This is a genomic window from Nocardioides lijunqiniae (assembly GCF_015024225.1).
In the GTDB taxonomy this organism is placed as follows: domain Bacteria; phylum Actinomycetota; class Actinomycetes; order Propionibacteriales; family Nocardioidaceae; genus Nocardioides; species Nocardioides lijunqiniae.
The window spans coordinates 1-113,613 of the sequence record NZ_JACJGM010000001.1 but is presented as its reverse complement, the minus strand read 5'-3'; the positions used below and the strand labels follow the sequence as shown (position 1 = coordinate 113,613).

Sequence of the window (113,613 nt, the reverse complement as noted above, 5' to 3'; positions counted from 1 at the left end):
TGAGCGTGCCGACGAGCTGCTGGGAGATCGCCTGCTGGTTGGCGGCGAGGTCGAGCATCGGCACGTTGGCCGTCGCGAGCGCGGAGGTGACGGCGGCGACGATGTTCTGGCGCAGGAACTCCGAGACCTCGTCGGTGCGGAAGTCCGGGTCGGTGCCGACGAGCTGGCGCAGGAGCGTGCCGGCGTCGGTGATGCGCAGCGCGTAGGTGCCGAACGCACGCAGCCGGACCATGCCGAACTCCGCGTCGCGCACCGTGAAGGGGTTCTGGGTGCCCCACTTCAGGTCGGTGTACTGCCGGGTGCCGACGAAGTAGACCTCGGCCTTGAACGGCGAGTTGAAGCCGTACTTCCAGCCCTTGAGGGTGCTGAGGATGGGGAGGTTCTGCGTGGTGAGCTCGAAGGTGCCGGGCGTGAACACGTCGGCGATCTGGCCCTCGCTGACGAAGACCGCCGTCTGGCCCTCGCGCACGATGAGCTGGGCGCCGTTCTTGATCTCGTTGCCCTGGCGGGGGAACCGCCACACGAGGGTGTCGCGGCTGTCGTCGAGGAACTCGACGATGTCGATGAACTGACCGCGGACCTTGTCCATGAAGCTCATGTGCTCGGGCTCCTTCGTCTGCGGCCACCTGGACGGGCCGTCGGCGGGCTCACGGTACCTGCCCGCCACGGCCGCTCGCAGCCTCCACGCGGCAGGTCGTCACGCCCCACTCGCGTCGTGCACGCAGATGGCGACCTGGACGCGGTTGGTGACACCCAGCTTCTCGAACACGTGGGTGACGTGCCCCTTCACCGTGGTGACGGACAGGTGCAGCTCGGCGGCGATCTCGGTGTTGGCGAGCCCGCGGCTGATCCCGAGCGCGATGTCGCTCTCCCGGCGAGTGAGCGTGGCCAGCCGGAGCTGGGCGGCGCGAGCGCGGCGGTGACCGCCGCTGTCGCGGAACCTCGTGAGGAGCGTACGGATCACGGCCGGCGAGAGCATCGGCTCGCCGGCGGCCACCCGGCGGATCGCGGCGACGATCTCGGGTGGCGCGGTGTCCTTGAGGAGGAACCCGTCAGCCCCGGCGCCGAGCGCCTCGACGATGTAGGCATCGGCGTCGAACGTCGTCAGGACGATGACCCGAGGCGGGCGGGGGCCCGACATCAGCGCGCGCGTCGCCTCCAGACCGTCCATGCGAGGCATGCGGATGTCCATGAGCACCACGTCGGGGGACAACGCGTCGAACTGCCTCAGCGCCTCGCGGCCGTCCACCGCCTCACCGACGACGTCGAGGTCGTGATGACCTTCGAGCATCATGCGAAGTCCGGCGCGCACGATCCCGTCGTCCTCCGCGATCAGGATCCGCGTGGGCCGCCCCTGGCTCACGGGCCCCACGGCATCCACGCCCGCAGGACGAACTCGTCGCCGCACACCCCGTGCTCGAGGCGTCCACCCCGGAGCTGGGCCCGTTCGGTGAGCCCCACCAGTCCCAGGCCCGAGCCGGGGGTGGAGGACCGCCCGAAGCCCAGGGCGTTGCGCAGCACCACCGTGATCCCTTCCTGAGGGGTACCACCCAGATCGATGTCGAGGCCGGCACCGGGGGCGTGCTTGCGGCTGTTGGTCACTCCCTCCTGGACGATGCGGTAGACCGTGCGCCCCGTGGCGTCGGGCACCGGCGCGTCGACGGTGTCGGCGTACGCGATCCGCATCCCCGACCGACGAGCGTCCTCGACCAGGTCCGCCAGGTCGACGTACGTCGGCTGCGGCGCGTGCTGCAGCTCGCCGGAGTCGCCTCGCAGCACTCCCAGGACGCCGCGGAGGTCGGTCAGTGCCTCGTGCGCCGACTCGCGGATCACCCCGGCGCTGTCGCGCATCTCGTCACGAGTGAGGTCGGTGCGGTAGTTCAGGGCGCCCGCTCGCACCGAGATCTGGGAGATCCGGTGCGCGAGGACGTCGTGCATCTCGCGAGCGATCCGGCTGCGCTCCTCGATGCGCGACTGGGAGGCGCGGAGGTCCCGCTCGGCCTCGGCGACCTCCGCCCGGCGGCGCAGCGTCCACAGGAGCTCGCGGCGCGATCCGATGTACATCCCCCACGCCAAGGTCGCCGACGTGAACACCACGCCGGCGGCCAGGGTCAGCCACCCCGGGTCCGTCTGGACCGTGGGATACAGGCGGATGTGGAGCTCACCACACAGGACGCTGAGCGCCCCTGCCACCACGATCTGCGCCCAGGCGCCACCCGTCGCGAGCGAGACGATGGCGAGGATCGAGGGGCCGGTGGCCAGCGACGAGAACGTCGTGAGCAGGGTGGTGACGACGGCCACCGCGAAGGGCCGACGACGCCGCAAGAGCACCAGCGCGAAGGCGAGGACACCGAGGCCGACGTCGAGGGCTCGGTCGACCGGGGACTGTCCCTCCACGACGGGCACCCAGGCACCGACACTGATCAGGAGCGCCACGGCCAGCCGCCACGCGACGTCCCGCCGCCGCAACGGCGGCCGGTACTCCCCGGGCCGCGCCGGGCTCGCCTCAGGCACCCCTCGAGACTAGGCGCGCACACCGTCGCCGGGCACCACCCCTGGTAGCCGGCCGACCCCTACCAAGGGACTGCCCAGGTCCGCGCTCTCGGCGGATGTGCCGGGCGTCGTGCCCGCCCAGGCTGGACGCATGATCAACGTGAAGAACCTGTCCCGCACCTACGGCGGCTACGCGGCCGTCGACGACATCAGCTTCACCTGCCGGCCCGGGCGCGTCACCGGCTTCCTCGGACCCAACGGCGCCGGCAAGACGACGGCCATGCGGATGATGGTCGGGCTGACCACGCCCACGCACGGTGAGACCACCATCGGGGGCTACCACTACCACGACATCGTCAACCCCGGCCGGCACGTCGGCGTCCTGCTCGATGCGAGCGCCCAGCACGCCGGACGCACCGGGCGCGAGATCCTCATGGTCGGCGCCAAGACGATGGGCCTGCCCACCACGCGGGTCGACGAGATGCTCGCGATGGTCTCCCTGACGGAGTCCGAGGCCAAGCGCAAGCTCCGCAACTACTCGCTGGGCATGAAGCAGCGCCTCGGCATCGCCCACGCGCTCCTCGGCGACCCCGCGGTGCTGATCCTCGACGAGCCGGCCAACGGTCTCGACCCGGCCGGCATCCGCTGGATGCGCGACCTGCTCAAGGGCTACGCCCGTCGCGGCGGGACCGTCCTGCTGTCCAGCCACCTGCTCAACGAGGTCGAGCTCGTCGCCGACGAGCTGATCCTCATCGGCCGCGGCAGGATCGTGGCCCAGGGCGACCTGAAGAGCCTCAGCTCGCTGGACAGCGCCGACAGCGCCCTCGTGACGCCGGTCGACAGGGACGCGCTGGTCGCTGCCCTCCGCCAGGAGGGCCATGAGGCGACCCCGGAGGGCGAGGGGCTGCGCGTCTCGGCCAGCCCGAGGGAGGTCAGCCGCGTCTCGGTGCAGCACGGCCTCCTGCTGAACGACCTCCGCAGCGGCGCCAAGGGGCTCGAGGACCTCTTCCTCGAGCTGACCTCTCCCGTCCAGCGCGAGAGCGCACCCTCACCCGACTCGCTCGCCGCGGTCTCGACCTCGAAGGAGATGTCCCGATGAGCACCACCACCGAGCAGCCCTCGCCGACGTTCGACTTCTCCGAGACCCCCCGGGTCTCGTTCTCCCAGCTGGTCTCCGTCGAGCTGCGCAAGACGGTCGACACCAGCGCCGGGAAGTGGCTGGTCTCCGCCGTGCTGGCGCTGACCGCCGCGGTCATCGTCCTGTACTTCGCGATCGCCGACGACGACCAGCTGGTGTTCGAGGAGTTCCTCGGCTTCGCCGCCAGCCCGCAGGGATTCCTGCTGCCGGTGCTGGGAGTCCTCCTCGTGACCAGCGAGTGGAGCCAGCGCACCGCCATCGTCACCTTCGCGCTCGCACCGTCGCGCACCAAGGTCATCGGCGCCAAGATCGTCGCCGCGCTGCTGATGGCGTTCCTCGCCTTCGCGGGCGCCATCGCCGTCGCTGCCGTCGCCACCGCCGCAGCCGGCAGGAACGACGGGTTCAGCGACGTCACCGTGGCCACCTTCGTGCTGTTCCTCGGGCTGCAGCTGCTGAACGTCCTCCAGGGCGTGGCCTACGGACTGATCCTGCTCAACACGCCTGCTGCCATCGTGGCGTTCTTCGTGCTCCCGACGGCATCCTCGATCGTGTTCACGTCGGTGTCCTCGTTGAGCGACCTCGCCCCGTGGCTCGACATCACGACCGCCCAGAGTCCCCTGGTCAACGGCGACTTCTCGCTCACCGGCGAGCAGCTCGGACAGATCGGCGTCACCGCGCTCATCTGGATCGTGCTGCCGTTCGTCGCCGGCTGGTTCCGCGTCATGCGCGCGGAGATCAAGTAGCCCGGCGATGCGGGGAGCAGGACGATGAGGGCCTCCGGCGAGGACGAGCTGGTCCTGGACAGGGCTCAGCCCGACTCCGGCGCCGCGCCCCTCGAGGCGAGGCCCGTCTCCGGAGGTCACACCCGTCAGTCGGCACGGGTCGCGGCGATGACGGCCTGGGGGACGCTCGTCCTGCTCTGGTCGACGACCATCGGCATCCCGAACGACGCGCTGACGGTCCTGATCACCCTGTGGCTGGGCACGATCGCCTGGCACGTCCAGGCACCGTGGCGCCGCCATCTCGGGTTCCTCCGCGACTGGTCCGTGCCGGCGCTGCTCCTCACCGCGTACTTCTACAGCCGCGGGTTGATCGACGAGCTCGACGTCACCGTGCACTGGACCATGCCCATCGAGGCCGACCGGTGGCTCTTCGGCGGCACCACCCCGACCGAGACCCTGCAGCACGCGTGGTGCGGCGACCCCTGTCGTCTCGAGTCGCCTGTGCGGTGGTTCGAGGTCGTCATGACCACGGTCTACGCCAGTCACTTCCTCGTGGGGCTCGTGCTGGCGGTCCTGCTGTGGGCGACCAGCCGCACCGAGTGGCTGGTCTGGATGCGCCGCTACATCGGCCTCAACCTCGCCGGCCTCGCGATCTACGTCGCCTACCCCATGGCCCCGCCGTGGCTCGCCTCCGACGAGGGCCACCTGGGCCACGTCGAACGCATCACCTCGCGCGGCTGGGGCGACCTCGGCATCGAGCGCGCCAACGTCGTCCTCGACGGGGTGGGCAACCCGGTGGCCGCCATGCCCTCGCTCCATGCGGGCACTGCGGTCCTGGTGGCGCTGTACGGGATCTGGCGACTGCGCAGCCCTGGGCGTTGGCTGCTGGTCCTCTACCCGGGCGTCATGTGCGTCGCGCTCGTGTACTTCGGCGAGCACTACGTCGTCGACCTGGTCGCCGGCGGGCTGCTGGCCGGCGCGGTGATGCTCCTCGCCCACACGTGGGAGCGGCGGCACAGGCCCCGGCCCCACTCCCCCGACGACGGCGCGACCGAGCGCTCCACGGATCGAGAGGTGTCCCTGTGACGTCGCCATCCCGGCTCATCAGCACCCGGCAGGCGGCCGGGCACCACGTCCGGTCCCGTGGCCGGGATGTGGCTCGCGTCGACCTCCCCGGAGGCTCCGGCACCAGCGCCAGGTCCGTGATCCGTCACCTCGGACGGGTCGCCCGCGCCATGCCCGACAGCATCGGGGTCGTCGTGGTGTCCGTGGCCTCGGTCGACGACCTGACGGTCGACCTGCTCACCGGGATCGCGATCAGCCGCAGGCTCATGAGGGCGGGAGGTCGGCCCCTGGTGCTGCGCGTGCCCGGCATGCCGACCACCCCCGGCGCCGCCGCCCTGCTGGGGACCATGCCCTACGTCCTCAGCTCCCCCGCACGGGACCTGCCGGACACGGCCCTGCGGCGCGGGGGCGGTTTGTGAGCACCACGTCACTCGCCTTCCTGGCCTCGTACGGCCTCTCCATGCTCGGCAACGCCGTCGCCGCGGTCGTCCTGCCGCTGATCGTGCTGCATAGCACGGGCGACGCCACGGATGCCGGCATCCTCGCTGCTGCGACGGCCGTACCCGCGGTGCTGGCCGGCTTGTTCATGGGCGGGGTGATCGACCGGGTCCACCGGCGGTCGGCCTCGATCGCGACGGACCTCGTGTCGGCAGCGGCCATCGCCGCCCTTCCGATCGTGGACCTGGTCACGGACCTCACCCTGGGCTGGTTCGTGCTGCTCGGGATCGTCGGCTCCTTCGGCGACGTCCCAGGCCTGACGGCACGCGAGGCCCTCCTCCCCCAGGTCGCCCGCCATGCCGGCGTGGGGGTGGACCGGCTCGTCGCGCAGCGCGAGCTGGTCGGTGCGGTCGTGCTGCTGGCGGGACCTGCCGCGGCTGCTGGGCTCGTCGTCCTCCTCGACGGGTCGGGCGCCCTGTGGGTGACGGCCGCCACGTCGTTCGCCGCTGCCATGCTGACCCTCCTGCTGCCGCGCCGGGTCGGGGCGCTCGACGCCGACGCCACACCGGTCGGCTCGTCCCCGCGCGCCGCCGTCGCCCACCTGCGAGAAGGATGGTCCCTGCTGTTCCGACGCAGCCCCTTCCTGCTCAGCACGACCCTGGTCAGCCTTCTCCTCGCCGTCGTGCTGACGGCGATCCAGGGCCTCATCCTCCCGGTGCACTTCATCCGGCTGGGGCAGGAGGGCCGGCTCGGGATGGTGCTCAGCGCCCTCGCGCTCGGCCTGCTCCTCGGAGCGGGCCTGTACGCGGCGATCGGTGACCACCTGACGCGGCGGAGGTGGTTCGCGGCGGGCATGGTCGGGTCCGTCGGTGGCGTCGCCCTGGTCAGCGCCCTGCCGGCGACGGCGCCGATGCTCGCCGGCGCCGTCACGCTCGGGGTGTCGATCGGCGTCGTCGGCACCGTCACCGGCGTCCTGATGACCGAGAGGATCCCTGACCACCTCCGGGGTCGCGTGACCGGGACGCAGAACGCCGTCATGACCGCAGCCCCCTCGCTCGGAGTCCTGGGAGCGGCGGTCATGGTCGAGCGGGTCTCGCTCGGGACCGCTGGTGCGGTCGTCGCCGGCGTGTGGGCGCTCACCGCGGCACTGGCGCTCGTCGCGCCCCCGCTGCGCGACCTCGAGCCGGCCCCGACCGACGCGCCGGGCCGGTAGGGCAGGTCGCCGTTGCCTCCGGCCGCCACGGTCTCCGGGCAAGCCGTCAGTGCGTCACCGACGACCGCCGTCCGGTTCGGTGTGGGCCAGGCCCGTCTGGAAGGCGATGACGACCAGCTGTGCTCGATCACGCGCCTGGAGCTTGTTCATCGCGCGCTGCACGTGAGCCCGGACGGTGAAGGGACTGACGTGCATGCGCTCGGCGATGTCCTGGTTCGACAGACCCGTCGCGACCAGGGCCACCATCTCGCGCTCCCGGGGCGTGAGGTCACCGAGCTGCTCGGGGTGGCTGGGCGACGAGCTGTCCGGCGTCATGAGGAAGCGGGCGACCAGCGAGCGCGTCGCGGCCGGGGACAGCAACGTGTCCCCGGCGGCGATCGAGCGCACCGCGGCCAGCAGCTCCTCGGCCCCGATGCCCTTGCCGATGAAGCCGCTGGCGCCTGCCCGCAGCGCCTGGGCGACGTGCTCGTCCGTCTCGTACGTCGTGAGGATCAGGATGCGACTGGCACGCAGCTCCGGGTCCGCGCAGATCTCCGACGTGGCTGAACACCGTGTGCTTCGGTCTTGACCGGTCGCGGGTATATCGGCGGCTGGCTCGCCTGGTGCGCCTCGGGCTCCTGGAGGACCTGCGAACCGGTCCCTCCAACGTCGGGCGACCCCGGGATGTGCACGCCCTCTACGTCCCCACGAGGTACGCCTACGACTACCGCGCGTCGCCGCTGACGCCGCAGCCTGTGGCGCTCACCCACGTGCGCCACACTCTTGCTGTCGGTGAGGTGGGATTGGCCTACCAGCGGGCGGGTTTCGACGTCGTCACGGACCGGTTGGTCCGTCGCGATATTGCACGGTGGCGACGCACGCGGTCGCCGTCGACTCCTCATGACGCCCTGTGGTTGGGCAGCGACCAGGGCCTGGTGGGTATGGGCCTCGGGTCGCATTCGGGTGGCCAGGTCTCAACGCATGCCACTGACCTCGTCCTCACGCGCGACTCGGTGGTGCGGGCCGCCGTCGAGGTGGAACTGACCGCGAAGAGCGACCGCGACCTGGCGAAGGTGCTTCGCATGTACGGCCGGTCCGCCAGGTTCGGAAGCCTCATCTACTACGTACCCGATGGGAAGGTCGAGCAGCAAGTGAAGCGGGTCGCGGCGTCGTTGGCTCACCAGGAATCCCCCCGGGGTCTGGTGGTCAGTCGCTACTCGCCGCGTCATTCCCTGGAGTAGCGAGAGGGGAGGGGAACGCTCGCAGCGCGGGGCGCATGCCGCTCGCTGCGCTCGCTGATGCGCCTCGCACTTCTCGCGCACCCCTCCCCTCTCGGCGTGACAGAACCTTCCCTGCCACTCGCCGCTCACGGCCTACGGGACCGATACGACGCTGCGCGTCGTGCGCACCGGGCACACCCATGGCGCCCGGGTAGGCCGGTCGGCGCTGCCGGTCTGACGGCGGCTGAGCGTTGAAGCACGCGCTGTGCGCGAACGGGCTTCGCCCGTCGGTAAGCCCGGTGCACCGGCAGACCGGAACGCCCCGCGAGTACCTGGTTCACGCCACGACCATGGACCGCGCCGTGCGCGATGACGCGAAGCGTCATATCCAGGGAAGGCCCGCCAGGGCGTGACACCGCGTAGCGCAGGGAACGACACTCCGGCAGGCGAGCGAGCGCAAGCGAGCAAGCATGACGCGTGTGGCGTACCCGGAGCGAAGCGATGCCTTCGCCTTCACCGTCGCTGGTATGACGCACAGCTACCCCGCACCAGGTCGAGGAGCACGACACGGGTGACCACGAGTTGAATGCCATGGCCTCTTCCTGAAAAGTCCGCGTCAGCCGCTCCTCCCACTCCCTCCGGGTCTGGTCGTCGCGGATGCCGAGGCGCACGCAACCTCCTGGCATTTACCGCCGAAGCGGTATGAGGCACCACTTCGGAAGCATCCTGCCTTCGAGTGCACCGAAGGTCGCGGCGAGATGGCTCTTCCTATGGTCTGCAGCGCTTCACTGCGTGAGCACCTCGCTGCATGAGGTTTCCGGTACTGCCAGTCACAGCCTCAAGAAGTCCTCGTGTCGAGAGATCTAGCATGGCTTCGGCTTGGCCTGCGGTGGTGTCGTTGAACAGTTCTAGTCTCGGGCCGGAGGACCCGAGTGAGTACTGGGGCTACCGAGTACCCGCCTCGTCTCACGCGCGATCTCCGATGCCTCGGATGCGGTGACCACCACCGTGCGGGCCCGGGCGTCAGGGCTGCTGATGTCACGGTCGGACGTGGTCACCGCGTTGACGCGTTCATCGATCGAGGCGCCGAGATGCTCGGCACCTTGCGCGCCAAGAGACCGGACCTCGGGTTCGTGCTCGCCGATCCCGCCGGTGAAGACGAGCAGGTCGAGCCCCCCGGCGCTCGCCGCCATGGCGCCGATCTCGCGTCGCAGCCGGTGAATGAACACCTCGAACGCGAGCTTCGCGTCCACGTCACCGCTGTCCCTGGCGGCCTGCACATCGCGCAGGTCCCCCGAGGTGCCCGAGAGTCCCTTCAGGCCCGCATGATGCTCGAGGACGTCGGCGAGGCCGGCAGGGCTCTGATCGCCGTGCTGCAGGAGCCAGAGCAGCAGTCCCGGGTCGACCGACCCCGAGCGAGTGGCCATGACCAGGCCCTCGACCGGGGTGAACCCCATCGTCGTGTCGACGCAACGGCCCTCGCGCACGGCCGCGAGCGAGGCGCCGGCGCCGAGGTGGCAGGAGACCACGCGCAGGTCGGCGAGGTCACTGCCGACGAGCTCGGCCGCTCGCCGCACAGCGTGGGCGTGACTGAGGCCATGGAACCCGTACCGGCGGAGGCTCCATCGTTCGTTCCACGCCTGGGGGAGGGCATAGGTCCGTGCCGCGGCCGGGAGGTCGGTGTGGAACGTCGTGTCGAAGCACGCGACCTCGGGGATGTTCGGCAACAGTTGACGCACGACGCGGATACCCGCCACTGCCCGCGGGTTGTGCAGTGGGGCGAGGTCCTCGATCGAGTCCAGGTAGGCCAGTACGTCATCCTCGAGAGGCACGGACTCCGTCAGCCGGGGTCCGCCGTGGACTATGCGGTGCCCGACCGCCTCGACGTCGTCGACTTCCTCGACGAACCTGCTGACCGGCTCCAGGTCGTCCTCACCCTCCCAGCGCTCCACCGTGGTGGTGGCGACGATCCGATCGTCGTCGTCCATCAGGGTCAGCTTCAGGCTGCTCGAGCCAGCGTTGACCACCAGCACACGCATGGGATCAGCCCTCGGGAGCGTTCAGCGCCGGGGCGTTGGTCGTGACTTCCGGACCAGGTACAGACGTCCATCTCCAGTCCCGGATCTCCTCCATGTCCTCACCATGGGAGTGAACGTAGATCTTGTGCTCTACGAGCTTGTTCTTCAGCTGCTCGCGCGCCGCACCGGACGAGGCTTGCAGCCGGGGCACGCGGTCGATCACGTCCATGGCCAGGTTGAAGCGGTCGAGCTGGTTCATCACGGTCATGTCGAACGGGGTGGTGGTGGTGCCCTCTTCCTTGTATCCGCGTACGTGGAAGTTGGCGTGATTGGTGCGCTTGTAGGTGAGTCTGTGGATCAGCCACGGGTAGCCGTGGTAGGCGAAGATGACCGGCTTGTCACGCGTGAACAGCGCGTCGAACTCCGCCTCGGACAGGCCGTGGGGGTGCTCGCTCTCGTGTTGGAGCCGCATCAGGTCCACGACGTTGACGAACCTGATCTTGAGGTCGGGGAAGAAGCCCCGGAGCAGATCGACTGCTGCCAGCGCTTCCAGGGTCGGTACGTCGCCCGCGCAGCCGATGACGACGTCGGGCTCCTGCCCCTGGTCGGTGCTGGCCCAGTCCCAGATCCCGATGCCCTTGGTGGCGTGGACGATGGCTTCGTCCATGCTCAGGTACTGGGGCGCGGGCTGCTTGCCGGCCACGATGACGTTAACGTACTGCTTGGACCGCAGGCAGTGGTCGGCGACCGACAGCAGGGTGTTCGCGTCCGCGGGCAGGTAGACGCGAACGACCGATGCCTTCTTGTTCATCACGTGGTCGATGAAGCCGGGGTCCTGGTGGGAGAAGCCGTTGTGGTCCTGACGCCACACGTGTGAGGTGAGCAGGTAGTTCAGGGAAGCGATGGGGCGGCGCCAGGCGATGTCGTCGGTGACCTTGAGCCACTTGGCGTGCTGGTTGAACATCGAGTCGACCAGGTGGATGAACGCCTCGTAGCAGGAGAAGAAGCCGTGCCGTCCGGTGAGGAGGTAGCCCTCGAGCCACCCTTCGCAGGTGTGCTCGGAGAGGATCTCCATGACCCGCCCGTCGACCGCGAGGTGGTCGTCGTACGGCAGGGTCTCGGCGTTCCAGGCCCGCCCGGTCACCTCGAGGACGTCCTGGAGGCGGTTCGAGTTGTTCTCGTCCGGGGAGAACAGCCGGAAGTTGTCCATGTTGCGTGCCATCACGTCACGCAGGAACGTGCCAAGGACCCTGGTGGACTCGACCGCGCCGCTCCCGGGTGCGTCCACCTCGACGGCGTAGTCGCGGAAGTCGGGCATCCGGAGGTCTCGCAGGAGCAGACCGCCGTTGGCGTGAGGGTTCGCGCTCATCCGGCGATCTCCAGCTGGGTGCAGCGCTGCGATCTCCGGCACGGGGGCACCGTCGGCGTCGAACAGCTCCTCGGGCTTGTAGCTGCGCATCCACTGCTCGAGCACCTCTCGATGCGCGTCGTCGCCCCGTGCGTCGGCGAACGGCACCTGGTGCGAACGCCAGAAGCCCTCGATCTTCTTGCCGTCGAGCTCCTTGGGTCCGGTCCAGCCCTTCGGGGAACGCAGCACGATCATCGGCCACGGGCGACGGGCCACAGCCCCCTTTCGTCGACGAGGGGAACGCGCTTCGGCTTGGATCTCGCGGATCTCGTCGAGGCAGTGGTCGAGGGTCGCAGCGAACGCCTGGTGCATCTCGGTCGGATCCGAGCCCTCGACGAGGTAGGGCGTGTGTCCGTATCCGCGCATGAGGGAGGTGAGCTCGTCGGCGCTGATGCGGGCCAGCACGGTCGGGTTGGCGATCTTGTAGCCGTTGAGGTGGAGGATCGGAAGCACGGCGCCGTCACGGGCCGGGTCGATGAACTTGTTGGAGTGCCAGCTCGTCGCGAGGGGACCCGTCTCGGCCTCGCCGTCCCCGACGATGGCGGCGACCACCAGGTCCGGGTTGTCGAACGCGGCACCGTAGGCGTGGGAGAGGGAGTAACCGAGCTCGCCGCCCTCGTGGATGGAACCCGGTGTCTCAGGGGCCACGTGGCTGGGGATCCCGCCGGGGAAGGAGAACTGGTGGAACAGCCGTCGCATCCCGTCCGCGTCTTGGGTGATGCCCGGGTACACCTCGGTGTAGGTGCCCTCCAGCCAGGCCGACGCGACAAGCCCAGGGCCGCCGTGGCCCGGACCGATGATGTACATCATATTCAGGTCGCGAGCGGAGATGGCCCGGTTGAGGTGGGCATAGACGAAGTTCAGGCCAGGGGTGGTGCCCCAGTGACCGAGGAGGCGCGGTTTCACGTGCTCGGCCAGCAGCTCGTCGCGCAACAGCGGGTTGGCCATCAGGTAGATCTGGCCCACCGAGAGGTAGTTCGCAGCGCGCCACCACGCATCGATCTGCCCCAGCTCCCCCTTCTTCAGCGGGCGTCCCTCGATGGTGCTCGTGGTTGGTTCGGATCGACTCATCAGACTGATTCCCTTCAGCGGCGGATGTCGGGCGATACGGCTCGTGCGTCGGAAGTCCGGCTCTTCACCGGCCGGGCGTCCCTGCGATGACGCAGGTACTTGTCGAGACTGACGACGAACCAGACCGCGACGGCGGCCGCAACGACGCGCAGCCACGAGTCGACGCTGAGCGGGGCGGTCTGGAAGAGGTCGTTCATGATCGGGACGTAGGTCAGCGCCAGCTGTCCGAGGATCTGCACCAGGATCCCGACGACCAACCACCTGTTGGTGAACCAGCCGATCCTCCAGATCGGCTGGCTGAGCGAGCGGCAGCTGATCAGGTACAGGATCTGAGCGACCACGAACACGTTGACCGCGACGGTGCGGCTGGTCTCAACCGACGCCCCCTGCGAGAGCTCGTAGTGGAAGGCCCACGACGAGCCGGCGACCAGCAACGCTGATACGAACAACGTCCGGTAGACCAGCGCGCGGGTCAGCAGCGACTGTCCGGGACTGCGCGGAGGCCGCGTCATGATGCCCTCCTCCCGTGGCTCCCAGGCCAGCGTGAGGCCGAGCACGACTGCGGTCGTCATGTTGATCCACAGGATCTGGGTGGGCAGGATCGGGAGCTGAGACCCGAGGAACACCGCGACGAGGATCACCAGCGCCTCACCGACATTGGTGGGCAGGGTCCAGACGATGAACTTGGTGAGATTGTCGAAGACGCCGCGCCCCTCTTCCACAGCCGCCTCGATCGTGGCGAAGTCGTCGTCGGTGAGGACCATGTCACCCGCGTCCTTCGCGACCTCCGTGCCGCCCAACCCCATCGCCACACCGATGTCGGCCTGCTTCAACGCGGGCGCGTCGTTGACGCCGTCGCCGGTCATCGCCACGACGTGCCCCCGCGACTGCAGCGCCTCCACCAAGCGCAACTTCTGCTCCGGGCTAACCCGGGCGAAGACCACGGTCCGCTCCGCGGCCTCGGGCAGCTCCTCGAGGGAGATCTGCTCCAGCTCGGCGCCGGTCAGCACCCTGTCCACGTCGTCGGCGTCGAGGAGACCGACCTGGCGGCCTATCGCTCCCGCAGTCACCGCATGATCGCCGGTGATCATCTTCACCGCGAGCCCCGCGTCGCGACACCGTGCGACGGCCTCGGTCGCGGTGGCCCGTGGGGGGTCGTGCATGGCTTGTAGACCGGCGAAGGCGAGCTTCGCAGGCGCGGTCTCCGGCGATACGGCGTCGGGGGCGGCGTCGGTGTCGACGGCGGTCGCGAGCACCCGCATGCCGTCGGCGGACAGCCGGTCCGTGGCTGCGAGCACGGCCTCCGCGTCGAGAGGCTCGGCGGTGCCGTCCGAGGTCAGCTGGGTGGTGCACAGCTCGAGGATCCGCTCGACGGCTCCCTTCGCGAACACGATGGTCCGCCCACTGTCCGGGTCGAGATGGGAGGTCGCCATGAACATCCGCTCGGAGTTGAACGGACTGGACTCGACGCGCGGCAGGGCGTGCGGCGAGATGCCGTAGCGCTGCGCCACGGTGAGCATCGCCGTCTCCGTCGGGTCTCCCAGCTGCGCCCCGGACTCGGTGAGTCGCGAGTCGTTGCAGTTGGCGCCCACCTTGAGGCACCAGGTGAGGGCGACGCCCGCAGACTTGGTGCCTGCTGCGGTGTCCTCGGGCACGCGGAGCTCCTCATGCAGCGACCACAGGGCCTGGACCGTCATGCGGTTCTCGGTCAGAGTGCCGGTCTTGTCGGTGCAGATGATCGTGGCGCCGCCCAGGGTCTCGACCGCAGGAAGCCGCCGGATCACTGCCCCACGACGCGCCATCCGCGCGACCCCGATGGCCAGGGTGACGGTCACCGCGGCCGGCAGCCCTTCCGGGATTGCACCGACGGCGAGGGCTACGGCGGCGGTGAACATCTGAGCGGCCGGCTCACCGCGCAGCACGCCGACGGCGAACGTGATGGCGGCGAGGACCAGGATCACCACGGTGAGCAGCGTGCTGAACGACGCGAGCTGGCGGGTCAGCGGCGTGGCCAGTGACTTGGCCGAGCTCACCAAGCGGTGGATAGCGCCGAGCTCGGTGTCCGCGCCGGTGGCGACGACGACCCCGACACCCGTCCCGGCCGTGACCAAGGTGCCGGAGTAGGCCATGTTCTTGCGGTCCGCCACGGCGGTGGACTCAGGGAGGACCACCCCCTCGTCCTTCGCGACCGGAAGCGACTCCCCGGTCAGCGCCGATTCGTCGACGCTGAGGTCGGCTTCCTGGATCAGCCTGAGGTCGGCGGGCAGCTTGTCGCCGGCCTCCATGAGCACCACGTCGCCGGGGACGAGCTGCCCGGACGGGACGAGGCGTTGCACGCCGTCCCGCAGGATCCGGGCGTCGGTGTGCACCATGGAGCGCAGTGCCTCTAGGGCAGACTCCGCTTTCGACTCCTGGATGAACCCGACGACGGTGTTGACGACGACGACCCCGAAGATGACCGAGGCGTCGACGTACTCGCCGAGGAACACCGTCACCAGGCCCGCGACGAGCAGGACGTAGATGAGCGGGTTATCCATCTGCCGGATCATGCGGAGCCAGGCGCTCGGCGGTTTGACGGCCGGGAGCTCGTTCGGGCCGAACTGTGCGAGTCGACGTGCTGCTTCGTCCTCGGCGAGGCCTGTCTCAGGGTCCGCCCCTAGAACCAACAGGACCTGTGTCGGAGGTAGAGCGTGGTGCGCCATCCCTAGCTCCGTTCCATCAAGTGTGCGAGCGGGACGAGCACCGCGACGGGCGTGGACGAGCAGGGAGTGAGCCGGGATCCCACAGAAGCCCCATCGCTAGTTGGCCTTTCGCGGTCGCCGCATGGCAATTCGCAGAGCAAGCTCACTGTCGGTGAAATCTCCGCGACTGATCCTGATGCCGTACTGCCGCAGCAGTCTTCTCCGCGCGTTGCCAGGAGGGGGCATGGTCGCGATCAGGGAATACGGCGGCGGGTTCCCGCCGAGCATGCGCTCGGCTGACTGTTCTGGCAGTTGCCACTCCGGCCGATATCCAGGGTGCGCGGCATATGGCAGTGCCAGCGTGCGCAAGGCCGTACAGGGAGCAGGCCCTTCCTCGGCGCAGGCGCCACATCGTGTGAGCGACTCGGCGCCATCCATGACCATGACTGTCATTGACGGGTTGCTGTGTCGTCCTACCTCGGCGCGCAGGGCCGGTTCGACCGCCAACAGGAACTCGCGGATGTCCAAGCCCTGATGACCAGCAGACATAATGACGCTCCCTCGGAAGAGAGGCACGCCACCCGGGGTCAGGGGGTGAAGAACCCGTGAGTCCGACCGGTACCCACCGACGCGTCGCCAAACCAAGCATCGGCCGCCTACACACTGCTGCGCGGGACCGCGGACCCGGGCGTATCCCCGGTGACCCGGCGGCCAGCGCGCCTTGGTGAGAGGAAGCAAGCACGTGTGGACCGCGCTGTGAGCGCAGGGGCGCAAGCATGATTGTCATTGGACCGACGGTCGAGTCGTCAGAGCCGCATTGCCACCGTGAGGAGGACCGCCGAGTCCCCGACTGCCTCCAAGGCGTGACGGGAGTCGGGGATAGTCATGAGGTCGCCGGGCGACCCGTTCCAGCTGTTCTCTCCCGCCGTCAGCGTGACACGACCGTGCAGCACCTGCAGGGTCGCTTCGCCTGGGTTCTCGTGCTCGTCCAGGTTCGAGCCGGCGCGGAGCGCGATGAGGGTCTGACGAAGGACATGCTCGTGTCCCCCGTAGATCGTGTGGGCGCTGCGTCCGCTCGAGGCTGTCCGCGCGGTCTCCAGGTGATGACGGACCAGCGCTGTGAGTGATTCCTTCTGCATGGGGCTCTCCTCGTTCGTGCGTGCTGTTCGTGGCTTGGGCAGGACTACTGGTCGTGCAGGAAGCTGGGCGAGCGTTCGTGGGCGGCGTCGACGACGGCCCAGCCGGTCGCGCCGAGGGTGACCACGGAGACCGGGAAGATGCCCAGGTCCTCGCGCTCGATGTGCTGGTCCAGGTCGTCCATGAGCCGGGTGACGGTGGGGGCGAACTCCGCGGCGCCGACGTCGAGGGACGCGATGATCGCCTCGAGGTCGCGGTGCTCGCCCTCGAGCGCGTCGATCTCCTCGAGGAACTCCCCGCTCGCCCGCAGCGCACGGAAGATGCCGTCCTCCTCGCGCGCCACGTGGCGGGTCAGGTGGTCGACCATGCCCCGCAGCTGCGAGAGCGCCTCCGGGTGGTCACCGGCGCCCAGGGCCGCCCGGACGTGGTGGGCCTGGTGGCTGAGCGCCGAGTGCTCCGCCATCAGCTCGCCGACCGGCTCGACGCCCTTGCAGCCGCAGTGCTCGCACATCTCAGCCGACCCGGTCCCAGCCCCGGCGCGGGCGGTGGCTGCCCAGTCCCTGGTCGTCACGGCTGCGGTAGACGATGTAGGGCCGCGTGAGGTAGCCCAGCGGAGCGCTGAAGACGTGCACGAGGCGAGTGAACGGCCACAGCGCGAACAGCGCGAACGCCACCAGGGCGTGCAGCTGGAAGCCCAGCGGCGCCTCCCCCATCAGGTCGGCGTCCGGCTGGAAGGCGAGGAACGAGCGGTACCAGACCGAGACCCCCTCGCGGTAGTTGTACTCCCCTCCGATGGTGAGGATCGAGCCGGCGATGGTGTTCCACATGCCCAGGACGATCGCGGCGGCCAGGAAGGCGTACATCACCTTGTCCATCACCGTCGTCGCCGAGAACACGGGGCCGACCGTGCGGCGCCGGTAGATCAGGATGACCATCCCGACCACAGCCGCGATGCCCGCCAGCAGGCCACCGCCCACGGCCACCACGTGGTAGGCCGTGTGACTGATGCCCACCGCGTCGGTCCACGACTGCGGGATGAGCAGCCCGATCACGTGCCCACCGACGACGCCGAGCATCCCGAAATGGAACAGCGGGCTACCGATGCGCAGCAGCCGGTTCTCGTAGAGCTGGCTGGACCGGGTGGTCCACCCGAACTTGTCGTAGCGGTAGCGCCAGACGTGGCCGACGACGAACGTGGTCAGGCAGACGTAGGGCACCACGACGAAGAGGAACTCGTTCATCGGCGTGCTCCTGGGAAGGAGGGCATGGGCAGGAGGGTCGTGTCGGAGGAGGCGCCCGGGCTGAACTGCGGGGCCGCGAACGGCGCCAGCCCCACCTCCTCCTCGGGCGGCCCCTCGGCGGCCAGGCGTCGTACGGCGTCCCGCTCGTCGCCGCGCAGGGGCGGCAGGGTCGCCGTGACCGCGTCGAGCAGCGACGCCCACGGCGACGACATGTCGGCGAGCGAGATGCGCAGCAGCTCCAGCCCGGCCCGGTGGTCGAGCATGAGCTGCCTGCCCTGCTCCTGGTCCACGGTCGCGGCGAACTCCAGCACGACGCACAGGTGGTCGGGCAGCTCGGCGTCGCCGAGCTCGTAGCCCGCGGCAAGGAAGGTCTGCTTGAAGCGCAGCAGGGCCATCCCCCGCTTGCGGGTGTCTCCGTGTGCGAAGTAGGTCAGGAAGAGGTTGCACCGGCGCCGGTTGTCGAACGTCTCGACATACTCGGCCTGTAGCTCCGGCAGGGGCGCGGCCTCCAGGTGGTCCGCGAAGGCGCGGATCGAGTCGCCGACCGCCTGGGGGAGCCGCTGCGAGGCGGCCCGGATCACGTCCAGGCGCGCCAGCATCTCGGGGTCGGGATAGTCGAGCAGGAGCGAGACCGACTGCCACGCGATCGTCAGCTGGTGCGGGGCCAGGCCGCCGCGGCCGCGGCGGCTCACGAGTCCCTCTCCTGCGGCGGGAAGAGACCCGAGGGCGTGCCCTTGCCGTCCCAGTTGAGCAGGTTCACCCGGCCGCTCTTGTCGGCCGGGCTCGCCAGGGTGTCGGAGGTCTGCCGGTCCTTCAGCGCCTGGAAGTTCTCGACGGCGAGAGGCGTCGGCATGCCGGAGCCCTCCCCGAAGAGGTCCTGCTGCCCGCCGCCGTAGTCCTGGACCGCGCACTCGGTCGCCAGCTCCTCCAGGGCGTGCGCCTGCTCGGCGTGGGCGGGCGGGATGACGTAGCGCTCGTCGTACTTGGCGATCGCGAGCAGGCGGTACATGTCGTACATCTCCTCCTCGCTCATCCCGACCGCCGCCGGGATCGAGCCGTCGGGCTCGCGTCCCATGTTGATGTCGCGCATGTAGCAGCGCATCGCGGCCAGCTTCTTGAGCACGCCGTCGACCGGCTCCACGTCGCCCGCGGTGAACAGCTCCGCGAGGTACTCGATCGGGATCCGCAGGGCGTCGATGGCGGCGAACAGGTTGCCCTTGTCCTCGGCGTCCTCCCCCGTCTCCTGCACGACGTCGACCACGGGCGAGAGCGGCGGGATGTACCAGACCATGGGCATCGTGCGGTACTCCGGGTGCAGCGGCAGCGCGACCTTGAAGGTGTTGATCAGCGCATAGATCGGCGAGCGCTGCGCGGCGTCGATCCAGTCGCGCGCGATGCCGGCCTTCTCGGCCTCGGCCATGACCTCCGGGTCGAACGGGTCCAGGAAGACCTCACGCTGGGCCTCGTAGAGCCCTTGGTCATCCGTGGTGGACGCCGCCTCGAGCACCTTGTCGGCGTCGTAGAGCATCAGCCCGATGTAGCGCAGCCGTCCCACGCACGTCTCCGAGCAGACGGTCGGCAGGCCGACCTCGATCCGCGGGAAGCAGAACGTGCACTTCTCGGCCTTGCCCGTCTTGTGGTTGAAGTAGATCTTCTTGTAGGGGCAGCCGGAGACGCACATGCGCCAGCCGCGGCACTTCTCCTGGTCGACCAGGACGATGCCGTCCTCCTCGCGCTTGTAGATCGCGCCGCTGGGGCACGACGCGGCGCACGACGGGTTGAGGCAGTGCTCGCAGATCCGCGGCAGGTAGAACATGAAGGTCTGCTCGAACTCGAACTTCACCTTGTCGCCGATCTTCTTCAGCATCGGGTCGAGGTGCGCGGTGGCGGTGGACCCGCCGAGGTCGTCGTCCCAGTTGGCCGACCACTCGATCTTCATGTCCTTGCCCGAGATCAGCGACTTGGGTCGCGCGACCGGGGTGTGCTCCTGGGCCGGGGCGTCGGTCAGCGTGGAGTAGTCGTAGGTCCAGGGCTCGTAGTACTCCCCGATCGAGGGCAGCTTGGGGTTGGAGAAGATCGTGGCCAGCTTCTTGAACCGCCCGCCCCCCTTCAGCGCCAGCCGGCCCCGCTTGTTGAGCTCCCAGCCGCCCTTCCACTTCTCCTGGTCCTCATACGTCCGCGGGTAGCCGAGGCCGGGCCGCGTCTCGACATTGTTGAACCAGATGTACTCGGTGCCGGTGCGGTTGGTCCACGCCTGCTTGCAGGTGACCGAGCAGGTGTGGCACCCGATGCACTTGTCCAGGTTCATGACCATCGCCATCTGGGCCATCACGCGCATGTCAGTACTCCACGTTCTGTGAGCGTTTGCGGATGATCGTGACCTCGTCGCGCTGGTTGCCCGTGGGGCCGAGGTAGTTGAAGGCGAAGGCCAGCTGGGCGTAGCCCCCGATGAGGTGCGAGGGCTTGACCAGGAGCCGCGTCAGGGAGTTGTGGATGCCCCCGCGCTTGCCGGACGTCTCGGCGATCGGTACGTCGATCAGCCGGTCCTGAGCGTGGTACATGTACACCGTCCCCTCGGGCATCCGGTGCGACACGATGGCGCGCGCCACCACGACGCCGTTGCGGTTGACCGCCTCGATCCAGTCGTTGTCCTTGATCCCGACCTTCACCGCGTCCCGGTGGCTCATCCAGATGTTCTGCCCGCCGCGCGAGAGCGACAGCATGAACAGGTTGTCCTGGTACTCCGAGTGGATCGACCACTTGTTGTGCGGCGTCAGGTAGCGCACGGTCAGCCCCTCCACCTCGGCTCCGCCGGCGCCGTCCGAGACGTTCCCGAGCTCCGGCTCGGCGAAGAGCGCCGCCATGTTGAGCGGCGGCCGGTAGACCGGCAGTCCCTCACCGAGCTCGGTCATCCAGTCGTGGTCGAGGTAGAAGTGCATGCGCCCGGTCAGCGTGTGCCAGGGCTTCTTGCGCTCGACGTTGATCGTGAACGGCGAGTAGCGCCGCCCGCCGGTCTCCGAGCCCGACCACTCCGGGGAGGTGATCACCGGCACGGGTGGCCCCTGGGTGTCGGCGAAGGTGATCTGCTTCCCCTCGTGCTCCGCGGCCAGGTCCGCCAGCTGCACACCGGTGCGCTTCTCGAGGGTCTTGAACCCCTGCACCGCGAGGTGGCCGTTGGTGGTGCCGGACAGCGCGAGGATCGCCTCGCACACCTGGACGTCGCGCTTCAGCGACGGGCGCCCGTCGGCCACGCCACCGCGCACCGTGCCGTTCTTGTGCCGCAGGTAGTCGACCTGCTTGCCGAGCTCGAAGGTCACGCCCTTGGTGGTCGCACCGAGGGTGTCCATCAGCGGCCCGAGGGCGTTCATCTTCTCGAAGACCGCGCCGTAGTCGCGCTCCACCTCGACCAGCTTGGGCATGGTCACGCCGGGCACCGGCTCGCACTCGCCCTTCTTCCAGTCGCGGACCACGCCGTGCGGGTTGGCCATCGCGTCCGGGGTGTCGTGCGTGAGCGCCACCGCGACCACGTCCTTGCGCACCCCGAGGTGGGTCTCGGCCAGCTCGCTGAAGCGCTTGGCGATGGTCTGCCAGGCGTCCCAGTCGGTGCGCGTCTGCCAGGGCGGGGCGATCGCGGGGTTGAAGGAGTGCACGAACGGGTGCATGTCGGTGGTGTTGAGGTCGTGCTTCTCGTACCAGGTGGCCGCCGGCAGCACGACGTCGGAGAAGATCGTGGTGCTGGTCTGGCGGAAGTCGATCGTCATCAGCAGGTCGAGCTTGCCCTCGGGCGCGGTGTCACGCCACGTCACGTCGACGGGGCGGTGCTCCTCCGGAGTCTCCGTGGCCCGGACCGAGGAGTCCGTGCCGAGCAGGTGCTTGAGGAAGTACTCGTTGCCCTTGCCCGAGGAGCCGAGCAGGTTGGCGCGCCAGATCGACAGGATGCGCGGATAGTTCTGCGGGGCGTCGGGGTCCTCACCGGCGAAGTCCAGGTCGCCGGACTTCAGCTGGTCCACGACGTACTCCCCCACCGGCTTGCCGGCGGCGGCCGCGTCGTCGCTGAGGTCGAGCGGGTTGCGGTCGAACGTCGGGTACGACGGCATCCACCCCATCCGCGCGCTCTGCGCGATCACGTCGGCGGTGGACTTGCCCGCGAGCTGGCCCTTGCCGGTGGTGGCCGACAGGGTGTCGGCGCCGAACTGGTCGTAGCGGAACTGGTTGGTGTGCAGGTACCAGAACGCCGTCTGGATCATGTTGCGCGGCGGGCGGTTCCAGTCGAGCGCGTTGGCGATCTGCGTGTAGCCAGTGATGGGTCGGACCTTCTCCTGGCCGACGTAGTGCGCCCAGCCGCCGCCGTTCACGCCCTGGCAGCCCGTGAGATTGGTCAGCGTCAGGAACGCGCGATAGATCGTGTCGGAGTGGAACCAGTGGTTGGTCCCGGCGCCCATCACGATCATCGAACGGCCGCGCGACTCCTCGGCGTTGGCGGCGAACTCGCGCCCGATCCGGGCGGCGGTGGCGGCCGGCACGCCGGTGATCGTTTCCTGCCAGGCCGGGGTGTACGGCGCGGAGGCGTCGTCGTAGTCCTTGGCCCACTCGCCCGGCAGGCTCCGCCCGCCGACGCTGCGGCCAACGCCGTACTGCGCGAGCAGCAGGTCGAAGACCGTGGTCACGAGGTGGCCGTCGACGCGCCGCACCGGCACCCCGCGCGGCAGGTCGGCCGCGGCGCCGTCGCCCGTGTCGAAGCGGGGCAGGCGGACCGTCACGCTCTCGGCGTTCTCGTCGAGGAGCGTGAGCATCGGGTCGACGTCGCCGAGGTCGAGGTTCCACTTGCCGACGCCGGCCTCGCCGTAGCGGTGGCCGAGCGACCCGTTGGGCACCACGGCCTCACCGGTGCGCGCGTCGATCAGGACGGTCTTGAACTCGGCGTTCTCTTCTCCGGCGTGCGCGGGCAGGTCCGAGGCGGTGAGGAACTTGCCCGACGTGAACGTGCCGTCGGGGCCTTCCTCGAGGCGCACCAGGTGGGGCAGGTCGGTGTAGCTCTTGACGTACTCGGTGAAGTACGGCGTCTGACGGTCGACGAAGAACTCCTGGAGCACCACGTGGCCCATCGCCATCGCGAGCGCCGCGTCGGTGCCGGGCTTGGCGGCCAGCCACTCGTCGGCGAACTTCACGTTGTCGGCGTAGTCGGGCGCGACCGCGATCACCTTCTGGCCGCGGTAGCGCGCCTCGGTCATCCAGTGGGCGTCGGGCGTGCGGGTCACGGGCAGGTTGGAGCCCCACATGATCAGGTAGCCGGCGTTCCACCAGTCCCCCGACTCGGGGACGTCGGTCTGGTCGCCGAAGACCTGGGGCGAGGCCACCGGCAGGTCGGCGTACCAGTCGTAGAAGCTCAGCATCGAGCCGCCGATCAGGTTGACGAACCGGGCGCCGGAGGCGTGCGAGACCATCGACATCGCTGGGATCGGCGAGAAGCCGGCGACCCGGTCGGGCCCGTACTTCTTGATCGTGTGCACGTGCGCCGCGGCGACGATCTCGGACGCCTCGTCCCAGGTGGCGCGCACGAGCCCACCCTTGCCGCGGGCGGACTTGTAGGCCTTGGCGCGCTGGGGGTTCTCGACGATGTGCGCCCACGCCTTGACCGGGTCGCCGCCGTGCTGGGCCTTGGCCTCGCGGAACATCTGCAGCAGGACGCCGCGCACGTAGGGGTAGCGCACCCGGGTGGGCGAGTAGGTGTACCAGGAGAACGCCGCGCCGCGGGGGCAGCCACGGGGCTCGTACTCCGGCGAGTCCGGGCCCGTCGAGGGGTAGTCGGTCTGCTGGGTCTCCCAGGTGATGATCCCGTCCTTGACGTAGACCTTCCACGAGCACGACCCCGTGCAGTTGACGCCGTGCGTGGAGCGCACGACCTTGTCGTGGCTCCAGCGGTCCCGGTAGAAGTCGTCGGCCTCACGGCCGCCCTTCTTCGTCAGTGTCCGCAGGTCCTCCGACACCGTGCCCTTGGTGAAGAACCGACGGCTGCGCACGAGCGCGTCGGCGAGCCCCCCGTCGATCCCGATGTCCTGGGTGGGCTTGCTCTGGGTCACTGCTGCTCCTGTGCCTGGGCGGTGCGGCGGACGATGGTCAGGGTGAGCACGAGGGTGGCGGCCGCGGCGAGTGCCAGCAGCCACAGGCCGATCGCGTAGGAGTCGGTGCGTCCGTAGACGTAGCCCATGATGAGCGGGGGCACGAAGCCCCCGAGGCCACCGGCGGCGCCGACCAGTCCGGTCACGCCACCGACGCGCGCGGGCTCGGTCACCTTCGCGATCAGCGCGAACGTCGCACCGCTGCCACTGCCGAGCGCGGCGGCCATGGCCAGGAAGGCCGCGGTGCCGACGCCGTCCAGCGGAGGTGTGCCGGCCGAGATCGCGGCGCCCACGACCACGACGGCGTAGCCCGAGGCGAGCACCGGGACGGCGCCGAATCTGTCGGAGAGCCAGCCACCGACGGGGCGCATGATGACGGCCACCAGCACGAAGCCGGCCATGCGGTTGGCGGCGTCGCTCGCGGTGAGGTCGTGGGCGGTCTTGAGGTAGCTGGGCAGGTAGACCGAGAACGCGACGTACCCACCGAAAGCGACGGCGTAGAGGATGCACGCCTGCCACGTGATGGCGAGGCGGGAGTTGGCCGAGAGCCGCGCGCCCAGAGACGTCGTGGGCACCACGCGACCGGGAGCGTCACGCAGCAGGACCCAGGCCACGGCGGCGTAGACGGCCAGCACGGCGGCCGTGATGAGGAACGGCGAGCGGGTGCCGAGACCGTCGTAGAGCTTGACCGTGGTCAGGGCGCTGATCGCCGTACCGCCCATGCCGGCGCCGAAGACGCCGACCGCGAGGCCGCGGCGCTCGGGCGGGAACCACGCGTTGACGAAGGGCACGCCCACGGCGAAGGTCGTGCCGCCAATGCCGAGGAAGAAGCCGCCGACCAGCAGCAGGGCGTAGGAGTCGAGCGCGAAGAACCCGATGAAGAGGGTCGGGACGATGGTGGCCAGCGAGACCAGCGGGAACATCACGCGCCCGCCGTAGCGGTCGGTGAGGGCGCCGACGATGATCCGGCCGAGCGAGCCGACGACCACGGGCACGGCGACGAGGAGTGCGACGTCGGACTCGGTGAGCGAGCCGAGGGTGCCCTCGTCACGGAAGAGCGGCCCGAGCGGGCTGAGCAGCGCCCACGCCCAGAAGTTCACGACGAAACCGAGAGTGGCGATCACGAGCATCAGCCACGGCGACCCCGCTCGCGCAGTCTCCGCCTCTCGCTCTCGCTCTCGCACGTTCTTGGCGCTGATCATCCGAACCGCCTTCCGCTGGCGTGAGCGGGCAGCGGTGCGCTGCCCCTGTCCATGGAACGACAGGCGGGTTGGCTCTCGACAGGGACGAAGGTCCTCGGGGGTGGAGTCCAACGGCGCGACCTCGGAGGGGCGCCGGGACGCGCATGGTGCACCGTAGGCATGGCGGTCCGTCTCGAGTCAGAGAACGTGACGTCGCCGGGGTCCGGGGCAACCTGAGGTCTCACTGTGTCACAGACACGGAGCATGGAGGGTCCGGCGACCCGCGTTGTTCGCTACCTGCGGCCGATCGCGGCACGAGAGCGGCACCGGCGGCGAATCGAGCAGGGGCTCCGACTAGTGCTCGTGGATGTGATCCAACCCCGCGGTGTGAGACCTGACCACGCTGTCGGAGAACGTGCGGACCGCCTCGCTGAGGCCCACGATCATCTCGGGGTCACATCTCTCGATGACGGCATAGTGCTGAGCTACCTGCTGCGCGAGGTAGACGTCGTCAAATGTGGAAAGCGGTGTCTGCGCCAGCTCTTCGTTGTCGCTACCGCAGCGCATCCATTCCTGCATCACCGACGGGCCCGGCGCGGCCCCCTTGCCTTCATGGGCCAGATGCTCCACTGCTGCCACCTGTGCGCTCTGCGCCGTGGACTCACCCCGCGCCAGCGTCTGAACCTCATCGCAAGGGCTCCTGTCAGCGGCCATGGCACTCATCCGGACGCCTTGGTGCAACAGTCCGGCCACGTCTCGGAGAAACGCATCGTCCGCCGCATTGAGCGTCCCGGCGCTCACTGGGACCTGCTGAGTTCTGGGGTCGACGTACGTCTCGAAAGGCATGCCCTCATCCTGGAGCCGTTCGGCGACCCGCCGTAGGGGCGGTGGTCCCGCGTCGGGATGCCATACGGCCCGGTCGGAGGTGATCCGGGACGCTCGGTCGTCCAGGTGCAAGGGATCTTTCGCAGTGCCCAGCGGCCTGAGACGACACCGCATGTCAACACACTGACCTGCGATCACGTGATGAGCGCACCCGTAGGGATTCGAGCCAGTGACTTCTGATCCGTAGTCCTGGGGAGAGTTTCCCGGGACATCTCAGGGACTTGGCGCTGCCAGGACGATACAAGGAAGGCCCCGTCCCTGCGTCTCCGCAGGTCAGGGGCCTTCTGGTGAGCCGCCTGTCAGAATCGAACTGACGACCTAGTCATTACGAGTGACTCGCTCTACCGACTGAGCTAAGGCGGCCTGCCGCCCGGACGAACCGGGCAACCCGCGGAAGTATACGGAGCCCCCCGGGGTGGCGCGAAACCGGCGGGCTCAGGCGGCGAGGGCGTTCGCGGAGCGAGCGGGCGCGGCGCGCCCCGTGAGCTGGCTCTGGGGCGCGTCGCACCAGCAGGTGAACGTGACGAGGATGCCGGACTCGGTGTTGGCGACGGAGAGGACCTGGCTCTCGAAGATGACGAAGCGGTCCCCGCAGGACGTGCAGGTGTGGGCGAACATGACTCAAGTCTGAGGGAGCGGCATTGATAGAGGTAGCCTTGCTTTCCTTCGCCATCTCAAGGATATGCCTGTGCTTTCACTTCACCAGCTCCGCTGCTTCCTCGCGACCTACGAGCACGGCTCGCTGACGGCCGCCGCCGAGGAGCTCGGCTACGCCCAGCCCAGCGTGTCGGAGCAGATCCGTGGGCTCGAGCAGACGCTGGGCGTGCAGCTGTTCCGCCGCGTCGGCCGCGGGGTCATCCCGACCACAGTCGCCGACACCCTGCGACCGCACGCCGAGCAGACCCTCGCCGCGGCCGAGGACACGCGGCTGGCGGCGCAGCAGGTGCGCCGCATCGAGACCGGCACGATCCGCTTCGGCATGTTCGGGGTGGCGCGCCTCTACGCCGGCGCCGACCTCGTGGCCGACGTGCTCGAGCGGCACCCCGGGGTCCGGGTCGAGCTCATCGGCCAGAACTCCAGCGAGGTGCACGAGGACCTGCGTCGCGGCCGCCTCGAGGCGGCGATGATCGCCATGCCCGGCGTCACCAGCGAGGGCATGGAGGTGCGCCCGGTCGCGCGCGACGAGGTCGTCTACGCCAGCGCGGACCCGACGCACCTCGAGAGGCCGATGACGGTGCGGCGCCTCGCCGAGGCCAGCCTGGTCATGCCGGAGACCACCTGGCGCACCGACGACAGCGTCCGCACCCTGCTGCGGCAGGCGCTGCAGGGCACCGGGCTCAGCCTCCAGACCCGGATCGAGGTGGAGGACCCCGAGATCGCCGTCGAGCTCATGGGCCGCGGCTACGGCGACACGGTGCTGCCCAAGGGCGCCGCCGAGGTGCTCCTCCCCCGGCTCGCGCCGCATGCGGGGTTCGTGTCGCTGCGACCGCGCCTGTACGACTACTTCGCCGTCGTGCACCGGGCGGGCGCCCGCCTGTCGCCGGCCGCGGAGCTCATGATCGAGCTCGCCACCGCGCGGATCCAGCGCATCGCGGAGCCCGTCTAGCTCACCGGGTTTCGAGACGGTCGCTGCGCGACCTCCTCAACCCACGATCGCACTGGTACTCAGCACTGGGTCTGGTCCTTCGGCACCGTGCCGTCGACGAGGTAGGCCTCGATGGCGGTGTCGATGCACTCGTTGCCAGAGTTGTAGGCGGTGTGGCCGTCGCCGTCGCGGGAGAGCAGGACCCCGGAGTCCAGCTGCTCGGCCAGCCCCACGGCCCACTCGTACGGCGTCGCCGGGTCGCGCGTGGTGCCCACGACGAGGATCGGCGCGGCGCCCTCACCGCGGATGTCGAGGGCCGGCTCGGAGGACTCGACCTGGATGCCCTTGCAGTTGACCAGGCCCCAGGCGAAGACCCGCCCGAACGTCGGCGAGGTCTTCTCGAAGGCCGGCACCTCGGCCGGCACGTCGGCGGGCTCGACGAAGTAGGGGTCGTCGAGGCAGTTGATGGCGTAGATGGCCTCGGTGCTGTTGTCGAGGTACTGGCCGTCCTGCCGCGACGCGTAGGCGTCGGCCAGCAGCATCAGCGTGCTCCCGTCGCCGTCGAGCGCCGTGGACAGGCCTTGGTCGAGGAGGGACCAGTAGTCGCGGTTGTAGAGCGGCGCCACGATGCCGTAGAACGCGCTGCCCACGGTGAGCTCGCGCCCGTCGGACGTCGGCAGCGGCTCGGCGTCGATGTCGTCGAGCAGCCCGGAGATCGTGGCGAGCCCCGCCTCGACCGAGTCGCCGAGCACGCAGTCGTCGTCCTCCTCGACGCAGTGGGCGACGTAGGAGCGCAGGGCGGTCTCGAAGCCGCCGGCCTGTCCGAGGCTCTGCTCGCGCGAGCTCAGCCCGACGTCGACGGCGCCGTCCAGGACGAGCCGGCCGACCTTGGTCGGGAACAGCTCGGCGTAGGTGGCGCCGAGCTTGGTGCCGTAGGAGGCGCCGAGGTAGTAGAGGCTCGCCTCGCCCAGCGCGGCCCGCAGCACGTCCATGTCGCGCGCCGCCTCGGCGGTCGTGACGTGCCCGACCAGCGCGTCGGAGCGCTCGACGCAGCCCGCGAAGAACGTCTCCAGCTCGTCGACGAGCTCCGTCTCCTCCCCCGCGTCGTCCGGGGCGGGGTCGACGGCCAGGAAGTCGGTCATCTCCTCGTCGGGCAGGCAGTCCACGGGGTCGGACCCGCCCGTGCCGCGCGGGTCGAAGCCGACCACGTCGAAGCGCGAGGTGAGCTGGTCGCGGAAGACCTCCGAGGAGCCCTCGGCGTAGGCGACGCCCGAGGCGCCCGGTCCGCCGGGGTTGACGACCAGCGAGCCCACCCGGGCGTCCGGGTCGCCCGCAGGGACCTTGACCAGCTCGAGCTCGATGGTCTCCCCGCCGGCGTCGCGGTAGTCGATCGGGACGGTGAGGGCGCCGCACTGGTTGCTGCCGCACGACTCCCAGTCGATCTCCTGGGAGTAGTACGGCGCGAGGTCGGGGCTGGGGGGCTCGGTCGAGCCCTCGGCGGGGCTGGTCGAGACGACGGTCGGCGCCGGGCCGTCCGACGACCCGCCCTCGGAGTCGTCGCCCAGCAGGAGGTAGACGACCCCGAGCCAGGCCGAGCCGACCAGGGCGACGACGATCAGGGCGACGACGGCGATCCGGAGCGTGCGGTTCATCGGCTGGTCCTCTCGGGCACTCGGAGCGCCACCATCATGGAGTCCAGGGCGAGCGCCACCGGCACGTTGAAGTCCAGCATCTGCTCGCGCGCCTCGAAGATCCAGCCGATGCGGCGCAGATTGAGCTCGGGGCTGGAGGAGGTCGCGATGAGCTCGATGTCGCCGCGGATCTCCTCGTTGACGAGCGGGCCCGCGGCGCCCACCCCCACGGCGATGGCGTCGCGGTAGACCGAGACCAGGTCCATCAGTCCGCGGTCGACGACGTCGAGCTGACGCCGCTTGGCGCGCGTCTTCTGCGCCTTGTCGAGCGCCGACAGCGCCGGGGCGTACTCGCGCGGGCGGCGGCCGCGCTCCACCACGCCGTAGGTGGCGTCGAGGTCGACCTTCTCAGCGGCGTCGAGCTCGCCGGTGATCGCGTCGGCCTCCTCCTTGGCCACGGCCGCGAGGTTGGCCGCGGCGTTCATGCAGGCGCCGAGCGACGTGAGCCGCGCGGGCAGCGACACGATCTCGCGGCGCCGGTTGCGCGTCGCCTCGTCGCGGGCCAGCGCACGGGCACGGCCGATGTGGCCTTGGCTGGCGCGGGCGGCGTACGACGCCAGCGCGTCGCCGATGCCCTCGGTGCGGGCCAGGAACGACGCCACCTCGTCGGTCGACGGCGTGGCCAGGGTGACGAGCCGGCAGCGCGAGCGGATCGTCGGTAGGACGTCCTCGACGGTGGGCGCGCAGAGCATCCACAGCGTGCGGTCGGTGGGCTCCTCGATCGCCTTGAGCAGCGCGTTGCACGCCTGGTCGGTGAGCCGGTCGGCGTCCTCGACGATCATCACCTGCCAGCGCCGCCCGACCGGGGCCAGCGCCGCACGCCGCACCAGGTCGCGGACCTCGTCGACGCCGATGGAGAGCTTCTGGGTACGGACCACGGAGACGTCGGCGTGGCTGCCGGCCAGCACGGTGTGGCACTCGTGACAGGTGCCGCAGCCGCCCTGCTCGCACTGCAGCGCGGCCGCGAAGGCGATGGCGGCGTTGGAGCGGCCGGAGCCCGGCGGGCCGGTGAAGAGCCAGGAGTGGCTCATCCCCTGCCCGCCCACGGCGGTGCGCAGCGCCGTGACCGCGTGCCGCTGGCCGACGAGCTGGTCCCACACCGTCATGCGGGCTCCCGCCGGGCGGCCTGGTCGAGCAGCGGCGCCACCCTCTGCCGCACCGCGTCGGCGATCGCGTCGACGTCGGCGCGGGCGTCGACGACGAGGTAGTGCTCGGGGTCGGCGGCGGCCATCTCCACGAACGCCGCCCGCACGCGCTGGTGGAACTCCATGGACTCGCCCTCGATCCGGTCGCGCTCCTCGAAGCGGCCGAGCCCGGCGGCCGGCTCGAGGTCGAGCACGACGGTGAGGTGCGGGCGCAGGTCGTGGGTGGCCCAGCGCATCACCTGCTCGACCTCGGCGACGGCCAGCGGACGGCCGGCGCCCTGGTAGGCGAGCGCCGAGTCGACGTAGCGGTCGGTGATCACCACGGCTCCGCGGTCGAGCGCGGGCTGCACCACGGTGTCGACGTGCTCGGCCTTGTCGGCGGCGTAGAGGAGGGCCTCGGTGCGGTCGGAGAGCTCACCGGTCTCGGGGCTGAGCACGATCTGCCGCAGCGCCCGGCCGACCTCGGTGTCGCCCGGCTCGAAGGTGAGCACGACGTCGTGGCCGCCCACCTCGAGGGCGGCCGCCAGGCGGCGCGACTGGGTCGACTTGCCCGCCCCCTCCCCGCCCTCGAAGCAGACGAAGAGGCCGGTGCGGGTGTAGACGCCGGACGAGCTCACGCGCCGAACCTACGGGGCACCACCGACGCTTTCCAAGGCAGGTCGCCGTCGACGGCCCCGCTGCAGGTGCTCAGCGCAGCGTGACCGCCCGGGCACCGCCCTGGAGGAAGGCGACCGGGACGGACGGGAGGGCGTCGGCCCGGCACCGGACCCGGGGGGAGCCCAAGATCGCGAGCAGATCGCCCTTCGTCGCCTCGGTCTTCTCGACCGCGAAGCTCATGATGGCGATCTGGGCGCCTGTCACGTCGCGGACGGCGCGCTGCACCGTGCCGGCCGGGGTGGTCAGGAGGGGGCCGGGGGTCGGCGGCTGGCTGGCAGTGGTCTGCGACAGCGTCAGCTGCTGCGTCTCGCCCCCACCCAGCAGGGGCTTGTCCGCGTCCGCGAAGCCCGACTGGGCCTCCAAGGTGGTGCAGAGCCCCATCGTGAAGACAGCGAGGAGCACGGGGTTGTCGGAGAAGCCGGGCGCGACGACCGAGCCCGGGTAGCGCCTGCCGTTCATGGTCACGTCGTTGTCGAGCAGGGCCACCGCTCCCTGGACGACCGTCGGCTGGTCGACGATGTCGAGCCACTTGTAGACCGTCAGGCTCCGCGCCCGGCTGACACCCTGGGCGCGCTTCGCCGACCGTGGCTTGAGCACCCGGAAGGAGGTGGTGCCGCCCTTGACCAGCGGCACCTTGACGCTGAACGTGCCTCGCTTGGTGGTGGTCGTCCGCGCCGCGACCGCCCACGCACCGCCGGCGTAGCGGCGCTGGACGAGGACGGGCTTGCGAGCGTTCTCGGGGCCGGAGACCTTGCCCGCCAGCGTGAGCCGGCGTCCGGCGTCTGCCTGTGCCGGCAGGGCCTTCAGCGTCACGACGTACGGCTTGGCCTTGCGGGCCGGTGCCTCCGGCGCGGACACGGCGGGGGTGAACCCGCCACCGGCCAGTCCGAGGGTCACTGCGACGGCAAGGGCCGCCACCATCTTGGTACGCACGACTGCTGCTCCTTCGTCCGGGCTACGGTGGCAGCGACGCTAGCCCAGACGGGCGCTCGGCACCGGCAAACGTGAGAACTCGGGTCTCAGGACTTCTTGGCCGCCTTCTTCACGGCCGTCTTCTTGGCCGCCGCCTTCTTCGCGGGGGCCTTCTTGGTCGCCGCCTTCTTGGTGGCGGCCTTCTTGGCGGGCGCCTTCTTCGCGCCCTTCTTGGCCGCCTTCTTGGCCGGGCCGCGCTCGCGACGCTCGGCCAGCAGCTCGGCGGCGCGCTCGATGGTGATGGACTCGACCGTGTCGTCCTTGCGCAGCGTGGCGTTGTACTCGCCGTCGGTGACGTAGTCGCCGAAGCGGCCCGACTTCACCACGACCGGCTGCCCGGAGACCGGGTCGTTTCCGAGCTCCTTGAGCGGCGGCGCCGCGGCCGCGCGGCCCCGCTGCTTGGGCTGGGCGTAGATCTTCAGCGCCTCGTCGAGGCCGATCGTGAGCAGCTGGTCCTCGCTGGTGAGCGAGCGCGAGTCGGTGCCCTTCTTGAGGTAGGGGCCGTAGCGACCGTTCTGCGCGGTGATCTCCTCGCCGTCCTCGGCGGCGCCCACCACGCGGGGCAGCGACAGCAGCTTGACCGCGTCGTCGAGGGAGATCGTGTCCAGCGACATCGACTTGAAGAGCGAGCCGGTGCGCGGCTTGTCGTTCTTCTTCGCGTCCTCGGGGAGGTCCTCGGTGACGTAAGGGCCGTAGCGGCCGTTCTTCGCCACGACGCGCAGGCCCGTCTCGGGGTGCGCGCCGAGCTCGATCTCCTCGCCCGCCGGGTTGGCGAAGAGCTCCTTGGCCTTCTCGGCCGTCAGCTCGTCCGGCGGCAGGTCGTCGGGCACGTTGGCGCGCTTGCCCACCGGGTTGCCCTCGTCGTCGGGGCCCTCGAGGTAGGGGCCGTAGCGACCCACCCGCAGGTTGATCCCGAGCTCGGGGTCGCCGATCGGGAACGTCGCCAGCTCGCGGGCGTCGATGTCGCCGAGCTCGTGGACCAGGGCGTGCAGCCCCTTGACGTCGTCGGAGCCGTAGTAGAACTCGCCGAGCTCGGAGACCCGGTCCTTGCGGCCGCCGGCGATGTCGTCGAGGACGGTCTCCATCGTGGCGGTGAACTCGTAGGACACCTGGCGCGGGAAGTGCTCCTCCAGCAGCCGGGTGACGCTGAAGGCCAGCCACGCCGGGACCAGCGCGGTGCCCTTCTTGTAGACGTAGCCGCGGTTGAGGATGGTGCCGATGATCGAGGCGTACGTCGAGGGGCGGCCGATCTCGCGCTCCTCGAGCTCCTTGATCAGCGTGGCCTCGGTGTAGCGCGCCGGCGGCTTGGTCTCGTGACCGTTGGCCGCGATCGACGCGGCGCTGACCGCGTCGCCCTCGCTCAGCGCGGGCAGCCGGGTCTCCGCGTCGTCCTTGGCCGCGCCCTCGTCGGTGCCCTCGACGTAGGCCTTCAGGAAGCCGTGGAAGGTGATGACGCGACCGCTCGCGGCGAACACGACGTCCTCGCCGGTGGCGGCGGTGCCACCCAGCCGCACGGAGACCGACTGGCCGACGGCGTCCTTCATCTGCGAGGCGACGGTGCGCATCCAGATCAGCTCGTACAGACGGAACTGCTCGCCGGTCAGGCCGGTCTGCGCGGGGGTGCGGAAGGACTCGCCGGCAGGGCGGATCGCCTCGTGCGCCTCCTGGGCGTTCTTGACCTTGGAGGTGTAGGTGCGCGGCGCGTCGGGGACGTAGTCGGCGCCGTAGAGCTCGCGCACCTGCGTCCGGGCGGCCTCGATGGCGCCGCCGGACAGCGTGGTGGAGTCGGTGCGCATGTAGGTGATGAAGCCGTTCTCGTACAGGCGCTGCGCCACCGACATCGCGACCGAGGCGCTCATGCCGAGCTTGCGGCCGGCCTCCTGCTGGAGCGTGGTGGTACGGAACGGCGCGTAGGGCGAGCGCTTGTAGGGCTTGGACTCCACCGAGCGCACGCCGTAGGTCGAGTCGGCGAGCGAGGAGACCAGGGCCTCGGCGCGCGCGCGGTCGACGTGGACGACCTTGGCGGCGTCCTTGAGCAGGCCGTCCTGGCCGAAGTCGGAGCCGCGGGCGACGCGGGTGCCGTCGAGGGAGTGCAGCTTGGCGGGGAACATCCGCTGCTCGTGCCGGGAGCCGGCGTCGAAGGTGCCCTCGAGGTCCCAGTACGACGCCATGCGGAAGCGCATCCGCTCGCGCTCGCGGTCGACGACCAGGCGGGTGGCGACGGACTGGACGCGCCCGGCGGACAGGCCGGACATGACCTTCTTCCACAGCACGGGCGAGACCTCGTAGCCGTAGAGGCGGTCCAGGATGCGGCGCGCCTCCTGGGCCTCGACGAGGTCGTCGTTGATCTCGCGCGGGTTCTCCACGGCGGCGAGGATCGCGGCCTTGGTGATCTCGTGGAACACCATCCGGTGCACCGGGATGCCCTTGGGCTTGAGCTCGTCGAGGAGGTGCCAGGCGATGGCCTCGCCCTCGCGGTCCTCGTCGGTCGCGAGGTAGAGCTCGTCGGCGTCCTTGAGCAGGCTCTTCAGCTTGGAGATGTGCGACTTCTTGTCGCGCGGCACCACGTAGTAGGGCGTGAAGCCGTTGTCGACGTCGACGGCCAGCCGGCCCCAGGGCTTGTCCTTGATCTTGGCCGGGGTGTCGGCGGCGTTGTTGGGCAGGTCGCGGATGTGACCGATCGAGGACTCCACGACGTAGCCGTCGCCGAGGTACCCGCCGATGGTGCGGGCCTTCGCCGGGGACTCGACGATCACCAACTTGTGTGCCACTGCTGCTCTTTCTTCCTGCGTTCACCGTGCGTTCCGAGAGCCGAGAGGGGCCCACGGCCAGTCACGGTAGCGCGTGCCCCCGATCCGGCCGCCCTCGACGCCTCGCGGCAGTTCGCGCGAAGCGCCCACACGGAGTGCGCCGGTAGGTCACTATCGAGGGTGCGCGCTCCCTCTTCGGGCAGGTGCCGCAGCCCGTGCAGCACCGTCGCCCCTCACCAGAGGATCACCATGTCTCTCAGCGCCGCACCGTCGCGCCTGTCCCGCCTCGTCGTCGCCCTGCTGGCGATGCTCCTCGTCCTGCCGGTCGCGCAGCTTCTGGGCGCCGCTCCCGCGCACGCCGCGGCGAACGTCGCCGAGGGCACCGTCGTGGACGACGGTGGCGAGCCGCTCGCGGGCGTGACCGTGACGGCGTACCCGGCACCGGGCTTCACCACGGCCGGACCCACGACGAGCACGGACGCCGACGGCGCCTACGGCCTCACCCTCACGGCCGGCAGCTACCGGCTGGGATACGCCAAGGCGGGCTTCGAGACCGTCCGCTACGGCGGCGGCGCCGGGGTCACCCTGGTCGTCGACGCGCAGGGCGACATCTCCGCGGGCGGCGTGCCGCTCGAGGACAACCTGCTGGACGACGTGGCCCTCACCTCCACCACCAAGCACCCGGTCAGCGGTGCCGTGACGAACCCCGGCAACGCCCCCCTGGCCGGCATCGCCGTGGCCGCCCACCCGGTGAGCAACCCCGACGCCGACACCGACACCGCGATCACCAACGCCACCGGTGTCTACGCGCTGGACCTGCCCAGCGGCACCTACACGATCGACTACGCCGACCCGGGCGAGGACTACCTCCCCACTTCCTACGACGGCGGCCCCGGCGACGCCGTCGAGATCACGGTCGACGCCTCCGGCGCCCTGCTGGCCGACGGCGCCGCGACCGGCTGCGCCAGCCTCTGCACGGTCGTGCTCGCGCCCGTCCCCGCCGACGCGGTCTACCCCGTGGCGGGCGAGGTGCTGGACGCCAACGACGACCCGATCAGCGGGCTTCAGGTCGCCGTCACCCCCGTCGCGGGCGGCGACGCGGTGACCGGCACGACGGACGCCGAGGGCGGCTACAGCGTCGACGTGCCCCCCGGCGACTACCGCGTGAGCTTCTCCGGCAGCGGCTTCCCGTCCACGCCCTACACCGGTGACGGCGGCACGACGCCGGCCACGGTCACCGTCGGCGCCACGGGCACCCTCACCGTGACCCCGGCCGAGGAGCTGAGCGACAACCGGCTCAACGCCACCGTGCTGCAGAGCATCTCGTACTCCGTGACCGGGCGGGTCGTGACCGCCGCCGGCTCCACGGGCCTCGCAGGCATCACCGTGCGGGCCTACCCCGCCGGCGACCCGTCGGAGGTCGTCAAGGAGACCCTCACCGTCGAGGACGGCAACTACGCGCTGACGCTGCCGGTCGGCACCTACGACCTGGAGTTCTCCGACCGCGTCGACGACGGCACGTCGTACGTGCGGACCTGGCTCGGCGGCGAGACCCCCGCTCCGTTCAAGGTCGGCCAGGCCGGCGTCCTGACCTACGCCAGCGCCACCGTCACCGCCGTCCCCCAGATCTCCATGGCGCTGCCTCCGGCCGACGCGACGTACGCCGTCAGCGGCTTCGTCACCGACGCGAACGGCGACGGCATCGACGGACTCACGGTCAGCGCCGACCCGATCGCGCCCACCCCCGCCGACCAGGCCGAGACCACCGAGACCGCGGTCGAGCCGGCGAGCGGCGACAGCGGCGGCTACCGGCTGCTGCTCGAGGCCGGCACCTACGAGATCTCCGTCGCGGGCGGCGACGAGTTCGAGGGCCAGACGCTCTCCGACGACGGCGACGTCTCCACGGTCCAGGTCACCGACACCGGCCTCGTCCGCGTCGACGGCCAGGAGATCACGGGCGGCCTGCTCGAGCCCTTCGAGCTCGTGAGCAAGGCCGAGCACGCTCTCACCGGCACCGTCGTCGGCGAGGGCGGCGCCGGCCTGGCCGGCATCACCGTCACGGCCTACCTCGACGGCGAGACCGACACCCCCGCGGCGCCCGCCGTCACCTCGGGCGCCCAGGGCGCCTACACCGTCCCGTCGCTGCGCATCGGCACCTACGTGCTGCGCTTCACCGACGAGGACGGGGTCGGCACCGCCTACCAGGTCACCTGGCTCGGCGAGGGACCGACCGGCAGCCCGGTCAAGCTCGGGCAGGACGGCGTCATCACCTACGCCGACGAGACGGTCACCACCCTGCCGGCGGTGACCGTGCGCGCGGTGCCGGCCGACGCGACGTTCGACGTCACCGGCTCGGTCGTGGACGCCATCAACGCGCCGATCGACGGCATCGCCGTCGTCGCGGAGTCCTCCGGCACCACGCCCGAGGACCAGGACGCGAGCGCGGTCTCAGGCCAGGACGCGCAGGGTCAGCCCGGCGAGGCCGGGGCCTACCACCTGGCGCTCGAGCCGGGCTCCTACGACATCTCCTTCACCCAGAGCAGCGCCTTCGACGCGGCGTCCTACACCCACGACGGCGACACCGCCGTCACGGTCACCGTCGACGCCAACGGCCGGGTCTACGTGGGCGGGACCGAGGTCCTCGGACGCGTCCTGGAGCCGACCACGCTGGCGGGCCGGCTGAGCTACGAGCTCAGCGGCAAAGTCACCGACGGCACCACGGCGCTGCCGGGCATCTCGGTGACGGTCTACCGCGACGGCGAGGACGAGCCGGTGGGGCCCTCGCTGACGACGAGCAGCACCGGTCGCTACACGACCCAGCTGCCGATCGGCACCTACACCCTGAAGTTCAGCGGGACGGTGGGCACCACGACGTACAAGGTGCGCTACTACGGCAGCAGCACCGACGCCACCGGCACCGCGGTGCAGGTGGGCCAGGCCGGCCGGCTCTACGTCGACGGCGACGAGATCACCGGGCTCCAGGACACGGTCATGACCGCGGCCTCAGGGGCCGACGAGTACCCGCTGCCCGGCAGCGTCGTCGACGCCAACTACGAGGGCCTGCCCGGCGTCACCGTCAGGGCGGAGCCGCAGGCGGGCAGCGGCGCGTCCGACCAGGTGACCAGCGGCGCCGACGGCGAGTTCGAGCTGGGCCTGGTCCCGGGCACCTACCAGGTGAGCTTCGAGAAGCCCGGCACCGGCGGCTACGCCAAGACCTACTACCTCGACCCCGACGGCGAGGAGGGCACCGAGCGGGCGGTCGTCCGCGTCGCGGCCGACGGGACGATGACGTACGTGCGCACGACCGACCCGGTCACGTCCCCCGTGCCCGCCGACGGCCTCGAGGCGCAGGTGCTCACCAACACCACCACGCACCCGGTCACCGGCAAGGTCGTCACCGAGGCGCAGGCGGGCATCGGCGGGATCACGGTGCAGGCGTTCCCCGTGGGCGAGGCCACCGCGGTCGCCACGACCACGACCAGCAGCGCCGTCGGCACCGTCGGCAACTACACGCTGTCGCTGAAGGTCGGCACCTACACGCTGCAGTTCACCGACAACGTGGTGGCGGCGCCGACGTACAAGCAGACCTTCTTCGGCGGCGCGACCGCGAGGGAGGTGAAGGTCCGCACCGGCGGCCAGGTGCAGGTCGACGACGAGGGCGTGACCCTCCCGCTCGCCAGCGTCGAGATGAGCGTCGTCGCCTCGGACACGACGTTCGACCTCAAGGGCACGGTGTCCAACGCCGCCAACGGGTCCTACGACCCGCTCAACGGCGTGACCGTCGCCGCGGTGCCCGTCCTGGGCACCCCGGCCGCCAACGCCGCCACCGGCACCACCGGGGTCGACGCCGACGGGGCGAGCCTGCCCGACGGGGAGTACGAGGTCCCGGTCAAGGCCGGCCGCTACCAGCTGAGGTTCAGCAGGGCCGGCCTCCAGACGGCGTTCCTGATCAACTTCGACGACCCGTCGAAGCCGGTCGTCGTGACCGTCGCCGCCAACGGCAGCATCACCGCCCCCGGCCTGGAGATCCCCGGCGGGGTCATCGAGGACGTCGCGATGCAGCTGCCGGCGCCCACGCTGGTCAAGGCCCCGGCGCTGACCGGCAGGGTCGCCGTCGGCCAGGTCGTCACGACCTCCTACGGCACCTGGAGCCCCAACTTCGGTGGCGCCGCCTACCGCGACTCGACGATCATCGAGTGGTTCCTGGACGGGAGGCCGGCCGACGACTACTCCGACGGCGACTACGGCCAGAAGTTCCGCGTCCCGGCCGCGGCGGTCTCGAAGAGGCTGACCTACCGGATCACCATCGAGGACCCCGACGGGATGCGCGCCTCGGCGGTCTTCACGAGCCGGGCGGTCGTCGTGGCGAAGGCGGCCTCGACCGTCGGCGGCGTGGTCAGGAAGGGCACGTTCACCGTCACCGTCAAGGCGCCCGGCGTGCCCAAGCCGACCGGCAAGATCACGGTCCTCAAGGGCAAGAAGGTCGTGGGCAAGGGGGTCATCGTCGCCAAGAAGAAGGGCGTCGTCGTGATCAAGCTCAAGCTCAAGAAGGGCAAGCACAAGCTGACGATCGTCTACGCCGGCACGGCCACCGTGGCGGGCTCCAAGAAGGTCGTGAAGATCAAGCTCTGACCGCTCCTGGGCGTGCGCCGACCCGGCAGCCCCTCGTCACCGTGCGAGGAGCTGCCGGGTCGCGTCGTCCGCGGGGTAGAACGCCTCGATCGCCAGCTCGCTCAGGGTGACCTCGCGCGGGGTCCCGAAGACGGTCGTCGTCGAGAGCAGGTGCAGCTCGGCGTCACCGGTGGCAAGCACGAGCGGGACCACGAGTCCGGGTGAGGCCACGGGTGCCGGCCCCGGCACGTCGAGGTCCTCGAGCAGCGTCGCGATCCGCTCGTCGCGGCTGGCGTCGTACTCGCGGCGCAGGCGCGCCAGCAGGTGCGCGCGCCACTCGTCGAGGTTGCGGATCCGGGGCGCCAGCCCGTCGGGCTCCAGGCTCAGGCGTACGACGTTGACGGGCGGCTCGAGCAGCCTCGCGGCGACGCCGTCGAGCAGCGCGTAGACCGCGTCGTTGGCGCTCACCAGGTCCCAGCCGGGGTCCACGACGAGCGCGGGGTAGGGCAGGTGCGCGGTGAGGATGCCCTCGACGGCGGCCGCCACCTCCGCCATCGGCGGGTCGGCCAGGCCGTGCTCCGGGTGGGCCGGGGCGTAGCCGCCGGCGAGCAGGACGTGGTTCTGCTCGCGCAGCGGCACGGCCAGCTGGTCGCACAGGCGCAGGATCATCGAGCTCGTCGGCCGCGACCGACCGGTCTCGATGAAGCTCACGTGGCGGGTGGAGACCCCGCACCGGTGGGCCAGCTCCATCTGGGACAGGTTGCGACGCCGCCGCCACTCGCGCAGCAGGCCGCCCGGGGAGTCGCTCATGGCCGTCACGCTAGCGAGGCGACGTCACGGGGCCCATGACCTCGGAGGTCATCGACCTGCGTCGCGCCGCGCGGTGGAGTGGGCCTCCCATCCCGACGAAGGAGCCCGACATGACCACGACCCCCGTCCCCGCCTACGCCCTCGCCTACCTGCGCGAGGTCGACCTCGGCGCGGAGATCATCGACTACATCGGCCGGATCGACGCCACGCTCGCGCCGTACGGCGGACGCTTCCTGGTGCACGGCGGACCCGTCACCGGCATCGAGGGGACCTGGGACGGCGACCTCGTCGTCATCGCGTTCCCCGACCGCGCCGCCGCGCAGCAGTGGTACGACTCCCCCGCCTACCAGGAGATCCTCCCCCTGCGCGTCGAGCACTCGCAGTCCATCGCCTGCATCGTCGACGGTGTGCCGACGGGCTACCAGGCCACCGACAAGCTCGCCGAGCTCCTCGCGGAGGCGTGAGGTCGCGCCGGCGGCCTCACGCGAGGTCGAGGAAGCCCTCGCGGACCAGGTCGCGCGCGACGGGGAGGTACGTCGTGCGCACCTGGTCGGCGTCGGCCCCGGTCAGCTGGGCGACGGCGTCGAGGATCTGGCCCAGCGTGAGGTCGCCGTCGCAGGCGCCGACCAGCGCGGCCTCGACGGTGTCGGCCTGCCGCGCGCGGCGCAGGCCGCGCTGCTGGCGCAGCACGATCGCCTCGGGGTCCTCGACGCCGACCGGCCCGACGGTCTCCTGGCGCACGTCCTCGCGCGTGACCAGCAGGCTGTCGAGGCCGACGTCCGCCCGCACGGTCTCGCCCCAGGCCCCGATGGCGGGGGCGATGGGCTGCTCGACGTCGTAGGGCCACTCGAGCATGTCCGTCACCACGTCACCGCCGCCCGTCGCCCGCAGGTTGACCCAGCCGAAGCCGATCGCCTCGACGCCCTGGTCGTCGAACCACGACAGCCAGGTGTCGTAGCGGTCGAGGTAGTCGGGCGCGCCGTGCAGCCCGGCGTCCTTGAGCCACAGCTCGACGTAGGCCGCCGGGTCGAGCACCTCGCGCTGCACCACGAGCGCGTCGCAGTCGCCGGCCAGCCAGCCGGCGAGCCGCTCGTCCCAGGGCTGGTCGCGCGCGATCACCCAGTTGGCCAGGACCTGGCACCAGCCGCCCTCGGTGAGGTGGTCCGGCGCCGCGCGGACGATGTCCTCGACGACGCGGTCGCCGGGCAGCCCGGAGTCGCGGTAGACGAGGCGCTCGCCGGTGCCGGGCGAGATCACGAACGGCGGGTTGGTGGCGATCAGGTCGAAGCGCTCCCCGGCCACCGGCTCGAAGTAGGAGCCGTCGCGCACCTCGACCCGGTCGGCGACGCCGTTGAGCGCGGCGTTGAGGCGGGTCAGGCGCAGCGCCCGGGCGTTGACGTCGGTGGCGACCACGCGGTCGCTGTGGCCGGCCAGGTGCAGCGCCTGGACGCCGCAGCCGGTGCCGAGGTCGAGCGAGCGGGCCACGGGGCGGCGCAGCGTGAGCTGCGCCAGCGAGGACGAGGCGCCGCTGATGCCGAGCACGTGGTCGGCGCCGACGCGCTGCGGTCCGCCGTCCAGGCCGGGCGTCAGGTCGCTGACGACCCACAGGTCGGTGTCGTCGGCGGCGTACGGGCGGATGTCGAGGCGGGCCGCGACCTCGCTCACGCTCTGCGCGAGCAGGCCCTCGGCGGCCAGGCGGTCGACCTGGCCGGGCAGGGCCCGCTCGGCGTCGGCCAGCGGCACCGGCACCTGCAGCAGGAACAGGCGCACCAGCGTCTCGGCCGGGCTGCCGCCCGTCGTACGCCGCCGGCCGGGGGTCGTCTCGTTGCGCATGAGGGCGTCGTGCGCCTCGCGTCCCAGCAGGTCGGCGACGCCGTCGTAGGTGAAGCCGGCCCGCTCGAGCGAGTCGCGCAGCGGGGCGGTGAAGTCGAGGGAGGACGGCATCCGAGCATCCTTCCACCCGCCGAGCAGCCGTGGGCGACGCGCTCGGAAAGCCGCTGACCCGCCCGAGGGTCTCGGGCGGGTCAGCGGGACGAGCGGTGCTGCGGGTGTCTCAGACGGTCGGCGTGGGCCTGGTGGGGTCCGTGACGATCGGCTGGGTGGGGGGCGCCGTCGGCGGGGTGCCGGCGTCGTCGCCCATCACGGACTCGCGCTGCTTGGACACGTAGACCGCGCCGACGATGATCGCGGTCGCCACCAGGGCGATCACGATCCGGGCGGCGTCGTTCTGGTCCTCACCGACGCTGAGGGAGACCACCGCGCTGGCGATCAGCAGCGAGACCAGGTTCATCACCTTGATCAACGGGTTGATGGCCGGGCCGGCGGTGTCCTTGAACGGGTCGCCGACGGTGTCGCCGATGATCGTGGCCTCGTGGGCCGAGGAGCCCTTGCCGCCGTGGTTGCCGTCCTCGACGAGCTTCTTGGCGTTGTCCCAGGCTCCACCGGCGTTGGCCAGGAAGACCGCCATCAGCGTGCCGGTGCCGATGGCACCGGCCAGGAAGCCGGCCAGCGCCGTCACGCCGAGACCGAAGCCCACCGCGATCGGGGCGAGCACCGCCAGGATGCCGGGCGTCACGAGCTCGCGCAGCGAGTCCTTGGTGACGATGTCGACGACCTTGCCGTACTCCGGTCGGCCGGTGCCCTCCATGATCCCGGGGATCTCGCGGAACTGGCGGCGCACCTCGTAGACCACCGCGCCGGCGGCCCGGGCCACGGCGTTGATCGCGAGGCCGGAGAAGAGGAACACCACGGCCGCGCCGAGCAGGATGCCGACCAGGACCGCCGGGTCGAAGACCTGGAAGCTCAGGAACTCGTCGCTGGCGATGTTGGCGTCCTCGACGGCCTCGGCGACCGAGGTCGCGTAGGAGCCGAAGAGGGCCGTGGCCGCGAGCACCGCCGTGGCGATGGCGATGCCCTTGGTGATGGCCTTCGTCGTGTTGCCGACCGCGTCGAGCTCGGTGAGGATCTGGGCGCCCTCGGGGCTGACGTCGCCGGACATCTCCGCGACGCCCTGGGCGTTGTCGGAGACCGGGCCGAAGGTGTCCATGGCGACGATGACGCCGACCGTGGTCAGCAGGCCGCAGCCGGCGAGCGCGACCGCGAACAGCGAGACCGTGAGGGTCGCGCCGCCGAGGAGGTAGGCGCCGAACACCGCGGCCCCGATGACGAGCGTCGTGTAGACGGCCGACTCGAAGCCGACCGAGAGGCCCGACAGGATGACGGTGGCCGCGCCGGTGAGCGAGGTCTTGCCGACGTCCTTGACCGGCTTGTACTCGGTGCCGGTGAAGTAGCCCGTGAGGGCCAGGATGCCGGCGGCCATGACGATGCCGATGACGACCGCGAGCGAGGCGATGACGCGCGGGTCGCCCTCGGCGCCGGCCATGTCGGTGCCCTGGATGTTGTCGAAGTCGGCGAAGCTGCCCGGGAGGTAGACGAACGACAGGACCACGGAGGCGAGCGCCGCGACCCCGGCGGTGATGTAGAACGCCCGGTTGATGGTCGTCAGGCCGTTCTCGCCGGCCTTGGGCTTGGTGAGGTAGACGCCCGCGACGGCGGTCAGCGCGCCGATGGCGGGGATCAGCAGCGGGTAGACCAAGCCGGCGTCGCCGAAGGCCTGCGAGCCGAGGATCAGCGCGGCGACCAGCGTGACGGCGTACGACTCGAAGAGGTCGGCGGCCATGCCGGCGCAGTCACCGACGTTGTCACCGACGTTGTCGGCGATGGTTGCGGCGTTGCGCGGGTCGTCCTCGGGGATGTTCTGCTCGACCTTGCCGACCAGGTCGGCGCCGACGTCGGCGGCCTTGGTGAAGATGCCGCCGCCGACGCGCATGAACATGGCGAGCAGCGCGGCGCCGAAGCCGAAGCCCTCGAGCACGTGGGCGGCCTCGTCCTTGAAGAGCAGGACGACGACGCTGGCGCCGAGCAGCCCGAGGCCGACGGTGAGCATGCCCACCATGGCGCCCGTGCGCAGGCCGATCGTCATGGCGGGCTCGCGCCCGCCGGGCTCGTTGGCCGCGGCGGCGACGCGGAGGTTGGCACGCACGGCGAGGTTCATGCCGAGGTAGCCCACCGCGGCCGAGAAGCCGGCCCCGGCGAGGAAGAAGATCGACCGCCCGATGCGGACCGCCACGTCGTCCGCGGGCAGCGCCAGCAGCGCGAAGAACGCGATGGCGGCGAAGATCGCGAGCGTGCGGAACTGCCGGGTCAGGTAGGCGTTGGCGCCCTCCTGGATGGCCTGGGCGATGTTCTTCATGTTGTCGGTGCCTTCACCGGCAGCAAGCACTTCCTGGCGGAACATGAACGCCATGCCCAACGCGCCGAGCGCGATGAGGGCGACGACGATGACCAGGACGAGGTTGCCGCCGGAAAGCTCCACGACAGCGGGATGAATCCCGGCCATGTGCGTCCTCCTGCGAGAGATCAGTACGAGCCGACGATGTGGCTCAGGTCACGGAACGTGCCGGAGTCTACGCACGCGGGGCGCTCTCAGGGGGATGAGGTGTGAGACACGCCACTCGCAGGAGGACGAGCACCGGCGCCGGGGGTGCGACGGCGGCCGTCGGGAGGGGCACGTCCTCGGCCCCGGGCGCCCCACTGCCCGCAAGAAACTCATGCTTCCGGCACGAAGCTTCGTGCGGGGAGCGTGAGTTTCACCGGGTACCCGGTGAAACTCATCGAGGCGCGCGGCGTCGCGACGCCGGGGCCGGTCAGGCGAGCGCGGCCTCGGCGGACTCGTGGATCACGAAGACCTTGGCGAGGCCGGTGATGCGGAAGATCTTCAGCAGTCGGTCCTGGTTGCAGACCAGCTGGAGCGAGCCGTCGTGGGCGCGGACCTTCTTGAGACCGCCGACGAGGACGCCCAGGCCGGTGGAGTCGAGGAACTCGACGCCCTCCATGTCGATCACCAGGTCGTAGACGCCGTCGGCGACCAGCTCGGTGATGCGGTCGCGCAGCTTGGGGGCCGTGTAGACGTCGATCTCGCCGCCGACGGCCACGATGGTGCGACCACCGACCTCGCGCGTGTCAAGAGTCAGATCCACGTTCTCTCCCAGAAGGCACCGTATGCAGACACCAAGATCGGGCGGCCTCCCCGACACTCGGCCAGGAATATGAAACCACGCCGACCGCCGACCTGCACAAAGAAGTAAAGAGTCGTTTCTAGACCGACCCCCGGATCGGGCTCCGGAGCACCATCCGGCGCCGTCGTGGGGCGCCCGGTCTCGCTGCGGTGTCGGTGGTCTTTGCGACACTGGACGGGTGACCTCGACCGCCTCGTCCCGCGCGCGCAGCGGATCCGAGCGACTGCGCCGACTGGCCGACGTCCCCGGTCGCGAGGACCGGCTCACCCACCTCGAGACCCTGCCCGCGCGCGTCGCCGTGTCCGCGGAGTGGCCGGCGTGGGCGGCCGACGACGTGCGCGCGGCGTTCGAGGCCCGCGGCGTGGCGCGGCCCTGGCGCCACCAGGTGGAGGCGGCCGACGCGGCCCACGCCGGCGAGCACGTCGTGCTCTCCACCGGCACGGCGTCGGGCAAGTCGCTGGCCTACCAGCTGCCGGCCCTGACCGCCGTACGCCGCTCGCGCGGGAGCCGCGGCCAGCGGGGCGCGACCGTGCTCTACCTCGCGCCCACCAAGGCGCTCGCCCAGGACCAGCTCACCGGCATCACCTCGTTGGGCCTCGACGTCCGGGTGACGACCCACGACGGCGACAGCAGCCGCGACCAGCGCGACTGGGCCCGCGACCACGCCGAGTACGTCCTGTCCAACCCCGACATGCTGCACCGCTCGCTGCTGCCCGGCCACGCCCGGTGGTCGTCGTTCCTCGGCTCCCTGCGCTACGTCGTGGTCGACGAGTGCCACCACTACCGCGGCGTCTTCGGCGCCCACGTGAGCCAGGTCCTGCGGCGACTGCGGCGCATCTGCGCCCACTACGGCGCCGACCCGACGTTCGTGCTGGCCTCGGCCACCGTGGCCGAGCCCGCCACCGCGGCCGGTCGGCTCACCGGCCTGCCCGTGCGCGCGGTGACCGACGACGGCTCGCCCCGGGGCGAGGTCTCTCTCGCCCTGTGGGAGCCGCCCTTCACCTCCTACTCCGGGGAGAACGGCGCCCCGGTGCGGCGCGCCGCGTCGTCGGAGTGCGCCGACCTGCTGGCCGACCTCGTGGCCGAGGACGTCCGCACCCTCGCCTTCGTGCGGTCGCGGCGGGGGGCCGAGCAGGTCGCCCTCACGGCGGCCGACCTCCTCGCCGAGGTGGACCCGTCCCTGCCCGGGCGCGTCGCCGCCTACCGCGGCGGCTACCTCCCCGAGGAGCGCCGCGCCCTCGAGCGCTCCCTGCGCGAGGGCGAGCTGCTGGGTCTCGCCGCCACCAACGCCCTCGAGCTCGGCATCGACATCAGCGGGCTGGACGCCGTGCTCATGGCCGGCTTCCCCGGCACCCGCGCAGCGATGTGGCAGCAGGTGGGGCGCGCCGGACGCGGGGCCCAGGACGCCCTCGGCATCCTGGTGGCGCGCGACGACCCGCTCGACACCTACCTCGTCCACCACCCCGAGGCGCTGTTCGGGCGCCCGGTGGAGGCCACGGTCTTCGACCCCGACAACCCCTACGTCCTGGGTCCCCACCTGTGCGCCGCGGCCCAGGAGATCCCGCTGACCGAGCAGGACCTCCCGCTCTTCGGTGCCACCGCGCCCGACGTCGTCGAGGGGCTCGTCCAGGCCGGGTTGCTGCGGCGACGCCCGCGCGGCTGGTTCTGGACCGACCGGCGCCGGGCGGCCGACCTCACCGACATCCGGTCCGTGGGCGGGTCCCCCGTCCAGCTCGTCGAGGCCGCGACCGGTCGCGTCGTCGGCACGGTCGACGGCGGACGCGTCCACAGCACCGCCCACGAGGGCGCCGTCTACGTCCATCGCGGCGAGACCTGGCTCGTGGAGAGCCTCGACCTCGACGAGCACGTCGCGGTCATGTCGCGCGCCGATCCCGGCTACTCCACCTCCGCTCGGGAGATCACCGACATCACGATCGTCCAGGAGCGTCGCCACGACGACTGGGGCCGCTCGCGCCTCTCGCTCGGCGAGGTCGACGTGTCGCACCAGGTGGTCTCCTACCTCAAGCGCCGCCAACCCAGCGGCGAGGTGATCGGCGAGGAGCTGCTCGACCTTCCCGAGCGGGCGCTGCGCACCACCGCGGTGTGGTGGACGGTGCCCGACGACCTGCTCACCGAAGCCGGCCTGACCACCCACGACCTGCCGGGAGCCGCCCACGCCGCCGAGCACTGCGCCATCGGGCTGCTGCCGCTCTTCGCGACCTGCGACCGCTGGGACATCGGCGGGGTGTCCACTGCCCTGCACGGAGACACCGGGCAGCTGACCGTGTTCGTCTATGACGGCCATCCCGGCGGGGCCGGCTTCTCCGAGCGGGGGTTCGAGGCCGCGCGGGCATGGCTCACCGCCACCCGGGACGCGATCGAGTCCTGCGAGTGCGCCGAGGGCTGCCCGTCGTGCATCCAGTCGCCCAAGTGCGGCAACCAGAACAACCCGCTCGACAAGGTCGGCGCAGCCCGGCTGCTCGACGTCCTGCTGGAAAGGCACTGAGACCCCCGCGGTCCAGTAGCCTCCCCCCATGTTGATCCTGGGGCTCCTCCTCGTCGCGGGCGGCGCACTGCTGATCGTGGCCGCCGTGTTCACCGCCGAGCTGACCAATGGCGGCAAGCTCGAGCTGCTCGGCACCGAGGTGGGGGCGCTCCTGCTGTTCCTGCTCGGGGTCGGGGCGGGCGTGGCGATCCTCTTCGGCATCTCGGTGTCCAAGTTCGGCGCGAAGCGCCAGCTGGCGCGCCGCCGTGAGACGAACAAGCTCAACGAGCTCAACGAGAAGCTCGACCGGGCCGACGCCGAGCGCCGCCGCGACCTCGACGGCGACGACCGGGACCGCCCTCACGCCTGACCCCGAGGACCCCGAGGACCCCGACCGCTAGCCCCGCGTCGCCGCGCCCGGGTGGCGGGAGACCATCGCGGCGATCGCGGACCGCGCCGTGGTCGCCGGCCGGCGCAGGACCGTCTCCAGTGTGGGGTCGGCGACCGCGAACTCGCCGGCTCGAGCCGCGCGGAACAGGCCGAGCGTGAAGTCGGCGGCGAACGCCGGCATCCCGCGCTCGACCGCCGCCGCCTTCCAGGCCTCGTCGGAGACGACGGCGTGGGCCACCGGCCGTCCGAGCGCCTCGCCGACCACCTCGGCGACGGCCGCGAAGTCGAGGAGCTCCGGCGCGGTCAGCGGCGGCGTGACCCCGTCGAGCAGGCGTGCGTCGTCCGCTCCGACCAGGGCGATCGCCGCGGCCTCGGCGAGGTCGTCGTGGTGCGTCCAGGAGAAGGGACCGTCCTCCGGCAGCTCGAGGACACCGGTCTCGACCGCAGCCCCGAGGTAGTGCTCGACGGTGCTGACGTAGAAGCCGTTGCGCAGGGCGGTGAACGGGAGACCGACGCTCGCCAGGTGGTCCTCCGTCGCGGCGTGGGTGTGCTGCGGCAGGAACTGCGAGGTGGGCGACGCGGCCTGGTGGCTGGTGTAGAGCACCCGCTCCGCGCCGCACTCGCGCGCGGCGTCGATCGCGGCGAGGTTGGCCGCCACCGCCCCGTCGCCACGGATCGCGGCCGAGACGACGAGGACCCGGGATGCGCCCTCGAAGGCACGGCGCAGCGAGGCCGGCTCGGTGAAGTCGCCGGCACGGACGCGCACGCCGCGCTCGGCCAGGTGGGCGGCGACGGCCGGGTCGCGCACGCTGACCCCGACCGTGTCGGCGGGGACCCGCGCGAGCACCTGCTCGACGACGCGTGATCCGAGCTGTCCGGTCGCCCCGGTGATGACGAGCATCGGTCCTCCAAATATCGTTGGCATCACTGAACTGTTATCACCGTTATATCACTGGAAACGCGGCGGCGATACCATCGCTTCATGCCCTCCGACGCTCCGCCCGCCCAGGACGACGTGCGCGCGCGGGTCGTCGGCGCCGCGGCTCGCCTGCTGAACGAGCACGGCGCGCCCGCCCTGACCACGCGTGGGGTCGCCCACGCCGCCGGCGTGCAGGCGCCCACGATCTACCGGCTGTTCGGCGACAAGGACGGCCTCGTCCAGGCGGTCGCCGAGCACGTGATGGCGACCTACGTCGCCGCCAAGCGGTCAGCGGTCGCCGACACCGAGCTCGACCCGGTGGCGGACCTGCGCGCCGGGTGGCGGCTGCACGTGGAGTTCGGCCTGGCCAACCCCGGTCTCTACGCGCTGCTCAGCAACGCGTCCGGCCGGAGCGAGCCGTCGGCCGCGACGGCGGCGGGGATCGAGGTGCTGCGGGCGCGGGTGCGCCGGATCGCGGCCGCGGGCCTGCTCCGGGTGGACGAGGCGCGCGCGCTCGACATGATCCACGCCGCCGGCACCGGGACCGTGCTGGCGCTGCTCGAGAAGCCGGCCGCGCAGCGGGACCTCGGCCTGGTCGACGACCTCTTCGACGCCGTGGCCGGACGCATCCTCGCGGCGGAGCCAGTGACGTCGGGGGACGACCGGATCACGACCGCGGTCGTCACGCTGGCGGCGCTGGCTCCCGAGCTGCCGGGGCTCTCCGACGCCGAGCGCGCCCTGCTGGACGAGTGGCTCCGCCGTGCCCTCGCCGCCGCCGGCGACAGCACCGGCGGCCGCGACTAGGCGTCACCTCCAGGGGACCGGAGCCGGCGCGGCGCCGACCCGCATCGTCGGGGTCGGTCCGGCGCGGGCACGCGCGGACGGATCGGCCTGCTGGCCCAGCCAGTGAGGTCCGGCGACGACCACCTCCACGAGCACGTCGCGGCCGGTGACCGTGCATGCCGCGAGGCGGGCGCCGTTGGCCGCCGCGACCTGCGCCGCGGCGGCGCACGGGTCGCGGCCGCGACCGAGCACCTCCGCCCCGGCCAGCGCCGACAGGTCGGCCGCGGCCTGGGCCTGGCGGTGGGCGACCACCACGGCGGCGACGACGCCGAGCGCCGCGCCCAGCATCAGCAGCACCGCGAGGCACGACACCGCGAACAGGGTGGCGGCGCCTCCCTCACCGCGTCGCGCGCCCCGCGCGACCTGGACCCGCCACCACCCGGTCACGGCGCGACCTCCTCGTCGAGGGCGACCGCCTCGGCGCGCACCTCGACGCCCGGCAGGAAGCCGAAGAGGCCCCCCGGACCCTGGACCCGTCCCGAGGCCACGGCGACGACCCGACCGTCGTGACGGCGCACCGAGACCCGACTGCCCGCGGCGGCCACGCGCTCACCCGCCGCGACCGCCTCGGCGTCGGTGTCACCCCGGGCCGCGGCGCGCGCCGTCTCGCGGGCGGCGTCCACGACGCGCACCTGCGCCGCCCCGACGGCGAGCAGCCACACCAGGCCGATCGTCACCGCGACCAGCAGGGGCAGGCCCAGTGCGAGCTCGGCCGTGACGGCCCCGCGCTGGCCGCGACACCTCATCCGATGCCCAGGAGGCCCAGGACGTGGTCGAAGAGCGTCTTCAGGAGCCGGTCGCCGAAGCCGCCGGTCAGCAGCTTGTAGAGCAGGCCGGCGAGACCGGCTCCCGCGGCCGTGCCGACGGCGTACTCCGCCGTGGTGATGCCCTGCTCGCCGGTCGTGCGGCGGCCGGTGCTGCGCTGTGTCATGTGCTCGCTCCTCGGGTGGGTGGCCGCGGGGTACGGCCGTCTGAGCAGGAGCCTCGGCGACCCGGCCGACAGCGTGGCCCGCTCGGCCCGGTTCCTGTGCACGGCGCCTGCGCGGGAGGGCCCCTGTGGACGGAGGGTGGTCGCTCATCGCGTGACCTCCCCCAGCAGACCGGCCACCAGCGGCACGATCCCGATCAGCAGGAACGCCGGCAGCAGGCAGAGCCCCAGCGGCAGGGCGGCCTTGACCCCGACGGCCCGGGCGCGGTCCTCGACGGCCCCGCGCATCTCGGTCGCCAGCTCGTCGGAGAGCCGCTCGACGGCGACGACGACCGAGGCACCGGTGTCGTGGGAGCGGGCCAGGACGCGCCCGAGCGGCGCCAGGCCGGGCTGGCGGGCGACCTCGGCCCACACCGCGGACGGGTCGGCGCCGAGGTCGAGGTGGGCGACGGCCCGCAGCAGCCGCTCCGTGGCGGGGCCGGGCAGCGCCCGGCAGACCAGGCGCGTGGCCTCCACGGACGTGGCGCCCGCGCGCAGGGCCGCCGCGAGCAGTGTGACCACGTGCGGCAGCTCGCGCGCGATGCGCTCGCGACGTCGGCGTACGACGCTCGGCTCGCTGCGCCCGAGCACCACCCAGGCCACCACCGCCGCGACCGGACCGACGACAGCGCCGGCGCTCCCGCCGACGAACAGCGCGACCCCGGCGCCGGCGAGCATCACCAGGACGGGGCGCCAGCGGCGCGACACGTCCTCCTGCACCGGCTCGGGGACGCCGTCGCCCGCGGGCGCCGGAAGGCGACGCCGGGGTGGGAGCAGCAGCGCGACCGCCAGGGCGGCGGCCACGGCCGCGACCCAGCTCATGCGCTGCGCTCCACGTCGCGCGCGATCGCCTCGATCCACCAGAGCCCGGCGAAGCCCAGCGCCAGGCCGGCGGCGAGGCACGCGAGGCCCAGGGGGTGCCCCAGGAGGAAACCCCACGGGTCACCGCCCGCGCCCGACCCCATGGCCAGGGCGACCAGCGGCAACGCGGCGACGAGGCGCGCCGTGGCGCGGGCCGAGGCCAGCTCGCCGTCGACGGTGCGACGGGTGGCCTGGGCCGCACGCAGCCCGCGTGCCACCCGGTCGACGGCGTCGGCCAGCCCGGCGCCGGTGCGGTGGGTCAGCTGCCACGCCGCGGCGACCAGGCGCAGGTCGTCGGCTCCGGGGAGGCGCGCGAGCTCGCGCCAGGCCCCGGGGACGTCGGAGCCGATCCGGTGCGCCTCGGCCACGGGTGCCACCACCGGCCACTCCTCCGCCGCCCGCACCAGCACCGCGCCCGGCGGCTGTCCGGCGCCGAGGTCGGAGGAGAGGTGCTCGCAGAGCTCCAGCACCCGGCGCGACGTGGCCCGCGCCAGCATCCGGCGCCGGCGGGCGCGGAGCAGCACGGTGGCGGCGACTCCCACGGCGACGGCGAGCCCGACCAGCACCAGCGCCGACGGCGGCAGCACCGCGACCGCCGCGGCGACGACTCCACCCACCGACCACCACCGAGGCGGCCGCCCCCGCGGCTCCCCACCTGACCCCTCCGCCGGACGAGCGCTCCCGGACGGCAGCACGAGCAGCACCGCCAGGACCGCCGCGACGACGGCGACCCAGGCGGCGGGCTCGGTCATGCGGCACGGGCCACGAGCACCTCGGCCAGCCGCTCCCACGCCGGCCCGGCCCGCGCGGAGCCGGTCGCATCGACGGCGACGGCGGTCTCCATCGTCACCAGCCCGTCGGCGCCGCGGAGCGGCACCGCCACCTCGGCCAGGCGCCGCGCCCCGTCACGACCCCGCGCCAGGTGGAGCACGACGTCGACGGCCGACGCCAGCTGGCTGTGGGTGGCCGCCCGGCCGAGCCCGGCCGCCAGCGCGAGCGCCTCCACGCGGGCCGGCACGTCGGCCGCGGAGTTGGCGTGCAGGGTGCCGCAGCCGCCCTCGTGGCCGGTGTTGAGGGCGGCGAGCAGGTCGACGACCTCCGCGCCACGCACCTCTCCCACCACGAGGCGGTCCGGTCGCATGCGCAGCGCCTGCCGCACCAGCGTGCGGACGTCGACCCGCCCCGACCCCTCGACGTTGGCGGGCCGCGCCTCGAGCCCGACCACGTGGGGGTGCTCGGGCCGCAGCTCGGAGGAGTCCTCGACCACCACCAGCCGCTCCTGGGGCGCCACCGCCGCGAGCAGGGCGGCCAGCAGCGTGGTCTTGCCCGTCCCGGTGCCGCCGCTGACCAGGAAGGCCAGCCGCGACTCCACGACCGCCCGCACCAGCGCCTCGGACCGCTCGTTGAGGAAGCCGGCCGCGAGCAGCTCGGCCAGCGTGAAGCCCCGCCGTCGCGGCACGCGCAGGGAGATCAGGGTGCCGGGTCGCGCGAGGGGCGAGAGCACCGCGTGGAAGCGGGTCCCGTCGGCCAGGCGCAGGTCGACGAACGGCGCCGCGTCGTCGAGGCGGCGACCGCCCGCGCCGGCGAGCCGTTGCGCCAGCCGGCGTACGGCGTCCTCGTCGGCCAGGCGTACGTCGGTCTCCTCGAGGCCCCGGCCGCGGTCGAGGTAGACCGGGCCCGCCCCGTTGACGAGCACGTCGGTGACGTCCGGCAGCCGCAGCAGGGGCTCGAGCGGCCCCGCCCCGACCACGTCGCGACGCAGCGTCTCGTAGACCTCCAGGACCGTGGCGTCGCCGACGGGCCGCCCCGCCGTGCGCAGCGCCTCGGCCACCCGGTGCGGCGTGAGGTCGCCGGGGTCGCGGGCGAGTCGGTCGCGCACCAGGCCGACGGCGACGGGGTCGGCGCTCATGCCGCGCGGCCCATCACCGCGACCCGGTCGAGCACGCCGGCCGCCGCCCGCCCGAGCTGCCCGCGTCGTGAGCGCACCGGGCCCAGCCCGAGGTCGATCGCCTCGGCGAGCCCGCGCTGGTCGGACATCTCGGCCAGCACCGGCACCCCGGTCGCCTTGGCGACGTCGCGGGGAGCGAGCCCGTGGCCGCGCACCACCAGCCGCAGCTGCGGGCCGCGGCCGAGCTGCGTCGCGAGCCGGGCCGCGGAGGCGACGCCGGCGACGGTGGGCTGCACCACCAGCAGGACCAGGTCGCAGCGGGCCACGACCTCCTCGAGCACGGGCGGCGCCGCGCGCGGCAGGTCGACCACCACCACGTCGTGGCCGCGCCGCGCGGCGGACAGCGCCTCGCGCACGGCGAAGGCCTGCAGCGACCCGGCCGTGCCGGCGTACCAGGACAGCACTCCCAGCGAGCCGCGCTTGGGCAGCGCCTCGCGCAGCGCCCGGCCGCTCAGCCGGCCCGTCGTCTGGCACAGCGCGTCCCACCGGAAGCCGTCGTGGGACTCCAGCCCGAGCACCCGGTCGACGCCCGGACCGAGCGGGTCGCAGTCGATGACCACCGCGTGGCCGCGGTGGGCGGCGACCTGGCCGAGCGCACAGGCGAACGTGGTCGCCCCGGCTCCCCCCGAGCCCCCGACGACCCCCACCACGAGGCTGCGCGCGGGCGCCTGGTCCCCGAGGTCGGTCAGGGTCTCGGTGAGCCAGGTGTCGGAGCGGGGCAGCTCGGTGACGCTCTCGGCGCCCAGCGCCAGCGCCGTGCGGAACAGCTCGTGCGGCACCTGCCCCCAGCTGACGACGTGGACCCCGGGGCGCCGGGTCGGCCCGAGCAGCGACGTCTCCTCCGCCGCGTCGGCCCCCACCAGCACCAGCGGCGCCGCGGTCCAGGAGCGAAGGGCGGCGCCGGCGTCGCTGGCCACCTCGGGGGTGATCCCCGCGGCCGCCGCGAGGCGCAGCAGCTCGTCGAGGAGGGTCTCGTCTCGGGTCACGAAGAGCGGTGAGGTCATGGCGCCAGCGTCCCCGCGCCGACCGACGGCGTCGCCTTCGCAAGGCGCCGCCTGTGGAGGAACCGGGCGGCGACCCACGCCTGTGCATCCCTCGTGGCCTGTGCCCGCCGCCTACGATGAGCCCATGGCGCAGACCGCGGCCTTCTTCGACCTCGACAAGACGATCATCGCCAAGTCGAGCACGTTCGCCTTCTCGAAGCCGTTCCAGGCCGGGGGGCTGATCTCGCGACGCGCCGTGCTGCGCTCGACGTACGCTCAGTTCGTCTACATGGTCGGGGGCGCCGACCACGACCAGATGGAGCGGATGCGGCAGTTCATGTCGCAGCTGTGCGCCGGCTGGGACGTCGCCACGGTGCGCGAGATCGTCGCCGAGACGCTGCACCACATCGTCGACCCCCTGGTCTACGACGAGGCCGTGTCGCTGATGGAGGAGCACCGCGCGGCGGGCCGCGACATCGTCATCGTCTCGGCCTCCGGCAGCGAGCTCGTGGAGCCGATCGGCGAGATGCTCGGCGCCGACCGGGTCGTCGCCTCGCAGCTGGAGATCGTCGACGGCCGCTACAGCGGCGAGATCAGCTACTACGCCTACGCCGGCGAGAAGGCCGTCGCGATGCGCCGGCTGGCCGACGAGGTCGGCTACGACCTGTCGGAGAGCTACGCCTACAGCGACTCGGTGACCGACGTCCCGATGCTCGAGGCGGTGGGGCATCCCTACGCCGTCAACCCCGACCGCGAGCTGCGCAGGATCGCGCAGTCGAACCAGTGGCCGGTCCTGGTCTTCACCCGGCCGGTCACCCTGCGCAGCCGGCTGCGGCTGCCGCCCGCGAAGCCCACGCTGGCGGTCCTCGCGCTGGGCGGCGCGGTCACCGCGGGCGGGCTGTGGTGGGCGACCGCCCGCCGCCGCCGCCTCGACGCCTGACGCTCACCGCCACGGCGGCGCGCCCGACCCTCACAAGACGGAACGTTCCACCTGCCGCGCCCGCGCGCTCGCGCCTAGCGTCGGCCCATGACGTCCGCCCAGCCGCCCGAGCCCGGCCCCCTCGTCGCGGCACCCGTGCGGCGACCCACCGTCGCCCTGCGCGTCGCCGTCACCCACGGCGACACCACCCGCCGCGTCGACATCGAGCTGGCCGGCACGCAGTCGGTGGCGGTGGAGGACGGGGTGTCCACGACGTTCCCGACCGACCGTCTCTGGCCCACCATCCGCGACCTGCTGCCGCCCGTCGGGCACCTGCAGGACGAGCCTCAGGGCCGGCCCGCTCCCGAGCCGCGCCAGCCGGGTCCCGGCTTCGTCGAGGCCTGCGAGGCCTCGGTCGTGATCGCCACCGTCGTCGGGGAGGGCGACCGCCTCGGCAGCGTCGTCGTGCGCAGCTGGCTGGCCACCGCCGACGAGCTGTGGTCCGTCGAGCAGCACGGTGACGGCAGCACCACGCTGCGCCCGCAGGCACCGGGAGCCGTCGCGGACCTGGTGATCTGGGACGTCACCGGCGCCATGGAGGCGCTCGTGCGGTCGCTGGAGGACGCGTCATGAGCGTGGTCACTCACGGGATGGACACCGCCGCCGGGCTGGCGGCGAGCGGGCACCTCGAGACCGGGGCCCAGGAAATCAAGGAGCTGGCGACCCGTCTCGACGCGCTCCTCTACGCGTTCGACTGGACCGGCTCCGACGCCGACCGCACCCGCGACTCCTGGCAGGGCGTCGAGCGACCGAGCCTCGACACCGCCGCCCAGCACCTCACCGGCCTCGCCCTGCTGATCCGCCAGGAGGCCGAGGCGCAGGACGCCACGTCCGACTCCGGGTCCGGCGGCGCCGCCTCCTCGGCCGGCGGCACGCCGGTGACCCTCGAGCAGACCCGGCAGGGCGGGATCGGCGCCTGGCTGGGCCAGCACCTCGGCGCCTTCTTCTCCGGGATCGGTCGCACCCTCGACCACGCCGGCGGCCTTGTCGGCAAGATCGGCGACGTCCTGACCGGCAAGGAGGACTGGTCGGTCGCGGAGATCGCCGCGAGCGCCCTGGCCACGGCCGGCGCCGGCGTCGGCAGCGTCGTCAACCTGGTCACCGGCGAGGACGAGCGGTGGTTCGGCGAGGGCCGCGGCCTGGCCGGCTCCCCCGTCGACGCCCCCACGGACCCGACCGCCGCCGGGCCGTTCCAGCCGGCCGTCACCCGGCCCACCGACCTGCCCTCGCTGATGCAGGGGGTGGCCGACGGCTACACCGTCGGCATGGCGCCCGGCAGCGACGGCGACGTGCGGATCACCAAGGTCGACAACGGCACCGGGACGCCGGCGTACATCGTCGCGATCCCGGGCACCGAGAGCTGGTCGCCCGCGGCGGGCGGGCAGCCGCGCGACCTCTCGGCCAACCTCGGCCTGGTCGCCGGCAATCCGACGGCGGCCGCGGAGTCGGTGCGCCTGGCCATGGACAACGCCGGCATCCCGGCCGGCTCGCCGGTGATGTTCGTCGGGCACAGCCAGGGCGGCATCATCGCCGGGCAGCTGGCCTCCGACCCCGGCATCGTCGAGCGCTACGGCGTCACGCACGTGCTGACGTACGGCGCCCCCATCGACCACATGCAGCTCGCCCCCGGCGTGCAGGCCCTGCAGATCCAGCACGGCAACGACTGGGTGCCGCGCCTGGACCTCGGCGGCGTCTCGACCTCGGGCGAGTTCCCGACGCCCGCGAGCACCGTCACCCTGGACAGCCCCAGCCACGTCTTCGACCCGGCCACCAACCACTCCTACCAGGAGTACATCAGCTCGGTGCGCGAGCAGATGGCCGCCGGCGGCGCGAACGCGGCTACCCTCCAGCAGTACCAGTCCGCGCTCGCGCCGTTCCTCGTCGGTCCCGGCGGCTCGGCGACGGCCGTGGACGTTCCGGTGAGCCGAGGGGACTGACGCCATGGGTCTGCTGTCGCGAGTCTTCGGCAGCCGCCCCGACGAGTCGTCCGTGACCCACGCGGTGGGCGACGCCGTGACGCAGCTGCCCGGCGTGTCCGGGCACTCGCTGACCTACCAGCACCAGCAGTACGGCGGCGGCGCCCTGCACGGCGTGGTCGACGTGGACGACTCACCCACGTTCCTGACCGTGCTCCGCACGGCCGTCTCGACCCTCGCCGACCTGCTGGGCGACGACGTCGACCGGGTGACGTTCTACCTCTCCGGCCGTACGCCGGACGGCGAGCCGGTGGTGCCCGGCGACCTCGGCACCAGCCAGCCGCCCCTGGGTCGCGAGCTGCGGACCCGCCTCGCCCCCTGAGCGAATGTCAACCCTTGCACCCGTCGCGGCAGGGGCGTAGAACTGGGAGCAGACAACTCAAGAGCAGCACGCGAGCCCGGTACCCACGCGGCGATCTCCCTTCTTTGAGGGCGCTGTCTTCGGGATCTTCCCGCAGCAGCAATTAGACGATGCACGCTTGGTAGCCATGTGCTCACGTGTCAGCGGTGGCGTTCGAGTCCTCGAGACTCGGGCGCCACCTGCATGCTCGCTCGGCGCTGCCGCCGGGGTGACGTTTCCCCAAGGTATGCAGCCGAAGCGTCACTTCCCGGGCGCTGCAGACCGAGGGACGTGCACCTTCCCCTGCATACCTTGGGGAAACTGCGCCCCGTCAGTCCGCGGCACGCCGCAGCGGGCTCGCCTCGGCGCCGGCGGCGAACGCCTCGGCGGCGTAGAGCACCCAGGCGTGCATGCCGGCCGCGCCGCCCTCGGCGTAGCCGACGAGGTTGGACTCGTACGCCGCCCGCAGCGCCAGGTGCCCGGCCTCGGGCACGACGAGCGACTTCTCGTCGACGCCGCGCGCGACGATGACCAGGCGCTCCGCGGCGCGGGCGACCACGCCGTTGTGGGAGGCGAACGGCGCCGCCGTGACGAGCTCGCCGTGGATCAGCGCGGCCACCAGCAGGGCGGGCGCGTCGGTCGGACGGGTCAGCAGGGCACCGATGTCGCGCAGCCGCGCAGCCGACTCGGCGTCGCGCGGGCGCCCGCGCTGGTCGTCGGGCAGCGAGCCGGACGAGACCACCGCGTGCAGCCGGGCGAAGGCCTGCGCGGGGCTGCGACCCAGCAGCGGTGCCAGCCCGAGGAGCTCGGTCGACATCCGCAGGACGTCCTGCGCCGTCTCGTCGCCCGCGCCCTCGCGCACCTGGGCGAGCGTCGAGGTCGAGCCCTCGAGCACCGCGCTGGCGTGCGCGCCGCGCAGGAGCGACTCGGCGGTCGTCTCCGGCGAGGTGCGCCGCAGCCCGCGGTCGCGCAGCATCACGTCGATGCCGTCGCGCACGGCGGCGTACGCCGAGGGGACGCCTTCGAGAGACACCAGCCACGCAAGGGGATCGGAAGCCACGTCCGAAGGCTATCCGCGGGTAGCCTCGACCCCGATGACCGACCACCTGCCTCCCGCCCGCTCCTTCGGGAGCGTCGCCGACGCCTACGACCGCGGCCGCCCCACCTACCCCCGGGACGCGGTGGCCTGGTTGACCGCCGACCAGCCGCTCACCGTGCTGGAGCTGGCGGCCGGCACGGGCAAGCTCACCGAGCAGCTGGTCGCCCTGGGCCACGACGTCCACGCCACCGAGCCCGACGCCGCGATGCTCGACGTGCTGCAGCGCCGGCTGCCCGATGTCCGCGCCTCGCTCACCGGCGCCGAGGACGTTCCGGCCTCCGACTCCTCCTACGACGTCGTCGTGGTGGCGCAGGCCTTCCACTGGTTCGACCACGAGCGCGCGCTGCCGGAGATCGCGCGCGTCCTCAAGCCCGGCGGTCACCTCGCGATCGTGCGCAACGACCGCGACGAGCGCATCCCCTGGGTGCGCAAGCTCGGCCGCATCATCGGCTCCGCCGGCCACGACGTCGACACCGCGAAGGTGCTCGAGCGCTCCCGCCACTTCCGGTCGGCAGAGGAGCAGGCGTTCAAGCACTGGCAGAACGTCGACCGCGAGTCGATCCTGGACCTCGTGCGCTCGCGATCCGACGTCATCGCCATGGACGACGAGGCGCGCGCCGCGCGGCTGGCCGACGTCCTGGCGCTCTACGACGACTACGGCCGCGGCATGGACGGCATGCAGCTGCCCTACGTCACCCGCTGCTTCCGCGCCACGGTCGTGGACCGGCCCGAGCCCGACCCGCTGACGATCGAGCGCAGCTCCGGGCGCGAGGACCGGGTCGAGGACCGCGACCCCGCCGACGGTCCGGTGCCGCCGCCCACCGACGACGACAGCGGCATGCTCCTCATCGACTTCCGCTGAGCCATGAGGGCCTGGCGGCGGACCCATCTCGGCACCGAGGCCGACCGCGCGACGTTCCGCACGCTGCACCGCGCCTCGCTGGCCGCGCCCGCGCTGCGTGAGGGTCTGACCACCGACTCGGCGGAACGCTCCATCCGGCACCTGCGCTCGCTGCTCGGCACCCCCGCGCTGGCGCTCACCGACACCGCGGCCGCCCTGGCCTGGGACGGCACCGGCCAGCACCACACCGAGCAGGCGGCCACCCTGGTCGCGGCCACTCTCGACCGCGGCGCGACGCGGGTCTTCGACCGCTCCGACCTGGGGTGCGAGGAGACCGGCTGCCCCGTGCGTACGGCGGTCGTCAGCCCGCTGGTCGTCGAGGAGCGCATCGTCGGCACCCTGCAGGCCTTCGCGCCGTACCCCACCGCGGGGCTGGCCCGCGCCGCCGACGAGGTCGCCCAGTGGGTCTCGGGGCAGCTGGAGCTGGCCGAGCTCGACGCGTCGCGCACCCGCGCCATCGAGGCCGAGGTGCGCGCCCTGCGTGCGCAGATCAGCCCGCACTTCATCTACAACTCGCTGGGGGCCATCGCCAGCTTCGTGCGCACCGACCCCGACCGTGCCCGCGACCTGCTGATGGAGTTCGCCGACTTCACCCGCTACTCCTTCCGCAGCCACGGCGACTTCACGACGCTGGCCGAGGAGCTGCGCTCGGTAGAGCGCTACCTGCTGCTCGAGCAGGCCCGCTTCGGGGAGCGGCTCCAGGTGACGCTGAGCATCGCGCCCGAGGTGCTGCCGGTCGCCGTACCCTTCCTGTGCATCCAGCCCCTCGTCGAGAACGCCGTCCGCCACGGGCTCGCCAACGTCGAGGGCGCCGGGCACGTGCGCATCGGGGCGCTGGACCGCGGGCAGGAGTGCGTGATCGAGGTGGAGGACGACGGTGTCGGCGAGGACCCCGACAAGGTACGGCGCGCGCTCGCGGGCGACACCGCGCTCGACTCGGTCGGGCTGGGCAACGTCGACAGCCGGCTGCGCAACACCTACGGCGACGACTACGGCCTGGTCGTCGAGACCGCTCCCGGCGCCGGCACCAAGGTGATCGTGCGGGTACCGAAGTTCGCCCCCGGGGTGCAGGTGTGACGCCCCCGCTGCTGCGGGTGCTGGTCGTCGACGACGAGCGGCCGGCCCTCGACGAGCTGGCCTACCTGCTCTCGCGCGACGAGCGGGTCGGCGAGGTCCTCACCTGCGACTCCGCGGCCGAGGGTCTGCGCACGCTGCAGCAGACCGACGTCGACTGCGTGTTCCTCGACATCCAGATGCCGGGCCTGACCGGCCTCGACCTCGCCCAGGTCCTCTCCCGCTTCCGCAGCCCGCCGCAGGTCGTGTTCGTCACCGCCCACGAGGCGCACGCCGTCGACGCCTTCGAGCTCCGCGCGGTCGACTACGTGCTCAAGCCGGTGCGCGCCGACCGCCTGGCCGAGGCCGTACGGCGTGTGGTCGCCGGCGGCGAGCGTTCGCCGGGCACCGGTCAGGACGCTCAGATCCCTGTGGAACGTGGTGGTGTCACACGCTTCGTGGACCGGGCCGACGTCACCCACGTCGAGGCCCAGGGCGACTACGCGCGGCTCCACACCGCCGGCGGCTCCCACCTGATCCGCACACCCCTGTCGACGCTCGAGGAGGAGTGGCGCACGGCGGGCTTCGTGCGCATCCACCGCTCGCTGCTGGTCGCGCTGGCCCACGTGCGCGAGGTGCGCATGGACGCCGGGCGCTGCTCGGTCGTCGTCGGCGGGCCGCCGGGCCCCGACGGCGGCGTCCAGCTCGGGGTCAGCCGCCGGCACACGCGCGAGCTGCGCGACCTGCTGCTGCGCCGCGGGGAGTCGTGAGCGAGGGGCGGCCCGAGCGGGTCCGGGTGACGGGACCGCCGCGGCGCGGCACGCCCCGCGCCCGTACCGGCGACATCGACGACGAGACCCGGCTCGGCCGGGTCTACCTCGGCTCCCTCCTGCGCGAGCAGCTGCGCCTGGCCCTGCGCACGATCGCGCTGCTGGTCGTCACGGTCGGCAGCCTGCCGCTCGCCTTCCACCTGCTGCCGCGGCTGTCCGCCGTCCACGTGGGGCCGCTGCCGCTGGCCTGGCTGCTGCTGGGCGCGCTGGTCTACCCGCTGCTGGTGCTGCTCGGCTGGTCCTACGTGCGACGCGCGGAGCGCAACGAGCGCGACTTCGCCGACCTGATGAGCGAGGCCGACGGATGAGCCCCCGGTGAGCCCCCTCATGGGCGCCCCGTGAGCACCCGGTGAGCACCCGGTGAGCACCGAGAGCGTCACCGGCCTGGTCGCGGTGGTGCTGGTGACCGTCGCGACGCTGCTGATCGGCACGTGGGGGCTGAGGTTCTCGCGCACGACGAGCGACTTCTTCGTCGCGTCGCGCTCGGTGCGGCCGGCGCTCAACGCGTCGGCGATCGGCGGGGAGTACCTCTCGGCGGCGTCGTTCCTCGGCGTCGCCGGTCTGGTGCTGACGTTCGGCGCCGACATGCTGTGGTACCCGATCGGCTGGACCGCGGGCTACCTCCTGCTGCTGGTGCTCGTCGCCGCGCCCCTGCGCCGCAGCGGCGCCTACACGCTCCCGGACTTCGCCGAGGCCCGGCTCGGCTCGCGGCAGGTGCGCACGCTGTGCTCGGTCATGGTGGTGGCGATCGGCTGGCTCTACCTGCTGCCGCAGTTCCACGGTGCGGGCCTCACGCTCCGGGCCGCGATCGGCGCGCCCATCTGGCTGGGGCCGGTGATCGTCGGGTTGGTGGTGCTCGCCAACGTCACCTCCGGCGGGATGCGCAGCATCACGTTCGTGCAGGCGTTCCAGTACTGGCTCAAGCTCACCGCGCTGCTCCTGCCCGCCGCCGTGCTGCTCGTCGTCTGGGCCGGCGAGGGCTCCCCGGGGAGCCGGATGCCGGCCGACGCGGACTGGTCGGTCCCGCTCGCGAGCGGCGGCACCGAGGGCCTGTACCTCACCTACTCGCTGATCGTCGCGACGTTCCTCGGCACGATGGGCCTGCCGCACGTGGTCGTGCGGTTCTACACCAACCCCGACGGCCGCGCCGCCCGCCGTACGACGCTGGTGGTGCTGGCGCTGCTCGGCGTCTTCTACCTGCTGCCGCCGGTCTACGGCGCGCTCGGGCGGATCTACGCCACCGAGCTGGCCGCCAGCGGCCGCTCCGACGTGCTGGTGCTCGAGCTGCCCCGGCTGATGGTGCCGGGGGTGGGCGGCGAGCTGCTGGCCGGGCTGGTGACGGCCGGCGCCTTCGCGGCGTTCCTGTCCACGTCGTCGGGCCTGGTGATCGCGGTGGCCGGGGTGCTGAGCCAGGACCTGACCCCACGGCTGCTGCGCGCGCGGCGGCTGTCCGGCGTGGCGGCGTTCCGGGTCGGGGCGGTGATCGCGGTGGCCGTGCCGCTGGCGGTGGCCCTCGCGCTGCCGAGCGTCGGCGTCGCCCGGGCGGTGGGGCTGGCGTTCGCGGTGGCGGCCTCGACGTTCTGCCCGCTGCTGCTGCTCGGGATCTGGTGGCGCGGCCTCACCGACGTCGGCGCGGTCGCGGGCCTCCTGGCCGGAGGGCTGGGCTCGGGGGCCGGCGTGCTGTGGACGCTCGTCGACGGCTCCTCCGACGGCTGGCCCGGGGTGCTGCTGGAGCAGCCGGCGGCCTGGAGCGTGCCGCTGGCGTTCATCACGATGGTCCTGGTCTCGCGCGCCACGTCGTCGCGGGTGCCCGTGCACGCGCGCCGCTTCATGGTGCGGCTGCACACACCTGAGGCGCTCGACCTGGACCGGGGCTAGGGGGCAGGTTTTTCAGCATCTGCTGAAAAGCCTGCTGTTTCGGGCCGAATTCTGGCCCAGAACCTGACATTTACCAGCAGATGCTGAAATCCCTGCTGCCTACGCCGACCGCCGTACGGCGTCGAGGGCGAGCGTCCGCTGCGCGATCAGGTCGGCGACGAGCGGGTCGGGGCCGATGACGTCGGCGACGCACACCGCGCCGGCCTCGAGCGACTCCGCGCGGGCGCGGTCGGCGAAGTAGCCGGGCGAGAGCAGGTACGGCGACACCACGTCGCCGGGCCGCACCACCTCGGCCGGCCGGCGGCCCAGCGCGGACAGCGTCGCGACCTCCACCGGGCCGCCCCACAGCCGGCCCAGCAGCTCGGCGGCGCGGGTCAGGTCACGCGTGGCCAACGGGTCGGAGGACCCGGCGGCCACCAGCACCAGCCGCCCCGACCCCACCGATGCTCCCGCTGACACCAGCCGCGCCAGCTGCACCTCGGCGATCCTCTGGTGCGGCCCGAGCGGGCGCCCGAGCACGAGCGGCCCGCCGGCGGCCTCGGCCATCCGCGGCAGGTCCTGACGGACGTGGAAGCCGGTCGACAGCAGCAGCGGCACGACCACGGTGGGCTCGGCGGAGGCCGCGACGACCGTCTCGAAGAGGGGGTCGGACAGCTCGACGTAGGAGCACACCGCCTCGACGCCCAACCGCTCGCCGGCCGCGGCGGTCAGCTCGCGCGCGACCTGGTTGCCGGAGGCCTTGCGGGTGCCGTGCGCGACGGTCACGAGCCTCATGACGGCCTCACGACGGGCTCACGTCGCCACCGCGAGCCGGTAGCCGCGCTTGACGACGGTCTGCACGATCTTGGTCCCGACCGCCGCGCGCAGCCGCGCGACCGCCATCTCGACGGCGTGCTCGGACCCGGCGATCCCCGACGGGAGCGCGGCCAAGAGCTCGCGGCGCGACACCACGTGGCCGGGGTTGACCAGCAGCGCCTGGAGCACCGCGAACGGCGCCGCAGACAGCCGCACCTCGACGCCGTCCACGAGCACCTCGTCGCCGTGGAGCAGCAGCGTGTGGCCGGCCACCTCGAACGACGACCCGGCGGTGCGCGAGGGCAGCTCGGTCTCCAGCTGCTTGACCATCGCGGCCAGCCGGGAGCGGTCGGGGTAGATCGTCGGCACGCCCCACATCTCGAAGGCCGCCGCGGTGACCGGCCCGACGCAGGAGGCGATGACGTCGGCCTGGAAGGCGCCCACCACCTCCTCGCGGCGACCCGTCGAGCCGGCGGCCTCCATCAGGGCCGCGACGGCCGGGGCGGAGGTGAAGGTGACGGCGTGGACGGTGCGGTCGGCGATCTCGTCGACCAGGTGGAACATCGGGCCGGGGTCCTCGGCGCTCGCCACCCGGTAGACGGTGACGGTGGTGACGTCGGCGCCGCGCCGGCGCAGCGCGTGGGCGACCATCGACAGCGACTGCCCGTGCTCCTGCACGACGATCCGCCGGCCGGACAGGTCGCGCCCGCGCAGGTGCTCGAGGACGTCCTCGAACTCCTCGGACTCCGGCGCCCACAGCTCGCGCAGGCCGCGGCGCCGCAGCGCGCCGACGCTCTTGGGGCCGCGCGCCAGGATCTCGGCGCGACCGAGCGCGGCGAGCAGCTCGTCGAGCATCCCCCAGGCCTCGGCCGCCGCGAACCAGCCCTTCATGCCGATCCCGGTCGTCGCGAGGAACACGTCGACCGGCTTGGCCAGCACCTCCTCCGTCGCGGCGCGCAGCGAGGCGTCGTCGACCTGGTTGGGCTCGGTGGAGAGCGCCGGGGCCCACACGCAGGTGGCACCGCGACGCTCGAAGAGCTGGATCTGCTCGTCGACCTTGCGCGCGGCGGTGACCCCGATCCGGTAGCCGGTCAGGGGCAGCGTCGCGCCGACCGTCGGGTCGGTCCCGTCCACTAGCTCGATGTGCCACCTCCCGTCCGCCCGCCTACCAGCACCGTGCCGTCCTCGCCCAGGCGGACGTCGTACGTCGGCACCCGCACCGCCGCGTCGTCGAGGCACTGCCCGGTGCTGAGGTCGAACGCCTGCTTGTGCATCGGCGACGCCACGAAGGTGACCTCGTCACCCCCGACGGTACGTGTCCCGACGATCCCACGAGCCAGCACCGACGCCCGTGAGAAGGGATCGTAGTTGGCCAGCGCGAACAGCCGGTCGTCGTAGGTCCGGAAGACCGCCACCGCCTCGCCGGCGACCAGCGCCAGCACGCCGCCCTCGCGCTGGATGTCGTCGAGGCGGCACACCCTCGTGTACGTCGTCGCCGGGGCCGTCGTCACGACGTCACCGCGGGCGCGCCGACTCCGATGGTGGCGCCGAGGACCACCGGCCCGTCGGAGTCGCCCGGCGCGGGCTGGCCCCGCTCCTCGCGGAAGGTGATGTGCGGGTCGGGGACGTCCGGCGCGTTGACGAAGGAGACGAACCGCGCGAGCTTGTCGGGGTCGTCCAGCGTGGCCCGCCACTCGTCGAAGTAGCCGTCGACGTGGGCGTCGATCGCCGCCTCCAGCTCGCTGCCGAGCCCCAGCGAGTCCTCCACCACGACCGCCCGGACCCGCTCGATGCCGCCGTCGAGCGACGCCATCCAGGGCGCGGTGCGCTGGAGCCGGTCGGCGGTGCGGATGTAGTACATGAGGTATCGGTCGAGGTAGCGCACGAGCGTCTCGGTGTCGAGGTCGCCGGCGAGCAGCACCGCGTGCACCGGCGTCGCGCCGCCGTTGCCGCCGACGTAGAGGTTCCACCCCTTCTCGGTGGCGATCACTCCGAAGTCCTTGGCCCGCGCCTCGGCACACTCGCGGGCGCAGCCGCTGACCCCGCCCTTGATCTTGTGCGGCGAGCGCAGGCCCCGGTAGCGGTTCTCGAGCATGATCGCCAGGGAGGTCGAGTCCTGGACGCCGTAGCGGCACCAGGTCGAGCCGACGCAGGACTTCACCGTGCGCAGCGACTTGCCGTAGGCGTGACCCGACTCGAAGCCGGCGTCGACCAGGCGTCGCCAGATGGCCGGCAGCTCCTCCATGCGGGCGCCCATCAGGTCGATCCGCTGGCCCCCGGTGATCTTGGTGTAGAGCCCGAAGTCGCGCGCGACCTCACCGAGCACGATCAGCCCCTCGGGCGTCACCTCCCCGCCGGCGATCCGCGGCATCACGGAGTAGGTGCCGTTGCGCTGGATGTTGGCGAGGTAGGCGTCGTTGGTGTCCTGCAGCGTGCCGTGCCCGGTCTCGAGGACGTGCCCGTTGAGCTGGCTGGCCAGGATCGAGGCGACGGTCGGCTTGCAGACGTCGCAGCCGCGGCCCGTCCCGTGGCCCCCGACGACCTCGTCGAAGGTGCGGTAGCCGTGCACCGCCACGACGTCGAAGAGCTCCTGGCGGGTCAACGAGAAGTGCTCGCACAGGCTGCGGTCGACGACCTTCCCGACGGCGGCGAAGTGGTCCTCCACGATCTTCTTGACCGTCGGCTTGCAGGAGCCGCAGGTGCTCCCCGCTCCGGAGCACCTGGTGACGCAGGTGGCGTCGGCGCAGGGCTCGTCCTCGCGCGCCACGTGGTCGAGGATCGTGGCCTTGGTGACGTTGTTGCAGGAGCACACGACCGCCTCGTCGGGCAGGCCGATCTCCGGCACGCCGCGGCTCGCCGGGAGGATCAGGTCCTCGGGGTTGGCGGGCAGCTCCAAGCCGCTGGCGACCATCGGCCGCAGCACGCCGTACGCCGACGCGTCGCCGACCAGGACGCCGCCGATGAGCACGGTGCCGTCCCCCGCCTCGTTCTCCAGCACCACGAGCTTCTTGTAGTGCCCGGCGACGGCGTCGGAGAAGACGAGCTCCAGGGCGCCCTCGGTGACGGCGTGGGCGTCGCCGAAGGACGCCACGTCGACGCCCAGGAGCTTGAGCTTGGTGGACATGTCGGCGCCGGTGAAGGCGCCGGGGCCGCCGAGCAGGGCGTCGACGACGACCTCGGCCATGGCGTAGCCCGGCGCCACGAGCCCGTACATCCGGCCGCCCGGCGCCGCGCACTCGCCGATGGCCCAGACGTGCGGGTCGGAGGTGCGGCACCGCTCGTCGACGAGGACTCCGCCGCGCTCGGCGAGGTCGAGGCCGGCGTCGCGGGCCAGCGCGTCGCGCGGCCGGATGCCGGCGGAGAACACCACGACCTGCGCCTCGATCGGCTCGGCGTCCCGGAGCTGGAGGCCGGTGACCCGGTCCTCGCCCAGGACGCCCTCGGTCATGGCGCCCGTGTGCACGGTGAGCCCGAGCTTCTCGACGTGGCGGGCGAGGGTGGCCCCGCCGGCGGCGTCGACCTGCACCGCCATCAGCCGCGGCGCCATCTCCACGACGTGGGTCTCCAGCCCGAGCTGGGCCAGGGCGTTGGCCGCCTCCAGGCCGAGCAGCCCCCCGCCGATGACGGCGCCGACCGTGGCCGTCGCGGCGGCGTCGCGGATCGCCTCGAGGTCCTCGATCGTGCGGTAGACGAAGCAGCCGGGCAGGTCGCGGCCCGGCACCGACGGCACGAACGGCGTCGCGCCGGTGGCCAGCACCAGCTCGTCGTAGACGAGCACCTCGCCGGTGCCGAGGAGCACCGTCCGCGTCTCGGGGTCGACGGCGTCGACGGAGGTCCCGAGGACGAGCCGCACCCGCGGGTCGTCGTACGCGCCGCCCGGGAGCAGCGAGAGCTCGTCGGCGCCGACCTCGAAGAACGAGGTGAGCGCCACCCGGTCGTACGCCGCCCGCGACTCCTCGCCGACGACGACCACGTCGTAGGTCTCGGTGAGCCCGCGCTCGATCGCGGCCTGGACGAAGCGGTGGCCGACCATGCCGTGGCCGGCGACGACGAGCGTCTTCCTGTGGTGCGGTGACATCGGTTCTCCCTCAGGTGGTGCCGGACAGGGCGGGTCGGGTGGCGAGCAGCTCGCGTACGGCGGACGCGCAGCCGCCGCAGCCGGTGGTGGCGCGGGTGGTCTCGCGGACCTCGTCGAGCGAGGCGCAGGCACGGATCCGGCCGGCGCTCACGCCGGCGCAGGCGCAGATCTCGGCGTCCGCGGCCAGGCGCGCGGGCGGCGCGGTGCGGTCGCCCATCAGCAGCTGGCCGGGCTCGGCGCCGGCGAGGCGGGTGCCGCGGTCGAAGTACTGGGTGATCAGGCCGATCCGGCTCAGGTCGCCCACGAGCGTGGCGGCGACGATGACGCCGTCGCGGACGACCAGCTTGCGGTGCGACCCGACCACGGGGTTGGTGACCTCGACGACCTCGCCGCCGTCAGCCGCGGCGCGCTCCGGGTCGCCGAGCACCGCGACGTCCAGGCCGGTGGCGCGGAGCCGGGCGACGGTGCGGCTGCCGGTGTGGACGGCGCCGCCGCCGGTGAGCCGGTCGGCCAGGATCGCCGCCTGCTCCCAGGCCGGGGCGACGAAGCCGGTGGTGCGGCCGGCGTGCTCCGCGCAGTCGCCGATCGCGTGGACGTCGGGATCGGTCACCGAGGCGAGGTGCTCGTCGACGACGATCCCGCGCCGCACCTCGAGCCCGGCGCCGCGGGCCAGCGCCGTCGAGGGCCGCCCGCCGGCGGTGAGGACGACGAGGTCGGTCTCCAGCGTGTAGCCGTTGTCGAGCCGGAGCCCGACGGTGCCGATGGTGCCGCCGGTGGCGTCGGCGCCGTCGGTGTCACCGGAGAGGTCGGAGAGCCGGACCGCCCGGGCGCCGGTGTAGACGGTGGTGCCCAGCCGCCGCAGGTCGCGCGCCAGCACCCGCCCGGCCGCGCCCCCGACCTGACTGCGGAGCAGGTGCTCGCCGCCCTCCACGATCTCGGTGGCGAGCCCCCGCACGCTCAGCGCTCGGGCGACCTGGAGGCCGAGCAGGCCGCCGCCCACCATGACCGCGCGCGTATGCGTCGCCCCTGCGGTTTGGTCACAGACCGCAGGTTTTTGCCCGGAAGGTCTGCGGTTGGTGACCAAACCGCACGGGTCAGTGACCCCGAGCGAGGTCAGCGCGCCCATCAGGCGGGTGCAGTCGTCGAGCGAGCGGAAGGCGTGGACGCGCTCGTGGAGGCGGCCGTCGAGGCGCACCAGCCCCCGGATCGGCGGCAGCGAGGGGATGCTGCCGGTGGCGAGCACCAGCCGGTCGTAGGGCACGACCGTGCCGTCCGCGAGCATCACGTCGCGGCGCTCCCGGTCGACGCCCAGGACCCGCGCGCCCAGGCGCAGGTCGACCCCGTGCGCGGCGTACCACTCCGGCTCGCGCAGCGTCAGCGCGGCGACCGGGTGGGTGCCCTCGAGCACCGCGGACAGCAGGATGCGGTTGTACGGCGCGTGCGGCTCGTCGCCCAGCACGACCACGCCCTCGCCGGCACCCCGCGCGACCAGCTCCTCGACCAGCCGCGTGGCCGCCATGCCGCTGCCGACGACGACAATCCGGCGCGCGGCGCTCACGTGCGCACCGCCGCGGCACAGACCTTGAACTCCGGCATCCGGCTCGACGGGTCGAGCGCGTCGTTGGTCAGCCGGTTGGCGCCCACCCAGTGGAACGGCACGAAGACGGTGTCGGGGCGGATCGTGGAGACGACGCGGGCGGGGGCCTTGAGCTCGCCGCGCCGGGTGACGACGACGACGAGGTCGCCGTCGTGGGCGCCGATGCGGTCGGCCAGCATCGGGTGCAGCTCCACGAACGGGCCGTCGTCGGGCAGGACGCGGATCCGGCGGGTCTGGGCGCCGGACTGGTACTGCGCCAGCACCCGCCCGGTCGTCAGGTGCACCGGGTAGTCGTCGCAGGGCACCTCGGCCGGGCCGCGGTGCTCGACGGACACGCACCGCGCGCGTCCGTCCGGCGTCACGAACGACTCGGCGAAGAGCCGCGGCGTGCCCGGGTGCCCGGCGCTCGGGCAGGGCCAGAAGACGCCGTGCTCCTCGCGGATCCGGTCGTAGGTGATGCCTGCGTAGTCGGCGCGGCCGCCGGCGGACGCACGGCCCAGCTCGCTGAAGACCTCCTCGGCGTCGGTCGAGAAGGCGACCGGCGACCCCAGCCGCGACGCCAGCCCGGCCATGACCTCGAGGTCGCTCCACACCCCGTCCGGCGGCGCGACGGCGCGCTCGCGCAGGACCACGCGTCCCTCGAGGTTCGTCATGGTGCCGGTCTCCTCGGCCCACTGCGTCACCGGCAGCACGACGTCGGCCATCGCGGCGGTCTCCGACATCACGAGGTCGGCGACGACGAGCAGGTCCAGCGCCTCGAGCCGCCGCGTCACGTGCGTGGCGTTCGGCGCCGAGACCACGATGTTGCTGCCGAAGACCAGCAGGGCACGGGCCCCGTCGTCGGTGCCGAGCGAGTCGAGCAGCTCGTACGCCGACCGGCCGGCGCCGGGCAGCGAGTCGGCGGGCACCCCCCAGACCCGGGCGACGTGCTCGCGCGCGGCGGGGTCGTCGATCATCCGGTAGCCGGGCAGCTGGTCGGCCTTCTGGCCGTGCTCGCGACCGCCCTGGCCGTTGCCCTGCCCGGTCAGGCAGCCGTAGCCGGCCGACTCGCGTCCCGGCATCCCCAGCGCGAGCGCGAGGTTGATCCAGGCGAGCACGGTGTCGGTGCCCTGCGCGTGCTGCTCGGCCCCCCGCGCGGTCAGCACCGTCACCTTCGCGGCGCCCACCAGCAGGTCGGCCAGCGCGCGCAGCTCGGAGGCCGGCACCCCGGTCACGCGCTCGACCCGCTCGGGCCACCACGCGGCGACCGTGCGTCGTACGACGTCGAAGCCGGTGGTGCGCGCGGCGACGTACTCCTCGTCGACGCCGCCCCTCGCGACGACGAGGTGCAGCAGCCCCAGCGCGAGCGCCAGGTCCGTGCCCGGGACCGGCTGCAGGAAGGTGTCCGCCCGCTGGGCCGTGGCCGTCCGTCGCGGGTCGACGACGACCACGCGACCGCCGCGCTCGCGGAGCCGGTCGAGGTGCCGCGCCGCCGGCGGCATCGTCTCGGCGAGGTTGGAGCCGACCAGGACCAGGACGTCGCTCCCCTCCACGTCGGCCAGCGGGAACGGCAGGCCGCGGTCGATGCCGAACGCCTGGTTGGCCGCGGATGCCGCCGACGACATGCACCAGCGGCCGTTGTAGTCGATCTGCGAGGTGCCCAGGGCGACCCGGGCGAGCTTGCCGAGCTGGTAGGCCTTCTCGTTGGTGAGCCCACCGCCGCCGAAGACGGCCACGGAGTCCGGCCCGTGCTGCCCCCGCAGGGCGGTGAGCCGCGCGGCCACCAGGTCGAGCGCCTCGTCCCACGACGCCGCCCGCAGCTCGCCGGACGCGCGGTCGCGCACCAGGGGGGACGTCAGCCGCTCACGGCTCCCCCGCAGCCCGGCGGCGGTCCAGCCCTTGCGGCACAGCGCGCCCTCGTTGACCGGGAACTCCGGCCAGGCCTGCACCTCCAGGGCGGCGCGGCCGCGACGCTCGAGCCGCATGCCGCACTGCAGGCTGCAGTAGGGACAGTGGGTGTGGGTCATCGAGGCTCAGATGCCGACGCCGGCGAGGCTGGTCGCCTTCGCGGTCGCGGGACGACGCAGGTAGACGAGCCAGGTGACCGCGGCGCAGACGACGTAGAACGCGGTGAAGACCACGAACGCGCCCCTGGTCGCCGACATCGGGTCCTCGACCCACGGCGAGCTGAAGGCGATGGGGATCAGGAACCCGCCGATCGCCCCGACGGCGCCGATCACGCCGATCCCGGCCGAGGCCTGCTTGGTGGCGGCCAGCAGCGCGGCGCTGCGCTCCGGCGTGCCCGGCGCGGTCGCGCGCTCGGCCTGGATGCGCCAGATCGACGGGATCATCTTGTACGTCGAGCCGTTGCCGATGCCGGTCGCGGCGAAGACGCAGAGGAAGAAGCCCAGGAACCACGGGAACCACGACTGGTTGTCGGTCGCGATCGACGGGTCGGCGGTCGGGTTGGGCGTCAGCTGCGTGAGCGTCCACAGGACGGCCAGGGTGAAGACCACCATGCCGGTGAAGGCGCCCAGGGTGACCCGCGCGCCGCCGTACCGGTCGGCCAGCCAGCCGCCCAGCGGCCGGGTCATCGAGCCGACCAGCGCGCCCAGGAACGCGAAGTAGGCGAAGTAGATGCCCGTGCCCAGCGGGGAGGGCTCCGGCACCCAGAAGTTGAGCTTGATCAGCAGCGGCATCGCGGCGGAGTAGCCGATGAACGACCCGAAGGTGCCGATGTAGAGGAACGCCATGATCCAGGTCTGCGGCGTGCGGACCACCTGCAGCTGCTCGCGGGGCTTGGAGGTCGCGGTGCCGAGGTTGTCCATGAACAGGTACGCCGCCAGCGTCGCGGCGACCGCCAGCCCGGCGTACACCCAGGCCGCGCGCTCCAGGTGGACGCCGCCGTCGGAGGCCTTCACGATCCCGAAGATCCCCGCGCCCCCGACGATCACCGGCAGGAACAGCTGGATCAGCGAGACGCCGAGGTTGCCGCCGGCGGCGTTGAGGCCGAGCGCGGCGCCCTTCTGGGCGGAGGGGTAGAAGAAGTTGATGTTGGCCATGGAGCTGGCGAAGTTGCCGCCGCCGAGGCCCGCGCTGGCCGCGATCAGGCAGAACACCCAGAACGGCGTGCCCGGGTGCTGCACGGCGTAGGCGAAGCCGAGCGTCGGGACCAGCAGCAGCGCCGCGCTGACCATCGTCCAGTTGCGCCCGCCGAACTTCGGCACCGCCAGCGTGTAGGGCAGGCGCAGCAGGGAGCCCACCAGGTTGGGCAGCGCCACCAGCACGAACAGCTGCTGGGGGCTGTAGGAGAAGCCGACCGAGAGCAGGAAGGCCGACGAGACCGACCAGATCAGCCACACCGAGAAGCCGAGGTGCTCGGCGAAGATCGACCAGAGCAGGTTGCGGCGGGCGACCTGCCGGCCGGTCGTGGCCCAGAACTCCGGCTCCTCGGGCCGCCAGTCGTCGATCCAGCGGCCGGTACGGCGCGCGAGTGCGGCCGTCTCGGCGTCGTCGGTGGAGGGGGCTGCGGGCGGCGGGTCGGTGGTGAGGGTCATCGTCGCGCTCCTGTGGGGGTTCGGATGCCCCATGAAAGGCAGCGCAGGTTTCGACCGCCCACGAGCGGGCGCAAAGGAGACGTCACGTTGTCCTCACGGCCTCACGTGCCTCACGACCTCACGACAGGACGACAGGACGAGCAGCTCGCCGCCGGTGCCGCTCGTCGTGCGCGAGCGACCGTTCGTCGCAGGGCCGGACCCGCTGACCGCAGCGCCCGTCGCGACGGATGTCGCGGCCCGGCGCGCACTCCTACGGTGACGCTCATCACACCGCGCTCGTCCAGAGCCGCTCGAAAGGGGTCCTCCCGTGGCGTCCGACGTCAACCCGCAGTCCCAACCTGAACGGCATGCCCCGGTCTACGACGAGCTGGCGGCCGCGCCGGAGTTCACCGAGCTCCGCCGGCTCTACCGGGGCTTCGTGTTCCCGGCGACGCTCGCGTTCCTGTCCTGGTACCTGCTCTACATCCTCATGTCGAACTACGCCGGCGGGTTCATGAACCACCAGCTCGTCGGCAACATCAACGTGGCGCTCGTCTTCGGGCTGCTGCAGTTCGTGACGACGTTCCTCCTGGCCTGGCTCTACAGCCGGTTCTCGGAGTCGAAGCTGGACCCGCTGGCCCGCCAGCTCAACGAGCGCTACGAGAAGGGGCTCTGACATGGACGACCAGGTACTGACCACGATCCTGTTCCTGGCCGTGGTCGCCCTGACCATCGGCATCACGTTCTGGGCCAGCCGCCAGACCTCCGGCACGGCCGACTTCTACGCCGGCGGCCGGTCCTTCTCGCCGGTCCAGAACGGCCTGGCGATCGGCGGCGACTACATGTCGGCGGCGTCGTTCCTCGGCATCTCCGGCGCGATCGCGCTGTCCGGCTACGACGGCTTCCTCTACTCCATCGGCTTCCTCGTGGCCTGGCTGGTCGCCCTGCTCCTGGTCGCGGAGATGCTGCGCAACTCCGGTCGCTACACGATGGCCGACCAGCTGGCGTTCCGGATGCGCCAGCGCCCGGTGCGCATGGCGGCGGCCACGTCGACCGTCGTCGTCTCGATCTTCTACCTGCTCGCCCAGATGGTCGGCGCGGGCGCCCTGGTGGCGCTGCTGCTCGGCGTCGACGACCAGGCCGTGAAGAACATCGTGATCCTCGGCGTCGGCGCGCTGATGATCTTCTACGTCACCGTCGGCGGCATGAAGGGCACCACCTGGGTGCAGATCGTCAAGGCCATCCTGCTGATGGCGGGGTCCGCCCTGATCGTGGTGCTGGTGCTGGCGAAGTTCGACTTCAACCTCTCCCAGCTGCTGGGCACCGCGGCCTCCAACTCCGGCTCGGGCCAGGCGTTCCTCGAGCCGGGCCTGAAGTACGGCGCCACGGCGACCAGCAAGATCGACTTCATCAGCCTCGGCATCGCGCTGGTGCTCGGCACGGCCGGCCTGCCGCACATCCTGATCCGCTTCTACACCGTCCCGACGTCGCGTGACGCGCGCAAGTCGGTGCTGTGGGCGATCGGCCTGATCGGCACGTTCTACCTGTTCACGCTGGTGCTCGGCTTCGGTGCCGCGGCCCTCCTGGACATCCCGGCCCTGCGCGAGTCCGGCGAGCTCGACGCCTCCGGCAACCTGGCGGCGCCCCTGCTGGCCGAGGCCGTGGGCGGCGGAGCCGGATCCACCGGCGGCGCCGTGCTGCTGGCGATCATCGCCGCGGTGGCGTTCGCGACGATCCTGGCGGTCGTCGCGGGCCTGACGCTGACCTCGTCGGCCTCGGTGGCCCACGACATCTACAACAGCGTCATCAAGAAGGGCCAGGCCACCGAGGAGCAGGAGATCAAGGTGACCCGCTACGCGGCCGCCGGCATCGGCCTGGTGGCGATCCTGCTGGCGATCCCGGCGCAGAACCTCAACATCGCCTTCCTCGTCGCCCTGGCCTTCGCGGTCGCGGCGTCGGCGAACCTGCCGACGATCATCTACAACATGTTCTGGCGGCGCTTCAACACCCGCGGCGCGCTCTGGAGCATCTACGGCGGCCTGATCTCCTCGATCGGCCTGGTGATCTTCTCGCCGGTCGTCTCGGGCAAGGGCCTGGACCCCTCGGGGAAGAACCTGTCGCTGCTGCCCACCAGCATCGACATCTCGTGGTTCCCCCTGGAGAACCCCGGCATCGTGTCGATCCCGCTCGGCTTCCTGTTCGGCTACCTCGGGACGATCACCTCCAAGGAGCCGACCGCCGAGGACCGCTACACCGAGCTCGAGGTGCGCGCGCTGACCGGCGCCGGCTCGGAGAAGATGATCGTGCACTGACCTCTCCCGCACGATCGTCCGGTGCCGGGCACCCCTGGGGGGCTGCCCGGCACCGCCCGCATCACGACAACCCCGCGTCGCCACGACGGACGAAGCGTCCTACTGTGGCGAGTGCCACCCATCAGCGTCTGTCCCAGGAGTGAGAAGTGAGCGAAGAGACCCTGTCGAACCTGTCGCGCGAGGACCGCTCCTTCGAGCCGCCGGCCGAGCTGGCCGCCTCCGCGAACGTCACCGCCGAGGCCTACGAGCGGGCCTCCTCCGACCGTGAGGCGTTCTGGGCCGAGGCCGCCGAGCGCCTCGACTGGGCCCAGAGGTGGGACCGCGTCCTCGACTGGGACGACCCGCCGTTCGCGAAGTGGTTCACCGGCGGCACGCTGAACGCCGCCTACAACTGCGTCGACCGCCACGTCGAGGCCGGCAACGGCGACCGGGTGGCGCTGCACTGGGTGGGCGAGCCCGCCGACGACAAGCGCACGATCACCTACGCCGACCTGCAGGCGGAGGTCGCCCGCGCCGCGAACGCCCTGCTGGCGCTGGGCGTCGAGGCCGGCGACCGGGTGGCGATCTACATGCCGATGCTCCCCGAGACCGTGGTCGCGATGCTGGCCTGTGCCCGCATCGGGGCCCCGCACACCGTCGTCTTCGGGGGCTTCTCCTCCGACGCCCTCGCCACGCGGCTGGTCGACTGCGAGGCCAAGGTCGTGATCACCGCCGACGGCGGCTACCGTCGAGGCGCCCCCTCGGCGCTGAAGCCCGCCGTCGACGAGGCCCGCACGAAGGCCGCCGGCGACGGCTTCGACGTCGAGCACGTGCTCGTCGTACGGCGCACGGGCCAGGACGTCGACTGGGACGACCAGGTCGACGTCTGGTGGCACGACGCGGTCGACTCGGCCTCGAGCGAGCACGAGCCCCAGCCGTTCGACGCCGAGCACCCGCTCTACGTCATGTACACCTCCGGCACGACCGGCAAGCCCAAGGGCATCCTGCACACCACCGGCGGCTACCTCACGGGCACGTCGTACACGCACCACGCGGTCTTCGACCTCGAGCCGGAGACGGACGTCTACTGGTGCACCGCCGACGTCGGCTGGGTGACCGGCCACTCCTACATGGTCTACGGCCCGCTCGCCAACGGCGCGACGCAGGTGATGTACGAGGGCACCCCCGACTCCCCCCACAAGGGCCGCTGGTGGGAGATCGTCCAGGAGTACGGCGTGACGATCTTCTACACCGCGCCCACCGCGATCCGGACGTTCATGAAGCAGGGCCGCGAGATCCCCGACGGCTTCGACCTGTCCTCGCTGCGGCTGCTGGGGTCGGTGGGTGAGTCGATCAACCCCGAGGCCTACATGTGGTACCGCGAGGTCATCGGCGGCGAGCGCTGCCCGATCGTCGACACCTGGTGGCAGACCGAGACCGGCCAGATCATGATCTCCCCGCTGCCCGGCGTCACCGCCGGCAAGCCGGGCTCGGCCATGACGCCGCTGCCGGGCATCTCGGTCGACGTCGTCAACGACGACGGCGAGTCCGTGCCGAACGGCTCCGGCGGCTACCTCGTCGTCAAGGAGCCCTGGCCGGCGATGCTGCGCACCCTGTGGGGCGACGACGACCGCTTCAAGGAGACCTACTGGTCCCGCTTCCGCAAGCAGGGCTTCTACTTCGCGGGTGACGGGGCGAAGAAGGACGACGACGGCGACATCTGGCTGCTCGGCCGCGTCGACGACGTCATGAACGTCTCGGGCCACCGCCTCTCCACGACCGAGATCGAGTCGGCGCTCGTCTCGCACCCCAAGGTCGCCGAGGCCGCCGTGGTCGGCGCCGCCGACGAGACGACCGGGCAGGCCGTCTGCGCGTTCGTGATCCTGCGCGACTCCGCGGGCGACGGCGGCGACGACATCGTCGAGGAGCTGCGTCGCCACGTGCAGAAGGAGATCGGCGCGATCGCCAAGCCGCGCCAGATCATGGTCGTGCCCGAGCTGCCCAAGACCCGCTCCGGCAAGATCATGCGCCGCCTGCTCAAGGACGTCGCCGAGCACCGCGAGGTCGGCGACGTCACCACCCTCGCCGACTCCACCGTCATGGACCTGATCTCCAAGAAGGAGGGCTCCGGCTCCGGCGACGACGAGGGGTGACCCGGCGCAGGTTTTTCAGCATCTGCTGAAAAACCTGACGTTCTGGGCCGGAATTCTGGCCCAGAAGCTCAGGGATATCAGCAGATGCTGAAATGCCTGCTCCCCTCCGCGGCGGTAGGATGGCCGCAGGTGCGCCGGGAAGTCTGGTCGGCAACGATGCCGCCGACCCCTGGAGCCCGATGAGCCCCGAGCCTGAGTCCCCGTCCCGTCCCCGCCTGTTCGCCCGCGGCTCCTTCCTGGAGCACTCGCGTACGGCGGAGATCCTGCGCGCCGAGACCACCGGCGGGCTGCTGCTGATCGCCGGCGCGGTCGCGGCGATCGTGTGGGCCAACACCCCGTGGAGCGACTCCTACGAGTCGCTGCGCGACCTGCGGGTCGGCCCGTCGTCGCTGCACCTGGACCTCACCCTCGGGGCCTGGGCCGCGGACGGGCTGCTGGCGATCTTCTTCTTCGTGGTCGGGCTGGAGCTCAAGCGGGAGTTCGTCGCGGGAGACCTGCGCGACCCGCGGCGGGCCGCGGTCCCGATCGCGGCCGCCGTGGGCGGGATGGCCATGCCCGCGCTGATCTTCGTGCTGTGGAACCTCGGCGGGGACGGCGCGCTGCGGGGATGGGCGATCCCGACCGCCACCGACATCGCGTTCGCGGTGGCGGTCCTGGCGGTCATCAGCACCCACCTGCCCAGCGGCCTGCGGACCTTCCTGCTGACCCTGGCGGTGGTCGACGACCTGCTGGCCATCACGGTCATCGCGATCTTCTACACCGACGAGCTCGACCTCCTCTTCCTCGCGGTCGCACTGCTGCCGATCGGGATCTTCGCGGTGCTCGTGCAGCGGCGGATCCGCAGCGGGTGGCTGCTGGTCCCGCTGGCGCTGCTCGCCTGGGTCCTGGTCCACGAGTCCGGGGTGCACGCCACGGTGGCCGGCGTCCTGCTCGGCTTCACCGTCCCGGTGCTGCGACGCGACCGCAGCGACGACCGACCGGGCCTGGCCGAGCACCTCGAGCACCTGATCCGGCCGATCTCGGCCGGGGTGGCCGTCCCGATCTTCGCGTTCTTCGCCGCCGGCGTCACCGTCGGAGGCCTCAGCGGGCTCGTCGACTCCCTCGGCGACCGCGTGGCCCTCGGCATCGTGTGCGGTCTCGTCGTCGGCAAGACCGTCGGCATCGTGGGCTCGACCTGGGTGCTCTCGAGGTTCACCCGCGCCGAGCTGGACGACGAGCTGACCTGGGTCGACGTCCTCGGGATGGCGATGCTGGCAGGCATCGGGTTCACCGTGAGCCTGCTGATCGGCGAGCTGGCCTTCGGCCAGGGCAGCGAGCGCGACGACCACGTCAAGGTCGGGGTGCTCGTGGGCTCGCTCACCGCCGCGCTGCTCGCCTCGGTCCTGCTACGACTGCGCAACCGGGTCTACCGCCGCATCCACGAGCACGAGTCGCGCGACGACGACGCCGACGGGATCCCGGACGTGTTCCAGGGCGACCGACCACACCCCTCCTGAGGAGGCGGGGCAGGCCGGGGGTTCTGTAGGGTCGGGGCTCCCACTTCGAGACCAGAGGACCCTGCATGTCATCCGAACCGGTCAAGGCGCCCGCCGACGGCGATCCCACCATCGGCCGTCTCGTCGTCGACGCCAGCCGCGACATCTCCACGCTGGTGTCCAAGGAGATCGAGCTCGCCAAGTCCGAGCTCAAGGTGAGCGTCAAGGCCGGCGGCATCGGCATCGGCCTCTTCGCCGCCGCGGGCTTCGTGGCCGTGCTGGCCGTCATCATGCTGTCGGTCGCGATCGCCTACCTGATCCACTGGAACGGCTCGGGGCTCGACCTGCACTGGGCGTTCCTGATCGTCTTCGCCTTCTACCTGCTCATCAGCGGGCTGCTGGTCTTCGCCGGCATCAAGAAGGTCAAGAAGGTCAAGGCGCCCGAGAAGGCGATCGCCCAGGGCAGGGAGATCCCCCGCGCGCTCAAGGGCCAGGCGTAGCCACCCAGTCGGCACTGCCCAGCGACGACGTCGCCGGTCAGCCCGCGCAGTCGCCCGTCGACTCGCGCTCGGTGTTGGTACGGCCGATCGCGGCACTGTCGGCGACCTGCGCGGCGGTGAGCGCGTAGCCGGTGTCCTTGTCGGTCACCGACGCGGCGAACACGACGCCGGCCACGGCGCCGCGTGAGGTGACGATCGGTCCGCCGGAGTTGCCCGGACGCACCAGGCCGCGCAGCGAGAACACCTGCCGGATGACGGTGCCGTCGCCGTAGATGTTGGGCGAGCGCAGCTTCTGGTCGTCGCGCACCCGCCCCGGCTGCACGTCGTAGGGGCCGTCCTGGGGGTAGCCGAGGATCGCCACGCCGTCACCGGGTGCGACCTTCGCGAAGCGCAGGGGCGCGATGTCGTCGGTCTCGAGCGCGAGGACGGCGATGTCGAGGTCGGGGTTGTACTCGACGACCTCGGCGTCGACGGTCGTGTCGCCGATCTCCACCTCGGGGTCCTCCACACCGGCGACGACGTGGGCGTTGGTCATCAGCCGGTCGGGGGCGTAGACGAAGCCGGTGCCCTCGACGCCGCGCCCGCACGAGTTGGTGCCGCGGACCTTGAGCACGCTCTCCTCGGCCGCGGCCACGTCGGGGTCCTGGAGCAGGCGCCGCGGCCCGGGGCCGACGTCGACGATGCGCTCCGGGGCGAACGGCTCGAGGTAGTCGGGGAAGAAGCTGGTGCCGACGACGTCGTTGAAGGTCTGCAGCACGCCCGACGCGGCGTGCGGGAGGGTCTTGTCGACGGCGCCGAGCACCGAGGAGCTGCGCACCATCGGCGTCACCGAGCCGATGCGCGAGCCGGACACCGCGACGCCCAGGGCCCACGCGACCAGGAGCACGGCGACGGCGCTCAGCGCGGCACCGCCCACGGCGTCGAGGGCGCGGATCGGCTGCCAGGTGATGCGGTCGCGGACCTTGGAGCCGGCGTACTGGAACGACGCCTGACCCAGGGACGCGCACAGGATCACGATGAACAGCGCGCCGAGCGAGACCAGCAGCGAGGGGTCGACGTCGCCCAGCAGCACCGGTGCCAACCAGATGCCCAGCAGTCCCCCGAGCAGCAGGCCCGCGGTCGCGAACGCGCCGGTGACGAAGCCCTGCCAGTAGCCGGAGAGGGCGTAGGCGAGGACCAGCACGACGAGCAGCCAGTCGAGGGCGTTCACCGACGCTCCTCGAAGCGGGTGTTGGGCTTCAGCCCGGGCGGAGGCGTGGCGGGGGCGCCGAGCAGCATGTAGGGCGGCAGGTCGTGCATCGGCGGCTCCTCGTCGGCGAGCTCGGTCCAGCCGAGGAAGTCGAAGAGCCTGGAGATGATGCCCGCGGTGAACCCCCACAGGATGACGTCCTTGTCGTCACCGATGAGGAACGCCGGGCCGACCCAGCCGCTGGGATGTCGCACCGAGATCCGGTGAGTGGGCTCGACCAGCTCGCGCAGCGGGACGCGGTAGATGGCGTGGACCTCGTCGGGTGAGACGACCGAGACCGGGCTGGGCTCGCGCCACCACGCCAGCAGCGGGGTGACGGCGAAGTTGCTCGGCGGCAGCCACAGCTCGGGCAGCTCGGCGAAGACCTGGACGCCGGCCGGGTCCAGGCCGGTCTCCTCCTGAGCCTCCCGCAGCGCGGCCTCGACGGCGGTCTCGCCGGGGTCGATGCTGCCGCCGGGGAAGGACACCTGGCCCGGGTGGGAGCGCATGTGGTGGGCGCGCTCGGTGAGCAGCAGGTCGGGGCCCGCGGGACCCTCGCCGAAGAGCATCAGCACCGCGCCTCGGCGCGGGTCGGAGTCCTCGGGCGGCATGAAGCGCGTGAGCTCGTGGACGGTGATCGTGCGGGCGCCCACCTCGACCGGCTTGAGCCAGTCGGGGAGCTCGGTGCTCACAGGTCCACGTCCAGGTGCTCCTCGACCAGCGCCACCAGCTCGTCGTAGCTCTTGATGGCCTCGGGCCGGCGGTAGGTGACCGTGCCGTCGGCGTCGATCATCCAGATCGTCGGCAGCGCGGGGATCCGCTGGTTGGGCGGCTCGCCGGTCTCGCCCTTCGGGTCGGCGATCACGTCGAAGGTGACGCCGGTGTCGTCGAGGAGCTCGAGCGCCTTGCTCCGACGGGGGTCGGACCAGTTGAGGCCGAGCACCTGGACCTCGTCGCCGTGCTCCTGCGAGAGCCGCTCGAACAGCGGGAGCTCCTTGCGGCAGGGCGCGCACCAGTTGGCGAACAGCGGCACGACCATCGGGCCGCGCAGCGTGGAGACGTCGACCGAGCCGGTGCCCTGCAGCCGCGGGAGCGTCACGTCGGGCAGGACCTCGGGCGGCAGCTCCTCGTCCTTGCTGTCCGAGCAGCCGGCCAGCACCAGCGTGAGCGCGAGCAGCGGGGCCGCCCACCGGGTCGGCGCGGTGGCGCGCCTCCTCACGCCGGCCCCTGGGTCTTGACCAGCGCCGCCGCGGCCTCCGGGTCGGTCGGCCCCTCGCCGTAGGACGGGCACAGCCGCGCCACGGGACAGGCGCCGCAGGCGGGCTTCTTGGCGTGGCAGATGCGGCGGCCGTGCCAGATGAGGTGGTGGCTGAGCATCGTCCAGTCGGACTTGGGGAACAGCGCGCCGATGGCGTGCTCGACCTTGACCGGGTCGGTCTCCTCGGTCCAGCCGAAGCGGCGCACCAGGCGTCCGAAGTGGGTGTCGACGGTGATGCCCGGGACGTCGAAGGCGTTGCCCAGGACGACGTTGGCGGTCTTGCGGCCGACGCCGGGCAGCGTCACCAGGTCGTCGAGGCGGCCCGGCACCTCGCCGTCGTAGCGCTCGACGAGCGCCGCGCTCAGCTTGAGCAGGGACTCGGTCTTGGCCCGGAAGAACCCGAGCGGACCCACGATCTGCTCGAGGTGCTCGCGGGGGGCGGCCGCCATCGACGCGGGGTCGGGGTAGGCGGCGAAGAGGGTGGGGCGCACGGCGTTGACGCGGCGGTCGGTGGTCTGCGCGCTCAGGACCGTGACGACCAGGAGCTCGAAGGCGTTGTCGAAGTCGAGCTCGATGCCGGCGTCGGGATAGGTCTCGGCGAGCACCCGGTTGGTCCTGCGTGCGCGCCGGACCAGGCCGGTGTGGGTCTCGGGCGCGGGCACGGCCCCAGCCTACGGCGCGCTGCCGACAGGCCCGTCACGGCGCTGACCTGCGGACTCGCGGAGGGTCTTGTTCGTCTGTGAGATCCCCCACTGGCTAGGATCAACCCGACACCACACCAGGAGGATCCGTGGACAACGACGTACTCCGTCAGGCCCCGCTGTTCAGCGCGCTCGACGACGAGGCCGCGACGGCGCTGCGGGCGTCCATGTCCGAGGCGCGCCTGCGTCGCGGCGACGTGCTCTTCCACGAGGGCGACTCGGGCGACAAGCTCTACATCGTGCTCGAGGGGAAGGTGAAGCTGGGCCGGTCGTCCTCCGACGGCCGCGAGAACCTGCTGGCCATCCTCGGCCCCGGCCAGATGTTCGGCGAGCTGTCGCTCTTCGACCCCGGCCCGCGCTCGGCCACGGTCACCGCCGTCACCGACACGACGTTCGCGTCGCTGTCGCACGAGGACCTCCTGCGCTGGCTCGAGGGCCGCCCGGTCGTCGCCCGCGGGCTGCTCACCCAGCTCGCCGGCCGCCTCCGCAAGGCCAACGACGTCGTCGCCGACCTCGTGTTCTCCGACGTCCCGGGCCGCGTCGCCAAGGCGCTGCTCGACCTCGCCGACCGCTTCGGCCGCACCGCCGACGACGGCGTCCACGTCCACCACGACCTCACCCAGGAGGAGCTCGCCCAGCTGGTCGGCGCCTCCCGCGAGACGGTCAACAAGGCGCTCGCCGACTTCGCCGCCCGCGGCTGGCTGCGCCTCGAGCCCCGCTCCGTCGTCATCATGGACGTCGAGCGGCTGGCGCGCAGGGCGCGCTGACGCGAGGAGTTTCACCGGGTACCCGGTGAAACTCACGCTTCCGGTACGAAGCTTCGTGCCGGGAGCGTGAGTTTCGCGACGGCGGTGGGACGCGTGGGGCGACGAGCTCCGCCAGGTCGCCAAAAAGCTCGCTCCGGGCGACCCCCGGGCCGACCCCTTCCCGCGTCGTCAGGGGTGGAAGGGGGCCACGGGTGAGCCGACAGCACGACTTCGACGCGTTCGTCGTCGCGCGCACCCCTGCCCTGTCGCGTACGGCGTACCTCCTCACCGGGGACGCCCACCTCGCGGAGGACCTCGTGCAGACAGCGCTCTTCAAGGCGGCCAAGGCCTGGCACCGGATCGAGGGCGACCCCGAGCCGTACGTGCGCCGCATCCTCTACACCCAGAACGTCTCGTGGTGGCGCCAGCGCCGCCTTCAGGAGACCGCCCTGGGCTCCTACGACGGCGCCGCACCGGGTGTCGACGCCGACCTGCGGCTCAGCCTCGAGCAAGCCCTCGCCCGGCTGACGACCCGGCAGCGGACCGTGCTCGTGCTGCGCTACTTCGAGGACCTCACCGAGGTGCAGACCGGCCACGCCTCTCGGCATCCAGTCCGGCACCGTCAAGTCGATCTCCCGCCAGGCGCTGGCCCGGCTGCGCACCCTGTCCCCGGACCTCGCCGAGCTGATCGGGGACGCGTCATGAGCCTCGACCGTCTCCGCGACGAGCTGGCCCGGCTCGGCGACAGCGCGCCCGTCGCGCAGGTCGACCACGACACCTGGCAGCGCGCCGGCCGCGCGCGCCGCCGCGACCGCATCGTCGTTGCCGGCTCCGTGCTCGCCGTCGCCCTGCTGGCGGGAGCCCTGACCTGGCTGCCAGACAGAGTCGATCCGCCGGTCGCGGACAGCGCCGGTGGCGCCGTGCCCGACCGTGTGCACCTGGCGCCGGCACGCTTCGCGGAGCGCAGCGGCCAGGAGGAGGCGTGGGCCTACGACGACCTCGAGACCGACCTCGCCCTCGGGTTGGCGGCGGTGGCCTATGTCATGGAGGGGGGCCTGCCCGTGCTGGTCGACGCCGACGACGGCGACTACCACCTGCTCGACCTTCCCGGCTTCGTGGGCAACAACGCCTTCCTCGCCTCCGCTTCCGGAATGACGTCGGACCTCCCGCTCGCACTCTCCCCCGACGGGACGAAGCTGGCCTACGCGTTCGCCACCATCGGCAATGACGCAGCCGAGGAGCCCATCCCCAGCGGGGTGCGGATCGTGGACCTGGTGACGGGTGACCTCCGCGAGATCGCCCTCACCGGCGGTGAGGGGGTGCTGGTCGCGGGCTTCGACTGGTCCCCGCAGGGCGCTCAGCTCGCGTGGCACGGTGACGAGATGGCGTCGTGGACGCGGTACTCACTCGGCGGCAAGGCACCGGTGGCCGGCGTGATCGGGCGCGACGACAGCTCCTTCCCCCTGCCGGTGATGGCGGGCAGCGCGTCGGTCTCCTACGCCCCCGCCGACGACGGGACGGTCGCGGTCATCGGGGACAACCGCATGGTGCTGACACGTGCAGGTGCCCGGCCCACCGAGCTCCGGGTCGGGGACCGGTTCACGGTCGGCGCCGCCTTCGTCGACGACGTCCTCCACGACGTCCGCTCGGGCGGCGGGACCGCCGGGACCCGTGGCTACTCGGTGCACCTCGACCCGACCCGCGAGCGGCTCGACTTCCCCGACCGGGGCATGGCGTCGCGGACGGTGGACCCGCTCGGCTGGATCGACGCGCGCCACCTCGTCGCGCGCGTGACCGGGCCGAGCGGCGAGACCGGCCAGGATCAGGCGTCCGAGCTCGCGGTCATCGAGGTCGGCGACGACCCGTCGTACGACGTCGTGGGCACGCTCGACGCGGGCGTGCCACCGGTCAGCGTCGCGACCGACCTGATGACCCTCGATCAGCCGACCGTCGAGCGACCCGAGCCGGACTGGCCCTGGTCCACCCGGCGGTGGCTCGTGATGATCGCGGTGGGAGCACTGGCTGTGCTGGCGGCGGTGCGGCTCGCGTCCCGGTTCCCGCGCCGTCGCCTTCGGTGAGCGCATGGGTCGGCCGCGACCGTCCCACCAGCACCAGTGACCGTACGAAGCTCACGCTTCCGGTACGAAGCTTCGTGACGGAAGCGTGAGTTTCACCGGGTACCCGGTGAAACTCCCGCGGCGCAGCACCTCAGGCCGAGCGGCCCTGGAGGTAGGCGAGCTGGGCGCGGACGGAGAGCTCGGCGGCGCCCCAGAGGACGGGGTCGACGTCGGTGTAGACGATCTCGACGACGCGGCGGGGCAGCTCGTCGACGGCGATGCCCTCGGGGTGGGGCGAGTCCTTGAGCGACGCGAGGGCGGCCTCGACCTGGCCGAGGCGGTCGCGGCGGTGGGCGAGGTAGAAGTCGAGGGCGCCCAGGGCGTCGGCGATGACGGGGCCGTGACCCGGCCAGATGGACGACACGTCGTGCTCGGAGGCCAGGGCGTGCAGCCGGTCGAGGGAGTCGAGGTAGGCGCCGAGCTCGCCGTCGGGGTGGGCGACGACGGTGGTGCCGCGCCCGAGCACGGTGTCGCCGGTGAGGACGGCGCCCTCCGCCGGCAGGTGGAAGGACAGCGAGTCGGCCGTGTGGCCGGGCGTCCCGACGACGCGGATCTCCAGGCCGTCGACGGAGACGACGTCGCCGTCGGCGAGGCCCTCGGAGCCGAGGCGGAACTCCGGGTCCAGCGCGCGTACGCCGCAGCCCATCCGCTCCGCGAACTCCTTCGCGGCCTCGGCGTGGTCGTGGTGGTGGTGGGTCAGCAGCACGACGCCGACCTCGCCCGCGGCCTCCGCGACCGCGTCGAGGTGGGCCGGGAGGGAGGGGCCGGGATCGATGACCACCGAGCGCCGGGCGCCGGGCTCGCGGAGCACCCAGGTGTTGGTGCCGTCGAGCGTCATCATGTCGGCGTTGTCGGCGAGCACGCAGCGCGCCCGCTCGCCGAAGGACCCTCCGGTCCAGGCCTCGCTCATCGCGGCCGCTCCGCCACCAGGGGTCGCAGCCGGTCGGGCAGCGAGAGCGTGAAGCCGTCGCCGAGCGGCTCCACCGTCGGCGTGAACATCTCCAGGGTGCGCCCCTGCGCGATCTCCAGCACCTCCTCGGGCGAGCCGAGGCGACCGATCTCCAGGCAGGTGAGGTACGTCGGCGGCAGCATCGCCAGCTCGCCGCGGTCGGCCTGGTCGGCGGCGACGCGCGCCGGCGCCCAGTGCACCGAGGACGACTCGGTCGAGACGTCGCGGGTGCGCTGGCCCGCGGGCAGCGAGGCGACGAAGAACCACGTGCGGTAGCGCTTCGGCTCGAACTCCGGCGTCAGCCAGGCGTCCCAGGCGCCGAGCAGGTCGGTGCGCAGCACCAGCCCGCGTCGGGTGAGGAGCTCGGTCATCGCGAGCTCGCGCGACTCCAGGGCGTGCCGGTCAGCCTCCCAGTCGTCGCCGGTGGTGTCGGCGACGACATCCGCGTCCGAGGTGCCGGCCAGCAGCACGCCGGACTCCTCGAACGTCTCCCGCACGGCCGCGCAGACCAGCGCCCGCGCGGTCTCCTCGTCGGTGCCGAGCCGACGCGCCCACTCGGCGGGCGACGGCCCCGCCCACGCGACGGAGGCGTCGAAGTCGCGCTTGTCGACGCCGCCGCCGGGGAAGACGGACATACCCGCGGCGAACTCCATCGAGACCTGGCGGCGCAGGAGGTAGACCTCCGGGCCGTCGTCCGAGGGTCGCATCACCACCACGGTGGCCGCGTCCCGCGGCTCCACCGGCCGGCGGGTGCCGTCCTCGAACTCGCGCGCCACGTCGACCAGGTGGGCCGGCAGCGGCACGGGCGGCAGCGGGATCTGCACGCCCTCAGACCTCGACGAGGAGCTCGACCTCGACCGGCGAGTCGAGCGGGAGGACGGTGACGCCGACGGCCGAGCGCGCGTGCACGCCGGCATCGCCGAAGACCTCGCCGAGCAGCTCGGAGACGCCGTTGGCGACACCGGGCTGGCCCGTGAAGTCGGGGGTGGAGGCGATGAAGACGACGACCTTGACGATCCGCTTCACCGCCGACAGCTCGCCGACCTCGGCCTTGATCGCGGCCAGCGCGTTGAGCGCGCACTGCCGGGCGCAGCCGTAGGCCTCGTCGGCCGACACCTCGGCGCCGACCTTGCCGGTCAGCATCAGCTCGCCGTAGCGCATCGGCAGCTGGCCGGAGGTGAAGACCTGGTCGCCGCTGCGTACGGCGGGCACGTAGGCCGCCACGGGCTTCGCGACCTCGGGCACCACGAGACCGAGCTCGGACAGGCGCTCCTCGGGGGTGCTCACGGCTCAGCCCTCCAGCGGACGCTTGAAGTAGCCGACGAGGTTCTCGGGGTTCATCCCCGGCGCGACCTGCACCAGCTCCCAGCCGTCGGCACCGAAGTTGTCGAGGATCTGCTTGGCCGCGTGCGTGAGGATCGGCGCGGTCAGGTACTCCCATTTCGTCATGGCTCGCACCCTACTCGTCGCCATCGGCACGGCCTCCGGCCACGCGGCCGCAGCATGCTCAGGCCGTGCGGGCCCGCCGGGCCGCGAGCGCGTAGGCGACGGCGAGCGCGCTGAGCAGGGCCAGCACCGGCGGGAGGTAGTAGAGGGCAGGCCCCACCTCGTCGGCCCGCCAGAGCAGGCACCCGAGCGCCACCGTCGCGAACAGCGCCGTGCTCCCTGCCGTGCGCAGGGAGCGGCGCAGGCCGTCGCCGTCGGCGTGCCGATCGCGCCACCACAGCAGCACCATGTGGAGCACGGCGAGGCTGTAGCAGGCCGCCACGACGACCAGGCCCGTGCCGGCGTCGTCGAAGACGTAGGTCCCGACCTCGTCCCTGGAGACGCCGACCTTGCGGGCGTCCGCGAAGGTGTAGGTGACCGGCGACATCCAGAGCCAACCGAGCGCGGTCGCCAGGGACGCGAGACCCGTCAGGACCCCGACGACGCCCAGCTCTCGGTAGGACTCGAGCAGCTGCCTCCACTGCTGCGCCGCCGACGGCCTCGACGGCCGGGGGTGCGGGACCTGCCGCACGCTCACCCGGTCGCGCAGGCACTGTGCCATGTGGTCGAAGGCCTCGGGCTGGCGGTCGAACGACCGTCGTGTCCCCTCGATCGGCGCGGCGTCGCCGTCGGTCGCGTAGACCGTCCACGCCCCGTTCAGCGGCGCGAACACGACGGCGTTCGCCCGGACCTCGTCACCCTCGTCGAGGAAGAGGGCGTTGCCGTAGCCGGGGGCGGCGACGCCCAGGGACTTCACCTGGATCCGGTCCACCCGTGGCGTCCCGCCCCCCGGCTAGGTGGCTCAGCGCCAGGCGGCGCTCTTGGCGGCGAGCTTGTAGGGGCCGGTCTGGTTGGTGAAGGAGATGCCGACGGCGCCGCGCTTCGTGCAGGCCTTGTAGGCGCGACCGACGACGAACTTGCCGCCGGGCAGCGGGTACTTGTTGACCTGCTTGCCGTTGGTGCCGGTGATGCGCTTGACCTTGGCGATGGTCATGCCCTTCTTGAGCTTGCGGTACTCCTTCTTGGAGACGCAGGCCTTCCCGGCGCGCTCGGAGGGCGCGTCGGCGCTCGCCGCGGCCACGGGGGCCAGGACGGCGGTGGAGGCGAGGGCGGTGGACAGGACGGCGGCGGCGGCCGCGCGGCGCAGGGACACGGGTTCTCCTGGAGGTAGGGGAACGCACCCGGGTCGGGCGCGCGAGGCTCCAGGGTCCCCGAGCTCGCGGGCGGGCGGTACCCAACGGAATCGCGGAATCACCTCAGCTCAGCCCACGGGACTGCACGCCCTCATTCCCCGGGCTGACGCGACCGCCCCGCGCGGACGTCTACCGTGGCGGAGTGGACGCCCCGCAGCCGCACCCGTGGCGCCTCGACGCGCGCGGCCAGCGCATCTTCGACGTGCTGCTGGCGACCGGCCTGCTGCTGCCGGTCACGGCCTTCGCCTTCGGCGAGGACGGCGTCGCCTGGACGGTGCTGAGCCTGGCTCAGCTGGTCCCGCTCTACTGGCGCCGCCACCACGCGACGGCCGTCTTCGCCGTCGTGGCCCTCGCCAGCGCGGCCCAGGTCCTGGTCATCGACGTCCCGATCTGGAGCCAGGTCGCCTTCCCGGTCGCGACCTACTCCGTGGCGCGCCACTCCTCCGCGCTGGCGGCTGCGGCCTCGCTCGCCGTGGGCTTCTGCGCGTCGGGCGTGGCGGCGCTCGACTGGTTCCAGGCGCTCGATGATCCCGTGTCGTGGATGGCGGTGGTCTCCTACGCGCTGTTCATGGTGGCGATCGTCGCCACCGCCTGGGCCCTGGGCACCCTCGGCCGGGTCCGGCGTGCGTACGTCGACGGGCTGGTCGAGCGCGGCGAGCGGATCGCCCGCGAGGCCGACCAGCGCGCGGAGCTCGCGGCCTCCGCCGAGCGCGCGCGGATCGCCCGGGAGATGCACGACGTGGTCGCCCACGGACTGTCGGTGATCGTGGTGCAGGCCGACGGCGCCCGCTACGCCGCGGCCGCGGACCCGGGGGTCGCCACCGCCACGCTCGAGACGATCGCCGCCACCGGCCGCGACTCGCTGACCGAGATGCGGCGGCTGCTCGGGCTGCTGCGCGCCGGCGAGGAGACCGGCTGGCGGCCGCAGCCCGGCCTGGCGGACCTGCCGGCCCTCGTGGAGGACGCGCGTGCCGGCGGCGCCGAGGTCGACGCCGCGCTCCCCGAGGACGAGGTCGTGGTGCCCGACGGCGTGGCCCTGACGGCGTACCGCGTGGTGCAGGAGTCGCTCAGCAACGTGCGCAAGCACGCCGGCCCGTCGCCCCACGTGCGGCTGCGCGTCAGCGCCGGGTCCGAGCTGGTCGTCGAGGTCGAGGACGACGGCCGCGGTGCCGCGACGGCCGACGACCGCCGCGGCCACGGGCTCGTCGGCATGCGCGAGCGCGTCACCGTGCACGGCGGGAGCTTCGAGGCCGGACCCCGACCCGGCGGCGGCTTCCGGGTGGCTGCGAGGCTGCCGCTGTGACCGACTCGCCGATCCGGGTGTTCCTCGTCGACGACCAGCAGATGGTGCGCGCCGGGTTCCGGATGCTCGTGGACAGCCAGCCCGACCTGCACGTCGTCGGCGAGGCCGGCGACGGCGGCGAGGCCGTGGAGCGGCTGGCCGTCACGGCCGCCGACGTCGTGCTGATGGACGTGCGGATGCCGCGCATGGACGGCGTCGAGGCCACCCGCCGGATCGCCGCCGGCCGCGACGCGCCGCGGGTGATCGTGCTGACGACGTTCGACCTCGACGAGTACGCCTTCGCCGCGATCCGCGCCGGCGCCTCGGCCTTCCTGCTCAAGGACGCCGCTCCCCCGGACCTGCTGGGCGCCATCCGCTCGGTGCACGCGGGGGACGCGGTGGTCGCCCCGAGCACCACCCGACGACTGCTGGAGCACTTCGCCGGCACCCTGCCCGACCCCTCGGTGTCCGCCACGGCCGAGGCGGACCGAACGGCGCCGTCGCTCGCCGGCCTGACCGACCGCGAGCGCGAGGTGCTGGTGCTCGTCGGCCGCGGCCTGTCCAACACCGAGATCGCCGAGGAGCTCGTGGTGGCCGAAGCGACCGTCAAGACCCACATGAGCCGGCTGCTCGCCAAGACCGGGCGGCGCGACCGCGTGCAGCTCGTCGTCCTCGCCTACGACGCCCGCCTGGTCATCCCGGGGTCGTAGACCGCCCGTCGGCGTCCCCCTCACGGCGGAGGCGAGGTCCATCCCGTCAGGGGACGATCCGGGAGCGCGGTCCGCGAAGACTCGGCGGCATGAACCAGAGCTCCCCCTCACCCACCGCCCCCGCCCCCGCCCCCGCCCCGATGGCCGCCAGCGCCCGCGGCCTCACCCGCACCTACGGCCGCGGCGACGCCCAGGTCCACGCGCTGCGCGGCGTCGACCTCGACCTGCCCCGCGGCCGCTTCACCGCGATCATGGGCCCGTCCGGCTCGGGCAAGTCGACGCTGATGCACTGCCTGGCCGGCCTCGACGTCCCCACCTCCGGCACCGTCACGGTCGCCGGCACGTCGCTGGAGTCGCTCGACGACACCGCGCTCACGGTGTTCCGCCGCGAGCACCTCGGCTTCGTCTTCCAGTCCTTCAACCTGCTGCCCATGCTCACCGCCGGGCAGAACGTGCTGCTGCCGCTGGAGCTCTCCGGCCGCCGGGTCGACGCCGAGCTGCGCGCCCGCTACGACCTGCTGGCCGAGACGCTCGGGCTCACCGACCGCCTGCACCACCGACCCGACGCCCTCTCCGGCGGCCAGCAGCAGCGGGTCGCGATCGCCCGCGCGCTGGTGACCCGGCCCGACCTGGTCTTCGCCGACGAGCCCACCGGCAACCTCGACAGCGAGTCGTCCGCCGAGGTCCTGGGCTTCCTGCGCCGCTCCGTGCGCGAGCTCGGCCAGACCGTGGTCATGGTGACCCACGAGCTCGACGCCGCCGCGTACGCCGACGACGTGGTCGTCATCGCCGACGGCGAGATCCGCGCCCACCTCATCGACCCCACCCCCGACCAGCTCGTGTCCGTGCTGCGGCCGTCGGTGGCCCTGCGATGAGGACCGTGCTCCTGGCGTCGTTGCGCACCCACACCCGCCGCTACGTCGCCGCGGCGCTCGCCGTGGTCATCGGCGTCGCGTTCATCATCGTCACCAACGCCCTCGCCTCGGCCACCCGCAACGGCCTGGTCTCGGGCATCGAGCTGCCCTACGAGGGCGCGGACACCGTCGTGTCCGACGTGAGCGGCGAGGATGCGGCGACCCTCCTGGCCGACGCCCGGTCCGCCGGGGACCGGGCCGCCGTGCTCGGCTGGACGATCCTGCCCGTCTCCGAGGGCAGCCGCCTGGTCGACGGCCAGGTCGACGTCGGCGCCGTCGCCGACGACCCATCCCTGCGCTGGCAGGAGGTCGAGGAGGGGCGGCTGCCGGACGGACCGGGCGAGGCCGTCGCCGACGCCAACGCCGCCAAGTCCGAGCAGGTCGCCGTTGGCGACCGGCTCCGGGTCGGCTCGGGCGCCCTGGCCAAGGACGTGACCGTCGTCGGCCTGGTCGACAGCCCCTCGGCCAGCGTCCGCGCCTCGCTGTACCTGTCCTGGTCCGACCTCGAGCAGTGGGCCGACAGCCTGTACGTCGACAGCGTCGCCTACGACGGGACGCCCGACGTGAGCGCGATGAGCGGGGCGAAGGTGCAGCCGCGCGACGAGTTCGTGGACGACCGGTCCACCGAGCTCAGCCAGGGCGTCAACGTCCTGGCCTACGTGCTGCTGATCTTCGCCGCCGTCGCGCTGTTCGTGTCCGTGCTGGTCATCGCCAACACGTTCTCGATCCTCTTCGCCCAGCGCAGCAAGGACTTCGCGCTGCTGCGGTGCGTCGGGGCCACCCGCCGCCAGGTGGTCCGGTCGGTGCGGGTCGAGGCGCTGCTGCTCGGCGTCGCCGCGTCGCTCCTCGGGCTCGTCGCGGGCACCGGGGCCGGCTACGGGCTGGTCGCGCTCGCCCGCGCCCTCGAGCCCCGCGCGGCCCTGGGCGACGTCACCCTGTCGTGGCCGTGGGTCCTGGGCGCCTTCGTGATGGGGCTCGGCGTCACGCTGGTGGCCTCGTGGCTCCCCACCCGCCGGGTCGTCTCGGTCAGCCCGCTCGCCGCGCTGCGTCCCGACCAGTCGGTCGACGCCGGCTCGACCGCCGGCCGGATCCGCCTGGCCGCGGGCGGCCTGCTGCTGCTCGGCGGCGTCGCGGCGATGGCGCTGGCCGTCCAGGGCTCCGTCGTCGCCCTGATGCTCCTGGGCGGTGCCGCGACGTTCACCGGCGTGCTGCTGCTCGGCCCGGTGCTGGTCCCGGCGCTGATCAGGCTCGCCGGACGTCCCGCCGGGCGGCTCCTCGGCTCCGCCGGCCGGCTCGCCACCGGCAACGCCGTGCGCAACCCGCGCCGTACGGCGACCACGACGGCGTCGCTGCTGATCGGCGTCACGTTGACCACCGCGGTGCTGACCGGCCTCGCCAGCTCCCGCGGAGCCGTCGACGACGACATGGCGACGCAGTACCCGATCGACCTCACCCTCACGGCCCTGGAGGGGCCGCTGCCGGCCTCGCTGCTCGAGGACGTGCGCGGCACCGACGGCGTGGCCGAGGCCGTCGCGGTCGACGGCGTCACCGCCACCCTCGGGGGCGGCGTCGGGGAGCTGACCGTCGTCGCCACGCCGGACGGCGCCGCCTCGGTCACGCACGACGACGACGTCGTCGCCCCGGGGCCGGGCGAGATCCTGATGCCCTACGACCTGTCTCCGGACCGCCCCCGCGTGGAGGTCACCGTGGGCGAGGCGTCGCGGACGCTGCGCGTGGTCACCGGCGAGGGCTGGGGCAGCACCGCGGTCGTCGCGCCCGCCACCCTGGCGGCGCTGACCGGGACCACCGACACCCGCGCGGTCTGGGTGCGCGCCGACGAGGGCGCCGACGCGGAGGACCTGGCCGGCGACCTCACCGCGCTGGCCACGCCGCTGGACGCCGAGGTCGGCAACGGCCTGGCCAACCGCGCGTACGTGACGCTCCAGCTCGACATCCTCACCGGCGCCGTCGTGGCGCTGCTCGGGGTCGCGGTGGTCATCGCGCTGATCGGCATCGGCAACACGCTGGGGCTCTCGGTCCTCGAGCGCGGTCGCGAGAACGCCCTGCTGCGCGCGCTCGGGCTCACCCGTCGTCAGCTCCGACGGATGCTGGCGACCGAGGCGGTCCTGCTCTCGGTCGTGGCCACGGTCCTGGGCACCACGATCGGCGTGGTCTTCGCCTGGGTCGCCGTCGAGACCATGGTGCGGCCCACGATCGACGCGGCGCCGTTCGTCCTGCCCTGGGGCCAGCTCGCGATCGTCGTCCTCGTGGCCGGTGCGGCCGGGCTGCTCGCGTGCCTGCTGCCCGCCCGCCGCGCTGCTCGGGTGGCGCCGGCGGCCGGCCTGAGCATGGACTGAGGGGTCGGCGCCCGGTCACCACGCGTCTGGTCTCCTGGAGGGCATGAGCATCAAGCTGGCCGTCCTCGGGGACTCGATCGCCTGGGGGCAGGGCGCCGCCCGTGAGCAGGACCGGCTCGCACCCCGGCTCGTCGAGGGCCTGACCACCCACGGGTACGACGTCACGTCCCGCGTGTTCGCGGTGCCCGGCGCGCGCAGCGCCGGGCTGGCCACCCAGGTGGCGTCGTGCGTCCCGTGGGGCCCGGAGCTCGCGGTCGTGGTCATCGGCGCCAACGACCTCACCCACCTGGAGCCGCTCGACCGGGCGGTCGAGGCGCTCGCGCAGGCCGTGCGGCGGCTCCGCGCCGCCGGCGCGGAGGTCGTCGTGGCGCCCGCCCCGGACCTCAGCGCGGTGCCCCACGTGCCGGCGTTCCTGCGCGACGCCGTGCGCGCGGCCGGCGAGGAGCTGCGCACCCGCCAGGCTGCCGTCGTACGACGCGAGCGGGGGCGGGTGGCCGACGAGGACCAGCGCGCCTCCCGCGCCTTCGCCGTCGACCGCACGCTCTTCTCGGCCGACCGCTTCCACCCGTCGAGCGCGGGCTACGCCGTCATCGCCGACTCGCTGCTGCCGACGGTGCTGGCCGCGGCGCGGGCGCGCGAGGCCGCCTGAGGTCTCGAGAGGGGACGTCGCCCTCCTCAGCGAGCGTCGCGGGCGGCGACCGCGGCGTCCCAGCTGCCGTTGGCCTTGGCGACCTCGACGGCCGCCCAGCCGGCCGCGTGCATGCGGCCCTCCGCCTCGAGCCGCTCGACGCGCTCGACGTTGCTGACCGACCAGTTGCTGCGCGGCCGGCGCGGGGTCATCCGGATGAACGAGCCGCCCTGCTCGCGGCGGCGCGCCTGACCGTCGATCCAGCCGAAGCACACCGCCTCCTCGACCGCCTGGGCGTACGTCGGCGCCGGGAGCGGGTCGTTCTTCTTGGCCAGCACCAGCCACACCCCCGGGGCGTCGTCGTGGTGCGCCTCCAGCCACGAGCGCCAGGACTCGGCGTCCGGGACCAGCAGCTCCTCCAGCTCGGGCATGACCACCTCAGGCCTCCACGAACGCGCAGAACTCGTTGCCCTCGGGGTCCGCGAGCACCGTCCAGGACACGTCGTCGTCCGGCTCGCGCAGGATCCGGGCGCCGTCGCCCACCAGCAGCCCGACATCGGCGGTGTCGACGTCCCAGTGGATGCGGTTCTTGACGGTCTTCGGCTCCGGCACGCGGGAGAAGACGAAGCTCTCGAACGGCGCGCCCGGGACCCGCACGGAGGCGGAGCCGTCGGCGTCGTCGATCGCCACCGTCGAGCCCAGCACGTCGGCCCACCAGGTGGCGATGCGCTCGGGGTCGGCGCTGTCGACGCCGATCTCGTAGAGGCGCTCGTCGGGCACGGGATCCCGCTCGAAGACGCACAGCTCGCCGCCCTCGGGGTCGCGCAGCACCTTCCAGCGGAAGGTCTCCAGGTCGAGCGGCGCCGCACCGGCCGAGAGGACGTCGTCGACCGAGGCCGCGTGGACGTCGAGGTGGACGCGCTGCTTGACCGTCACGGCCTCGGGGACCCGGTTGACCCACACCGTGTGCCGCTCGGTCGGACCGGTGAGCCTGGTGAGGTCGGCGTCGTCGCGGTCGACCTCGCGGTGCAGCACCTCGGCCCAGAAGCGGGCGAGCCGGGGCGCGTCGACGGCGTCGATGCACAGGTCCTTGTACGTCGCAGCGCTCATGGCTCCAGGCCTACCAGAACGGCAGGTTCTCCTCCAGCACGTTGCGCAGCTCGTTGACCGCGAGCGCCAGGAACAGCAGGGCGCAGAGCGCGAGCATGCCGTTGGAGAGCCAGCCGTTGCGCCACTCGTCGGGGACGTCGGAGTGCGGGAGCGCGCCCGGGCGGCGCTTGTTGAGCAGCACCAGCAGGGTGATCGCGAGGAACGGCATGAACAGCGCGCCGAGGGTGCCGTAGGCCAGGATCAGGCCGACCGGCTCGTCGAGCAGCAGGAGCAGCATCGGCGGGAACGTCAGCCACAGCATGTAGGCGCGGAAGTAGCGGCCGCCGGTGCGGGTGTCGGGGTGACCCGAGGGCAGGTCGCGCAGGTTGCCGACGTAGTCGGCGAACATCAGGCTCACGCCGCTCCACACGCCGATCAGCGACGAGAACGACGAGGCGAAGAAGCCGATCAGGAACACCTTGCCGAAGACCTCGCCGTACCTCTCGTCGAGGATGTCGGAGAGCTGCACGAGCGCCTGGTCGCCGGTCTCGGCGGCGATGCCGGCGGAGTAGTAGAGCTCCGCGCCGACGATGAGCATCGCGACCACGAAGACGCCGGTGACGGCGTAGGCCACGGCGTTGTCGATGCGCATCACGCGCATGAAGGCAGGCGTGCCCCAGCCCTTCTCCCGCAGCCAGTAGCCGTACGCCGCCAGGGTGATCGTGCCGCCGACCCCACCGGCGATCGCGAGCACGTTGACCACCGAGTCGTCGGGGAAGATCGGCCGCAGCCCGAGGACGATCTCGTCCAGGTGCGGCGTCGCCAGCAGGGCCGCGCCGACCACCGTCACGAACATGATGCCGACCAACGCGGCCATGACCTTCTCGAACGCGGCGTAGGTGCCGAACCACACCAGCACCAGCCCGGCGAGGCCGATCACGATCGCGGTCCATCGCAGGGACAGGTCGGGGAACAGCGCGACCAGCGGCAGCGCGGACGACGACATCGCCGTCGCCCCGTAGACCAGCCCCCAGATCACGATGTAGGGCGCGAAGTACCAGGTCGTCCACCTCCCCAGGCTGCGCCAACCCTCGAAGATCGTGCGGCCGGTGGCCAGCGAGTAGCGGCCCGCGCCCTCGACCAGCACCACCTTGATCACCGCGCCGAGGACCGCGACCCACAGCAGCGTGTAGCCGAACTTCGCGCCCGCCACGAGCGTCGCGACCAGGTCGGCAGCGCCGACGCCGGTGGCCGCGACCACCAGTCCGGGCCCGACCACCCTCCACTTCGGTGGGCGCCCGGTCTCGGGCACGTCGGCGGTCACTGGTCGGCTCCCGGGGAGGACATCGGGCCATCATCACCGACAACGTCGCCGCTGACGAGGACCGCGTGGTGTCGGAGCCACCGGCCAGACTGTCCCCATGCCGTACGACGAGGGGCTGGCCGCCCGGGTCCGCGACCTGGTGCACGAGCACGGCCCGACCGAGGAGAAGCGGATGTTCGGCGGGCTGGCGTTCATGCTGGACGGCCACATGGCGGTGTGCGCCAGCCGGGACGGCGGTCTGCTGGTCCGCACCGACGGGTCCGAGAGCGAGGCGCTGCTGCGCCTCGACCACGTGGAGCCGATGCACATGGGCGCGCAGTCCTCGCGCACCTGGCTGCGGGTCGGCCCCGAGGCCCTGGCCGCCGAGGCGGAGCTGCTCGCCTGGGTCGAGCGGGGCGTCACCACCGCGCGCGCCCAGCCGCCGAAGGGCTGACGTCGGCGCCGGTGAGTTTCGCCGGGGGGGCGGGGGGGGGCGCGCGGGGGGGGGGGGACGGGTGGCCCGGGGGGGCACATGCGGGGGGGGGGTTGCGGGGGGCGCGGTTGTGTGCCGCGGGTCCCCGGGCGAAACTCACGCTGGGGGTACGAAACTTTGGCCCAGGAGCTCCAGATTCGCCGGTCGACCGGCGAAACTCCCGCCCTCCGACGGCGGCCGAAGCACCTACAGCAACACAGGCTCGGTCTTCTCGCGGACCTCGTCCTCGGTGACGCCGGGAGCGAGCTCGACGAGCCGGAGGCCCTCGGGGGTGATGTCGATGACGCAGAGGTCGGTGATGATCCGCTGGACGACGGCGCGGCCGGTGTAGGGCAGCGAGCACTCCTCGACGATCTTGTAGCTGCCGTCCTTGGCGACGTGCTCCATCAGCACGATCACGCGCTTGGCGCCGTGGACCAGGTCCATCGCGCCGCCCATGCCCTTGACCATCTTGCCGGGGATCATCCAGTTGGCGATGTCGCCGCCCTTCGACACCTGCATGGCGCCGAGGATGGCGGCGTCGATCTTGCCGCCGCGGATCATCCCGAACGACGTGGCGGAGTCGAAGAAGCTCGCGCCGCGTCGCAGCGTGACGGTCTCCTTGCCGGCGTTGATCAGGTCAGCGTCCTCCTCGCCCTCCCACGGGTAGGCACCCACGCCGAGGATGCCGTTCTCCGACTGGAGGACCAGCTCCACGTCGTCGTCGACGTAGTTCGGCACCAGGGTCGGCAGGCCGATCCCGAGGTTGACGTAGGAGCCGTCGGTCAGCTCGGAGGCCGCGCGCGCGGCCATCTCCTCGCGGGTCCAGCTCATGCTCCGTCTCCTGCCGCTCGGGTGCGCACGGTGCGCTTCTCGATCCGCTTGTCCGCGGCCTGCTCGGGCGTCAGCGCGACCACGCGCTGCACGAACACCCCGGGGGTGTGCACGTGGTTGGGGTCGATCTCGCCGGGCTCGACGAGCTCCTCCACCTCCGCGATCGTGACCCGCCCGCACATGGCGGCGAGCGGGTTGAAGTTGCGGGCGGAGTCGCGGAAGACGAGGTTGCCGTGCCGGTCGCCCTTCCAGGCGCGCACCAGGCCGAAGTCCGCGACGATCGCGTGCTCCAGCACGAACTCGCGCGGGCCCTCCGCGGTCTCGAAGGTCTGGGTCTGCTTGGGCGGCGAGGCGACCACGACGTTGCCGGCGTCGTCGTAGCGCCACGGCAGGCCGCCGTCGGCGACCTGGGTGCCGGACCCGGTCGCGGTGAAGAACGCCGGGATGCCGGAGCCGCCGGCGCGCATCCGCTCCGCGAGCGTGCCCTGCGGGGTCAGCTCGACCTCGAGCTCGCCGGAGAGGTACTGCCGGGCGAACTCCTTGTTCTCCCCCACGTAGGAGGAGATCATCCGCCGGATCCGCCGCTGCGCCAGCAGCCGGCCGAGCCCCCACTCGTCCACGCCGCAGTTGTTCGAGACGGCCTCGAGGTCGTCGACGCCGGCGGCGAGCAGCGCGTCGATGAGCACCGCCGGTACGCCGCACAGCCCGAACCCGCCCACCGAGAGCGTCGCCCCCGAGGGGATGTCGGCCACGGCCGCGGCCGCGGAGGTCACCACTTTGTCCATGCGCCCGATCCAAGCCAGGATGCGCCGGTCCGTCAACGGACGGCCACCCACCTGACGCGCATCACTCGCAGAGTGGACCTCGTCCTCCGGTAGCGTCCATCCAGTGAACGCTCCCGTCGACGTCGTGGGCCGCGCCGGGGCGCTGCTCCGGGCGGTCTCCGTCCGGGAGCCGGACGGCGCGTCCACCTCGGCCCTGGCTCGGGCCACGTCGCTGGCGCGCCCCACCGCGCACCGGCTGCTCACCTCCCTGCAGGCCGAGGGGCTGCTCGAGCGCGACGAGGCGACCGGCCGCTGGCTGCTCGGTCCCGAGCTCTACCTCCTGGGCGCCGCCGCCTCCTCGCGCTACGACGTCACGGCGCTCGCCCAGCTGGTCGTGCGACGCCTGGCCGTGACCACCGGCGAGAGCGCCTTCCTCTCCGTGCGCCGCGGCGACGAGACGATCTGCCTGGTGCGCGAGGACGGCAGCTTCCCGATCCGCTCGCACGTGCTCGCCGAGGGCACCCGCTTCCCCCTCGGCGTCGCCTCCGCCGGCATGGTCGTCCTGGCCTACCTGCCCGACCCCGAGGTCGACGACTTCCTGGCGCGCGCCGACCTCGCCGCGTCGTACGGCGAGCAGCACCGCGCCGACCGGGTGCGGGAGCGGGTGGCCGCCACCCGCAGCGACGGCTACGCCGTCAACCCCGGCCTCATCGTCCCGGGCAGCTGGGGCATGGGCGCGGCGGTCTTCGACGCCCACGACCGGCCGGCCTGGGCGCTGAGCCTCACCGGGATCGAGCAGCGCTTCGGCGAGGAGCGACGGCGCGAGCTGGGCGCGCTGCTGCTCCAGGCCGCGCACGACCTGACCCGGTCGCTGCGCCGCTCGCGCCGCTAGACGCCGCGGCACCGCCGCCCGCTGGGGCGACTCACTAGGCTCTGAGGTGTGAGCGACTGGCCGAAGGTGCGACTGCACGTCGTGACCGGCAAGGGCGGGACCGGCAAGTCCACGGTCGCCGCCGCGCTGGCGCTCGCGCTGGCCGACGGCGGCAAGAACGTCCTGCTCTGCGAGGTCGAGGGACGCCAGGGCATCGCGCGGATGTTCGACGTCGACCCGCTGCCGCCGGAGGAGCGGCGCCTCACCACCGGCCTGCCCGGAGCCGACGGCGAGCCCGGCGTCGTGCACGCGCTGCACATCGACCCCGAGGCCGCGCTCCTGGAGTACCTCTCCCTCTACTACAAGCTCGGCCGCGCGGGTCGCGCCCTCGACCGCTTCGGCGTCATCGAGTTCGCCACGACGATCGCCCCGGGCGTGCGCGACGTGCTGCTCACCGGCAAGGTCTTCGAGGCGGTCCAGCGCAACAGCCGCAACAAGGGCGCGATCGAGTACGACGCGGTCGTGCTCGACGGTCCGCCGACCGGCCGGATCGTGCAGTTCCTCAACGTCAGCAACGAGCTCGCCGGACTGGCCAAGGTCGGTCCGATCAAGTCGCAGTCGGACACGATGATGACGCTGTTCCGGTCGCCGCGGACCGCGGTGCACCTGGTGACCGTCCTGGAGGAGATGCCCGTGCAGGAGACCGCCGACGGCATCGCCCAGCTGCGGGAGGCGGACCTGCCCGTGGGCGGGGTCGTCGTCAACCTCGTGCGCCCGCAGGACCTCTCGGCCGAGGACCTGGCCGGGGCCCGAGACGGCACCCTCGACCGCGCCGGCGTCGAGGCGGACCTGAAGGCGGCCGGCATCGAGGCCGACGCCGACCTGGTCGACGGGCTGCTCGCGGAGGCCCGTGACCACGCGGAGCGCCGCGCCCTCGAGGACTCCCAGCGGGTGCTGGTCGGCGAGCTCGGCGTCCCGACGTACGAGCTGCCCCGGCTGGCCCAGGGTGTCGACATCGGCGCGCTCTACGAGCTGGCCGCAGCGCTGCGCGCGCAGGGGATGGCCTGATGACCAAGGCCCGCACCCGCGTCGGCCCCCGCGGCACCCGCGCACCGGCCCTCGACGTCGACGCGCTGCTCGACGACCCGAGGACCGGGATCATCGTCTGCTGCGGCTCCGGCGGCGTCGGCAAGACCACGACCTCCGCCGCGCTCGCGCTGCGGGCGGCGGAGCGCGGCCGCAAGGTGGTCGTGCTGACGATCGACCCCGCGCGCCGCCTGGCCCAGTCGATGGGCATCGAGGAGCTCGACAACACCCCGCGGCCGGTGTCGGACATCGATCCCGCGGCGGGCGGGCGACTCGACGCGATGATGCTGGACATGAAGCGCACCTTCGACGAGGTGGTCGAGAGCCAGGCCAGCCCCGAGAAGGCCGCGCAGATCCTGCAGAACCCCTTCTACATCGCCCTGTCCAGCTCGTTCGCGGGCACGCAGGAGTACATGGCCATGGAGAAGCTCGGCCAGATCCACGGCACGTCGGTCGCCGACGGCACCTACGACCTGATCGTCGTCGACACCCCGCCGTCGCGCTCCGCGCTGGACTTCCTCGACGCCCCCGAGCGGCTGTCGAGCTTCCTGGACGGCCGCTTCATCCGGCTGATGCTCGCACCGGCGCGCGGCCCGGCGCGGCTGATGACCGCCGGGCTCGGCATCATCACCAACGCCCTGAACCGGATCCTGGGCGCGCAGGTGCTCACGGACCTGCAGACCTTCGTCGCGGCCCTCGACACGGTGTTCGGCGGCTTCCGCCAGCGCGCGCAGAAGACCTACGCCCTGCTCCAGGCCGAGGGCACGGCGTTCCTGGTCGTCGCCGCGCCCGAGCCCGACGCGCTGCGCGAGGCGGCGTACTTCGTCGAACGCCTCAGCGAGGACCGGATGCCGCTGGCCGGGCTCATCGTCAACCGCGCCGGCCCGGTCCCGGCGGGCACCGTGTCGGCCGACGAAGCCATGGCCGCGGCCGAACGGCTGCGGCGCGAGGACCCGTCGTCGGCGACGGCGGGCATGCTGCGCCTGCACGCGGACCAGACCCGGCTCGTCGAGCGGGAGGCCCGCCTGCGACGACGCTTCGACGCGGCGCACCCGCAGGTCGCGACCGCGGTCGTGCCGGCGCTCGCCGGCGACGTCCACGACCTCGGGGGCCTGCGGCGCGTCGGCGAGCTGCTCGCCGTACGCGCCGACTGAGCCGTCCCTCGCGGGGCGGCTCAGGTACGGCGTGAGGTCAGACCGAGACGGGCTGGTCGGTGCCGGCGCGGGCGGTCTCGAGGACCGTGCGCCACGACGCAGCCGGACGGCGGCGCAGCAGGGCCCGGCGCTCGCGCTCGGTCATGCCACCCCAGACGCCCCACTCGATCTGGTTGTCCAGCGCCTCGGCGAGGCACTCGGTGCGCACCGGGCACCCCGAGCACAGCTGCTTGGCCTTGTTCTGCTCGGCTCCACGGACGAACAGCTGGTCCGGTGCCGTGGTCCTGCAAGCGGCGCGCGGCGCCCAGTCCTCAACCCACATGATTGATGTCCCCACATCTTCCGGGTGGTGGTGCGTCCCCATGACGCGACACCAGCCCGGTCCCATTGGCTCAAAGTTAAGGACTTTCCGGTCGGACCGTAAGGCCCGGTCGGCCCACCTCTTATAGTCACAAATGACTAGTCCGTCCCCGTCAGCATGGCCCTGGGGTGCGCTCGCGTCGAAATCGCCTGCTCACGGCCCTCCCGTACCCTAGGGGCCATGTCTCGCCCCCGTTCTGAGCGTCCTTCCTCCTCCAAGGTGCTGTCCCACCTCGGGGTGATGGTGGCGGTCTCCGCCGTCCTCGGCGTCGTCGTCGCCGGTCTGGCCATCCCATTCGCGGCCGTCCTGGGCGTCGCCACGGAGAACGTCGCCGACAGCATGGACAAGCTGCCCACCGAGCTGGACGCCGACGACCTGCCGCAGAAGACCCGCATCCTGGACCGCAAGGGCGAGACGATCGCCACGATCTTCGACGAGAACCGCGTCAACGTCTCGCTCGACCAGGTCTCGCGCACCATGGTGCAGGCGATCGTCGCGATCGAGGACTACCGCTTCTACGAGCACGGGGCGCTCGACCTCAAGGGCACGCTGCGCGCGCTGCTGACCAACTCCGCGTCGAGCGGCGTCGTCCAGGGTGGCTCCTCGATCACCCAGCAGCTGGTCAAGCTCACCCTGCTCACCCAGGCCGACACCCCGGAGGAGCAGGCGGCGGCGGTCGACCAGACCTACGCCCGCAAGCTGCGGGAGCTGCGCTACGCCATCGCGATGGAGGAGAGCCACAGCAAGGACTGGATCCTGGAGCGCTACCTCAACACCGCCTACTTCGGCGACGGCGCGCATGGCGTCCAGGCCGCAGCGCGCCACTACTTCAACGTCAACGCCCGCAACCTCAACCTCAACCAGTCGGCCGTGCTCGCGGGCCTGGTCCAGAACCCCACCAAGTTCGACCCGACCAACTCCCCCGACCGCACCAAGCAGCGCCGCGACATCGTGCTGGACCGGATGGCCCAGCTCAACGTCATCACCCGCGAGAAGGCCGACCGCACCAAGGAGCGCGGCCTGCGCCTCGAGGTCCGCAAGACCCGCAACGGCTGCGTCTACTCCCGCGCCCCGTTCTTCTGCGACTACGTCCTGAACTACCTGATGAAGGACCGCTCGCTCGGCAAGACCGCTGAGGAGCGCGAGCGGCTGCTCAAGTCCGGCGGCCTCACGATCCGCACGACCGTCGACCTCCGCTTCCAGGACGCCGCGGACGAGTCCGTGCGCTCCCACGTCTACAAGCAGAACGACGCCATCGGCGCGCTCGCGATGGTCGAGCCCCGCACCGGCGAGGTGAAGGCGATCGCGCAGTCGCGGCCCATGGGCCGCAAGAAGAAGGAGGGCGAGTCCTACCTCAACTTCGTCGTCCCCTCGCAGTACGGCGACTCCAACGGCTTCCAGGCCGGCTCGACGTTCAAGGCCTTCGTGCTGGCCTCGGCCGTCATGCAGGACATCCCGCTGTCGGAGCGCATCAACTCCCCGCAGCAGGTCTTCCTCGACCAGGGCGACTTCGCGGTCTGCGACGGCCAGAACTACGCGAGCTCGGAGATCTGGAAGCCGCAGAACTCCACCAGCTCCGGCAACTTCGACCTGTACCAGGGCACCCGCCTGTCGGTGAACACCTTCTTCGCCCAGCTCGAGCAGCGCACCGGCATCTGCGAGCCCTTCACGCTGGCCAAGAAGATGGGCGTCCAGCTCACCGACCCCGACACCGAGATGATCCCGGCGTTCACCCTGGGCGTCGCCGACGTGAGCCCGCTGGAGATGGCCGAGGCCTACGCGACGTTCGCCGGCCGCGGTCTGCACTGCGACGCCCGCCCGGTCACCGCGATCATGGACCCCAACGGCAACGCGCTGAAGAAGTACCCCGCCCGCTGCACGCAGGTGATGCCGAGCCCCGTGGCCGACGCGGTCAACGACGTCCTGCGCGGCGTGCTGGAGCCCGGAGGGTTCGGCTACAGCGCCAACATCCAGACCGCCCAGCCCGCCGCCGGCAAGACCGGCACCATCCAGGACAACAAGGCGGTGTGGTTCGTCGGCTACACGCCCAACCTCGCCACGGCCTCGATGATCGCCGGCGCCAACAAGGAGGGCACCAAGATCACCCTCAACGGGCAGACGGTCGGCCCGTCCTACGTCGCCTCGGCCGCCGGCTCCACGCTCGCCGGCCCGATGTGGGGCGACGCGATGAAGGTCATCGAGCAGTGGCTCGACGACGAGGACTTCGAGCGGCCGAGCAGCTCCGACATCCGCGGCGTCCTCACCGGGATCCCCGACGTCGGCGGGATGAGCGTCGACGACGCCCGCAACGAGCTGGAGAACCTCGGCTTCACGGTCAACGTCGCCGGCGCCAAGGCCTCGGGGTACCCCCGGGGCACCGTCGCCTACACCGACCCCGAGGCCGGCGTCGAGCTCGCCAGCGGTGACACGGTCGTCATCTACACCTCGACCGGCAAGAAGCCCAAGGGCCGTGGCGGTCGCGGAGGCCGCGGCGGTCGCTGACCCCGCCGCGCGGCAGGGTCGGCGCCGGCGACGTCAGCCGAGCTGGCGGCGTACCTCCGCGGCGACGGCACCGCCGTCGGCACGACCCTTGACCTGCGGGGTGACGACGCCCATGACCTTGCCCATCGCGCGCATGCCCTCGCCGGCGGCGCCGGTCTGCTCGATGGCGGCCGTCACCAGCGTCGAGATCTCCTCGTCGGTGAGGGCCTCGGGCAGGTAGTCGGCGATCACCGCCGCCTCGGCCTTCTCCTTGGCCGCCATCTCGGCGCGGCCGCCGTCGGCGAACGCGGTGGCGGCCTCGCGGCGCTTCTTGGCCTCGCTCGAGAGCACGCCGATGACGTCGTCGTCGGAGAGCTCGCGGGCCTCCTTGCCGGCCACCTCGGCGTTGGTGATGGCGGTCAGCACCATCCGCAGGGTCGAGGAGCGCACCTCGTCACGGCCCTTGATGGCGGTGGTGAGGTCGGCACGCAGGCGGTCCTTGAGAGCACTCATGAGGACCATTGTGGCAGCCTGGCCTGGTGCCCAGCCTCCGGATTCTCCCGCGCCTCCTGGGAGCCGGGACGCTCGCCGGCGCCGGGCTGACCGCGTACGCCGCCTGGGAGGCGCGTGCCTACACGCTGCGCCGCTTCGAGCTGCCCGTCCTCCCCCGTGGCCAGCGACCCCTGAAGGTGCTCCACCTCAGCGACATCCACATGACGCCCGGCCAGACCCGCAAGCAGGAGTGGCTGCGCGGCCTCGCGGCGCTGGAGCCCGACCTGGTCGTCGACACCGGCGACAACCTGGCCCACCGCGACTCGGTGCCGGTGATGCGCGACGCGCTCGGCGCGCTGCTCGACGTCCCCGGCGTGTTCGTGCACGGCTCCAACGACTACTACGAGCCGAGCTTCCGCAACCCGGTGCGCTACCTGCTCCCGGACACCGGCAAGCGCCACGTCCACGTGCCCCAGCTGCCGTGGCCGCTGCTCAGCCAGACCCTCACCGGCGCCGGCTGGCGCGACCTGACCAACCGCAAGGACACCGTCACCGTCGGCGAGACGACGTTCGCGTTCGCCGGGGTGGACGACCCGCACCTGGGCTACGACCGGCTCGACCTCGTGGCCGGCCCCGCCGACCCGACGGCCGACGTGCGCCTCGGCGTCGCCCATGCGCCGTACCTGCGGGTGCTGGACCAGTACGCCGCCGACGGCTACGACGCCGTCCTCGCGGGACACACGCACGGCGGGCAGGTGTGCCTGCCGGGCGGCCGGGCCCTCACCACCAACTGCGACCTCGAGCCGGCCCGGGCGCGAGGGCTGCACCGCCACCCCGCCGACTCGCGGCCGGGCGACCCCGGCTCCTCGTGGCTGCACGTCTGCGCAGGGCTGGGCAGCAGCCCCTACGCCCGGATCCGGGTCGCGTGCCGCCCGGAGGCGAGCCTCCTGACGCTGCTCCCCCGGGCCTGAGCCCGGCGCCGGCCGGGGACCCCCACCGATTGCGAGCGGCGCTCCGCGCTCGGGTATGCTCCCGTGCTTGTGGGCTCACCTCCCTTCACGGGGAACGAGCCCATGATCGGGCTGTGGCGCAGCTTGGTAGCGCGCCTCGTTCGGGACGAGGAGGCCGCAGGTTCAAATCCTGTCAGCCCGACCAGATGAACCGAGAACCCCGGACCCTCGTGGTCCGGGGTTCTCGCGGTTCCGGGCCGCCGCGCCGCCGCCGTGGCAGACTGCGCCCATGCCAGACGAGGACCAGCAGGACGCGTCGGCGCGGCTCGAGCCGCCCCGCCTGTTCGGCCGTAGGAAGGGCCGCAAGGGCGCCGCAGCGCAGGACGAGACGCCGGCGGACCCGCCCACCGAGCCGGAGACCCCGCCGGAGGCCGTGCGGGAGCCGGAGCCGGCGCCCGAGCCCGAACCCGAGCTGGAGCCCGAAGCGGTGCCCGAACCCGAGGCGGCACCGGAGGCCACCGACGCCGAGACGACGCAGGTGATCGAGGCCGACGAGCCGACCCTGGTCGTGGCGCCCGTCGTGGAGCCCGTCGAACCGGTCGAGCAGGTCGAGCCGGTCGCCGAGGAGCAGCCCACCGAGGTCGTCGTGCCCGAGCCGCACCCCGCCGCCGAGCCGGCCATGGACGACCCCGTGACGCTCGTGGAGGAGGAGCCGGCTCCGCCGCTGTTCGTGGACGAGGTGGAGCCGGACGGGCCTCGGGACGACGTCCCTGTCCCCGCAGCCCCGGCCCCCAAGACCAAGACCAAGCCCACCAAGCCCGCCAAGCCGGCCGAGCCCGCCAAGCCGCCGAAGGCCGAGAAGGCCGCGCCGGAGCCCAAGGCGCCGCGGCCGCCCCGCGCGCCGCTGTCCGGACGCGTCGCGGCTGCCGTCACGGGCGTCCTGGTCGGGCTCGTGCTGGTCGGCGGCACCTACCTCGCGCTCCGCGGCTGCGAGGCCGTGCAGGGCACGACCTCGTGCGGCCGCGCCGGCTTCCCGCTGCTCGCGCTGATCTTCATCGCCGCGATCCTCGTGGGCTCGGTCCTGCTGTCCCGCTTCGCGCTGCCGGACGCCACGAGCACCAGCTTCCTGGCCACCGGCATGACCGCGGTCGTGGCGCTGCTGTTCCTCATCGACGTCCTCGACCACTGGTCGATGGTCGTCGTGATCCCGCTCGTGAGCGTGCTGACGTTCCTGCTGTCCCACTGGGTCACGACGACGTTCATCGAGCCGGCCAAGAAGGACACCGCCGAGGCTACTGACGAGGAGCCGGCACCGGCGTCGTCGTCGAGGGACGAGCAGCCGTCAGCGACGCGCCAGTAGCTCCGCGATCTGGACGGTGTTGAGCGCCGCGCCCTTGCGCAGGTTGTCGTTGGAGACGAACAGCGCGAGGCCGCGGTCGTCCGGCACGCCCGGGTCCTGGCGCACGCGACCGACGTAGGACGGGTCCTTGCCGGCGGCCTGGAGCGGGTTGGGCACGTCGGACAGCTCGACGCCGGGCGCCGAGGCCAGGATCTCCCGGGCGCGCTCGGGCGTCATCGCGGAGGAGAACTCCGCGTTGATCGCCAGCGAGTGGCCCGTGAAGACCGGCACCCGCACGCAGATGCCCGAGACGAGCAGGTCGGGCAGCCCCAGGATCTTGCGCGACTCGTTGCGGAGCTTCTGCTCCTCGTCGGTCTCGTTGAGCCCGTCGTCGACGATCGAGCCGGCGAGCGGCAGCACGTTGTAGGCGATGGTGCGGGCGTACTTCACCGGGTCTGGGAACGCGACGGCCTCGCCGTCGTAGGCGAGCTCGCGCGCCTTGTCGCCCGCGGCGGCGACCTGGCCGGCCAGCTCCTCGACGCCGGCGACGCCCGAGCCGGAGACCGCCTGGTAGGTCGACGCGATCAGCCGCACCAGCCCTGCCTCGTCGTGCAGGGGCTTGAGCACGGGCATCGCGGCCATGGTCGTGCAGTTGGGGTTGGCGATGATCCCCTTGCGCGCGTGGGCGATGTCCCCCGGGTTGACCTCGGAGACCACGAGCGGGACGTCGGGGTCCATGCGGAAGGCCGAGGAGTTGTCGACGACCGTCACGCCGGCGGCCGCGAAGGTCGGGGCCAGCGCGCGGGAGGTCGTCGCCCCCGCCGAGAACAGCGCGATGTCGAGACCGCTCGGATCGGCCGTGGCCGCGTCCTCGACCGTGATCTCGCGACCCGCGAAGGGCAGCACGGAGCCGGCCGAGCGGGCCGAGGCGAAGAAGCGGACCTCGTCGGCGGCGAACGACCGCTGCTCGAGGATCTGGCGCATGGCGACGCCGACCTGTCCGGTCGCGCCGACGATGCCGATGCGGACACCCATGACTACCTCCCGGTCCCGCCGTAGACGACGGCCTCGACCTCGGTGGCGTCCAGCTCGAACGCCGTGTGCGTGGCGCGCACGGCCTCGTCGACCTGGGCCTCCTTGACGATCACCGAGATGCGGATCTCCGAGGTGGAGATCATCTCGATGTTGACGCCCGCCGAGGCGAGCGAGGCGAAGAACTTCGCGGTGATGCCGGGGTGCGAGCGCATGCCGGCGCCGATCAGCGAGACCTTGCCGATCTGGTCGTCGTAGAGCAGCTTCTCGTAGCCGACCTCGTCCTGGATCCGGGCCAGGGCGCTCATCGCCTGCTGGCCGTCGGCACGGGGCAGCGTGAACGAGATGTCGGTCAGGCCGGTCGACGCGGCGGAGACGTTCTGGACGACCATGTCGATGTTGACCTCCGTGGCCGAGAGCGCCTCGAAGATCCGGGCCGCCTCGCCGACCTTGTCGGGCACGCCGACGACGGTGATCTTGGCTTCGCTGCGGTCGTGGGCCACGCCCGCGATGATCGCCTGCTCCATGGGGACTTCTCCTGGTTGGCTGGGGGTGATCCACGTCCCCTCCTTGTGCGAGAAGGAGGACCGGACGTGGACCGGCATGTCGTAGCGGCGGGCGTACTCGACGCACCGCAGGTGCAGGATCTTGGCGCCCGAGGCGGCCATCTCGAGCATCTCCTCGTAGGAGACCCGCTCGAGGCGACGCGCGGTGGGCACGATGCGGGGATCGGCGGTGAAGACGCCGTCGACGTCGGTGTAGATCTCGCAGTACTCCGCGCCGAGGGCGGCGGCCAGCGCGACGGCCGTGGTGTCGGTGCCGCCGCGACCCAGGGTGGTGATCTCCTTGGTGTCCTGGCTGACGCCCTGGAAGCCCGCGACGATCACGATGTGGCCCTCGCCGATGGCCGCGGAGATGCGCCCGGGGGTGACGTCGATGATCTTGGCGCGGCCGTGGGCGGAGTCGGTGATGACGCCGGCCTGCGAGCCCGTGAACGAGCGGGCGGTGAACCCGAGGTCGGAGATCGCCATGGCGACCAGCGCCATCGAGATCCGCTCGCCGGCGGTCAGCAGCATGTCCAGCTCGCGGGCGGGCGGCAGCGGGCTGACCTGCTCCGCGAGGTCGAGGAGGTTGTCGGTCGTGTCACCCATCGCCGAGACGGCGACCACGACGTCGTGGCCGGCCTTCTTGGACTCGACGATGCGGCGCGCGACCTCCTTGATGCGGCCGGCGTCGGCCAAGGACGAACCGCCGTACTTCTGCACGACAATGCCCACCGGGCTACTCCTGGGATCGGGGAAGGACTACCCGATCCTACCGAGTGGGCAGGTCAGACCGGGTCGCCGTCCAAGACCGCCTCGGCGGCGACGATCTGCTCGATCTCCTCGTCGTTGTCGACGTCGAGCCGGTCGTGGGAGACCACGGACAGCAGCGCGTTGAGCGCGGCGCCGGCGAGGTTGCCCCACGAGGCGACGTAGGAGAACTGCCACCACCACAGCGCCTCGGCGATGTCGCCGAGACGGTAGTGGCGCAGGCCGTTCTCGAGGTCGCTGGCGATCGAGGTGAGGTCGTCGGACAGCTGGCTCTCGACCACGTCGGGGACGTAGGGGTCGAAGACGAAGCTGTAGGTGTCGACGTTGCCGAGCAGCTCGGCCAGGCGCAGCCGCATCTCGTCGAGGTCGGCCTCCGGGCCCACGTCGGGCTGGTAGTCCGCCGTCGGCGTGAAGTCCTGCTGGGCCCCGAGCCGGGCGCCGGCGAGCAGCACCTGGCTGATCTCCAGCAGCAGCAGCGAGATCGCCTGGCCCGAGGTGGCCTCGCGGCTGATGGCGCGCAGCGCGATCAGGAAGCTCTCGACGCTGTCGGCGATCGACTGGGCGAAGTCCTCCGTGGTGTCGTCGATGGTCGTCTCGCTCATTCGGCTGCCCGTCTTCCTACGAAAGCTCGTCCCAAGGTGACCTCGTCGGCGTACTCGAGGTCGCCGCCCACCGGCAGTCCACTCGCCAACCGCGTGACTTGCAAGCCCATGGGGCTCAGCAGGCGGGTGAGATAGGTCGCGGTGGCCTCGCCCTCGAGGTTGGGGTCGGTGGCGAGGATGACCTCGGTGACCACGCCGTCGTTGAGGCGTGGCATCAGCTCCTTGATGCGGAGCTGGTCGGGGCCGATGCCGTCGATGGGCGAGATGGCGCCGCCCAGCACGTGGTAGCGGCCGCGGAACTCGCGCGTGCGCTCGATCGCGACGACGTCCTTGTACTCCTCGACCACGCACAGCACCGACGCCTCACGGCGCGGGTCGCGGCAGATGCGGCACTGCTCGTCCTCGGAGACGTTGAAGCACACCGAGCAGAAGCGCACCTTCGCCTTGACCTCCATCAGCACGTCGGCGAGGCGGCGTACGTCGACCGGCTCGGCCTGCAGCAGGTGGAAGGCGATGCGCTGCGCGCTCTTGGGACCGACGCCCGGCAGCCGGCCGAGCTCGTCGATCAGGTCCTGGACGACACCTTCGTACAAGGTCGCTCAGAACCCGAGCTGGCCCGAGGACGGCATGCCCGGAAGGCCGCCACCCCCGGCGAGCGGCCCGAGGGCCTCGGAGGCGAGCGCGTCGACCTGGGCCTTGGCGTCGCGGTAGGCGGCCACGATCATGTCGGAGAGGTCGCTGAGGTCGTCGGCGTCGCTGCCGTCGAAGCCGCCGGCCTTGATTTCGACGCCGACGAGCTCGCCGACCCCGCTGACCTTGACCGTCACGGCGCCGCCGGCGACGGTGCCGTCGACGACGGTGTCGGCCAGGCGCTCCTGGGCGGACTGGAGCTGCTCCTGCATCTGCTGGGCCTGCTGCAGGAGGGCGTTCATGTCGAAGCCGCCGCCCCCCAGGGCGTCGAAGGGGTTCTCGGTGGTCATGGTCGGGTCACCTCGTGGTCGGTGGGACGGATGGGGGTCATGAGTGGGGGATCTCCTCGATCACCTGGGCGCCGAGCTCGCGCGCCAGCAGATCGGCGCCCCCGAGCTCGTCGGAGTCGGCGTCCAGGTCGTCGGGGTGCGCGTCGGCGTCGGCCTCGGCGAGCCCCGCACCGGGTCGGGCGTCGACGCCGGCGGGCCGGGTGGTCTTGATCGCCTCGCGGGCGGCGTTGACCGACTCGGGGCCCGGCCGCTCGGGGGCGGGGGCCGCCGGGGCGGCGTCACCGTCGTCGCTGAGCCAGGCGGGCGGGGCCTCGACCTCGTCGCGGGCGACCGGCGGCGCGGGGCGCGGGGGCGCGGGCTCGGGCACCGGCGCCGCGGCCGGCGGCGGTACGTCGGCGGACGCCCCGGGATCGACGATCGTCTCGACCCGCCAGTCGGCGCCCACCACGTCGATCGCCGCCTGCCGGACGATCTCGGAGCTGCCGCCGTTGTCGAAGGACTCGCGGGCGCCGCCGTTGGAGAAGCCGAGGGTGAGGGTCTTGGCGTCGACCGCCACGACCTGCGCGTGCTGGGTGAGGTGGATCCAGGTGACCCGGCGCCGCTGCTTGGTCGCCTCGACGATGTCGGGCCACAGCCGGCGCACGTCGACCAGCGAGAGCGTGCTCGACCCGGCCGTCGCCGCCGGCGCCTCGGGCTCGGCCTCGGGCGCGGGCGTCGGTGCAGGCGCCGCGGCGGGAGGCTCGGGCGTGGCCGGGGCG

104 protein-coding genes, 2 tRNA genes and 1 pseudogene (1 of these 107 only partly in view) are annotated in these 113,613 nt (G+C 72.3%); 41 read left to right on the top strand and 66 right to left on the bottom strand.

Annotated elements, in window-relative coordinates:
- The 3 genes from IRQ30_RS00535 to IRQ30_RS00525 all read right to left on the bottom strand — a co-directional run.
- Positions 1-598, bottom strand: partial view of an SPFH domain-containing protein gene (locus tag IRQ30_RS00535; RefSeq protein WP_193611133.1) — the 5' portion only. It extends 509 nt beyond the left edge of the window; only the first 598 of its 1,107 coding nucleotides appear in the window; its start codon is at positions 596-598; its stop codon lies beyond the left edge, outside the window.
- A 99-nt stretch (positions 599-697) separates the two neighbouring features.
- On the bottom strand, positions 698-1,363 hold the full coding sequence (locus IRQ30_RS00530; RefSeq protein ID WP_338089501.1) for a response regulator: 666 nt from the start codon (positions 1,361-1,363) through the stop codon (positions 698-700).
- The gene (locus IRQ30_RS00525; protein ID WP_193611131.1) at positions 1,360-2,514 is read right to left on the bottom strand and encodes a histidine kinase; all 1,155 of its coding nucleotides are present in this window, start codon (positions 2,512-2,514) and stop codon (positions 1,360-1,362) included. The genes IRQ30_RS00530 and IRQ30_RS00525 overlap by 4 nt, the downstream gene beginning before the upstream one ends.
- Before the next feature lie 130 nt (positions 2,515-2,644).
- On the opposite strand from IRQ30_RS00525, the gene IRQ30_RS00520 reads away from it, so the two are divergent.
- From IRQ30_RS00520 to IRQ30_RS00500, 5 genes are all read left to right on the top strand, one after another.
- Positions 2,645-3,592 carry an ABC transporter ATP-binding protein gene (locus tag IRQ30_RS00520; protein WP_193611130.1) on the top strand — a complete coding sequence of 316 codons (948 nt, stop codon included), beginning with the start codon at positions 2,645-2,647 and terminating at the stop codon, positions 3,590-3,592.
- Positions 3,589-4,374, top strand: a complete 786-nt coding sequence (locus IRQ30_RS00515) for an ABC transporter permease (protein ID WP_193611129.1) — start codon at positions 3,589-3,591, stop codon at positions 4,372-4,374. The genes IRQ30_RS00520 and IRQ30_RS00515 overlap by 4 nt, the downstream gene beginning before the upstream one ends.
- A gap of 24 nt (positions 4,375-4,398) precedes the next feature.
- On the top strand, positions 4,399-5,439 hold the full coding sequence (locus IRQ30_RS00510; RefSeq protein WP_193611128.1) for a phosphatase PAP2 family protein: 1,041 nt from the start codon (positions 4,399-4,401) through the stop codon (positions 5,437-5,439).
- A 116-nt stretch (positions 5,440-5,555) separates the two neighbouring features.
- Positions 5,556-5,837, top strand: a complete 282-nt coding sequence (locus IRQ30_RS00505) for a hypothetical protein (protein ID WP_193611127.1) — start codon at positions 5,556-5,558, stop codon at positions 5,835-5,837.
- On the top strand, positions 5,834-7,069 hold the full coding sequence (locus IRQ30_RS00500) for an MFS transporter (RefSeq protein WP_193611126.1): 1,236 nt from the start codon (positions 5,834-5,836) through the stop codon (positions 7,067-7,069). The genes IRQ30_RS00505 and IRQ30_RS00500 overlap by 4 nt, the downstream gene beginning before the upstream one ends.
- Positions 7,070-7,123: 54 nt before the next feature.
- Here the strand turns inward: IRQ30_RS00500 and IRQ30_RS23085 are convergent, their stop codons facing one another.
- A complete protein-coding gene (locus IRQ30_RS23085) occupies positions 7,124-7,456 on the bottom strand; it encodes a response regulator transcription factor (RefSeq protein ID WP_338089500.1) in 333 nt (110 codons plus the stop codon).
- Positions 7,457-7,671: 215 nt separating this feature from the next.
- Here IRQ30_RS23085 and IRQ30_RS00490 point away from each other — a divergent pair, with 215 nt between their 5' ends.
- Positions 7,672-8,289, top strand: coding sequence for a hypothetical protein (locus IRQ30_RS00490; protein ID WP_193611125.1), 618 nt, complete (start codon positions 7,672-7,674; stop codon positions 8,287-8,289).
- Positions 8,290-9,176: 887 nt separating this feature from the next.
- On the opposite strand, the gene IRQ30_RS00485 is transcribed toward IRQ30_RS00490, so the two are convergent.
- The 14 genes from IRQ30_RS00485 to IRQ30_RS00425 all read right to left on the bottom strand — a co-directional run bounded on the left by IRQ30_RS00485 (position 9,177) and on the right by IRQ30_RS00425 (position 26,627).
- A complete protein-coding gene (locus IRQ30_RS00485; protein ID WP_193611124.1) occupies positions 9,177-10,307 on the bottom strand; it encodes an acetate/propionate family kinase in 1,131 nt (376 codons plus the stop codon).
- 4 nt (positions 10,308-10,311) lie between these two features.
- A complete protein-coding gene (locus tag IRQ30_RS00480; RefSeq protein ID WP_193611399.1) occupies positions 10,312-12,765 on the bottom strand; it encodes a phosphoketolase family protein in 2,454 nt (817 codons plus the stop codon).
- A gap of 14 nt (positions 12,766-12,779) precedes the next feature.
- On the bottom strand, positions 12,780-15,467 hold the full coding sequence (locus tag IRQ30_RS00475) for a cation-translocating P-type ATPase (protein WP_193611123.1): 2,688 nt from the start codon (positions 15,465-15,467) through the stop codon (positions 12,780-12,782).
- A 96-nt stretch (positions 15,468-15,563) separates the two neighbouring features.
- Positions 15,564-15,884: a DUF6221 family protein gene (locus IRQ30_RS24335; RefSeq protein WP_227466790.1), complete on the bottom strand. Its 321-nt coding sequence runs from the start codon at positions 15,882-15,884 to the stop codon at positions 15,564-15,566.
- A 368-nt stretch (positions 15,885-16,252) separates the two neighbouring features.
- The gene (locus IRQ30_RS00470) at positions 16,253-16,585 is read right to left on the bottom strand and encodes a cupin domain-containing protein (RefSeq protein ID WP_193611122.1); all 333 of its coding nucleotides are present in this window, start codon (positions 16,583-16,585) and stop codon (positions 16,253-16,255) included.
- Between the two features lie 44 nt (positions 16,586-16,629).
- Positions 16,630-17,094 carry a hemerythrin domain-containing protein gene (locus tag IRQ30_RS00465; protein ID WP_193611121.1) on the bottom strand — a complete coding sequence of 155 codons (465 nt, stop codon included), beginning with the start codon at positions 17,092-17,094 and terminating at the stop codon, positions 16,630-16,632.
- Between the two features lies 1 nt (position 17,095).
- Positions 17,096-17,824, bottom strand: coding sequence for a respiratory nitrate reductase subunit gamma (gene narI, locus IRQ30_RS00460; protein WP_193611120.1), 729 nt, complete (start codon positions 17,822-17,824; stop codon positions 17,096-17,098).
- Positions 17,821-18,516, bottom strand: coding sequence for a nitrate reductase molybdenum cofactor assembly chaperone (narJ, locus tag IRQ30_RS00455; protein ID WP_193611119.1), 696 nt, complete (start codon positions 18,514-18,516; stop codon positions 17,821-17,823). Before narJ ends, narI begins: the two co-directional genes overlap by 4 nt.
- Positions 18,513-20,162, bottom strand: coding sequence for a nitrate reductase subunit beta (narH, locus tag IRQ30_RS00450; protein WP_193611118.1), 1,650 nt, complete (start codon positions 20,160-20,162; stop codon positions 18,513-18,515). Before narH ends, narJ begins: the two co-directional genes overlap by 4 nt.
- A gap of 1 nt (position 20,163) precedes the next feature.
- Positions 20,164-23,904 carry a nitrate reductase subunit alpha gene (locus IRQ30_RS00445; RefSeq protein WP_338089499.1) on the bottom strand — a complete coding sequence of 1,247 codons (3,741 nt, stop codon included), beginning with the start codon at positions 23,902-23,904 and terminating at the stop codon, positions 20,164-20,166.
- A complete protein-coding gene (locus IRQ30_RS00440; RefSeq protein ID WP_227466788.1) occupies positions 23,901-25,073 on the bottom strand; it encodes an MFS transporter in 1,173 nt (390 codons plus the stop codon). Before IRQ30_RS00440 ends, IRQ30_RS00445 begins: the two co-directional genes overlap by 4 nt.
- A 405-nt stretch (positions 25,074-25,478) precedes the next feature.
- Positions 25,479-25,970 (bottom strand): DUF305 domain-containing protein, encoded by a 492-nt coding sequence (locus IRQ30_RS00435; protein ID WP_193611116.1) that lies wholly within the window; start codon positions 25,968-25,970, stop codon positions 25,479-25,481.
- A gap of 329 nt (positions 25,971-26,299) precedes the next feature.
- A tRNA-Thr gene (locus IRQ30_RS00430) sits at positions 26,300-26,372 on the bottom strand.
- A gap of 72 nt (positions 26,373-26,444) precedes the next feature.
- Positions 26,445-26,627 carry a hypothetical protein gene (locus IRQ30_RS00425; protein WP_193611115.1) on the bottom strand — a complete coding sequence of 61 codons (183 nt, stop codon included), beginning with the start codon at positions 26,625-26,627 and terminating at the stop codon, positions 26,445-26,447.
- A gap of 64 nt (positions 26,628-26,691) precedes the next feature.
- Here IRQ30_RS00425 and IRQ30_RS00420 point away from each other — a divergent pair, with 64 nt between their 5' ends.
- Positions 26,692-27,615: a LysR family transcriptional regulator gene (locus IRQ30_RS00420; RefSeq protein WP_227466755.1), complete on the top strand. Its 924-nt coding sequence runs from the start codon at positions 26,692-26,694 to the stop codon at positions 27,613-27,615.
- Between the two features lie 59 nt (positions 27,616-27,674).
- Here the strand turns inward: IRQ30_RS00420 and IRQ30_RS00415 are convergent, their stop codons facing one another.
- The 5 genes from IRQ30_RS00415 to topA all read right to left on the bottom strand — a co-directional run bounded on the left by IRQ30_RS00415 (position 27,675) and on the right by topA (position 34,830).
- On the bottom strand, positions 27,675-29,246 hold the full coding sequence (locus tag IRQ30_RS00415; protein WP_193611114.1) for an alpha/beta hydrolase: 1,572 nt from the start codon (positions 29,244-29,246) through the stop codon (positions 27,675-27,677).
- A complete protein-coding gene (locus tag IRQ30_RS00410) occupies positions 29,243-30,391 on the bottom strand; it encodes a DNA polymerase III subunit delta' (RefSeq protein WP_193606757.1) in 1,149 nt (382 codons plus the stop codon). Before IRQ30_RS00410 ends, IRQ30_RS00415 begins: the two co-directional genes overlap by 4 nt.
- Positions 30,388-31,047, bottom strand: coding sequence for a dTMP kinase (gene tmk / locus IRQ30_RS00405; protein WP_193611113.1), 660 nt, complete (start codon positions 31,045-31,047; stop codon positions 30,388-30,390). Before tmk ends, IRQ30_RS00410 begins: the two co-directional genes overlap by 4 nt.
- A 70-nt stretch (positions 31,048-31,117) precedes the next feature.
- Complete coding sequence (locus IRQ30_RS00400; RefSeq protein WP_193611112.1) at positions 31,118-32,020, bottom strand: hypothetical protein; 903 nt, start codon at positions 32,018-32,020, stop codon at positions 31,118-31,120.
- A gap of 86 nt (positions 32,021-32,106) precedes the next feature.
- Entirely contained in the window at positions 32,107-34,830 is a 2,724-nt protein-coding gene (gene topA, locus IRQ30_RS00395; RefSeq protein WP_193611111.1) for a type I DNA topoisomerase, read from the bottom strand.
- Between the two features lie 228 nt (positions 34,831-35,058).
- Here topA and IRQ30_RS00390 point away from each other — a divergent pair, with 228 nt between their 5' ends.
- Complete coding sequence (locus IRQ30_RS00390; protein ID WP_193611110.1) at positions 35,059-39,441, top strand: carboxypeptidase-like regulatory domain-containing protein; 4,383 nt, start codon at positions 35,059-35,061, stop codon at positions 39,439-39,441.
- Positions 39,442-39,477: 36 nt separating this feature from the next.
- Here the strand turns inward: IRQ30_RS00390 and IRQ30_RS00385 are convergent, their stop codons facing one another.
- Entirely contained in the window at positions 39,478-40,230 is a 753-nt protein-coding gene (locus IRQ30_RS00385) for a helix-turn-helix domain-containing protein (protein ID WP_193611109.1), read from the bottom strand.
- A 110-nt stretch (positions 40,231-40,340) separates the two neighbouring features.
- Between IRQ30_RS00385 and IRQ30_RS00380 the strand changes: the two genes are divergently transcribed.
- Entirely contained in the window at positions 40,341-40,694 is a 354-nt protein-coding gene (locus IRQ30_RS00380; protein WP_193611108.1) for a DUF1330 domain-containing protein, read from the top strand.
- 16 nt (positions 40,695-40,710) lie between these two features.
- Here the strand turns inward: IRQ30_RS00380 and IRQ30_RS00375 are convergent, their stop codons facing one another.
- The 3 genes from IRQ30_RS00375 to IRQ30_RS00365 form a co-directional block, all read right to left on the bottom strand.
- On the bottom strand, positions 40,711-42,174 hold the full coding sequence (locus tag IRQ30_RS00375) for a N5-glutamine methyltransferase family protein (protein WP_193611107.1): 1,464 nt from the start codon (positions 42,172-42,174) through the stop codon (positions 40,711-40,713).
- Between the two features lie 109 nt (positions 42,175-42,283).
- Positions 42,284-44,629 (bottom strand): sodium-translocating pyrophosphatase, encoded by a 2,346-nt coding sequence (locus IRQ30_RS00370; protein WP_193611106.1) that lies wholly within the window; start codon positions 44,627-44,629, stop codon positions 42,284-42,286.
- A 307-nt stretch (positions 44,630-44,936) separates the two neighbouring features.
- Positions 44,937-45,269: an anti-sigma factor antagonist gene (locus IRQ30_RS00365; protein ID WP_193606766.1), complete on the bottom strand. Its 333-nt coding sequence runs from the start codon at positions 45,267-45,269 to the stop codon at positions 44,937-44,939.
- A 217-nt stretch (positions 45,270-45,486) separates the two neighbouring features.
- Here IRQ30_RS00365 and IRQ30_RS00360 point away from each other — a divergent pair, with 217 nt between their 5' ends.
- On the top strand, positions 45,487-47,814 hold the full coding sequence (locus tag IRQ30_RS00360; RefSeq protein ID WP_193611105.1) for a DEAD/DEAH box helicase: 2,328 nt from the start codon (positions 45,487-45,489) through the stop codon (positions 47,812-47,814).
- A gap of 28 nt (positions 47,815-47,842) precedes the next feature.
- Positions 47,843-48,163 (top strand): hypothetical protein, encoded by a 321-nt coding sequence (locus IRQ30_RS00355; RefSeq protein ID WP_193611104.1) that lies wholly within the window; start codon positions 47,843-47,845, stop codon positions 48,161-48,163.
- 27 nt (positions 48,164-48,190) lie between these two features.
- Here the strand turns inward: IRQ30_RS00355 and IRQ30_RS00350 are convergent, their stop codons facing one another.
- Positions 48,191-49,084, bottom strand: a complete 894-nt coding sequence (locus IRQ30_RS00350) for an NmrA family NAD(P)-binding protein (protein ID WP_193611103.1) — start codon at positions 49,082-49,084, stop codon at positions 48,191-48,193.
- A gap of 81 nt (positions 49,085-49,165) precedes the next feature.
- Between IRQ30_RS00350 and IRQ30_RS00345 the strand changes: the two genes are divergently transcribed.
- Entirely contained in the window at positions 49,166-49,906 is a 741-nt protein-coding gene (locus tag IRQ30_RS00345) for a TetR/AcrR family transcriptional regulator (RefSeq protein WP_193611102.1), read from the top strand.
- A gap of 3 nt (positions 49,907-49,909) precedes the next feature.
- On the opposite strand, the gene IRQ30_RS00340 is transcribed toward IRQ30_RS00345, so the two are convergent.
- The 7 genes from IRQ30_RS00340 to ssd all read right to left on the bottom strand — a co-directional run bounded on the left by IRQ30_RS00340 (position 49,910) and on the right by ssd (position 54,725).
- Complete coding sequence (locus IRQ30_RS00340; RefSeq protein ID WP_193611101.1) at positions 49,910-50,332, bottom strand: Rv3654c family TadE-like protein; 423 nt, start codon at positions 50,330-50,332, stop codon at positions 49,910-49,912.
- Complete coding sequence (locus tag IRQ30_RS00335) at positions 50,329-50,691, bottom strand: TadE family type IV pilus minor pilin (protein ID WP_193611100.1); 363 nt, start codon at positions 50,689-50,691, stop codon at positions 50,329-50,331. Before IRQ30_RS00335 ends, IRQ30_RS00340 begins: the two co-directional genes overlap by 4 nt.
- Positions 50,688-50,876 carry a DUF4244 domain-containing protein gene (locus tag IRQ30_RS00330; protein WP_193606773.1) on the bottom strand — a complete coding sequence of 63 codons (189 nt, stop codon included), beginning with the start codon at positions 50,874-50,876 and terminating at the stop codon, positions 50,688-50,690. The genes IRQ30_RS00335 and IRQ30_RS00330 overlap by 4 nt, the downstream gene beginning before the upstream one ends.
- Positions 50,877-51,020: 144 nt before the next feature.
- Positions 51,021-51,734 carry a type II secretion system F family protein gene (locus IRQ30_RS00325; protein WP_193611099.1) on the bottom strand — a complete coding sequence of 238 codons (714 nt, stop codon included), beginning with the start codon at positions 51,732-51,734 and terminating at the stop codon, positions 51,021-51,023.
- Positions 51,731-52,525, bottom strand: coding sequence for a type II secretion system F family protein (locus IRQ30_RS00320; RefSeq protein ID WP_193611098.1), 795 nt, complete (start codon positions 52,523-52,525; stop codon positions 51,731-51,733). Before IRQ30_RS00320 ends, IRQ30_RS00325 begins: the two co-directional genes overlap by 4 nt.
- On the bottom strand, positions 52,522-53,682 hold the full coding sequence (locus IRQ30_RS00315) for a TadA family conjugal transfer-associated ATPase (RefSeq protein ID WP_193611097.1): 1,161 nt from the start codon (positions 53,680-53,682) through the stop codon (positions 52,522-52,524). The genes IRQ30_RS00320 and IRQ30_RS00315 overlap by 4 nt, the downstream gene beginning before the upstream one ends.
- On the bottom strand, positions 53,679-54,725 hold the full coding sequence (ssd, locus tag IRQ30_RS00310) for a septum site-determining protein Ssd (protein WP_193611096.1): 1,047 nt from the start codon (positions 54,723-54,725) through the stop codon (positions 53,679-53,681). The genes IRQ30_RS00315 and ssd overlap by 4 nt, the downstream gene beginning before the upstream one ends.
- Positions 54,726-54,849: 124 nt before the next feature.
- Between ssd and IRQ30_RS00305 the strand changes: the two genes are divergently transcribed.
- From IRQ30_RS00305 to IRQ30_RS00290, 4 genes are all read left to right on the top strand, one after another.
- Positions 54,850-55,644: an HAD family hydrolase gene (locus IRQ30_RS00305; RefSeq protein ID WP_193611095.1), complete on the top strand. Its 795-nt coding sequence runs from the start codon at positions 54,850-54,852 to the stop codon at positions 55,642-55,644.
- An 87-nt stretch (positions 55,645-55,731) separates the two neighbouring features.
- A complete protein-coding gene (locus IRQ30_RS00300) occupies positions 55,732-56,256 on the top strand; it encodes a hypothetical protein (RefSeq protein ID WP_193611094.1) in 525 nt (174 codons plus the stop codon).
- The gene (locus tag IRQ30_RS00295) at positions 56,253-57,620 is read left to right on the top strand and encodes an alpha/beta hydrolase family protein (protein WP_193611093.1); all 1,368 of its coding nucleotides are present in this window, start codon (positions 56,253-56,255) and stop codon (positions 57,618-57,620) included. Before IRQ30_RS00300 ends, IRQ30_RS00295 begins: the two co-directional genes overlap by 4 nt.
- A 4-nt stretch (positions 57,621-57,624) precedes the next feature.
- Positions 57,625-57,981, top strand: a complete 357-nt coding sequence (locus IRQ30_RS00290) for a hypothetical protein (protein WP_193611092.1) — start codon at positions 57,625-57,627, stop codon at positions 57,979-57,981.
- Positions 57,982-58,330: 349 nt separating this feature from the next.
- On the opposite strand, the gene IRQ30_RS00285 is transcribed toward IRQ30_RS00290, so the two are convergent.
- Positions 58,331-59,059: a Fic family protein gene (locus IRQ30_RS00285; protein ID WP_193611091.1), complete on the bottom strand. Its 729-nt coding sequence runs from the start codon at positions 59,057-59,059 to the stop codon at positions 58,331-58,333.
- 34 nt (positions 59,060-59,093) lie between these two features.
- On the opposite strand from IRQ30_RS00285, the gene IRQ30_RS00280 reads away from it, so the two are divergent.
- The 5 genes from IRQ30_RS00280 to IRQ30_RS00260 are packed head-to-tail and all read left to right on the top strand — an operon-like array spanning position 59,094 to position 63,760.
- Entirely contained in the window at positions 59,094-59,960 is an 867-nt protein-coding gene (locus IRQ30_RS00280; protein WP_193611090.1) for a class I SAM-dependent methyltransferase, read from the top strand.
- Between the two features lie 3 nt (positions 59,961-59,963).
- Positions 59,964-61,076, top strand: a complete 1,113-nt coding sequence (locus IRQ30_RS00275; RefSeq protein ID WP_193611089.1) for a sensor histidine kinase — start codon at positions 59,964-59,966, stop codon at positions 61,074-61,076.
- The gene (locus IRQ30_RS00270) at positions 61,073-61,822 is read left to right on the top strand and encodes a response regulator (protein ID WP_193611088.1); all 750 of its coding nucleotides are present in this window, start codon (positions 61,073-61,075) and stop codon (positions 61,820-61,822) included. Before IRQ30_RS00275 ends, IRQ30_RS00270 begins: the two co-directional genes overlap by 4 nt.
- A gap of 26 nt (positions 61,823-61,848) precedes the next feature.
- A complete protein-coding gene (locus IRQ30_RS00265) occupies positions 61,849-62,190 on the top strand; it encodes a hypothetical protein (protein ID WP_227466754.1) in 342 nt (113 codons plus the stop codon).
- Positions 62,191-62,242: 52 nt separating this feature from the next.
- Positions 62,243-63,760, top strand: coding sequence for a sodium:solute symporter family transporter (locus IRQ30_RS00260; RefSeq protein WP_193611086.1), 1,518 nt, complete (start codon positions 62,243-62,245; stop codon positions 63,758-63,760).
- 99 nt (positions 63,761-63,859) lie between these two features.
- Here IRQ30_RS00260 and IRQ30_RS00255 read toward each other — a convergent pair whose 3' ends face one another.
- The 7 genes from IRQ30_RS00255 to IRQ30_RS00225 are packed head-to-tail and all read right to left on the bottom strand — an operon-like array spanning position 63,860 to position 73,766.
- Positions 63,860-64,534, bottom strand: a complete 675-nt coding sequence (locus tag IRQ30_RS00255; RefSeq protein WP_193611085.1) for a sirohydrochlorin chelatase — start codon at positions 64,532-64,534, stop codon at positions 63,860-63,862.
- A gap of 18 nt (positions 64,535-64,552) precedes the next feature.
- The gene (locus IRQ30_RS00250; protein WP_193611084.1) at positions 64,553-65,689 is read right to left on the bottom strand and encodes a uroporphyrinogen-III synthase; all 1,137 of its coding nucleotides are present in this window, start codon (positions 65,687-65,689) and stop codon (positions 64,553-64,555) included.
- A complete protein-coding gene (gene nirD / locus IRQ30_RS00245; RefSeq protein WP_193611083.1) occupies positions 65,689-66,066 on the bottom strand; it encodes a nitrite reductase small subunit NirD in 378 nt (125 codons plus the stop codon). Before nirD ends, IRQ30_RS00250 begins: the two co-directional genes overlap by 1 nt.
- Positions 66,063-68,633, bottom strand: coding sequence for a nitrite reductase large subunit NirB (gene nirB, locus IRQ30_RS00240; protein ID WP_193611082.1), 2,571 nt, complete (start codon positions 68,631-68,633; stop codon positions 66,063-66,065). Before nirB ends, nirD begins: the two co-directional genes overlap by 4 nt.
- A 10-nt stretch (positions 68,634-68,643) precedes the next feature.
- Positions 68,644-70,191: an FAD-dependent oxidoreductase gene (locus tag IRQ30_RS00235; protein WP_338089498.1), complete on the bottom strand. Its 1,548-nt coding sequence runs from the start codon at positions 70,189-70,191 to the stop codon at positions 68,644-68,646.
- The gene (locus IRQ30_RS00230; protein ID WP_193611081.1) at positions 70,188-72,236 is read right to left on the bottom strand and encodes a molybdopterin oxidoreductase family protein; all 2,049 of its coding nucleotides are present in this window, start codon (positions 72,234-72,236) and stop codon (positions 70,188-70,190) included. The genes IRQ30_RS00235 and IRQ30_RS00230 overlap by 4 nt, the downstream gene beginning before the upstream one ends.
- Positions 72,237-72,242: 6 nt before the next feature.
- Positions 72,243-73,766 carry an MFS transporter gene (locus tag IRQ30_RS00225; RefSeq protein ID WP_193611080.1) on the bottom strand — a complete coding sequence of 508 codons (1,524 nt, stop codon included), beginning with the start codon at positions 73,764-73,766 and terminating at the stop codon, positions 72,243-72,245.
- A gap of 307 nt (positions 73,767-74,073) precedes the next feature.
- Here IRQ30_RS00225 and IRQ30_RS00220 point away from each other — a divergent pair, with 307 nt between their 5' ends.
- From IRQ30_RS00220 to IRQ30_RS00200, 5 genes are all read left to right on the top strand, one after another.
- On the top strand, positions 74,074-74,421 hold the full coding sequence (locus IRQ30_RS00220; RefSeq protein ID WP_193611079.1) for a DUF485 domain-containing protein: 348 nt from the start codon (positions 74,074-74,076) through the stop codon (positions 74,419-74,421).
- Between the two features lies 1 nt (position 74,422).
- Positions 74,423-76,057, top strand: a complete 1,635-nt coding sequence (locus IRQ30_RS00215; protein WP_193611078.1) for a solute symporter family protein — start codon at positions 74,423-74,425, stop codon at positions 76,055-76,057.
- 146 nt (positions 76,058-76,203) lie between these two features.
- On the top strand, positions 76,204-78,189 hold the full coding sequence (gene acs / locus IRQ30_RS00210; RefSeq protein WP_193611077.1) for an acetate--CoA ligase: 1,986 nt from the start codon (positions 76,204-76,206) through the stop codon (positions 78,187-78,189).
- A 179-nt stretch (positions 78,190-78,368) separates the two neighbouring features.
- Entirely contained in the window at positions 78,369-79,685 is a 1,317-nt protein-coding gene (nhaA, locus tag IRQ30_RS00205; RefSeq protein WP_193611076.1) for a Na+/H+ antiporter NhaA, read from the top strand.
- Positions 79,686-79,750: 65 nt separating this feature from the next.
- Positions 79,751-80,164 carry a phage holin family protein gene (locus tag IRQ30_RS00200; RefSeq protein ID WP_193606798.1) on the top strand — a complete coding sequence of 138 codons (414 nt, stop codon included), beginning with the start codon at positions 79,751-79,753 and terminating at the stop codon, positions 80,162-80,164.
- Positions 80,165-80,201: 37 nt separating this feature from the next.
- Here IRQ30_RS00200 and IRQ30_RS00195 read toward each other — a convergent pair whose 3' ends face one another.
- From IRQ30_RS00195 to nth, 4 genes are read right to left on the bottom strand one after another with little or no spacing between them, the layout of a single operon-like run.
- Positions 80,202-81,374, bottom strand: coding sequence for a MarP family serine protease (locus IRQ30_RS00195; protein WP_193611075.1), 1,173 nt, complete (start codon positions 81,372-81,374; stop codon positions 80,202-80,204).
- Positions 81,371-82,084, bottom strand: coding sequence for an NUDIX hydrolase (locus tag IRQ30_RS00190; RefSeq protein ID WP_338089497.1), 714 nt, complete (start codon positions 82,082-82,084; stop codon positions 81,371-81,373). Before IRQ30_RS00190 ends, IRQ30_RS00195 begins: the two co-directional genes overlap by 4 nt.
- Positions 82,081-82,611: a redoxin domain-containing protein gene (locus tag IRQ30_RS00185; RefSeq protein WP_193611074.1), complete on the bottom strand. Its 531-nt coding sequence runs from the start codon at positions 82,609-82,611 to the stop codon at positions 82,081-82,083. Before IRQ30_RS00185 ends, IRQ30_RS00190 begins: the two co-directional genes overlap by 4 nt.
- Positions 82,608-83,312 carry an endonuclease III gene (gene nth / locus IRQ30_RS00180; protein ID WP_193611073.1) on the bottom strand — a complete coding sequence of 235 codons (705 nt, stop codon included), beginning with the start codon at positions 83,310-83,312 and terminating at the stop codon, positions 82,608-82,610. Before nth ends, IRQ30_RS00185 begins: the two co-directional genes overlap by 4 nt.
- Positions 83,313-83,440: 128 nt before the next feature.
- On the opposite strand from nth, the gene IRQ30_RS00175 reads away from it, so the two are divergent.
- The gene (locus IRQ30_RS00175) at positions 83,441-84,118 is read left to right on the top strand and encodes a Crp/Fnr family transcriptional regulator (RefSeq protein ID WP_134741054.1); all 678 of its coding nucleotides are present in this window, start codon (positions 83,441-83,443) and stop codon (positions 84,116-84,118) included.
- 191 nt (positions 84,119-84,309) lie between these two features.
- The gene (locus IRQ30_RS00165) at positions 84,310-86,175 is read left to right on the top strand and encodes a SigE family RNA polymerase sigma factor (protein ID WP_338089496.1); all 1,866 of its coding nucleotides are present in this window, start codon (positions 84,310-84,312) and stop codon (positions 86,173-86,175) included.
- 130 nt (positions 86,176-86,305) lie between these two features.
- Here the strand turns inward: IRQ30_RS00165 and IRQ30_RS00160 are convergent, their stop codons facing one another.
- From IRQ30_RS00160 to IRQ30_RS00135, 6 genes are read right to left on the bottom strand one after another with little or no spacing between them, the layout of a single operon-like run.
- A complete protein-coding gene (locus IRQ30_RS00160; protein ID WP_193611071.1) occupies positions 86,306-87,124 on the bottom strand; it encodes an MBL fold metallo-hydrolase in 819 nt (272 codons plus the stop codon).
- Positions 87,121-87,987 carry an NUDIX hydrolase gene (locus tag IRQ30_RS00155; protein ID WP_193611070.1) on the bottom strand — a complete coding sequence of 289 codons (867 nt, stop codon included), beginning with the start codon at positions 87,985-87,987 and terminating at the stop codon, positions 87,121-87,123. Before IRQ30_RS00155 ends, IRQ30_RS00160 begins: the two co-directional genes overlap by 4 nt.
- Positions 87,988-87,991: 4 nt before the next feature.
- On the bottom strand, positions 87,992-88,450 hold the full coding sequence (locus IRQ30_RS00150; RefSeq protein ID WP_134741051.1) for a RidA family protein: 459 nt from the start codon (positions 88,448-88,450) through the stop codon (positions 87,992-87,994).
- A gap of 3 nt (positions 88,451-88,453) precedes the next feature.
- Positions 88,454-88,612 carry a Sp36 family protein gene (locus tag IRQ30_RS00145; RefSeq protein ID WP_167736105.1) on the bottom strand — a complete coding sequence of 53 codons (159 nt, stop codon included), beginning with the start codon at positions 88,610-88,612 and terminating at the stop codon, positions 88,454-88,456.
- 58 nt (positions 88,613-88,670) lie between these two features.
- Positions 88,671-89,420: a hypothetical protein gene (locus IRQ30_RS00140; protein WP_193611069.1), complete on the bottom strand. Its 750-nt coding sequence runs from the start codon at positions 89,418-89,420 to the stop codon at positions 88,671-88,673.
- A gap of 30 nt (positions 89,421-89,450) precedes the next feature.
- Entirely contained in the window at positions 89,451-89,801 is a 351-nt protein-coding gene (locus IRQ30_RS00135) for a hypothetical protein (protein ID WP_193606805.1), read from the bottom strand.
- 182 nt (positions 89,802-89,983) lie between these two features.
- Between IRQ30_RS00135 and IRQ30_RS23995 the strand changes: the two genes are divergently transcribed.
- The 5 genes from IRQ30_RS23995 (at position 89,984) to IRQ30_RS00110 (ending at position 95,753) form a co-directional block, all read left to right on the top strand.
- Positions 89,984-91,144, top strand: coding sequence for a DUF7134 domain-containing protein (locus IRQ30_RS23995; RefSeq protein WP_193611068.1), 1,161 nt, complete (start codon positions 89,984-89,986; stop codon positions 91,142-91,144).
- Positions 91,141-91,833 (top strand): response regulator, encoded by a 693-nt coding sequence (locus IRQ30_RS00125; RefSeq protein WP_193611067.1) that lies wholly within the window; start codon positions 91,141-91,143, stop codon positions 91,831-91,833. Before IRQ30_RS23995 ends, IRQ30_RS00125 begins: the two co-directional genes overlap by 4 nt.
- 89 nt (positions 91,834-91,922) lie before the next feature.
- Positions 91,923-92,708: an ABC transporter ATP-binding protein gene (locus IRQ30_RS00120; protein WP_193611066.1), complete on the top strand. Its 786-nt coding sequence runs from the start codon at positions 91,923-91,925 to the stop codon at positions 92,706-92,708.
- A complete protein-coding gene (locus IRQ30_RS00115; RefSeq protein ID WP_193611065.1) occupies positions 92,705-95,104 on the top strand; it encodes an ABC transporter permease in 2,400 nt (799 codons plus the stop codon). The genes IRQ30_RS00120 and IRQ30_RS00115 overlap by 4 nt, the downstream gene beginning before the upstream one ends.
- A gap of 43 nt (positions 95,105-95,147) precedes the next feature.
- Complete coding sequence (locus IRQ30_RS00110; RefSeq protein ID WP_193611064.1) at positions 95,148-95,753, top strand: SGNH/GDSL hydrolase family protein; 606 nt, start codon at positions 95,148-95,150, stop codon at positions 95,751-95,753.
- A gap of 26 nt (positions 95,754-95,779) precedes the next feature.
- Here the strand turns inward: IRQ30_RS00110 and IRQ30_RS00105 are convergent, their stop codons facing one another.
- The 3 genes from IRQ30_RS00105 to IRQ30_RS00095 are packed head-to-tail and all read right to left on the bottom strand — an operon-like array spanning position 95,780 to position 98,145.
- Positions 95,780-96,163, bottom strand: coding sequence for a YdeI/OmpD-associated family protein (locus IRQ30_RS00105; protein WP_193611063.1), 384 nt, complete (start codon positions 96,161-96,163; stop codon positions 95,780-95,782).
- Positions 96,164-96,170: 7 nt separating this feature from the next.
- Positions 96,171-96,842 (bottom strand): VOC family protein, encoded by a 672-nt coding sequence (locus IRQ30_RS00100; RefSeq protein WP_193611062.1) that lies wholly within the window; start codon positions 96,840-96,842, stop codon positions 96,171-96,173.
- Positions 96,843-96,852: 10 nt separating this feature from the next.
- Positions 96,853-98,145, bottom strand: coding sequence for an Nramp family divalent metal transporter (locus IRQ30_RS00095; RefSeq protein WP_193611061.1), 1,293 nt, complete (start codon positions 98,143-98,145; stop codon positions 96,853-96,855).
- Between the two features lie 97 nt (positions 98,146-98,242).
- Between IRQ30_RS00095 and IRQ30_RS00090 the strand changes: the two genes are divergently transcribed.
- Positions 98,243-98,578 carry a TfoX/Sxy family protein gene (locus IRQ30_RS00090; protein ID WP_193611060.1) on the top strand — a complete coding sequence of 112 codons (336 nt, stop codon included), beginning with the start codon at positions 98,243-98,245 and terminating at the stop codon, positions 98,576-98,578.
- Positions 98,579-98,803: 225 nt separating this feature from the next.
- Here IRQ30_RS00090 and IRQ30_RS00085 read toward each other — a convergent pair whose 3' ends face one another.
- Entirely contained in the window at positions 98,804-99,430 is a 627-nt protein-coding gene (locus tag IRQ30_RS00085) for a CoA transferase subunit B (RefSeq protein ID WP_193611059.1), read from the bottom strand.
- The gene (locus IRQ30_RS00080; protein ID WP_193611058.1) at positions 99,427-100,215 is read right to left on the bottom strand and encodes a CoA transferase subunit A; all 789 of its coding nucleotides are present in this window, start codon (positions 100,213-100,215) and stop codon (positions 99,427-99,429) included. The genes IRQ30_RS00085 and IRQ30_RS00080 overlap by 4 nt, the downstream gene beginning before the upstream one ends.
- Before the next feature lie 103 nt (positions 100,216-100,318).
- Here IRQ30_RS00080 and IRQ30_RS23990 point away from each other — a divergent pair, with 103 nt between their 5' ends.
- The 3 genes from IRQ30_RS23990 to bagB are packed head-to-tail and all read left to right on the top strand — an operon-like array spanning position 100,319 to position 103,305.
- Positions 100,319-101,086: an IclR family transcriptional regulator domain-containing protein gene (locus IRQ30_RS23990; RefSeq protein ID WP_193611057.1), complete on the top strand. Its 768-nt coding sequence runs from the start codon at positions 100,319-100,321 to the stop codon at positions 101,084-101,086.
- Between the two features lie 48 nt (positions 101,087-101,134).
- The gene (gene bagA / locus IRQ30_RS00070; protein WP_193611056.1) at positions 101,135-102,133 is read left to right on the top strand and encodes an ATPase BagA; all 999 of its coding nucleotides are present in this window, start codon (positions 101,135-101,137) and stop codon (positions 102,131-102,133) included.
- Positions 102,133-103,305, top strand: coding sequence for an ArsA family ATPase (gene bagB / locus IRQ30_RS00065; protein ID WP_193611055.1), 1,173 nt, complete (start codon positions 102,133-102,135; stop codon positions 103,303-103,305). The genes bagA and bagB overlap by 1 nt, the downstream gene beginning before the upstream one ends.
- Positions 103,306-103,342: 37 nt before the next feature.
- Here the strand turns inward: bagB and IRQ30_RS00060 are convergent, their stop codons facing one another.
- Positions 103,343-103,627, bottom strand: coding sequence for a WhiB family transcriptional regulator (locus IRQ30_RS00060; RefSeq protein ID WP_227463350.1), 285 nt, complete (start codon positions 103,625-103,627; stop codon positions 103,343-103,345).
- A 219-nt stretch (positions 103,628-103,846) separates the two neighbouring features.
- On the opposite strand from IRQ30_RS00060, the gene IRQ30_RS00055 reads away from it, so the two are divergent.
- Positions 103,847-106,168 (top strand): penicillin-binding protein, encoded by a 2,322-nt coding sequence (locus tag IRQ30_RS00055; protein WP_193611054.1) that lies wholly within the window; start codon positions 103,847-103,849, stop codon positions 106,166-106,168.
- A 33-nt stretch (positions 106,169-106,201) separates the two neighbouring features.
- Here IRQ30_RS00055 and IRQ30_RS00050 read toward each other — a convergent pair whose 3' ends face one another.
- Entirely contained in the window at positions 106,202-106,660 is a 459-nt protein-coding gene (locus IRQ30_RS00050) for a GatB/YqeY domain-containing protein (RefSeq protein WP_193606821.1), read from the bottom strand.
- A 23-nt stretch (positions 106,661-106,683) separates the two neighbouring features.
- On the opposite strand from IRQ30_RS00050, the gene IRQ30_RS00045 reads away from it, so the two are divergent.
- The 3 genes from IRQ30_RS00045 (at position 106,684) to IRQ30_RS00035 (ending at position 108,949) form a co-directional block, all read left to right on the top strand.
- Entirely contained in the window at positions 106,684-107,610 is a 927-nt protein-coding gene (locus tag IRQ30_RS00045) for a metallophosphoesterase (RefSeq protein WP_193611395.1), read from the top strand.
- A gap of 107 nt (positions 107,611-107,717) precedes the next feature.
- Positions 107,718-107,794 (top strand) — tRNA-Pro (locus IRQ30_RS00040).
- Positions 107,795-107,878: 84 nt separating this feature from the next.
- Positions 107,879-108,949 (top strand): hypothetical protein, encoded by a 1,071-nt coding sequence (locus IRQ30_RS00035; RefSeq protein ID WP_193611053.1) that lies wholly within the window; start codon positions 107,879-107,881, stop codon positions 108,947-108,949.
- On the opposite strand, the gene IRQ30_RS00030 is transcribed toward IRQ30_RS00035, so the two are convergent.
- The 6 genes and pseudogenes from IRQ30_RS00030 to IRQ30_RS00005 form a co-directional block, all read right to left on the bottom strand.
- A complete protein-coding gene (locus IRQ30_RS00030) occupies positions 108,932-109,963 on the bottom strand; it encodes an aspartate-semialdehyde dehydrogenase (protein WP_193611052.1) in 1,032 nt (343 codons plus the stop codon). The genes IRQ30_RS00035 and IRQ30_RS00030 overlap by 18 nt on opposite strands.
- A gap of 2 nt (positions 109,964-109,965) precedes the next feature.
- Positions 109,966-111,237 carry an aspartate kinase gene (locus IRQ30_RS00025; RefSeq protein WP_193606824.1) on the bottom strand — a complete coding sequence of 424 codons (1,272 nt, stop codon included), beginning with the start codon at positions 111,235-111,237 and terminating at the stop codon, positions 109,966-109,968.
- A gap of 53 nt (positions 111,238-111,290) precedes the next feature.
- The gene (locus IRQ30_RS00020) at positions 111,291-111,875 is read right to left on the bottom strand and encodes a DUF5063 domain-containing protein (protein ID WP_193611051.1); all 585 of its coding nucleotides are present in this window, start codon (positions 111,873-111,875) and stop codon (positions 111,291-111,293) included.
- Positions 111,872-112,468, bottom strand: coding sequence for a recombination mediator RecR (gene recR / locus IRQ30_RS00015; protein ID WP_193606826.1), 597 nt, complete (start codon positions 112,466-112,468; stop codon positions 111,872-111,874). The genes IRQ30_RS00020 and recR overlap by 4 nt, the downstream gene beginning before the upstream one ends.
- Before the next feature lie 6 nt (positions 112,469-112,474).
- Positions 112,475-112,855 carry a YbaB/EbfC family nucleoid-associated protein gene (locus IRQ30_RS00010; RefSeq protein WP_193606827.1) on the bottom strand — a complete coding sequence of 127 codons (381 nt, stop codon included), beginning with the start codon at positions 112,853-112,855 and terminating at the stop codon, positions 112,475-112,477.
- Positions 112,856-112,892: 37 nt separating this feature from the next.
- Positions 112,893-113,613: pseudogene (locus IRQ30_RS00005) on the bottom strand (DNA polymerase III subunit gamma/tau); the annotation flags it as partial.

Excerpts from the sequence above, each read along its gene's own strand:
- IRQ30_RS00350 (WP_193611103.1), bottom strand. The coding sequence starts at position 49,084 with ATGCTCGTCATCACCGGGGCGACCGGACAGCTCGGATCACGCGTCGTC.
- IRQ30_RS00225 (WP_193611080.1), bottom strand. The coding sequence starts at position 73,766 with ATGACCCTCACCACCGACCCGCCGCCCGCAGCCCCCTCCACCGACGAC.
- IRQ30_RS00295 (WP_193611093.1), top strand. The coding sequence starts at position 56,253 with ATGAGCGTGGTCACTCACGGGATGGACACCGCCGCCGGGCTGGCGGCG.
- IRQ30_RS00465 (WP_193611121.1), bottom strand. The coding sequence starts at position 17,094 with ATGTGCGAGCACTGCGGCTGCAAGGGCGTCGAGCCGGTCGGCGAGCTG.
- IRQ30_RS00280 (WP_193611090.1), top strand. The coding sequence starts at position 59,094 with ATGACCGACCACCTGCCTCCCGCCCGCTCCTTCGGGAGCGTCGCCGAC.
- IRQ30_RS00055 (WP_193611054.1), top strand. The coding sequence starts at position 103,847 with ATGTCTCGCCCCCGTTCTGAGCGTCCTTCCTCCTCCAAGGTGCTGTCC.
- IRQ30_RS00485 (WP_193611124.1), bottom strand. The coding sequence starts at position 10,307 with ATGCGTGTGCTGGTGGTCAACGCTGGCTCGAGCAGCCTGAAGCTGACC.
- IRQ30_RS00425 (WP_193611115.1), bottom strand. The coding sequence starts at position 26,627 with ATGTTCGCCCACACCTGCACGTCCTGCGGGGACCGCTTCGTCATCTTC.
- IRQ30_RS00440 (WP_227466788.1), bottom strand. The coding sequence starts at position 25,073 with ATGCTCGTGATCGCCACTCTCGGTTTCGTCGTGAACTTCTGGGCGTGG.
- IRQ30_RS24335 (WP_227466790.1), bottom strand. The coding sequence starts at position 15,884 with ATGGATGGCGCCGAGTCGCTCACACGATGTGGCGCCTGCGCCGAGGAA.
- bagB (WP_193611055.1), top strand. The coding sequence starts at position 102,133 with ATGACCAAGGCCCGCACCCGCGTCGGCCCCCGCGGCACCCGCGCACCG.
- IRQ30_RS00415 (WP_193611114.1), bottom strand. The coding sequence starts at position 29,246 with ATGAACCGCACGCTCCGGATCGCCGTCGTCGCCCTGATCGTCGTCGCC.
- IRQ30_RS00510 (WP_193611128.1), top strand. The coding sequence starts at position 4,399 with ATGAGGGCCTCCGGCGAGGACGAGCTGGTCCTGGACAGGGCTCAGCCC.
- IRQ30_RS00035 (WP_193611053.1), top strand. The coding sequence starts at position 107,879 with ATGCCAGACGAGGACCAGCAGGACGCGTCGGCGCGGCTCGAGCCGCCC.
- IRQ30_RS00255 (WP_193611085.1), bottom strand. The coding sequence starts at position 64,534 with ATGAGGCTCGTGACCGTCGCGCACGGCACCCGCAAGGCCTCCGGCAAC.
- IRQ30_RS00105 (WP_193611063.1), bottom strand. The coding sequence starts at position 96,163 with ATGCCCGAGCTGGAGGAGCTGCTGGTCCCGGACGCCGAGTCCTGGCGC.
- IRQ30_RS00515 (WP_193611129.1), top strand. The coding sequence starts at position 3,589 with ATGAGCACCACCACCGAGCAGCCCTCGCCGACGTTCGACTTCTCCGAG.
- IRQ30_RS00370 (WP_193611106.1), bottom strand. The coding sequence starts at position 44,629 with ATGGCCGGGATTCATCCCGCTGTCGTGGAGCTTTCCGGCGGCAACCTC.
- IRQ30_RS00215 (WP_193611078.1), top strand. The coding sequence starts at position 74,423 with ATGGACGACCAGGTACTGACCACGATCCTGTTCCTGGCCGTGGTCGCC.
- IRQ30_RS00030 (WP_193611052.1), bottom strand. The coding sequence starts at position 109,963 with ATGGGTGTCCGCATCGGCATCGTCGGCGCGACCGGACAGGTCGGCGTC.
- IRQ30_RS00110 (WP_193611064.1), top strand. The coding sequence starts at position 95,148 with ATGAGCATCAAGCTGGCCGTCCTCGGGGACTCGATCGCCTGGGGGCAG.
- IRQ30_RS00390 (WP_193611110.1), top strand. The coding sequence starts at position 35,059 with ATGTCTCTCAGCGCCGCACCGTCGCGCCTGTCCCGCCTCGTCGTCGCC.
- IRQ30_RS00345 (WP_193611102.1), top strand. The coding sequence starts at position 49,166 with ATGCCCTCCGACGCTCCGCCCGCCCAGGACGACGTGCGCGCGCGGGTC.
- IRQ30_RS00320 (WP_193611098.1), bottom strand. The coding sequence starts at position 52,525 with ATGACCGAGCCCGCCGCCTGGGTCGCCGTCGTCGCGGCGGTCCTGGCG.
- IRQ30_RS00315 (WP_193611097.1), bottom strand. The coding sequence starts at position 53,682 with ATGAGCGCCGACCCCGTCGCCGTCGGCCTGGTGCGCGACCGACTCGCC.
- narH (WP_193611118.1), bottom strand. The coding sequence starts at position 20,162 with ATGCGCGTGATGGCCCAGATGGCGATGGTCATGAACCTGGACAAGTGC.
- IRQ30_RS00335 (WP_193611100.1), bottom strand. The coding sequence starts at position 50,691 with ATGAGGTGTCGCGGCCAGCGCGGGGCCGTCACGGCCGAGCTCGCACTG.
- IRQ30_RS00435 (WP_193611116.1), bottom strand. The coding sequence starts at position 25,970 with ATGCCTTTCGAGACGTACGTCGACCCCAGAACTCAGCAGGTCCCAGTG.
- IRQ30_RS00230 (WP_193611081.1), bottom strand. The coding sequence starts at position 72,236 with ATGACCCACACCCACTGTCCCTACTGCAGCCTGCAGTGCGGCATGCGG.
- IRQ30_RS00275 (WP_193611089.1), top strand. The coding sequence starts at position 59,964 with ATGAGGGCCTGGCGGCGGACCCATCTCGGCACCGAGGCCGACCGCGCG.
- narI (WP_193611120.1), bottom strand. The coding sequence starts at position 17,824 with ATGAACGAGTTCCTCTTCGTCGTGGTGCCCTACGTCTGCCTGACCACG.
- IRQ30_RS00120 (WP_193611066.1), top strand. The coding sequence starts at position 91,923 with ATGAACCAGAGCTCCCCCTCACCCACCGCCCCCGCCCCCGCCCCCGCC.
- IRQ30_RS00375 (WP_193611107.1), bottom strand. The coding sequence starts at position 42,174 with ATGCCGTCCTCCCTCGACTTCACCGCCCCGCTGCGCGACTCGCTCGAG.
- IRQ30_RS00355 (WP_193611104.1), top strand. The coding sequence starts at position 47,843 with ATGTTGATCCTGGGGCTCCTCCTCGTCGCGGGCGGCGCACTGCTGATC.
- IRQ30_RS00145 (WP_167736105.1), bottom strand. The coding sequence starts at position 88,612 with ATGACGAAATGGGAGTACCTGACCGCGCCGATCCTCACGCACGCGGCC.
- IRQ30_RS00520 (WP_193611130.1), top strand. The coding sequence starts at position 2,645 with ATGATCAACGTGAAGAACCTGTCCCGCACCTACGGCGGCTACGCGGCC.
- nirB (WP_193611082.1), bottom strand. The coding sequence starts at position 68,633 with ATGTCACCGCACCACAGGAAGACGCTCGTCGTCGCCGGCCACGGCATG.
- IRQ30_RS00020 (WP_193611051.1), bottom strand. The coding sequence starts at position 111,875 with ATGAGCGAGACGACCATCGACGACACCACGGAGGACTTCGCCCAGTCG.
- IRQ30_RS00325 (WP_193611099.1), bottom strand. The coding sequence starts at position 51,734 with ATGAGCTGGGTCGCGGCCGTGGCCGCCGCCCTGGCGGTCGCGCTGCTG.
- IRQ30_RS00475 (WP_193611123.1), bottom strand. The coding sequence starts at position 15,467 with ATGGCGCACCACGCTCTACCTCCGACACAGGTCCTGTTGGTTCTAGGG.
- ssd (WP_193611096.1), bottom strand. The coding sequence starts at position 54,725 with ATGACCTCACCGCTCTTCGTGACCCGAGACGAGACCCTCCTCGACGAG.
- IRQ30_RS00200 (WP_193606798.1), top strand. The coding sequence starts at position 79,751 with ATGTCATCCGAACCGGTCAAGGCGCCCGCCGACGGCGATCCCACCATC.
- IRQ30_RS00480 (WP_193611399.1), bottom strand. The coding sequence starts at position 12,765 with ATGAGTCGATCCGAACCAACCACGAGCACCATCGAGGGACGCCCGCTG.
- IRQ30_RS00305 (WP_193611095.1), top strand. The coding sequence starts at position 54,850 with ATGGCGCAGACCGCGGCCTTCTTCGACCTCGACAAGACGATCATCGCC.
- IRQ30_RS00380 (WP_193611108.1), top strand. The coding sequence starts at position 40,341 with ATGACCACGACCCCCGTCCCCGCCTACGCCCTCGCCTACCTGCGCGAG.
- IRQ30_RS00085 (WP_193611059.1), bottom strand. The coding sequence starts at position 99,430 with ATGAGCTGGACCCGCGAGGAGATGGCCGCGCGCGCGGCCTCCGAGCTG.
- IRQ30_RS00050 (WP_193606821.1), bottom strand. The coding sequence starts at position 106,660 with ATGAGTGCTCTCAAGGACCGCCTGCGTGCCGACCTCACCACCGCCATC.
- IRQ30_RS00385 (WP_193611109.1), bottom strand. The coding sequence starts at position 40,230 with ATGAGCGACTCCCCGGGCGGCCTGCTGCGCGAGTGGCGGCGGCGTCGC.
- IRQ30_RS00100 (WP_193611062.1), bottom strand. The coding sequence starts at position 96,842 with ATGAGCGCTGCGACGTACAAGGACCTGTGCATCGACGCCGTCGACGCG.
- IRQ30_RS00060 (WP_227463350.1), bottom strand. The coding sequence starts at position 103,627 with ATGTGGGTTGAGGACTGGGCGCCGCGCGCCGCTTGCAGGACCACGGCA.
- IRQ30_RS00290 (WP_193611092.1), top strand. The coding sequence starts at position 57,625 with ATGGGTCTGCTGTCGCGAGTCTTCGGCAGCCGCCCCGACGAGTCGTCC.
- IRQ30_RS00115 (WP_193611065.1), top strand. The coding sequence starts at position 92,705 with ATGAGGACCGTGCTCCTGGCGTCGTTGCGCACCCACACCCGCCGCTAC.
- IRQ30_RS00080 (WP_193611058.1), bottom strand. The coding sequence starts at position 100,215 with ATGGACAAAGTGGTGACCTCCGCGGCCGCGGCCGTGGCCGACATCCCC.
- IRQ30_RS00300 (WP_193611094.1), top strand. The coding sequence starts at position 55,732 with ATGACGTCCGCCCAGCCGCCCGAGCCCGGCCCCCTCGTCGCGGCACCC.
- IRQ30_RS00410 (WP_193606757.1), bottom strand. The coding sequence starts at position 30,391 with ATGACGGTGTGGGACCAGCTCGTCGGCCAGCGGCACGCGGTCACGGCG.
- nhaA (WP_193611076.1), top strand. The coding sequence starts at position 78,369 with ATGAGCCCCGAGCCTGAGTCCCCGTCCCGTCCCCGCCTGTTCGCCCGC.
- IRQ30_RS00090 (WP_193611060.1), top strand. The coding sequence starts at position 98,243 with ATGCCGTACGACGAGGGGCTGGCCGCCCGGGTCCGCGACCTGGTGCAC.
- IRQ30_RS00160 (WP_193611071.1), bottom strand. The coding sequence starts at position 87,124 with ATGAGCGAGGCCTGGACCGGAGGGTCCTTCGGCGAGCGGGCGCGCTGC.
- IRQ30_RS00330 (WP_193606773.1), bottom strand. The coding sequence starts at position 50,876 with ATGACACAGCGCAGCACCGGCCGCCGCACGACCGGCGAGCAGGGCATC.
- IRQ30_RS00470 (WP_193611122.1), bottom strand. The coding sequence starts at position 16,585 with ATGCAGAAGGAATCACTCACAGCGCTGGTCCGTCATCACCTGGAGACC.
- IRQ30_RS00420 (WP_227466755.1), top strand. The coding sequence starts at position 26,692 with ATGCCTGTGCTTTCACTTCACCAGCTCCGCTGCTTCCTCGCGACCTAC.
- IRQ30_RS00010 (WP_193606827.1), bottom strand. The coding sequence starts at position 112,855 with ATGACCACCGAGAACCCCTTCGACGCCCTGGGGGGCGGCGGCTTCGAC.